Consider the following 110,793-nt stretch of genomic DNA (forward strand, 5'->3'; position numbering starts at 1 on the left):
GTCCAGCCCGAGCCGCGGAAAAGCCCAGCGCTTCGCCGCGTCCAGCAGCAGGCAGTACGCCACCGTCGCCAGGCCCAGCCCCAGGATCACCCGCGGCGGCAGCGGCGCCATCAGCGTCCCCGTCATCGCCAGCCCGACCGCCGCCGCGACGCCCAGCGCCGAGGACAGCATGAGCCATCCGCCCGGCCGCGACCGCCAGACCGCGCGCGCGTCGCGCGTGGCATACAGCGCCGCCTGCGTGGCGAAGATGACGGCAAGGAAGGTCAGCGTCCGCAGCGCCTCCGTGCCCAGGCCGAGGCCATGCACGCCGTAGATCATCGTGCCCGACGTGAAGCCGAGCCCAGCCAGCCCGATCGCGCCACCGGCCATCAGCAGCACCGGCACGCGCCATTCGGCGGGCCGGGCTGACGCGGTCGTGCGGTCGGTGCTGAGGGAGAGCGTGATCAGGTCGTTCAGCGCCAGGAACAGCACCATCAGCATCGGCGTCAGCACCGCATGGCCCGTCAGCAGGAGCCCGAGCGCCAGCAGCAGCACCAGTTCGACCTTCCGCGCGATGGTGCCGATCGCGTAGGTGAGCAGCCTTCGATAGGCGGCGCGGCCTTCCTCCACCGCCGCCACCACGCCACCCAGGCCGGGTTCGGTCAGCACCATCGCCGCCGCCGACTTGGCGACATCGGTCGCGCTGGATACGGCGATGCCCATCTGCGCCTGGCGCAGTGCCGGCGCGTCGTTGACGCCGTCGCCGCACATGCCGACGGCATGGCCACCGCGCTGGAAGGCGCGCACCAGGCGCAGCTTGTCCTCGGGCAGCAGCGCGGCGAAGCCCACGGCATCGGCGGGCGGGGCGGAATCGGTGACGGTCTCGCGCCCGCGCACCTCGCCGCGCAGCCCGACCGCCACGGCCACAGCGGCGGCCGTCGCCGGGCCGTCGCCCGTGATCATCACGGTGCGCACGCCGAGCGCGCGAAGCCGGGCAATGAGTTCGCCCGCATCCGGCCGCGGCGGATCGCCGAGCGCCAGCAGCCCCGCGAGAAGCGGTGCCGCCGGATCCCCCGCCGCCACGGCCATCACGCGGTAGCCTTGCCGGGCAAGCGCCTCGGCCTCCGCGGGCAGCGCTGCGCCCGACAGCGCGGCGACCTCGGCGGGCGCCCCTTTCACGACGCGCAGCAGCGCACCGTCGGTGCTCGCGATTTCCGCCTCCGCAAAGCGGCGCGCCGGGTCGAAGGGCAGGAACGCATGCCTCGTTGCAGCGGCATAGCGCGACGGCGCGGCGCCCACCGCCGCCGCGCGCACCGCCGCGTCCACCCCATCGGGCCCGGAATCCGAGGACGCAAGCGCCGCCAGCGCCAGCACATCGGCCTCCGTGAAGCCCGGCAGCGGCGCCACGGCGGCGACGGCAAGATCGTTCCGCGTCAGCGTGCCGGTCTTGTCCGAGCAGAGCACGGTCATCGTCGCCGCGTCGTGCACGGCGCCGAGCCGCGTCAGCAGCACGCCGCGCCGTGCCAGCGCCCGCGCCGCCATCGCCGCAGTCAGGGTGAAGGCCAGCGAGAGCGCCACCGGCACCGTCGCCAGCACGGCGGAGAGCACCAGCGGCAGCACGCGCCGCAACTCCATCCCCGTGGCCGCGGCATAGGCGAGCATGCCGACCACCACCGCGCCGTTGATCACGGCCAGAAGACGTACGATGGCGACCATCGCGCGTTCCTGCGTGCCTTCGGCCCGGGCGATGCGCACCAGTTCGGCGGCGCGGCCGAAGAAGGTGCGGGGGCCGGTGGCGGTGACCTCCGCCACCGCCTCCCCGCCGCGCACCAGCGCCCCGGCATGGGCGGCGGCACCCGGCCCGGCGCGCACCGCGGCGCTCTCGCCGGTCAGCATGGATTCGTCGAGCGCGACTTCGCCCGAGAGGATCCGCACATCCGCCGGCACCACGGCGCCGAGGCCGAGCTTCACCACATCACCCGCGACCAGCATCGCCGCCGGCAGGCTCTCCCAGGCGCCGTCGCGGCGCACCGTCGCCTGCGGCGCCAGGCGCGCGCGCATCGCCTCCAGCGCCGCATCCGCGCGGCGTTCCTGCACCGCACCCACCGCGGCATTCACCACGAGCAGGGCGGCGACCACCATCGCCTCGGTCGTCTCGCCCAGGGCGAGTTGCAGCACGATCGCCGCCTCCAGCATCCAGGGCACCGGGCCCCAGAAGCGGGTGGCGAAGTGGCGCAGCGGATGCGGCCGCTCCTCCGGGACCGCGTTCGGGCCGTCGCGGCGCAGCGCCTCCGCCGCGGCGGCGGCGCCGAGCCCGGGCGGCAGGGTGTCGCGGTCCGGCGACGCCGTCACGCGCTGCGCGCCATCGGCGGGCCGGACGCCTCAGTCCAGACCGGCATCATACCCGTACCGTACCGCACCACCCGCACCGCCTCCAGCGTCACCGGCAAGCTGCCCAGCATGGGCTGCATCACCTCGATCAGCGGCGATCTTCGCCTCCTCGTCCACGATCTTCTACCTGCTGTCGAGCTGGCTGCCGCTGCTGATCACCGCAGCCGGCTTCTCCATGAAGAACGCTTCGCTGATGGCGGCGACGCTCGCGACCGGCGGCACGCTCGGCGCGATCCTGATCGGGCGGCTGATGGACCGCTTCGACCCGCATGGCGTGCTGGCCGTCGCCTACCTGATCGCCGGCGGCTTCGTCGTGCTGCTCGGCAGCGCGACGGCCTCTCCGGCGCTGCTGGTCTTCGCGATCTTCGGCGCCGGCTTCGGCGTGGCGGGAGCGCAGGTCGGCGTGAACGCGCTCGCCGCCGCCTACTGTACGACGGCGGCCCGCGCGACCGGCGTCAGCTGGGCCAACGCGGTCGGCCGCATCGGGTCGGTGCTCGGCTCGATGGTGGGCGGCTTCCTGCTCTCGCTCGGCTGGGATCTCTCCACGGTGTTCACCGTGGCGGCGGCGCCGGCGCTGGCGGCAGCACTTGCCATGCTCGCCAAGGGCTGGCGGGCGCGCGGCAGGCAGCCGGCGCCGGTCGCCGTTCCGGCCGAGTGACGGCGATGCGCCTCGCGCTGCCCGGAGTGACGATGCACCTGCGGGCCGATGGCCCGCAGGATGCGCCGCCCCTGATGCTGCTCCACTCGCTCGGCACCGACCACTGGGTGTGGCAGCCCCAGGCGGCGGCGCTTGCAGGCAGGTTTTGGGTGCTCCGCCCCGATCTGCGCGGGCACGGAGCGAGCGACGTGCCGCCCGGGCCTTACGCGATCGCGGAGATGGCGCGCGACGTCCTCGCCGCGCTCGCCGCGCTCGGGATCGAGCGGTTGCCGATAGCGGGCCTCTCGACCGGCGGCATGGTCGCGCAGTGCCTCGCCGCGCTGGCACCGCAGCGCGTCGCGGCGCTGGTCACCAATTTCGCGACGCGGATGCAGCGCTTCGGCGTGCGGCCGGAGATCGAGATCTTCGACCTCTCCCACATCCACGGCGCCGCGCGGCTCGTCGAGGCCGGGCTGATCGACGAGCGGCCGCACGTCCAGTTCGTCATGGGTGTGAAGAACGCGCTGCCCGCCGAGGAACGCCTGCTCGATATCCTGCTCGGCGAGCTGCGGCGCGTGCTGCCGAAGGCGACCTGGACCGCGGCCGGCATCGGCGCGAACCAGGCACGGGTGATGGAGTGGGCGCTGGCGCGCAGTGCGGACGGCGTGCGCACCGGGCTCGAGGACAATATCCGTGTGTCGAAGGAGCGGCTGGCCGCGAGCAATGCGGAGCTGGCGCGGCACGCCCGCCGTGCCGCGACGCCGGTGGAAGCACGAGCCCTGCTTGGCCTTGCAGCGGCATGAGCGAGGACAGCATGCAACGGCGCATCGTGCTGGGTGGCATCGCGTCGGCCCCCGCCGCATCGCTCATGCTGCCGTCGGGTCCGGCCCGCGCGCAGGCCTCTGCCTGGCCGGGGCGCCCGGTGCGGCTGGTCGTGCCCTTTCGACCGGCGGGGCGATCGACGCCGTGGCGCGGCTGCTCGCCACACTGATGTCAGCCGCCTTCGGCCAGAGCGTCGTGGTGGACATGCGGCCCGCGGCGCCTCTGCACCAACACCGCTGCCGTACCTCGAGGAGTGCTCGAGGCGCGGGTGATGGAGGCGCTCGAACGGCAGCTGATGGGGCCAGAGCTCCTGCGCGCGTTCATCGAGGTCTTCGCCGCCGAGCGGCACCACAAGGTCGCCGAGACCCGGCTCGCGCGGCGGGAACGGCGGCGGGCGCTCGAGGAGGTCGAACACCGCACCGCCAACCTCGTCGACGCGATCGCCGACGGGGTGCGCGCGCCCGGCGTGGCCGCGCGACTCGACGAGCTCGAGGCCCGGCGCGCCGAGATCGCCACGCCCCTCGACGCCGAGCCGCCTCCCGCCCCCGAACCTCGCCGAAGCCCACCGAGCGCAGGTCGCCGCCCTGCACCAGGCTCTGGCAGACAGGGCGGAGCCCGAGGCGCTTGAGGCAGCCCGCGCGCTCATCGACCGCGTGATCGTCCACCCTTCGGAGACGACAGACGACCCGCCAGGGATCGAGCTCATCGGACAGCTGGTAGGCATGCCACGGCCCGCCGGCGCACCACTCTCGGCAGAGAAGGAGGCCGCCTTTGCCGACCGCGTTCTTGCCAGGTTCAGACCTTCGGCAAAGGCGGGCCAGGGCGTGCGGCGCCCTCCCTTGCCCGCACCTGTCCCCGTGGATGCGCCGCGTCAGGCGGTCTCTGCCCAGCGGCGCTCGAAGGCGTGCACCTCGGGGAAGCCCATGATCTCGGTCAGCGCCTTGAAGTCGAAGACCGGCACCGGCGCGCCGAGGCTGCTGCCGGTGGTGGTGAGGTGGGCGTACATCCGGTCCAGCACCGCGGCGGTGGCGAGGAAGCCGGCGGCCGGATAGATCGCCACTTGGAAGCCGAGCTCGGCCAGGCGGGCGCGCGGCAGCACGGGCGTGCGGCCGCCTTCCACCATGTTGGCGAGCAGCGGCTGGTGGAAGTGGCGGCCGATGGTTTCCATCTCCGCCTCGCTTTCCGGGCTCTCGACGAAGAGGATGTCGGCGCCGGCCTTGGCGAAGGCCTCCGCGCGGCGCAGCGCCTCGTCGAGGCCGAGCGAGGTGCGCGCATCGGTGCGCGCGATGATCAGGAAGTCGGCGGAGGAGCGGCTGTCGGCCGCGACCTCGATCTTGCGGACCATGTCGGCGAGGGGAATGACGCGACGGCCGGGCGTATGGCCGCATTTCTTGGGGAATTCCTGGTCCTCGAGCTGGATGGCGGCGATGCCGGCGGCCTCGTAGCCGCGCACGGTGTGGCGGACATTCAGCAGGCCGCCATAGCCGGTGTCGGCGTCGGCGATGACGGGCGCCTTGGAGAACTCGGCGATGCGGCGTGCGCGGTCGAGCATCTCGGTGTAGGTGGCGAGGCCGGCATCGGGCAGGCCGAGGGCGGAGGCGACGACGCCGAAGCCGGTCATGTAGGTCGCCTCGGCGCCGTGCTGGTTCAGCATGTGGGTCGAGATCAGGTCGAAGACGCCCGGCGCGACGAGGCACTTGCCGCGGGCGAGCAGGGGCTTGAGGGACTGGCGGGGCATGCGCGTCTCCTTCCGGCGGCCGGGCATCGGCCTGCTTGCGTTGCCGTGTGTCGTTGCATACAACGTCGGAAGGGATGCATGGCGCAAGAGGTCCGGGACGGGTCCGGCGCCGGTCGGGGGAGTGCATGGCGACCGCCTGGGAACAGGCCTATCTGACGCTGCGCCGCCGGCTGGCGGACGGCACCTACCCGCCGGGCTCGCACCTGCGGGAGGAGGAACTCGCCGCGCAGCTCGGCGTCAGCCGCACACCGGTGCGGGAGGCGCTGCGGCGCCTCGACGCCGAGGGCTGGCTGCGCGTGGTGCCGAACCAGGGCGCCTTCGCGGCAGAATGGTCGCCGCACGACATCGAGGAGATCTTCGACCTTCGCGCCCTGCTCGAGGCGCACGCCGCCGAGCGGGCCGCGACCGCGCCGGACCGGCGGCCGCTGGCCACGATGGAAGAAGCGTGCGAGGCGGCGGAGGCGGCGTTGCCGGGCGGCGACGTCGCGGCGCTGGAGGCGATCTCGGACGCCAATGTGCGGTTCCACCAGGCGCTGTGGGAGATGAGCGGGCAGACACGCTGCCGCGCGATCCTGGCGAGCCTCGCGGTCTCGCCGATGATGCTGCGCAACTTCCGCAACTTCGACGCCGCCGGGCTGCGCCGCAGCCTGGACCAGCACCGGGAGATGGTGGCCGCGATCGCCGCCGGCAACGCCGCCTGGGCGCGCGCGGTGATGGCGGCGCATGTGCAGGCTGGGCGCGCCGTGTTCCTCGCCGCGATGACGCATGGCCGCGTCGGCAGGCAAGCTGCATGAGCGCAAACTTGCATACTGGATGCATACAATCCGGGCCGATCAGCCTGGCCGAGGCCCTCGCGGCGATGCAGGCGGGCCGGCTCACGCCGCTGGCGCTGCTGGAGCGCTGCCTGGAGGTCATCGCGCGGCGCGACGGCGCGCTGCATGCGTTCCATCACCTTGACGAACCGGGCGCGCGCCAAGCTGCCGTGACGGTGCCGCGCGGGGCGCTGGCCGGCATTCCCTGGGCGATCAAGGACACCTTCGACGCCGCGGGCCTGCCCGCCATGGCCAATTCGCGCCTGCGCGCCGGCCGCATCGCCACGACCGACGCCGCGCTCGTCAGCCGGATGAGGCAGGAAGGCGCGGTGCTGCTCGGCAAGCTCGCCACCTGGGAATACGGCACGGGCACGGGCGCCGAGCATTTCGACCTGCCGGTGCCGCCCGCCCGCAATCCCTGGGACACGGCGCGGTTCACCGGCGGATCCTCGACCGGCGCGGGCGTCGCGGTGGCCACGGGGATGGCGCTGTTCGCGATCGGCTCCGACACCACCGGGTCCGTGCGACTGCCGGCGGCCGCCACCGGTTGCTGCGGCGTGGTGATGACGCCGGGCCGCCTGCCGCTTGAGGGCGCGCTGCCGAACACCTTCTCGATGGATCGCCCCGGCCCGATCGCCTGGACGGCTGAGGATGTCGCCATCGTGCTCGACGCCGCCTGCGGCACCGCGCTGCGCGCGGCCGGCAAGGCGGGCGTTGCGGGGCTGCGCATCGGCGTGCTGCGCGATCCAGGTCCTGGGTTCCCTGCGCCCGATGCGGAGCTTGGCGCGGGGCTGGAGGAGGGGCTCGCGGTGCTGTCGCGGCTCGGCGCGACGATCCGGGATGCGGCGCTGCCCTGGCCGGCCTCGGTCTGCCTCGACGCGGCGCGGCTGATCGGCGCGGCGGAATCCGCCGCGATCCATGAGCGCGAGCTGCGCGAGAGCCCGGACGCGCTGGGCGCCGCGCTGCGCGACAAGCTGCTCGCCGGCAGCGGCGTGCGGGCGGTGGACTACCTCGCCGCGCAGCGCTTCCGCCGCGCCTTCTCCGATGCGATGGCCGCGCTGTGGGACGAGCACGACGTGCTGCTCAGCCTCGGCGCGCTGCACCTGCCGCCGCGGCTCGGCGTGGAGCCTGACTCCACCGCCTATACGAGCGAGACGATGCTCACCCCGGCGAGCCTGGCCGGCCTGCCCGCGCTGGTGCAGTGCAACGGCTTTTCCCGCGGCGGGCTGCCGCTGCACTGGCACGCCATGGCGCGCGCCGGCAACGAGGCGGCGCTGCTGCGCCTCGGCATGGGCTACGAGGCCGCGACGCCCTGGCGCGCGCGGAGGCCGGCATGACGGAAGGCCACCATCGGCAGCGCGCCGCAGAACTCGCCGCCGCGATGGCCGCCGCCGCGGCGCGTCTGCCGCGCGACTGGCCCAAGGAACTCCGGCCGGCAGACCCGGTCGCGGAGCAACCGCACAATGAGGGAGAGCGGAACGATGGATGAGACGCGGATGCCGCCCGGCTTCGGCCGGCGCGGGCTGTTGGCGGGCGCGGCGGGCATCGCGCTCGGCGGCGCCTTCGGCGCGCCGGTGCTGGCGCAGGGCTCGCGCACGCTGCGCGTCCGCTTCGGCTCGGACATCTCGCAGCTGGATCCGGCGCGCATCTTCCAGAACGAGAACCAGTCCATCGCGGGGCACATCTACAACGGCCTGGTGCAGTACGATCAGCGCACCAACGAGATCGTGCCGGATCTCGCCACCGGCCACGAGGTGTCCGCGGACGGCACGGTCTGGACCTTCCGGCTGCGGCCGAACGTCACCTGGCACAAGAACTACGGCGCCTTCACCTCGGATGACGTGAAGTTCTCGCTGGAGCGCGTGCTGGATCCCGCCACGGGCAGCCTCTATCGCGGCCAGCTTGCCAGCGTGAAGGAGGTGCAGGCGCCGGACCCGATGACGGTGCGCATCGTGCTGAACGAGCCGAATTCCGGCTTCCTGCACAAGGTCTGCGCCTTCAACCAGGGCTGGCTCGTCTCGCGCCGCGCGGTCACCGAGATCGGCGAGCGCTACAGCATGAACCCGATCGGCACCGGGCCGTTCATGTTCGATCGCTGGACGACGGGCAGCGAGGTGCGGCTGGTGGCGAACCCCGCCTATTTCGGCGGCGCCTCCACGCTGACCGACGTGATCTTCCGCATCGTGCGCGACGAGACGGCGGCGGCGATCGCGCTCGAGAACCGCGAGCTTGACATCTTCTACGCGCTGCAGTCGCCCGACGTGATCGAGCGCCTGCGCCGCGCGCAGGGCATCACCGTGCTCGACCGGCCTTCGAACAACACGGTGAACCTGGTGCTGAACACCACGGTCGGGCCGCTGCGCGACGTGCGCGTGCGCCGCGCGATGATGCACGCGATGAACCGGAAGGCGCTGATCGACGGCTTCTTCCGCGGCACGAAGTTCGAGGCGACGAGCGTGCTGACCTCGACCTTCCAGGAATTCTCGGAAGAAGGCGTGCCGCGCTACGCCTTCGATCCCGACCGCGCGCGCGCCCTGCTGCGTGAGGCGAATGTCTCGAATTTCCGCTTCGAGATCACGACGGTCGGCCTCAATCCCTTCGACCGCTTCCCGGTGGCGCTGGCGAACGACCTGCAGCAGGTGGGCATCCAGGCGACGGTGCGGGTGCTGGAGCGCGGCGCCTATGTGCAGGCGCGCAGCAGCGGCAACGTGCAGTCCTGCATCACCGCGGTGGTCGGCCCGCCCGACCCGGACAGCCCGCTTGTCACGCTGTATCACACGCGCTCGCACCCGCCGGGGCTCAACACCTCGCGCTACGACCGCGCGGACGCGCTGCTGGCGGAAGCCGCGCGCGCGACCGACGCCGCGGGGCGCAAGGCGGCCTATGGGCGCCTGCTGCGCCAGACGATGGAGGACCTGCCGGTGCTGCCGCTCTATGCGGACCGGCTGTTCATCGCGCATGGGCCGACCGTGCAGGGCTTCGTGCAGAACAGCCTGTTCACCGTGAACGTCTCGCCGGTTTCGCTGCGCGGGGCGTGATGGTCGCGTATATCGCCCGCTGCGCGGCACAGCTTCTGGTCGCGCTGGTCGGGATCGTCACGGTGGCCTTCTTCCTGATGCGGGCCATCCCGGGCGATCCCGCCCTGTATATGCTGGGCGATTTCGCGACCGCCGAGGCGCTCGCCACGCTGCGCGCGCGCCTCGGCCTCGACCTGCCGGTCTGGCAGCAATACTTCGTCTTCCTGGCGCGCGCGGCGCAGGGCGATCTCGGCGTCTCCGTCGTCACCGGGGAGCCGGCGCTGGCGGAGATCTGGGCCGCGGTGCCGCCTTCCGCCGCGCTCGCGGTGGCGGGGATGACGGTCGCCGTGGTGGCGGGCGTTCCACTCGGCATCATTGCCGCGGTGCGGCAGGGCAGCGCGGTGGATGTGGGCGTGATGCTGATCGCACTCGGCGGCATCTCCTTCCCGGTGTTCTGGGTCGGGCTGGTCGCGATCCTGACCTTCTCCCATGCGCTCGGCATCTTCCCGGCGCTCGGCGCCACCAGCGAGCCGGGGCTGCTGAAGGGGCTGCACCACCTGGCGCTGCCGGCGCTGGTGCTGGGGCTGTCCGTCGCGGCCTATATCGCGCGGCTGACGCGCTCCGCGATGCTCGAGGTGCTGGGGCAGGACCATATCCGCGTCGCGCGCGCCATGGGCGTGCCGGAGCGGCGCATCGTGTGGAAGCTGGCGCTGCGCAACGCGCTGATTCCGGTGCTGGCGGTGATCGGCGTCACCTTCGCCTGGTCGCTCGGCAATGCGATCCTGGTGGAGGCGGTGTTCAGCCGGCCCGGCCTCGGCTCCACCATCCTGAAGGCGATCCTGGCGCGGGACTACCAGCTGGTGCAGGCCGGCGTGCTGGTGCTGGCGGCCGCGGTGGTGGTGCTGAACACCGGGTTGGACCTGCTCTACGGCGCCATCGACCCGAGGCTTCGCCAGCGATGAGCGTCACCGTCGAGCAGATCGACGCCGCCGCCGAGGCCGCCGCGCGCCGCCGCGCCGCCATCCGTCGCTATACGCGCCATCCCGGCTTCATGATCGGCGCGGTCGGCATCGTGCTGCTGGTGCTGGTCGCGCTGTTCGCGCCCTGGCTGGCGCCACATTCGCCGACGCGCACCGACCTGATGAACAGCCTGGCCCAGCCCTCGGCCACTTATCCGCTCGGCACCGACCAGTTCGGACGCTGCGTGCTGTCGCGGCTGATCCATGGCGCGCAGGTGTCGCTGCAGGTCGGCTTCTTCGTGGTGCTGATCTCGTTGAGCGCGGGCACGATCATCGGCGCGGTCGCCGGCTATGCCGGCGGCTGGATCGAGCGCGCGCTGGTGGCGGTGATCGACATCCTGCTCGCCTTCCCCTCCTTCCTGCTGGCTCTGGCGCTGGTGGCGGCGCGGGGTAACACGCTGGATTCGATCATCCTCGCGGTCGCCATCGCCTATACGCCGCGCGTCGCGGCGGTGATGCGATCCGTCGTGCTGACGATCCGCCCGCGCCCCTTCATCGAGGCGTCGCGCGCCATCGGCCTCACGCCGTGGAAGATCGTGCTGCGGCACGTCATCCCGAACGCGCTGCCGCCGGTGATCGTGGTGGCGACGGTCAGCGCGGCGACGGCGATCCTGGCGGAGGCGGGGCTGTCCTTCCTCGGCCTCGGCGTGCAGCCGCCGACGCCGACATGGGGCAACGTGATCTCGGAGGGGCAGACGGCGATCACGACCAATCCGCTGATCTCGCTCTCGGCCGGGCTCTGCATCGCCTTCACGGTGGTGGTGCTGAACCTGCTGGGCGACGGGCTGCGCGACACGCTCGATCCGCAGATGCGGCGCAGCACGGGCAAGCTGCTGTGACGGCCGCGTTCGAGCTGCGCGGCCTGACGGCCGCCGTGCCGGGCGAGAAGGGCGCGGTGCGCCTGGTGGAGGAGGTCTCGCTGCATGTGCGTGCCGGCGAGACGCTGGCCGTGGTGGGCGAGAGCGGGTCGGGCAAGACCGTCACCTTCACCTCCGCGCTCGGCCTGCTGCCGAAGCCCGGCCGCGTCATCGCCGGCGAGGCGCTGCTGGAAGGCGAAGACCTGCTGAAGCTCTCGCCCGAGGCGCTGCGCCGGCGGCGTGGCGCGCGCATCGGCATGGTGTTCCAGGATCCGCTGACCGGGCTCAACCCCGTCTTCCGCGTTGGCGAGCAGATCGCGGAAGTGCTGCGCGCGCATCTGCCGATCTCGCGGCGGGAAGCGCGGGAGCGCGCGGTGGCGCTGCTGGCGCGCGTTCAGATCCCCGATCCGGCGCGGCGCGTGGACGATTATCCGCACCAGTTCTCCGGCGGGATGCGGCAGCGCGTGCTGATCGCGATGGCGATCGCGCTCGGACCCCGCGTGCTGATCGCGGACGAGCCGACGACGGCGCTTGACGTGACGGTGCAGGCGCAGGTGCTGGATCTGCTGGGCGATCTGCGCGACGCCGAGGGCATGGCAATGGTGCTGATCACGCATGACCTGGGCGTGGTGGCGCGGCAGGCGGATCGCGTCGCGGTGATGTATGCGGGGCGGGTCGTGGAGACGGGGACGGTGGCGGAGGTCTTCGCCGCGCCGCGCCACCCTTACACGATCTCGCTGTTCCGCAGCATCCCGGATGTCGAGGCGCCGGCCGGCACGACGCTGGCGCCGATTGCCGGCAGCCCGCCCGATCCGGCGCGCCGGCCCGTGGGCTGCGCCTTCGCGCCGCGCTGCTTCGCCGTCTCGGATGCCGCAGGATGCCGCAGCGCGCGGCCGCTGCTCATCGGCGCAGGCCACGAAGCCGCTTGCCATCGCCAGGGCGCGGCGGAGCTGGCCGCATGAGCGCGCTGCTGGAGGTGGAGGGGCTGCGCAAGCGCTTCGGCGGCGGGCGCGCGCTGTTCGGCGCGGCGCGGCCCGAGGTGCGCGCCGTGGACGGCATCTCCTTCACGCTGGCGCGCGGCGAGACGCTCGGCCTGGTGGGCGAGACGGGCAGCGGCAAGAGCACCCTCGGCCGCCTGGTGCTGCGCCTGATCGAGCCGAGCGAGGGGCGCGTGCGCTTCGAGGGGCAGGAGGTGACGGGCGTCTCCGCCGCCGCGCTGCGCGCGATGCGGCCGCGCATGCAGATGGTCTTCCAGGACCCCTATGGTTCGCTCGATCCGCGCATGACCGCGGGCGCGATCATCGCGGAGCCGATGACCGCGCATGGGATGGCGCGTGCCGAGGCGGCGCGGCGCGTCGCTGAGCTGCTGGGGCGCGTCGGCCTCTCGCCGGCGATGGCGGCGCGCTATCCGCACGAGTTCAGCGGCGGGCAGCGCCAGCGCATCGGCATCGCGCGCGCCATCGCGCTCGATCCCGCGCTGGTGGTGCTGGACGAGCCGGTGAGCGCGCTCGATGTCTCGGTGCAGGCGCAGATCCTGAACCTGCTGGCAGAGATCCAGGCGCGTTCCGGCGTCGCCTTCCTGTTCATCGCGCACGACCTGGGCGTGGTGCGCCATGTCAGCGACCGCGTGGCGGTGATGTATCTCGGCCGCATCGTGGAGATGGCGCCGCGTGATGCGCTCTATGGCGCGCCGCGGCATCCCTACACCGTCTCGCTGCTCTCCGCCGTGCCGCGGCCCGATCCGGCGAAGGAGCGGAACCGGCCGCGCATCCGCCCGATCGGCGAGATCGGCAGCGCCGCCGCGCTGCCCTCCGGCTGCCGCTTTCATCCGCGCTGCCCGCGCGCGCGGATCGTCGCTGCGCGCGGCGGCGAGACGGTCGAGGCCGCCGGCGCGCGGCTGCCGCGCCCCTGCGTGGAGCAGGATCCGCTGCTGGCGCCGGCGGGCGAGGCCGCGCATCTCGCCGCCTGCCATTTTCCCGACGAGGCCTGAGGAGAACCCGCCATGACCGTGACGCGCGAGCAGAACTATGTCGGCGTCTTCGACGGGAAGGTCGGCTACGGCGCGAAGCCGGCCGTCATCGTCATCGACTTCACCCTGGCCTACACCACGCCGGGCTCGCCCTTCTTCGCAGAAGGCGTGGTGCGCGCGGTGGCGGACACGGTGCCGCTGCTGGCGGCGGCGCGCGCGGCGGGCATCCCCGTGATCCACACCCGCGTCGAGTATCATCCCTCCGGTGCGGATGGCGGCTGGTTCGTGCGCAAGGTGCCGGCGCTCCGGAAGATGGTCGCGGGCGAGCCGCTTGCGCAGATCGACCCGAAGGTCGCGCCGCTGCCGGAGGAGGTGGTGCTGGTGAAGCAGTATCCGAGCCCCTTCTTCGGCACGCCGCTGGCGCCGATGCTGGCCGCGCTCGGCGTGGACACGCTGATCCTGGCGGGCTGCTCCACCAGCGGCTGCGTGCGCGCGGGCGCGCTGGACGGGGTGCAGCACGGCTACCGCGTGATCGTGCCGCGGGAATGCGTCGGCGATCGGCATGATGGGCCGCACGACGCCAATCTCTTCGACATCAACGCGAAATACGGCGACGTCGTCGGGCGCGACGAGGTGATCGGCTACCTCGGCGGGCTGCGGGCGAAGGCCGCGTAGGGAGGAAGGACGATGGGAACCACGACCACCACGGCGGATGATGCGATCCGCGTCTACTGGATGACCGGCTGCTCCTCCTGCCTGCGCACGAAAGAGTTCCTGCAGAAGCACGGCGTGCCCTTCCTGTCGCGCAACGTGCTGGAGGACGAGGCGGCCTATGCGGAGCTGGAGCGCTTCGGCCTGAAGCAGGTGCCGATCGTGACGCGCGGCGAGGCCTGGGCGAACGGCCAGGTGCTGCGGGATGTCGCGAAGCTCTGCGGCATCGCCTATGGCGAGGTGAAGATGCTCTCCGTGGCGGAGCTCCGCGCGCGGCTGGACGCCGTGCTGGCGGGTGCGGCGCGCTTCCTGGCGCAGATGCCGGACGAGGCGCTGGCGCGCGAGTTGCCGAACCGGCCGCGCAGCTTCGCGCAGCTCGGCTGGCACATCGCCAACATCGCGGACGCCTTCCTCGAGCATGAGGACGGCATCCCGCTGACGTTCGACAGCTACATGCGCGTGCCCGAGCCGCAGGACGCGACGCGCGAGAAGCTCGTCGCCTATTGCGAGGCGATGCGGCAGCGGATGGCGGCGTGGTTCGAGGGGCCTGGCCGCGCCTGCGACTGGTCGCGCAGGGCCGATGTCTATTACGGCGAGCAGACGATGCACGAATTCCTGGAGCGCACGGTCTGGCATGCCGGCCAGCATGTGCGGCAGCTGATGTGGGTGCTGGAGGGCATGGGCATCGCGCCGGACCGTCCGCCCGGCCGCGAGACTTTTGCGGGGCTGCCGATGCCGGAGAAGGTCTGGGACGAGGCCGATCCGTCCAAGGTCCGGCGCGCTTCCTGACGCGCCGCGCCATGCAACGGACCATCACCGAGAAGATCCTCGCCGCCCATGCGCTGGAGGGCGAGGTCGCGCCCGGCGCGATCGCCACCATCCGGCCCGATGTCGTGCTGCTGAACGACGTCTCGGGCCCGCTGGCCTTCAGCCAGTTCGCGGCGATGGGCGCGACGCGGGTCTTCGATCCCGAGCGCATCGTGCTCGTCGCCGACCATTTCGCGCCGGCCAAGGACGTGGAGAGCGCGGAGCAGTTGCGGCTGACCGCGCGCTTCGCCGAGCAGTACGGTCTGCGCCACCACTACGGCCCCGGCCGCGGCGGGATCGAGCACACGCTGATCGCGGAGCTCGGGCTCGTCGGGCATGGCGACATCGTGTTCGGCGCGGACAGCCACACCTGCACGGCCGGCGCCTTCAACGCGCTCGGCATCGGCTTCGGCTCCTCCGATCTTGCTGCCGCCCTCGCCACGGGGCGGCTCTGGCTGCGCGTGCCGGCGACGATCCGCGTGGAGCTGACGGGCCGGCCCGGGCGCTTCGTGAGCGGCAAGGACGTGATCCTGGAGCTGATCCGCCGAATCGGATCGGACGGGGCGCTGGACGCGGCGCTGGAATTCGGCGGGCCGGGCGTTGCCGCGCTGCCCATGGATGCGCGCATGGCGGTGGCCAACATGGCGGTGGAGGGCGGCGCGGATTGGTGCGTGTTCGAGGGCGACGCCACCTCGCTCTCGGACATGCCGGCGCGCGGCATGGCGCCGCGCCCGCCGGTGCTGGCCGATGCCGGCGCCGTCTATGCGCGCCGCATCGCGATCGACCTCGATGCGCTGCAGCCGGTGGTGGCGCGGCCGCCTTCACCAGCCAATGGCGCATCGGTGGAAGAGCTCGCCGGCACGCGGGTGGACCAGGTCTATGTCGGCAATTGCGCGAACGGCACAATCACCGACCTGCGGCAGGTGGCGGAGGTGCTGCGCGGCCGGCAGGTCGCGCGCCATGTGCGGATGGTGGTGGTGCCGGCGACGCAGCGCATCTGGCGCCAGGCGCTGGCCGAAGGCCTGCTCGACATCTTCGCGGAGGCGGGCGCCGCGGTCTCCGCGCCGACCTGCGGGGCGTGCTTCGGCGGGCATATGGGGATCCTGGCCGCGGGCGAAGTGGCGCTGGCCACGACCAACCGGAACTATCGCGGCCGGATGGGGCATCCCGATTCCGCAGTGTATCTGGCGAATGCCTGGGTGGCCGCGGCGGCGGCGGTGGCGGGCGAGATCGTGCCGCCCGAGCAGGTGATGGGCAACGCGGCGGGAGGCATCGCATGAGCATCGCCGGGCGCGTGCACCGGGTCGGCGACCATGTGGACACCGACGTCATCCTGCCGGGCCGCTACCTGACGCTGCGCGACCAGGCGGCGCTCGGCATGCGGTGTTTCGAAGGGCTCGATCCCGGCTTCGCCGCGCGCATCGCGCCGGGCGACATCCTGGCCGCCGGGCGCAACTTCGGCTGCGGCTCCTCGCGCGAGCATGCGGTGCTGGCGCTGCGCGGCGCCGGGATCGCGGCGGTGGTGGCGGAGAGCGCGGCGCGGATCTTCTTCCGCAACGCGATCAACCTGGCGCTGCCGGTGATCGTCGCGCCCGAGGCGGCGCGGGCGCTCGCGGCCGGCGAGGCGGCGGAGATCGACATCGCCGTCGGCGTGATCCGCCAGGGCGGCCGGGAATGGCGCTTTCCGCCTTTCCAGGGCGAGGTCGCCGCGATCATCGCCGCCGGCGGGCTGGCCGCGCGGGTCCGCGCCACGCTCGCCTCGGGTGCCGCGCCGGGCGGGTGAGGGGCGCGGTCTAGCGCGGCCGGGTCGTCGCCAGCCACACGCCGGCCAGCAAGATCGCGCCGCCGACCAGCACGAGGGGGGAGGGAACCTCGCCCAGCAGCAGCGCGCCGACCGCAGCGGCGAAGGGCGGCTGCAGGTAGCCGACCATGGAGGCGTCGGTGACGCGGGCGCGCGCGATCAGGCCGAGGAACATGGTCAGCGGCAGCGCGGAGGCGAAGATGCCGAGCAGCGCGATGACCAGCAGCGCCTGCCCCGACACCGCGAAGGCGCCTTCCGGCGCGAGCGGGACGGAGAGCAGCAGCGCCGCGCCGCCCGAGACCAGCTGCTGGCCGAGGGCGAGCTGCGCCGGCGATTCGGGCCGCACCCGGCGCGCATAGATGGTGCCGAGCGCGTAGGAGAGGCCGGAGAGCAGCACCAGCACGCCGCCGGTGAAGGAGGCGCGGCCGGCCAGCGCATCCGGGCCAAGCAGCACCGCGATGCCGGCGAAGCCGACCAGCAGCCCCGCCAGGCTGCGCGGTCCGGGCCGTTCCTCACGCAGCAGGGCGACCGTCAGCAGGGCGACGATCAGCGGCGTCGCGGCATGGATCAGCGCGGCCGGCGCGGCCTCGATATAGCCGAGGGCGAAGGCCGTCAGCAGGTTCGGTACCCAGCCATTGGTGGTGCCGAGCACCAGCCAGTGGCGCAGCTGCAGCTTGCCGCCGAGCCGGCGCGTCACGATCAGGAAGGCGAGCACGCCCGCCGCGGCGAAGAGGCCGCGCAGCGCCGCCAGCACGAAGGGCGAGGTGTCCGCCGCGACCAGGCGCAGCAGGGGGAAGGAGGAACCCCAGAGCCCGCCGATGACGATCAGCCGCCACCAGAGGGCCGAGCCGGTCAGGGTCATCGGCTGGTGGTGGCGTTCCTCTGCCGCTCGATCTCGCGCCAGCGGGCGACGTTGCGGTTGTGCTCCTCCAGCGTGCGGCCGAAGGCGTGCCCGCCGGTGCCATCCGCGACGAAGTAGAGGAACTCGGTCGCTTCCGGGTTCAGCACGGCGCGCAGCGAGTCGCGGCCGGGGCTGGCGATGGGGCCGGGCGGCAGGCCGCGGATGCGGTAGGTGTTGAAGGGATGGTCGCGGTCGAGGTCGGCGCGGGTCAGCGGGCGGTCCAGCACGCCGCCATCGGCCGCCGCATAGGCCGTGGTGGGATCCGATTGCAACGGCATGCCGCGCCGCAGGCGGTTGATGAAGACGCCGGCGACCTTCGCGCGTTCCTCGGGCTTGCCGGTCTCGCGCTCCACGATGGAGGCGAGGATCACCGCCTCGCGCGGCGTAGCGAGCGGCAGGTTCGGCTGGCGCGCGGGCCAGAGCTCGGCGAGGGCGGCATCCATTGCCTGGTCGGCGCGGCGCACGACGGAGGCGCGCGAATCGCCCCATTGGTAGGCATAGGTCTCGGGCAGGATCTGGCCCTCGTCGAAGCGCGGCATCTCGCCGGTGAGGCCCTCGGCGCGTTCCAGGATGGTGGCGATCTGGCTGACCACGAGGCCTTCGGGGATGGTCAGGCGGCGCTGCACCGGGCGGGCGGTGCGCAGCACGGCCAGCACTTCCTTGAGGCTGGCGCGGGCGGGGAAGGCGAATTCGGCGGCGCGCAGCGCACCCTGGCCGCGGGTGGCCCAGGCGGCGAGGAGGAAGGCGCGCTCATCGGCGATAACGCCGCGCTCGGCGAGCGCCGCGGCGATCGCGGTCAGGCCGCCGCGGGGCACCACCATCTGCGCCGGCTCGGCGAGCGGCCCCGGTGCGGCATAGGCGCGCTGGGCATACCACCAGCCGCCGGCGGCGAGGCCGCCGAGCAGCAGGAGCAGGATGACGAGGACGGAGGAGAGGCGGCGCATGAGCCCCGACCTCTGACCGCCGCGCGGGCGCGTGGCAAGAGGCGGGGGCGTCGCTTCGTGTAACGGTGCCGCGTGTGGGCGCTAGGCGGCCTTGCGGAACACGATGCTGGCGTTGGTGCCGCCGAAGCCGAAGCTGTTGGACAGCGCGACCTCGATCTTCCGCTGCTGCGCGACATTCGCCACGCGGTCGATGGGGCTCTCGCGCGAGGGGTTGTCGAGGTTCAGCGTGGGCGGGGCGATGCCGTCGCGGATCGCCATGATGGAGAAGATGCCCTCCACCGCGCCCGCCGCGCCCAGCAGGTGACCCACGGCAGACTTGGTCGAGGACATCGCCAGGCCCTTGGCCGCGTCGCCCCAGAGGCGCTCCACGGCGCCGAGCTCGATGTCGTCGCCCATCGGCGTGGAGGTGCCGTGCGCGTTCACGTACTGCACTTGGTCCGGCCGCACGCCGGCCGAGGCGAGCGCCGCCTTCATGGAGCGATAGGCGCCGTCGCCATCCTCGGACGGTGCGGTAATGTGGTGGGCGTCGCCGGACATGCCGTAGCCCACCACCTCTGCGTAGATCTTCGCGCCGCGCTTCTTCGCGTGCTCGTATTCCTCGAGCACCACCACGCCCGCGCCCTCGCCCATGACGAAGCCGTCGCGGTCCTTGTCCCAGGGGCGGGAGGCCTTGGTCGGCGTGTCGTTGAAGGCGGTGGAGAGCGCGCGGGAGGCGCAGAAGCCGGCCATGCCGATCTCGCTGACCGCGGCCTCGGCGCCGCCGGCGACCATCACGTCGGCATCGCCGAGCGCGATCAGCCGCGCCGCGTCGCCGAGGGCGTGCACGCCGGTGGCGCAGGCGGTGACGACGGAGTGGTTCGGGCCCTTGAAGCCGTAGCGGATCGAGACATGGCCGGAGGCCAGGTTGATCAGCGCGGAGGGGATGAAGAAGGGCGAGAGGCGGCGCGTCTTGCCCTGGTAGATCTGGACCGAGGCCTCGTAGATGGTCGGCAGGCCGCCGATGCCGGAGCCGATCATGACGCCGGTGCGGGTACGGGCTTCCTCGTCCTGCGGCAGCCAGCCGGCGTCCTGCACCGCTTCCTCAGCCGCGACGAGCGCGAGCTGGATGAAGCGGTCCATCTTCTTGACGTCCTTGACCGGGATCCACTCGGCGACGTCGAGCTTGCCTTCGGCCTTGGGGCCCTGCGGGACCTGGCCGGCGACCTTGGAGGGAAGCTGGCTGACATCGAAGGACTGGATCGCGCCGAGGCCGGATTCACCGGCCGTCATGCGCTTCCAGACATGCTCGACGCCGAGCCCGAGCGGGCAGGCGATCCCCATACCCGTGACGACGACGCGCCGAGGCGCCGCGAGATGACCGAACACGCCCGTTTTCCCCCTGGCCTTCAGTGCGAAGCGGGCGGCTCAGGCCGCCTTCTGCTTCTCGATGTAGTCGATCGCGTCCTTGACGGTGGTGATCTTCTCGGCGGCGTCGTCCGGAATCTCGACCCCGAAGGCCTCCTCGAAGGCCATCACCAGCTCGACGGTGTCGAGGCTGTCCGCGCCGAGATCGTCGATGAAGGAGGCCTCGGGCGTGACCTTCGCCTCTTCAACGCCGAGATGCTCGACGACGATCTTCTTCACCTTCTCCGCGGTTTCGCTCATGGACCGGGGTCTCTCCTGCTGCGTCGTGCCGTGCCCGCCTGGTGCGGGGCGGTTCCTTGTAAGCTGTCCGAAACGCCATGCCGAGCCTGCGGGCGCGGCCGCCCGGGTCCGGGAGGCCGGGGCGGCGCGGCTCTAACATGGAAGCGTCACTTGGCCTAGGCGCGTGCGATGTGCAAGCGGTCCAGGCGCAGAGGGGGCCGGTTCGGTCCCGTCGTGGTTTCAGAACATCGCCATGCCGCCGTTCACATGCAGGGTCTGGCCGGTGACCCAGCCGGCCTCGGGGCTGGCGAGGTAGACCACGGCGGCGGCCACGTCCTCCGGCGAACCCATCCGCTGGGTCGGGATGCGGGAGAGCAGGGCGGTGCGGGCGGCCTCGGGCAGGGCGTCGGTCATGGCGGTCTTCACGAAGCCGGGCGCCACCACGTTCACCGTCACGCCGCGGGTGGCGACCTCCTGCGCGAGGGACTTCGACATGCCGATCAGCCCGGCCTTGGCGGCGGCGTAGTTGGCCTGGCCGGCATTGCCGGTGACGCCGACGATGGAGGCGATGGAGACCACGCGGCCCCAGCGCTTCTTCATCATGCCGCGCAACGCGGCGCGGGCCAGGCGGAAGGGGGCGTTCAGGTCCACCTCCAGCACCGCGTTCCAGTCGGCGTCGCCCATGCGCAGCGCCAGCATGTCCCGCGTGAACCCGGCATTGTTGACCAGGATGTCGAGGCTGCCGGCCTCGGCCTCGATCTTCTCGACCAGGGCGGCGGGGGCGGCGGGGTCGGCGAGGTCGGCCGGGGCGACGATCACGCGCGCGCCGCCGAGCGACTCGGCCACCCGGGCGAGTTCCGATTCGCGCCGTCCGGTGATGGCGACGGTGGCACCCTGGGCGTGCAGCGCCTTCGCGATCGCCTCGCCGATGCCCCCCGTCGCGCCGGTGACGAGAGCGACCTTCCCCGTGAGATCGAACATGGTGCGGCCCTCCCTTTCAGAGCGTCTTCAGGAATGCTTCGACATCGGCGGGCGTGCCGACGGCCTCGGCCTTCGCGTCGGGTGCGAGGCGCTTCATCAGGCCGGTCAGCACCTTGCCGCTGCCGATCTCGACGAAGCGGTCGCAGCCCATGGCGGCCATGGCGAGGATGCATTCGCGCCAGCGGACCGTCCCGGTGACCTGCTTCACGAGCAGGTCGCGGATCTCGGCGGGGTCGGTGGCCTTGGCGGCGGTGACATTGGCGACGACGGGCACTGTGGGGGCGTGCATGGTGGCGCGCTCCAGCGCCTCCGCCATGGCATCGGCGGCGGGCGCCATCAGGGCGCAGTGGAAGGGGGCGGAGACGGGCAGCTTCATCGCCCGCTTCACGCCGGCTTCCTTGGCCTTCTCGATGGCGCGGTCCACCGCGGCGGCGGCGCCGGAGACGACGATCTGGCCGCCGCCATTGTCGTTGGCGACCTCGACAACCTCCTTCTTCCCGGTTTCCGGGTCGGTGGCGGCGGCGGCGCAGATCTCGCGCGCCTGGTCGAGCTCGGCGCCGAGCAGCGCGGCCATCGCGCCGGTGCCGGGCGGCGTCGCTTTCTGCATCGCCTCGCCGCGCAGGCGCAGCAGGCGGGCGGCGGTGGGCACGTCGAAGGTGCCGGCGGCGGCAAGCGCCGCGTATTCGCCGAGCGAATGGCCGGCGACGAGCGCGACCTTGTCCCGCAGCGCGAAGCCGCCTTCCTTCTCGATCACGCGCAGCACGGCCAGCGAGACCGCCATCAGCGCCGGCTGGGCATTGGCGGTGAGGGTGAGTTCCTCGGCCGGTCCCTCGAACATCAGTTTCGAGAGCTTCTGCCTGAGGGTCTCGTCCACCTCCTCGAACACCTCGCGGGCGACGGGGAAGGCGGCGGCGAGGTCGCGGCCCATGCCGGGGGCCTGGGAACCCTGGCCGGGGAAGGTGAAGGCGAGCGCCATGACGGAGCCGTGATCCTGGCGGTTGGAGGTCGGGCCGCCTAGGGCGCGGGGAGGGGGGGCGTCAAGGGTCGTGTGCCGTCCGGGTCAAGGCACCGCCTCGGGCTCCGCCGGCAGGACCGGCACCGGGACGGGCGGCTGCCAGCGTCCGCTCGCCACCTCCTCGATCTGCCGGTCGATGGTCTCGAGCACATGGCGCGAGAAGGGGCCGAGATGGGTGTAGAGCGCGGCGACCGTGATCGCGGTCTTCAGCGCGCGGGGATTGCGCCGCAGGAGGGTGGCGACCATGCCCCAGAATGCCCGCCGCTCCGCGCCCCCGGCCCGCGTGAGCGCCAGGGCGACGCGGGCGAAGCGCAGCCCGTCGCGCGGCAGGTCCCGCAGCGCGATGCGGCCCGCGGGCGGCTTCATGCCGAGGTTCAGGCCGGCGCGGAGGAGGCGGCCGAAAAAGGCCTGCGGCGTGTAGGCGCGGGCCACCACCTCCCGGTAGTCCGCCAGCACCTCCTGGCGCGGGCGCCTTGTGTCGAAGTTGAGGCCGGAGGTGCACTGGTCGCCGAGCAGGCCCTTGCTGTTCACCACCTCGCCGCCCGGATGCAGCCGCCCCTCGCGCGTCAGGCGGCGGGAGAGCTGCGTGTCGGGCAACGCGTAGAGCAGGCCGGCCATGGCGACCGGGATGGCGGCGTCCTCGATGAGCTGGACGATGCCCTTGCCGACGCCGGCCGTCTCGTCGTCGAAGCCGACGATGAAGCCGCCGATGACGATGATGCCCGCGCCCTGCACGCGGCGCACCGAATCGGGGATGCTGCGCCGCGTGTTCTGCTTCTTCTGCATCAGGCGCAGCGTCTCGGGGTTCGGGCTCTCGATGCCGATGAAGATCAGGAAGAAATTGGCCTGGCGCAGCAGGTCCAGCAGTTCCGCGTCGTCGGCGAGGTTGATCGAGGCCTCGGTCGAGAACTCGAAGGGATAGTCGTGGCGCTTCTGCCAGGCGATCAGCTCCGGCAGGAAGGCCTTCAGCGCCTTCTTGTTGCCGACCAGGTTGTCGTCCACGAAGTCCACATGGCCGCGGTAGCCGCGGACGCGCAGGGCCTCGAGCTCGGCCAGCACCTGCGGCGTCGTCTTGGTGCGCGGCACCCGGCCGTAGAGCTCGATGATGTCGCAGAACTCGCAGGTGAAGGGGCAGCCGCGGGAGAATTGCAGGCTGAGATTGGTGTAGTCGGAAAGCCTGAGCAGGTCGTAGCGCGGCACCGGGGTGGTGGTGATGTCCGCCTTGAAGCGCTCGGCGGTGAAGGTGCCGCGGCGCTCGCCGGCCCGCCAGGCGGCGATGAAGTCCGGCATGATGCCCTCGACCTCGCCGAGGACGCGGAAATCGGCCCGTTCGTAGACCTGGGGCGAGCTGGTCGGGTCGGGCCCGCCGACCACCACGGGTCGGCCCAGGCTCTGGGCGCGGTGGATCACGTGCAGCGTGTCGAATTGCTGCGGCAGCATGCCGCCGGTCATCACCATGTCGGCCCAGGCGATGTCGGCGTCCGCAAGCTCCGACGTGTTGCGGTCCACCAGCCGGATCTCCCAATCGGCGGGCAGCATGGCCGCGACGGTGATCAGGCCGAGCGGCGGGGCCGGGTATTTCGCGCCCACCAGCTCGCAGGTCCGGCTGTAGTTCCAGAACGAGCCGGGGTTGAAGCGCGGATGCACCAGCAGCACCCTGGTCGCCGTCACGCCGTGCCTCCGCGGATCCTTACGAATATGGAGACTTAATCGGCGCGGGCCCGCCGCGCCAGGGCGGGATCCCCGCCTTGCCCTGCGCCCCCGTCCCGTGCTTTACGCGCCGCTTCCCTGCCGGGATCCGATGCATCGGTCCCGGCTATGCCCGCTTGCGTGGCTTCCCGGCATGGTGCCGGCGACCGCCGAGAACAGCCGAAAGCTGGGGCTGAGACAGCCGAAGGGAGACACGATGCCGCTTTACGAATGCGTGCTGCTGGCACGCAACGACGTCACGCAACAGCAGGTCGAGGCCATCGCCGACCAGGTCGAGCAGACGCTCAAGGCCGGCGGCGGCGAGGTGCGCAAGCGCGAGTACTGGGGCCTGCGCGGCCTGGCCTACAAGATCAAGAAGAACCGCAAGGCGCACTACATGCTGCTCGGCGTGTCGTCCCCGCCGGCGGCGCTGCAGGAAGCCGAGCGCCAGCTTGGCCTGCACGAGGACGTGCTGCGCACGCTGACCATCCGCGTCGAGGAACTGGAGGAAGGCCCCTCCGCCATCCTCGCCCGCCGCGGCGAGGACCGCGAGCGCGAGCGCGGCTTCCGCGGGCCGCGCCCGGCCGGGCGCTTCAGCTCGGGCCGTGGCGGCGGACGCGACCGCGACGACCGCGAGGAATTCCGCGCGCGCCCGCGCGAGGAAATGGACATGGGCATGGACGGGGAGTGAGCCACGATGTCCGACGCAACTGAAGACACCGCCGCCAGCCCCGCCGGGCGCCGCCCGGCCGTTGGCGCCCGCCGGCCATTCTACCGGCGCAAGAAGTCCTGCCCCTTCTCCGGCCCGAACGCGCCGAAGATCGACTACAAGGACGTCCGCCTGCTCTCCCGCTTCCTGTCGGAGCGCGGGAAGATCGTGCCGAGCCGCATCACCGCGGTCAGCGCGAAGAAGCAGCGCGAGCTGGCGAACGCGATCAAGCGCGCCCGCTTCCTGGCGCTGCTGCCCTATGTGATCAACGACTGATCCGGGGAGCATAGGACCATGATCGAACTGATCCTGATGCAGCGCGTGGAGAAGCTCGGCCAGATGGGCGAGCTGGTGAAGGTGCGCCCGGGCTATGCGCGCAACTTCCTCCTTCCGCAGGGCAAGGCGATCCGCGCGAGCAAGGAGAACCTGGCCCGCTTCGAGAAGGAGCGCGCCCAGCTCGAGGCGCAGAACATCAAGCGCCGCGAGGAGGCCGAGCGCGTCGCCGAGCGCGTCTTCGGGCTTTCCGTGGTGATCATCCGCGCGGCGGGCGAGAGCGGCAGCCTTTACGGCTCCGTCACCTCGCGCGACATCGCGGATGCCTGCAAGGCGCAGGGCGGCCTGACGGTGGACCGCAGCCAGGTGCTGCTGGAACAGCCGATCAAGACGACCGGCATCGTGCAGGTGCGCGTGGAGCTCCACCCGGAGGTGATCATTCCGGTGGGCGTGAACGTGGCGCGTTCGCAGGAAGAGGCTGACAAGCAGGCGCGCGGCGAGGACATCCGCGCCGCCGAGCAGTCCGAGGCGGAGAGCCTGGAGGCCGAGCTGGCCGCCGAGCTCGCCGAGCTCGGCTCCGCGATGGATCGCTGAGGGCAGGGCGGGGGCGCCGGCAGCGGCGCCCCTGCCGCCCGTCTTTTCTCTTCATTCGCTTTCGCGCATCTGATACGCCTTCCGGCAGTCCCGGGATCGGGGGCTGGACCGACGCGGCTTCGTGCCCCGAAGCGCAGGCCGCCACGCTGGAAAGCGCGGCACGGCCTGACCTAGTCTTCCCGGGCAAGGGGGCTGAGAGCATCCAACGCGGCCCCGGAAAGCGGGGTGGCGATGTTCCAGGGGTTGCTCGACCGGGCGCTTCGCAGCTTCATCCGCCGGGGGCGATTGGCCGTCCGGCACGCGGACGGCACGCTGCGGGACTATGGCGGCGATCCCGGACCCGAGGCGGCCTTCCGCATCCGCGATGCCGCCGCCACGCGCCGGTTGGTGCTGAACCCCGCGCTCGCCCTCGGTGAACTGTACATGGATGGCGGCGTGGAGCCGGATGGCTGCACGATCGCGGATGTGCTCGCGGTGCTCGTGCTGAACCAGTACGAAGGCGGGCGGCATCCGGTGGAGGATGTGCTGGAGGCTTGGCGCCGCGCGAAGCGGATGCTCGACCAGTTCAACCCGGCGGCGCGGTCGAAGCGGAACGTGGCGCACCATTACGACCTCGATCACCGGCTGTTCCGCCGCTTCCTCGATCCCGACATGCAGTATTCCTGCGCCTATTACGCGCGCGGCGACGAGACGCTGGAGGCGGCGCAGGAGGCGAAGAAGCGTCACATCGCGGCCAAGCTGAAGCTCGACCGGCCCGGTCTGGAGGTGCTGGAGATCGGCTGCGGCTGGGGCGGGATGGCCTGCTACCTGGCGCGTGAATGGGGCGCGCGTGTCACCGGCCTGACGCTGAGCGAGGAGCAGATCGCGGTGGCGCGGGAGCGCGCGGCGACGGAGGGGCTGGCGGACCGCGTGCGCTTCGAGCTGATCGACTACCGCGCCTGGCGCGGGCAGGTGGACCGCGTGCTGTCGGTGGCGATGTTCGAGGCGGTGGGCCTGCCGCATTTCCAGCACTTCTTCGAGGTGGTGCGCGACGCGATGAAGCCGGACGGCGTCGCGGTGGTGCACGCGATCGGGATGATGGCCGGCCCTTCCAGCATGAACCCCTGGCTCACCAAATACATTTTCCCCGGTGGCTACACGCCGGCGCTGTCGGAGCTGATGCCGGCGGTGGAGAAGACGGGACTGTGGATCACCGACCTCGAGATCCTGCGCCTGCACTACGCCCTGACGCTCGCCGAATGGGGGCGGCGCTTCGCGCGGGAGCGGGCGGCGATCGAGGCGATGTACGACGAGCGCTTCTGCCGGATGTTCGAGTTCTACCTGGCCGCCTGCGAGATGGCGTTCCGGCACGGCCGGCAGATGAACTGGCAACTGCAGCTGACGCGCGACAAGGCCACGCTGCCGTTGACGCGCGACTGGATCGCGGCGGCCGAGCGCGCGCATGCGCCCGCCATCGCGGAGGTGCAGCCGGCCTGAGGGCCGGAGCGAAGGGGAGGTGCCGGCATGCTGTTGCATCTTGCCATGACGAGGCTCATTCGCCGCGGCACGCTGAGCGTGGAATACCCGGACGGGACACGGCGCGAGTACCGGGGGACGCCCGGCTCCGCGGCCGGCATGCGCATCCGCACGCGGCGCGCGGAGCGCCGGCTGGTGCTCAATCCCGGCCTTGCGCTCGGCGAGGGCTACATGGAGGGCGAGGTCGAGCCGCTGGGTTGCTCGCTCCATGACCTGCTCGACTTCCTGATGCTGAACATCGCCGCCGGCGGCGGGCACCCGGTGGAGGAGGCGCGGCAATGGCTGCGCCGTGCGACGCGGTGGCTGGCGCAGATCAACCCGGCGCCGCGGTCCAAGCGGAACGTGGCGCATCACTACGACCTCAATGGCCGGCTCTACGCGCTGTTCCTCGACCGCGACCGGCAATACTCCTGCGCCTATTTCCCGACCGGGCGCGAGACGCTGGAAGACGCGCAGGAGGCGAAGAAGCGCCACATCGCGGCGAAGCTGTGGCTGGATCGGCCGGGGCTGGAGGTGCTGGACATCGGCTGCGGCTGGGGCGGCATGGCGCTGACGCTGGCGCGCGACTGGGGCGCGCGCGTCACCGGCATCACGCTGTCCGAGGAGCAGCTTGCCGTGGCGCGGCAGCGCGCGGAGGAGGCCGGGCTGGCCGACCGGGTGCGGTTCGAACTGCTGGACTACCGCGCCTGGGACCGGCAGGTGGACCGGATCGTCTCGGTCGGCATGTTCGAGCATGTCGGGCTGGCGCAGTATGGCGGGCTGTTCCGGATGGTGCGCGACTCGCTGGCCGAGGATGGCGTCGCGCTGCTGCACACGATCGGGCGCATCGACGGGCCGGGCGCGACCAATCCCTGGATCGCGAAATACATCTTCCCCGGCGCCTATTGCCCGGCGCTGTCGGAAATGATGCCGGCCATCGAGCGTTCGGGGCTGTTCGCGACGGATGTCGAGATCCTGCGCCTGCACTACGCGCTGACGATCCAGGAATGGCGGCGGCGCTTCGCCGCGAATCGCGACGCGATCGAGGCGCTGTACGACGAGCGCTTCTGCCGCATGTTCGAGTTCTACCTGGCCTCCGTGGAGCTGATCTTCCGCCATTGGGGGCATGTGGTCTTCCAGGTGCAGATGACCCGCCGGCTGGAGACGCTGCCCATCACGCGCGACTGGATGGCCGAGGCGGAATCGCGCGCCGCCCGCGGGGCGCCGATGGCGGCATAGCGTCCCCGCTATCCACATCCTTCCACAGGCAGGTGGGGGAGGCGCAGACTCGCGCGCCGGTCTAGACTGCTTCCATGAACACCTTCGGCCCGGGTCCGTCCTCCGCCGGCGAGGGCCTGTTCGGTCTCTCGCAGCGGCTGCCGCCTGCGAACATGGAGGCCGAGCAGGCGCTGCTCGGCGCGCTGCTCGCCAACAACAAGGCCTATGAGCGCGTCGGCGAGTTCCTGGCGGCCGAGCATTTCGTGGACCCCGTGCATGGCCGCATCTTCAGCGCCATCCAGCGGCGGATCGAGGCCGGGCAGCTGGCCGATGCGGTGACGCTGCGCGCGGAGTTCGAGCACAACGGCCTGCTGGATGAGGTGGGCGGCCCGGCCTATCTGGCGCAGCTGCTCTCGGCCATGGTCGGCGTGATCAATGCCGGCGAATACGGCCGCGTCATCCATGACGCCTGGATGCGGCGGCAGCTGATCGACCTCGGCGAGACGGTGGTGAACCGCGCCTTCGGCGCCGAGCCGGAGCTGGATGCGCGCCAGCAGCTGGAAGCGGCCGAGCAGAGCCTGTTCGATCTGTCGAAGGACAATGCCACGCAGGGCGGCTTCGTCAGCTTCGAGCGCGCGCTGGCGGCCGCGGTGGACCATGCGGCGGCGGCCTTCTCCAATCCCGGCGGCGTCTCCGGCCTGTCCTCGGGCCTGCGCGACCTGGATCGCAAGACGGGCGGGCTGCACAAGTCGGACCTCGTCATCCTCGCGGGCCGCCCGGGCATGGGCAAGACGGCGCTGGCGACGAAGGTCGCGTTCGGCGCGGCGCGCGCGATCCTGCGCAAGGCGCGGGAGGAGAACCCGAACGCGGTGCCGCGCGGCGGCGTCGCGATCTTCTCGCTGGAAATGAGCTGCGACCAGCTGGCGACGCGTCTGCTGGCCGAGGAATCGCGCATTTCCGGCGACCGCATCCGCCGTGGCGACATCGCGCAGCGCGACTTCGACCGCTTCGTGGAGGTCAGCCGCGAACTGGCCGGCCTGCCGCTGTTCATCGACGACACGCCGGCCATCACCATCAGCGCGCTGCGCACCCGGTGCCGGCGCCTGCAGCGCACCAAGGGCCTGGATCTGGTCGTGGTGGACTACCTGCAGCTGATGCGGCCAGCCGCCGGCACACGGCCCGAAAGCCGCGTGCTGGAGATCAGCATGATCACGCAGGGGCTGAAGGCCATCGCCAAGGAACTGGCGGTGCCGGTGATCGCGCTGTCGCAGCTCTCCCGCCAGGTGGAGAGCCGGGAGGACAAGCGGCCGCAGCTTTCGGACCTGCGCGAATCCGGCTCGATCGAGCAGGACGCCGACATGGTCATGTTCATCTACCGCGACGAGTACTACCTGGCGCAGCGCCAGCCCAAGGAGATGACCTACGACAACTCCGAGAAGTTCGGCGCCGCGCTGGAGAAGTGGCAGAAGGACATGGAGGAGGCGCACAACAAGGCGGAGCTGATCATCGCCAAGCAGCGCCACGGCCCGACCGGCACGATCAAGCTGTTCTTCGAGGGCGAGTTCACTCGCTTCGGCGACCTGGATACGCAGCATGACGGAGGCTATGGGGACTAGGTGATCCCCGCCCGCCCCGGCCAGGCCATCCTGCACGTCGATCTCGGCGCCATCGTCGCGAATTGGCGCGACCTCGTCGCGCGCCACGGGGCGCCGGCGGCCGGGGTGGTCAAGGCGGATGGCTATGGGCTCGGCGCCGGGGCAGTGGCGCGCGCGCTGCAGGCGGCGGGCTGCACCACCTTCTTCGTCGCGCATCTGACCGAGGGTCTGGTGCTGCGGGCGGCGCTCGGCGCCGGGCCGCAAGGCGCGCGGGAAGCGCCGCCGGACATCGTCGTGCTGAACGGCTTTCGGCCGGGCGCTGACGAGGATGCCGGGCTGGTTCCGGTCCTGAATCATCTCGGCGACGTCGCGGCGCATGCGGCGGCGGGGAGCCGGGCGGTGCTGCATCTGGATACCGGCATGTCCCGGCTGGGGCTGGATGCGCGCGAGCAGGCCGTGCTGGCGCAGGATCGGGGGCGGCTGGACGGGCTGCGCCTGCTGCATGTCATGACGCACCTGGCCTGCGCGGACGAGCCGGAGCATCCGCTGAACGAGGCGCAGCGGGCGCGCTTCGCGGAGGCCGCATCGCGCATTGCGCCCGGCGTGAAGCGGAGCTTCGCCAATTCCTCGGGCATCTTCCTGGGCGAGGGCTTCCGCTCCGACCTCGCCCGGCCGGGCTGCGCGCTCTATGGCATCAACCCGACGCCCGGCGCGGCGAACCCGATGCGCCAGGTGGCGCGGGTGGAGGCGGAAATTCTGCAGGTGCGCGAGATCGCGGCGGGCGACACGGTGGGCTATGGCGCGTCCTGGCAGGCGACGGAGCCGCGCCGGATCGCGACCGTTGCGGCAGGGTATGCCGATGGCTACCTTCGCGCGCTTTCGGGCCGCTCGCTGGCGCTGCTGCGCGGACGGGCCGTGCCCCTCATTGGCCGGGTGTCCATGGACCTGATGACCTTCGACGTGACCGATGTGCCGGAGGCCGCACCGGGCGAGCGGCTGCTACTGATCGGGGGGGAGGGCAACACGCCGGACGACATCGCGGCGCGCTGCGGCACCATCGGCTACGAGATCCTGACCTCGCTCGGGGCGCGCTACCACCGCGTCCATGAAGGCGCCTGAGCCCTTGGATCGTGCCCTCGACCTGACGGCGGCGATCGGCCGCGCGGCGATCCTCGTGCTGCGCGGCGCCGGGGCCGTGGCGCTGTTCGCGGCGGAGGCGATCAGCCATCTGCTGCGCCCGCCCTTCTACGGCAGGCTGTTCCTGAAGGCCTTCATCGAGATCGCCTGGTTCAGCCTGCCGGTGGTGGCGCTCACGGCGGTGTTCACGGGCATGGTGCTGGCGCTGCAATCCTACACCGGCTTCGCGCGCTTCAACGCGGAAGGGGCGGTGGCGAATGTCGTGGTGCTGTCCATCACGCGCGAACTGGGGCCGGTGCTGGCGGGGCTGATGGTGGCCGGGCGGATCGGCGCCGCCTTCGCTGCCGAGATCGGGACGATGCGCGTGACGGACCAGATCGACGCGCTGAACACGCTCTCCACCAATCCGATGAAATATCTGGTGGCGCCGCGGCTGCTGGCGGGCACCATCGCCATGCCGCTGCTGGTGGTGATCGCGGACATCCTGGGCGTGATGGGCGGCTGGCTGATCGGCACGCAGCAGCTGGGCTTCTCCTCGGGCGCCTATCTCAAGGCGACCTTCGACTTCCTGGAGGCCTGGGACGTGATCTCCGGGCTGATCAAGGCGGCGGTGTTCGGCTTCGTCGTGACGCTGATGGGCTGCTGGTGCGGCTACCAGTCGGGCGGCGGCGCGCAGGGCGTGGGCCGCGCGACGACCTCGGCGGTGGTGTCGAGCTCCATCCTGATCCTGGCGCTGGACTACGTGCTGACGGCGATGATGTTCACGCGATGAGCGGCGCGGGCGTTCCGAAGATCCGGCTGCGCGGACTGGCGAAAAGCTTCGGGCCGAAGGTGGTGCTGGACGGCGTGGATTTGGATATCCGCGCCGGCCATTCGATGGTGATCCTGGGCGGGTCGGGCTCGGGCAAGTCGGTGACGATCAAATGCATCCTGGGGCTGATCACGCCGGATGCCGGCACGATCGAGATCGACGGGCGCGACGTGGCGAAACTGTCGCGGCGGGAGCGCGAGGCGGTGAACGACCGCATCGGCATGCTGTTCCAGAACGGCGCGCTGTTCGATTCGCTGCCGGTCTGGGAGAATGTCTGCTTCAAGCTGCTGGCGCAGCGCCGCATCACCCGCCGCGCCGCGCGTGACAAGGCGGCCGAGGTGCTGGCGCAGGTGGGCCTCGCCGCGAGTGTCAGCGACCTCTATCCGAGCGAGCTGTCGGGCGGGATGCAGAAGCGCGTGGGCCTGGCGCGCGCGATCGCGGCCGAGCCCGACATCATCTTCTTCGACGAGCCGACCACGGGGCTCGATCCGATCATGGGCGCGGTGATCGACGGGCTGATCGTGGATTGCGTGAAGCGGCTGGGCGCGACTGCTGTCAGCATCACGCATGACATGGCGAGCGCGCGCCGCATCGGCGACGACGCGGCGATGATCCATCGCGGCAAGATCGTCTGGACCGGCGCGGCGGCGACGCTGGGCGAGACCGGGAACGCGATGGTGGACCAGTTCGCGCGCGGGGAGCGCGAGGGGCCGATCCAGATGGAGCTCAGGAAATAGGCGCTTACGCCATCGCCGCCTGACGCTGCCGCACGCGGACGAACAGGAGTCCGACCAGCGCCAGGTTCACCACGCCTGCCAGCGCCGCCGCGCCGAAGCCCAGCGTGTAGGACCCGGTCAGGTCGAAGAACAGGCCGGCCTGGAACCCGCCGACCGCATGGCCGAGCCACGCAAAGGCCAGGATCACACCCATCAGCGTCGCGCGCTGCGCGGACGGTGTCAGCATCCGCGCGGTGACCAGCACTGTCGTCATCACCCCCGCATAGCCGAAGCCGTAGATCGGCGCGAAGAGGTAGAACTGCCCGAGGTCGGTCAGCTGCGTGAAGGCGAAGACCGCGCTGGTCTGCCACAGCGAGGCCGTCATGTAGGCCGGGATCGGCCCGATCAGGTCGGCAAGCTTGCCGAACGCCACGCGCCCCAGGATCGCCGCCATCAGCATCGCGAAGAGCACGCCCGATGCCTCCGTGCCGGCGATGCAGAGGCCCTGGATCAGCGGCACCAGGTGCATCAGCGGCACAGACATGCAGGCGCAGCAGAGCAGCGTCGCCGCGCTGAGCCACGCCACGGCGAGGCGCGGTGGAATCGGTGGCGGCGGTTCCACGCGCGCGGCCACGCCCCCGTCAGCCCGCTGCGGCGCGCGCATCAGCAGCGCGAGCGGCACCATGACGGCGAGCGACACCACACCCAGCGCGAGGAAGGCGCCGCGCCAGCCCAGCGCCTCGATCAGCCACGCCGCCACGAAGGGCACGCCGCCCTGTCCCGCCGCCTGCCCGGCGGAGGCGATGCCGATCGCAAGCCCCGCGCCGGCCGGGAACCAGCCGCCGATCAGCGCGAAGAGCGGCGCGAAGAGGCCGGCCCCGAACACCCCCGCGACGAAGAACAGCAGGTAGAACTGCCACAGCCCGCTCGCCCCGGCGGCCGCCATCACGCAGAGGCCTACGACCGCCGTGCCGGCCAGCGCGACATGGCGGATCGGCGTGCGGTCCGCGACCGCACCCATCGCGACACCGCCGATCGCAAGTCCCGCCAGCCCGGCCGAGTTGATCAGCGCGATCGCGCCGCGCGGCCAGCCGAACTCGGCCTCCAGGGGGACGAAGAACACCGACAGCCCGTTGACCAGCTGGCCCATGGCGATGGCGAGGATCACGGCGACCGCCCCGACGATCACCCAGCCCTGACGCGAACCCGGCATCGTCATCGCGAAGCCTCCTCGGTCCTGCGGGCACCAGGCCCGCGCGGCGCCACCCTCGGCCTGTTCGGTTTCGCCGCGATGTCGCCCGGAGGGGAAAAAGCGTTTCGTGCGTGCCGCCCTGAAATGCGCGCTTCTGCCCACGCCTCTTCTGCACTATCTCTTGAGCGTTCCCGTCTCGTTCCCGAGGGCAGCGTTGGCCAAGGATCGCACCCGCTTCGTCTGCCAGGCCTGCGGCGCCGTCGCGCCGAAATGGCAGGGGCGCTGCGACGCCTGCGGCGAGTGGAACACGCTGGTCGAGGAGGTTTCGGAAGCGCGCGGTCTCGGCCCCGCCGCGAAGGCGGCCGGCGGACGGCGGCTGGAATTCGTCGGGCTGGAGGGAAAATCCGCGCCGCCGGCGCGCATGCTGACCGGGATCGCGGAACTGGACCGCGTGCTCGGCGGGGGCTTCGTGCCGGGCTCGGCGGTGCTGGTCGGCGGCGACCCCGGCATCGGCAAGTCCACCATCATGCTGCAGGCCGCCGCGCGGATCGCCGCGGGCGGCCGCCGCGCCCTCTATGTCTCGGGCGAGGAGGCGGTGGAGCAGGTGCGGTTGCGGGCGGCGCGGCTGGGTCTCGCCAAGGCACCGCTCGGCCTCGCTGCCGCGACCAGCCTGCGGGACATCGCCGCCGGGCTGGAATCGGAATCCGAGGCGGCGGTCGTGATCATGGATTCGATCCAGACCGTCTGGCTCGACGCGCTGGATTCCGCCCCCGGCACGGTCAGCCAGGTGCGCGCCTGCGCGGCCGAGCTGATCCGCCTCGCGAAGACCCGCGGCTTCGCGCTGGTGCTGGTCGGCCACGTGACGAAGGAAGGCACGCTCGCCGGGCCGCGCGTGCTGGAGCATATGGTGGACGCGACGCTGCATTTCGAAGGCGACCGCGGCCACCAGTTCCGCATCCTGCGCGCGGTGAAGAACCGCTTCGGCGCCACCGACGAGATCGGCGTCTTCGAGATGACGGAGCACGGGCTGGTGGAGGTGGCGAACCCCTCCGCCCTGTTCCTGGCGGAGCGGCGCGGCAATGTCTCGGGCAGCGCGGTCTTCGCGGGGATCGAGGGCACGCGGCCGGTGCTGGTGGAGGTGCAGTGCCTGCTCTCCCCGAGCGCGGGCGGGCAGCCGCGGCGGCAGGTGGTGGGCTGGGATTCCGGGCGGCTTTCCATGCTGCTGGCGGTGCTGGAGGCGCGCTGCGCCATGGGGCTCGGCATGAACGACGTCTATCTCAACGTCGCGGGTGGGCTGCGCATTCAGGAACCGGCGGCGGACCTTGCCGTGGCGGCGGCGCTGATGAGCGCCGCGACGGACCGGCCGACCGATCCCGGCATGGTGTATTTCGGCGAGGTCGGGCTCTCGGGCGAGGTGCGCCAGGTCGCGCAGGCGGAGGCGCGGCTGCGCGAAGCCAAGAAGCTCGGCTTCGAGGCGGCGACGCTGCCGCGGCGGATCGCGCGCGGCAGCGCGCCGCTGCCGGCGGTGCCCGGCCTGAAGCTGAAGGAGGCCGGGCATCTGGCGGACCTGGTGGCGGAATTCGCGGCCGGGACGGTGCGGCGGAAGAAGGACGCGGCCGCGCCCTCCTGAGGTTACGCCCGGTCTTCCCCGATCTCGGCGATCACCCGGTAGCAGCGGGCGCGGCGGGTCGTCTCGGGGGGCAGGTCGCGCATGGCCGCCATCTCGAACCGGCCGAGCAGCCCCGCGGGCGTGTCGTCCTCGTGCCGGCGCGGGATGCGACGGATCACCGCGTCGCCGCCATAGGTGGCGTAGCCGATGTCCTCGTCATGGTCGGTGAAGCCGGTTTCGGTTCCGGGGCCGGCCCAGCCCTCGGCGCGCCAGTCGGCCTCCCGCGCCTCGAGGTCGGCGGCGCCGCATTCGCCCAGGATCAGGACGAGCCGGGGCACGAGGCCGTCATCGGAAAGGGCGGAGATCACGACCGCGCCGCGGCGCAGCCCTTCACGGTAGAAGGCGCGGTCTTCGGGCGGAAGGTCCGGCAGGCGCGCCGCCTCGGCATCTGCCCCGGCGCCACCGGCATGGACCGACACCTCCTCGGGCCCGAGCCCGGCTTCCTGGCGGAGCCGGCCGGCCGCGCGCTCCGCCTCGGCACGGTTGTCGAACAGGCCGACGATCGTGACCTGCGGCATGGCGTTCATCCTCGTTCCTGGGGGGTGCCCCGTCACGGGGCGCTGCCGGTGCAACGCGCCCGGGGCGCGGGGGATCGCCGCAGGGGCCAAGATGACACCCCACCCCCCGCCCGCTATACCGGCCCCGCGATGACCTGGGTCGATGGCGTGGTCCTGGCCGTGCTGCTTCTTTCGGCAGGACTGGCCTATTTTCGCGGGATGGTCCGCGAGGTGCTGGGCGTCGGCGCCTGGGTGGGCGCGGCCATTGCCGGCCTGCTCGGCGCGCCCGCGGTGACACCGATGGTGGAGGCCTATGTCCAGCCGGACTGGCTGGCTTCCGGCGTCGCGGTGGGCGGCGTGTTCCTGGTGGTTCTGGTTGTGCTCAAGATCCTGATCCACTGGATCGCCGGACATGTGCAGCGGTCGGCCCTGGGTGGCGTGGATCGCGCCCTCGGCTTCGTCTTCGGCCTGGCGAGGGGTGCGTTCATCGTCGTGCTTGCCTATATCGTGGGCGGCCTTGCTGTGCCGGCGATGGAGCGCTGGCCGGATCCGGTGCGCGAGGCCCGCAGCCTGCCGCCGGTGGCCGACGCCGCGCGGTGGGTGGTGGAGAAGCTGCCGCCGGATTTCCGCCCGCTGCTGCCGCAGCAAGGCGCACAGCAACCGGGACTCGAGCAGATCCTGCGGCCGCCCGCGCGCAGCCGCAGCTGAAGGACCGCGATGGACGAGATGGCGAACACCTCCCCCTGGGAGGACGACAAGCCGCATGAGGAATGCGGCGTGGTCGGAATCTGGGGCAGCGCCGATGCCGCGGCGCTGGCCGCGCTCGGCCTGCACGCGCTGCAGCATCGCGGGCAGGAGGCGGCGGGCCTCGTCTCCATGGAGGAGAGCGGGATCTTCCATTCCCACAAGGGCCGCGGGCTGGTCGGCGACAATTTCGGCGATGCCGCGGTGATCGCGGGGCTGCCGGGCCGCGCCGCCGTGGGGCACAACCGCTACGCGACGACCGGCGAGACGGCGCTTCGCAACGTGCAGCCGCTCTATGCCGATTTCGAGTTCGGCGGCTTCGCGGTGGCGCACAATGGCAACCTGACCAACGCGCATACGCTGAAGCGCGCCCTGGTGCGGCGCGGCTGCCTGTTCCAGTCCACGACGGATTCCGAGGTCTTCGTCCATCTCATCGCCATCAGCCTCTACTCCACCGTGACGGACCGGCTGATCGACGCGCTGAAGCAGGTGCAGGGCGCCTACAGCCTGGTGGCGCTGCACAATGGCGCGCTCCTCGGCGCGCGCGATCCGCTCGGTGTGCGGCCGCTGGTGATCGGGCGGCTGCCGGCGGGCGGGTTCGTGCTGGCGTCCGAGACCTGCGCGCTCGACATCGTGGGCGCCGAGTTCGTGCGCGACGTGGAGCCCGGCGAGATCGTGGTGATCGACGATGCCGGGCTGCGATCCCAAAAACCCTTTGCGAAGCAGCCGAGCCGCTTCTGCATCTTCGAGTACATCTACTTCGCGCGGCCGGATTCCATCGTGGAAGGCACGCCGGTCTACGACACGCGCAAGCGCATCGGCGCGGAGCTGGCGCGGGAGAGCGGCGTCGCGGCCGACGTGATCGTGCCGGTGCCGGATTCCGGCGTGCCGGCGGCGATGGGCTACGCGGTGGAGGCCGGGCTTCCCTTTGAGCTCGGCATCATCCGCAACCACTATGTCGGGCGGACCTTCATCGAGCCGACGGACCAGATCCGCCACCTGGGCGTGAAGCTGAAGCACAGCGCCAACCGCGCGATCATCGAGGGGCGGCGCGTGGTGCTGGTGGACGATTCCATCGTGCGCGGCACGACCAGCCGGAAGATCGTGGAGATGGTGCGCGCCGCCGGCGCGACGGAAGTGCATATGCGCATCTCCTCCCCGCCCACCACGCATTCCTGCTTCTACGGCATCGACACGCCGGAGCGCAGCAAGCTGCTGGCGGCGAAGCACGACGTGGCCGAGATGGCGAAGATCATCGGCGCGGACAGCCTCGCCTTCATCTCGCTGGACGGGCTCTATCGCGCGCTCGGCCGGCCGGGGCGCGACGCGGCGAGCCCGGCCTATTGCGATGCGTGCTTCACCGGCGACTACGCCATCCCGCTGCTCGACCAGCAGGACAACGCGCAGCGCCCCGTCTCCCTGCTGGCTGCGGCGAATTCGTGATGGAACAGCCCCTGAAGGACCGTGTGGCGCTGGTCACCGGCGCCTCGCGCGGGATCGGCGCGGCGCTGGCGGTGGAGCTTGCGCGGCTCGGCGCGCAATGCGTGCTGGTGGCGCGCACCCAGGGGGGGCTGGAGGAGACGGATGACGCGATCCGCGCCGCGACCGGCCGCGGCGCGACGCTGCTGCCGATGGACCTGCAGAAGCAGGAGAAGGACCTCGACATGCTCGGGCCTTCCATCGTGGAGCGGTTCGGGCGGCTCGACATCCTGGTGCACAACGCCGGCGCGCTGAACAAGCTGACGCCGGTGGCGCATGTGGAGCCGCGCGACTGGGCGGAGGTGATGGCGGTGAACCTGACGGCCGCCTGGCGGCTGATCCGCACCTGCGATCCGCCGCTGCGGGCTTCCGATGCGGGGCGGGCGGTGTTCGTCACCACCGGGCGCGTGCTGCGGCCGAAGGCCTATTGGGGCATGTACGGCGCGGCCAAGGCGGGGATGGAGCACCTGGTGCAGACCTGGGCGCAGGAGGTGGAGAAGACGCCGCTGCGCGTGAACCTGGCTGATCCGGGCATCGTGGCCACGAAGATGCGCGCGCTGGCCTTCCCCGGGGAGGACCCGGCGACGCTGCCCACGCCCGCCGCCGTCGCGCCCGGCATCGCCGCGCTGTGCCTGCCGTCGGAGACGCGGAGCGGCGCGCGGGTGGAACTCAGCGCGACTCCGGCCTGAGCGTCCGTTCCAGGTTCTGCGAGTATCGGCTCATCGCGAAGCACAGCACGAAGTAGACGCCGGCGGCGAAGAGATAGGCCTCGGTCGGGAAGCCCAGCCAGTTCGGGTCGCCCAGCGCGGCGCGCAGCGTGGTGAAGAAGTCGAAGACGCCGATCACCACCACCAGCGTCGTGTCCTTGAACAGGCCGATGAAGGTGTTGACCTGCGCCGGGATGGTGACGGTGAGCGCCTGCGGCAGGATCACCAGGCGCATCTTCTTCCAGTAGCCGAGGCCGATCGCGTCCGCCGCCTCGTACTGGCCGCGCGGCATGGCCTGCAGGCCGCCGCGCACCACCTCCGCCATGTAGGCGGCGGTGAAGAGCGTGTAGGCGACCAGCACGCGGATCAGCCGGTCTATGGTGACGCCTTCGGGCATGAAGAGCGGCAGCATGATCGCCGCCATGAACAGCAGGCTGATCAGCGGCACGCCGCGCACGCATTCGATCACGGCCGTGCAGAACCAGCGGAGCAGCGGCAATTCGCTGCGCCGGCCCAGCGCGAGCAGTATCGCCAGCGGATAACCCAGGGCGAGGCCATAGACCGCGATGATGCCGGTGATGGTCAGCCCGCCCCATTGCCGCGTCTGCACGAAGGAGAGGCCGAAGACGCCGCCCTGCATCAGCAGCCACATCGCCGGTGCGGCGACGGCCCAGCCGAGCAGCAGCCAGCGGCCCCAGAAGCGGCGGATGGTGGAGGCGACCACCATCGCGACCAGGATCACGATCATGGTCGCCGGCCGCCAGCGTTCCTCATAGGGATAGAGGCCGAAGATCGAGAACCAGAACTTCTCGCGCACGAAGGCCCAGCAGGCGCCGCCCGCCGCGCGGCAAGTCTCGGCATTGCCGTTCCAGGTGGCGTTCGTCACGGCCCAGGCCCAGAAGGGCGGCACGGCGAAATACAGCACCGCAAGGCAGGCGAGGGTGATCGCACTGTTCACCGGGCCGGCGAAGCAGGCGCGGAGGAAGGCCGTGGCGCGCTCGGTGAAGGCGGGGCCGGCGGGGGCGGTGGTCGCGCTCATCGGATCAACGCTCCTTCAGCAGCGCGACGCGCGAATTGTACCAGTTCATCAGCGCCGAGGTCACGAGGCTGATGAGCAGGTAGACGGCCATGAAGATGCTGATCACCTCGATCGCCTGGCCGGTCTGGTTGATCGAGGTGTTGGCCACGCTGACGAGATCCGGGTAGCCGATGACGACGGCGAGCGAGCTGTTCTTCGTCAGGTTCAGGTATTGCGAGGTCAGCGGCGGGATGATGACGCGCAGCGCCTGCGGCAGGATCACGAGGCGCATGATGCGACCGGGCGGCAGGCCCAGCGCGCGGGCGGCTTCCCACTGGCCCTTGTGCACGGATTGGATGCCGGCGCGCACGATCTCCGCGATGAAGGCGGAGGTGTAGACGACGAGGCCGATCAGCAGCGCGAAGAATTCGGGCGAGAGCGAAAGCCCGCCTTCGAAGTTGAAGCCGGCGAGCTCGGGCCACTCCACGGTGGGCACGAAGCCGGCGGCCAGCGAGAGCGCGGGGAAGCCCAGCAGCATGGCGAGGCCGGGCAGCACGGTCGGGCGGCGTTCCCCGGTCGCGACCTGCCGCGCGCGCTCGCGCCGCAGCAGCAGCCACCAGCCGATCGCGCCGGCCAGCGCGGCGGCGAGGAAGGCGTAGAGGGCGGGCTCGGCGAGCAGGGCGGGGATCTTCACGCCGCGCTGTGAGAGGAAGACGCCGGGCAGCGGGTTCAGCGCCTGCCGCACGGAGGGGAGCTGCAGCAGCACCGCGTGCCAGAACACGAGTTGCAGCACGAGCGGCGTGTTGCGGATCACCTCGATGTAGCCGCCGACGAGGCCGCGCAGCAGCGGGTTCGAGGAGAGCCGTGCGAGACCGAGCAGGATGCCGAGCACGGTGCAGAGCGCGATGCCGACGATGGCGACACGCAGCGTGTTCAGCAGGCCGACCGTCAGCGCGCGGCGATAGGTGTCGGCGGGCGAGTATGCGATCGGGCTCTCGCCGATCGGGATGCCGGCGGAGCGGTCGAGGAAGCCGTAGCCGAATTGCAGGCCGCGCGCGGCCATGTTGGCCTGCGCGTTCGACCAGAACCACCAGCCGAGGCCGATCACGGCGACGAGCAGCGCGACCTGGATCAGCAGGCCGCGCGTGGAGCCGGGCAGCGGGATCAGGCCGCGGGCGGGCGGCATGGCGACGCGGGCTGTCGTGCTGCTCATGCGGCGATGTCTCGTGCGGGCGCGAAAGGGAGGGTGAGGGCGCGGCCCCCACCCCGACCCTCCCCCGCAGGGCGGGGGAGGGAGATGTCACGCGATCAGCGCGCGGGCGGCGCGTAGAGCAGGCCGCCGCGGGTCCAGATGTTGTTCATGCCGCGCTCCAGCCCGAGCGGCGTGTTGGTGCCGAGATGGCGCTCGAAGATCTCGCCGTAGTTGCCGAAGGTGCGGATGATCTGGCGGGCATAGTCGGCGCGCGCGGCGCCCAGGCTCTCGCCCATGTTGCCCTCGACGCCGAGCAGGCGGCGCACGACGGGGTTGGTGGAGGAGCCGGCGATCTGCTCGACATTCGCGCTCGTGATGCCGAGTTCCTCGGCGTCGATCAGCGCGAAGGTCGTCCAGGCCACGATGTTGGTCAGCTCCTCGTCGCCCTGGCGGATGGTGACGGCGAGCGGCTCCTTCGACAGGCGCTCGGGCAGGATCACGTGGTCGGCCGGGCGGGTCAGCAGCGTGCGCTGCGCGGCCAGCGCGGCGAAGTCGTTGGTGAAGACGTCGCAGCGGCCGCTGTCATAGGCGCGACGGATCTCGTCGAGGTCGGCGATGACCACCGGGGTGAAGCGCAGGTTGTTGGCGCGGAAGTAGTCGGCGATGTTGAGCTCGGTCGTGGTGCCGGGCTGCACGCACACCGTCGCGCCGTTCAGCTGGCGGGCGCTGGTCACGTTCAGGCGGCGCGGCACCATCAGCGCCTGGCCGTCATAGAAGGTGATGGCGGGCTGGTTGAAGCGGTTGACGTTGGTGTCGCGCGTCAGCGTCCAGGTCGTGTTGTTGGAGAGCACGTCCACCTCGCCCGCGGAGAGCGCCGGGAAGCGGCTCTGCGTGGTGACGGGCACGAACTCGACCTTGGACGGGTCGCCGAAGATGGTGATCGCGATGGCGCGGCAGATCTCGACATTGAAGCCGCCCCAGCGGCCCTGGCTGTCGGGCACGCCGAAGCCGGGGTTGGACGGGCCCTGCACGCCGCAGCGGAGCGTGCCGCGCTGCTTGATCTGGTCCAGGTCGCGCCCGGCCAGCGCCTCGTTCACGCCAAGCGTCATGAAGGCCGCCGCGGCCGCGGCGAGCATGGTGAACTTCATTGGTGTCTCCCTCGTCTCCCGGCGGCCGAAGGACGGGGCCGCGAAGCCGCGCACATCGCAGCGGCCGCGAAAAATTGCAAGGGCGCAATCTATCCTTCATGTGGACGAAATTTCCCGGTCTGCGCGCGCCCTGGGCGTCCTGCCGCTTGCGGGCGCTGCAGCCTGCCCAGGGCGCGGGCAGGGGTGGTCTAGCCGGGCCTCGCGGCCATTGCGGCCAGCAGGCCCAGCACGACGGCCAGCAGCGAAAGGCCGGCCGCGGGCCAGGGCCTGAACAGCGTCTCGAAGCGGAGGATGGCGCGGCCCAGCGCCTCGCGCGGGGCGGCACCGCGCCGCGCCAGGACGAGCAGGTCGCCCTCCGGCAGGACCGGCACGCGATCCGCGATGCGCCGCCAGGGCCAGGCGAGCGCGGCGCCGAGCAGCACCGGCGCCACGGCCGCGAGGCTCCAGATCTTGCCGGCATCCGCGCCCACGACCGGCAGCAGCAGCCATGGCAGCACGAGCGCCGCGGTGCCGAGGCCGAGCCAGGGCCCGAGCAGGCCGGGCGGCGCGCGCCCTTCGGGCTCGGCCGCCGCGGCGTCCATCACGCGGCGCACGAAATGCAGCATCAGCAGCGTGGAGCCGAAGGCCGACAGCGCGGCGCACCAGGCGGCGATCCCGGCGCCGAGCTCGTCCTTCACCGCCGCCTTGGCCAGGGCGCCGCCGGTGGGCGGCAGGCCGCCGAAGCCGAGTGCCAGCAGCAGTGCCAGCGGCAGCACCCAGCGCCGCGCGCCCGGCCCCGTCGCCAGCGCTACGCCGACGCCGAGGAACAGCGCGCCCTTCGCCAGCATGTGGTGCAGCGCGTAGAAGGCCGCGTGCAGGCCGCTCGCGCCGATGTCGAGCACGATGCCCATGCCGAGCACCGCGCCGATGACGCCCATCTGGCTGACGGTGGAATAGGCCAGCACGGTCTTCGGGTTGCGCTGCGCCAGCCCGGCCACCACGCCCCAATAGGCGGTGAGGAAGCCGAGCACGGCGAGCGCGGTGCCCCATCCGCCGGGCGCGCCGTGCTCCGGCAGGAAGCGGATCAGCCCGATCACGCCGGCCTTCACGATCGCGCCGCTCAGCACCGCGGAGGCCGGCATGGGGGCCGCGGGATGCGCCACGGGCAGCCAGACATGCAGCGGCACGAGGCCCATCTTCAGCCCGAAGCCGAGCACGAGCAGCAGCGCGGTGACGGCGCCGCCCGGACTCGCCGCGAGCGGCGGCACGACGTCGGCGATGGCGATGGATTCGCCCGGCGCGCCGACGGCGAGCAGCGCGAAGGCGAAGAGCAGCGCGATCTCGCCCAGCACGGCCAGCAGCAGATAGAGCGCGCCCGCGCGGATCGCCGCGGCCGTGCCGTCCTGCACCACCAGGCCGAAGCCGGCGAGGCTCGCCACCGCGAAGGCGAGATAGAAGCTGCCGAGATCGCCCGCGATGAAGACGCCGAGGCTGCCGGATTGCGTCAGCAGCCACCAGGCGGCGAAGCGCGGCTGGTCGCCGAGATAGGCGCGCGCATAGAGTCCCGCGGCGCTCCAGAGCAGCGCGGCGCCGCCGAGGAGCAGCGCGCCGGGCAGGTCGAGCAGCAGGGTCAGCCGCAGCCCGCCCGCATCGGCGACCAGCGGCGGCACATGACCGACCAGCAGCGCGACGATCAGCGCCGGCAGCGGCGCCGCCCAAAGCCGTTTCTGGACGTGCGCGCGCGCCGACGGCCAGGCGAGCGCAATGCACATCGCCAGCGGCATCAGGGGCGCAAGGACGAGCAAAAAGCTCATGGCGCGCCGACGCGCACGAGGCCGAGATCCTTGAGCGGGACCAGGCCGAGCAGGATCGAGGCGAGGGCGAGCGCCAGCACGCAGAGTTCCTGCGCGCGCGGCACCGGGCGTGCCTCGCAGCCCGGCGCCGGCGGCGCCAGGGCGGCCGCGACGATGCGATAGACATAGCCGCCGGTCAGCAGTCCGCCCGAGAGGATCACCAGCGACCACCACCATTGCCCGGTCTCGACCGAGGCGCGCAGCAGCAGCCATTTCGCGCCGAAGCCGCCGCTCGGCGGCAGGCCCATCAAGGAGAGGCCGCCCATCGCGAAGGCGATGACGGTGATCGGCATCACGCGGGCCGCGCCGCCGAGGGCAGCGACGCGGTCATGCCCGAGCGAGGCGGCGATCAGGCCGGCGCCCAGGAACATCGCGGCCTTGGCGAGCGCGTGGGAGACCGCCTGCAGCACGCCGCCGAGCCAGGCGCGCGAGGCCGTCTCGGCATCGCCGGCCGCGAGCAGCGGGAACATCAGGAACAGGTAGCCCATCTGGGCGACGGTGGAGTAGGCGACGAGCAGCTTCAGTCGTTCCTGCCGCAGCGCGACGACGCTGCCGATGAGGATCGCCGCGGCGCCGAGTGCCGCAAGCAGCGTGCCGCCGTTCAGCACCACCGGCGCGGGCAGCACCCAGAACCACAGCCGCAGCAGCAGCACGAAGGCGCCCTTCACGACCAGGCCAGAGAGCAGCGCGGAGGCCGCGGCGGGCGCGCCGGCATGGGCGGGCGGCAGCCAGAGATGCAGCGGGAACAGCGCCATCTTCGCGATCAGCCCCGCCGTCATCAGCGCGCCCGCGACCAGGGTCGGCGCATCGGCGCGCGTGCGCCCGGCCAGCAGCGCGATGTCGAGCGTGCCATGGGCGCCGTAGAGCAGCCCGGCGCCGAGCAGGTAGAGCACGGAGCCGATCAGCGCGAAGAGCAGGTAGCGCAGCTCCGACTTGAACTGGCTCGGCTTGCCGTCGAGGCAGGCCAGCGCCAGCGCGGTGAAGGTCAGCATCTCCAGCGCGACGAAGAGGTTGAACAGGTCGCCGCCGAGGAAGGCCGCGGCGAGCGAGGCCGCCAGCGCGGGCAGGAAGCACCAATAGGCATAGGCGGCGCGCGTCTCCTGCGCGCCGCGCGGCGTGGCGTAGGGCGCGCGGCCGAACAGCGCGACGGCGAGCAGCACGACGGCGCCCGTCAGCAGCATGGCGGCGGAAAGGCCGTCGGCGCGCAGCGCCATGCCGAGCGGCGGCTGCCAACCCCCGATCAGGTAGGCCAGCGGCGCGCCGCCGCGCTGCACCTGCAGGGCGATCGCGAAGGCGATGACCAGCCACAGCGCCAGCGCGCCGAGCGCGATGCGCTGCGCATGGCGCCCACCCGCGACGAAGGCGAGCAGCATCGCGCCCGCCGGCAGTGTCAGCGCCAGCACGAGCAGCCAGCCTTCCGGCGTTGTCGCCGTCACGAATCGGGCGCCGTCGGTTCGGGCGGATCCTCGGCGACGGTCGCGGCGCCGGTGATCTGATACAGGCGCAGCGTCAGCACCAGCGCGAGCGCGGTGGCGGCGAAGGCGACGACGAGGCCGGTGATGACCATGGCCTGCGGCACCGGATCGGCGGCGAGCCCCGCCCCCGCGCCGCGCCGCGCCACCACGCCGAACAGCAGGAAGACGCCGGCGCCGAGCAGGTTGAAGGCGATGATCTTGCGCAGCACCTCGGCCTGCGCGACGAGGCCGTAGAGCCCGATGGCGACGAGGCCGCAGGCGGCCAGCGCCAGGATGTCCGTGCCCGTCATGCGCGGCGCCGTCGCTCCGGCGGGCCGGCGATGAGGCAGGCCAGCGCGGCGGCGACGGAGAGCGTCATCGCCGCCTCGATCAGCAGGATCAGCGGCTTCGCGAAGCCGGGCGGATAGGCGAGGAAGCCCTCGGCAACCACGAAGCCCGCAAGCCCGACCGCGAGGAAGGTGAGCGGTCCGATCGCGATCATCAAGCGCAGGCGCCAGTCGGTGACGGAGGGCGGGCGGACCAGGCCGGCGATCCAGGGCAGCACCCACATCGCGGCGAGGATCGTGCCGCCCTGGAACTTGCCGCCCGGCGAATCGGCGCCGACCCAGGCGATGTAGATGCCGATGACGATGCCGACCGGCGGCAGGATGCGGGCGAGCAGGGAGAGCGGCCCGTGTTCCTCGCGCTGGAAGACCGGGCCGGGCCGCCCGCCCCAGCGATGATCCGCCGCCATGGACCACACGGCGAGCACCGCGAAGACCAGCACGATCGCCTCGAGCAGCGTGTCCAGGCCGCGATGCGCCATCAGCACGGCGGAGACGGGATTGCCGAGGCCGAGCGGCGCGGTGCCGGCCAGCGCGGCCTCCGCCAGGCTCGGCGCGGGATCGGGCAGGGACAGGACGCCATAGGCCAGCGCACCGCCGACGCTCAGCGCCAGCAGCGCGGCGAGGGCGCGCTGCGCACGGCTCGGCGTGGCGGCCGAGATCTCCGCCTCGCCGCCGCGCAGCCGGGCGACGACGTAGAGAAGGATGACGCCGGTGGCGCCGGCGCCGATCGCGGCCTCGGTCAGCGCCACATCCACGGCGCCGAGCCGAACCCAGACCAGCGTCAGCAGCAGGCCGGTGACGACGAAGCCGATCACGGCGGCGAATTGCGACCGCGCGGCGAGGGTCCAGGCCGCGGTGCCGAGCACGGCGAGCGCCAGGAGGAGATCGAGCAGGAGGCCGGCGGTCACGGCACGCCCCCCTCACCCAACCCTCTACCCCCTGAGGGGGGAGAGGGCATGGCGTGTTCGTCCCTCGCCGCCGCGGCGCCGATGAGCTGCGCGGCAGTGGCGCCGCCGATGACGACCAGCACCCAGATCAGCAGCAGCTTCAGCGCCGCGCCGAGACCCGGCGCCAGCGGCAGCAGCCCGAGCACGATCAGGCCGAGGCCGAGATTGTCCGCCTTGGTCAGCGCATGCACGCGGCTCAGCGTGTCCGGAAAGCGGATCAGCCCTGCCGTGCCGGCGACGAAGAAGAACACCCCGGCCAGCACGCAGGCCGTGCTGAAGGCGCCGACAAGAAGGCTCATCGCGGGCCGACCAGCCGCGCCGCCATGACGAAGGCAACCGAAGTGAAGGCGCCGAGCAGGGCAAGCAGCAGCGCGACGTCCAGTATGGCGCCGTCGCCATAGGCACCTGCGACCAGCAGCAGCGCCGCGATGCCGCCGGTGCACAGAAGCTGCGCGGCCATCAGCCGGTCGGCGCGGCGCGGCCCGCGCAGCACCCGCCACAGCCCGGCCAGCACGCTGAGCAGCACGACGAAGGCGGCGCCGAGCAGGATCTCCGTCATCGCGGCGTGCCCAGCGCGGCGGCCACCGTGCCCTCGGTCGCGCCGAGTTCCGCCGCATGCGGTGCGCGCGTGTCGAGTACATGCACGCGCAGCGTCGCGTCCTTGCTGTCCAGCGGCAGCGCGCCCGGCGCGAGGCTCGCGAGCAGCCGGAAGCCGTCCTGTGCGGGGCCGGGCGGCAGGCGCTGCGGCATCGCGACGACGCCGGGGGCGAGGCGCATGTCGCGCGACAATGCGCGCCGGGCGATGTCCCAGCCGGCTGCCGCGCTCTGCCGAAGCGTCTCGGCTGCCAGGCGGGCCAGCACGGCCGGCGCGATGCGCGCCGCGCCAGGCGGCAGCAGCACGAGGCTCGCGCGCGTGGCGAGCACGGCGGCAAGCAGACCGAAGGGGAGGCCGGCGGGATCGGGCCCCGCCACCACCAGCCACAGGCTGAACAGCGCCGCTCCGCGCAGCAGGGCGGCGCGACGCGGGCGCGGGGAGGGGGGCGGGGGTGGCGGCACGGCCAGCATTCTACTGATCCCGGATTGCCGCGGCGTCCAGAGACTGTGCCCCGCGTGCCCGCCTGGGCCCTTGATCCCAGCCGGCATCGCGCGCCATCTGCCCGGCGATGCGCCTGCCCGACCTCGATCTCGATCTTCTGCGCTGCTTCGTGCTGGTGGCGGAGACGCGCGGCTTCACCGCGGCGGGCGACGCGATGGGCCTCACGCAATCCGCCGTCAGCTTGCGGATCAAGCGGCTGGAGGAGGTGGTGCGGCGGCCGCTCTTCGACCGCACCACGCGGCATGTCTCCCTGACGCGGGAGGGGGAGCTGCTGCTGGGCTATGCGCGGCGGCTGCTGGCGCTGAACGACGAGGCGGTGCGCCGGCTGGCGGCGCCGCCTGTGGCGGGGCGGCTCCGGCTTGGCGTCGCCGATCATTTCGTGCCGCGCAGCCTGGCGCCGATCCTCGCCCGCTTCGCCCGCACCTATCCCGAGGTGCGGCTGGAGGTGGAGGTGGGGCGCAGCCATGAGCTGCGCGCCAAGCAGGCGGAAGGCGGGCTCGACCTGGTGCTGGGCAAGCGGCGCGACGGGGAGACGGCGGGCACGCCGATCTGGACCGAGCAGGTGGTCTGGGCCGCCGCGCCCGACTGGAGCGCGCCGGAGGACCGCCCGCTGCCGCTGGCGCTGCTGCCGGAAGGCTGCCTGTTTCGCGAACGCGCGCTGGCCGCCCTGGCGCGGGCCGGGCTCGATCACGAGACGGTCTTCACCTGCGACAGCCTGCTCGGCCTGGCGGCGGCGGCGCAGGCCGGATTCGCGCTGACGGTGCTCGGCCGCTCGGGCTTCCCGCCCGGGCTGGTGGAGATCCCGGGCCTGCCGGAACTCGGCGTGGTGGAGATGGCGGTGTTCGGCGACCCGGCGGGGCGGCACCAGGTGGTGAGCCCGCTGGTCGGCTTCATCCGGGACAGCCTGGTGAGCCCGAACCAGGAACAATCAATTTCAGGTTGAATTATAGGCATCCGTAAACCACCCTGGCACGACATGCGGTGTTCGTGTCGAGGGTGGGCGATGGCGCGCCGATGAGGGTGCAACCGGGGGGTAGGGCGCGGCGGGTGATGCTCGTCCTCGGGACGCGCCCCGAGGCCATCAAGATGCTGCCCGTGCTGGCGGCGCTGCGGGCGCGGCCGGGTTTCGCGCCTTTCCTGCTCTCCACCGGCCAGCATCGCGAGATGCTGGACCAGACCTTCGCCGCCTTCGGCGCCGCGCCGGACCAGGACCTCGGCGTCATGTCGCCGGGCCAGCCGCCGGCGGCGCTGTTCTCCCGCATCCTGCTCGGCGTGGCGGCGGTGCTGGAGCGCGAGCAGCCCGACCTGATGCTGGTGCATGGCGACACGACCACGGCGATGGCCGCGTCGCTCGCCGCCTTCTATGCGCGCATCCCGATCGGCCATGTCGAGGCCGGGATGCGCTCCTTCGACCTGGGCCGGCCCTTCCCGGAGGAGCTGAACCGCGTGGCGGTGGATGCGATGGCGACGCTGATGTTCGCGCCGACCGAGGCGGCCGCGGCCAATCTCCGGCGCGAATACAACGCGGGCGGGCGCATCATCGTCACGGGCAACACGGGCATCGACGCGCTGATGGCGATGGCGATGCGGCTGGCGTCGGATCGGGCGCTCTCGGCGCGGACCGAGGCGATGCTGCCGCCGCTCGATCCCGCGCGGCGGCTGCTGGTGGTGACCGCGCATCGGCGCGAGAGTTTCGGGCGCGCACTGGAGGGACTTTGCGCGGCGCTGGCGGCGATCGCGGCGCGTGGCGATGTCGAGATCGTCTGGCCGCTGCATTTGAACCCCGCGGCGCGCGGCCCGGCGCTGCGACGCCTGGCGGGCGTGCCGGGCGTCCACCTGATGGAGCCGCTGGATTATGCCGGGATGGTCTGGCTCATGTGCCGCGCTGCGCTGCTGCTCACCGACAGCGGCGGGCTGCAGGAGGAAGGGCCGGCGCTTGGCAAGCCGGTGCTGGTGCTGCGCGACGTGACGGAACGGCCGGAGGCGGTGGCGACGGGCGTGGCGAAGCTGGTCGGGATGGAGCCGCGCGCGATCCGGGCGGAGGTGGCGCGGCTGCTGGACGACGGCGCCGCGTATGCCGCCATGGCGCGGCATGTCTTCCCCTATGGCGACGGCACCGCGGCGGCGCGCATCGCGGAGGCGATCGCCGACTGGGCGGCGCTGCGCACGGCGCCGGCGGCGCGGAGTGCGGCATGAGCCGCATCTGCGTGCATGGGCTCGGCCATGTGGGGCTGCCGACGGCGGCACTGCTGGCGCTGGCGGGGCATCCGGTGACCGGGCGTGACATCGCGCCGGATCTCGTCGCGCGCGTGAATGCCGGGGCCTCGGGCTTCGCGGAGCCGGGGCTGGATGCGCTGCTGGCGCGCGTCATCGGCTCAGGCGCGCTGCGCGCCTCCACGCAGGCGGTGCCGGCAGATGTACACATCATCGCCGTGCCGACGCCACTCGATGCCGCGCGACGCCAGGCGGATCTCTCCGCGGTGTGGCAGGTCGCCGCCGCCATCCTGCCGCTGCTGCGCGGCGACGAGCTGGTGGTGCTGGAGAGCACGGTGCCGGTGGGCACGACGGAGGCGCTGGCCGCGCGCCTGCCCGCGGGCGTCGCCGTGGCACATGTGCCGGAACGCGTGCTGCCCGGCCGCGCGCTGACGGAGCTGGTGCAGAACGACCGTGTCGTGGGCGGCGTGGATGCCGCCGCCGCCGGGCGCGCCGCCGCGCTCTACCGCGCCTTCGTGCGCGGGCAGCTGGTGGAGACGGATGCGCGCACCGCGGAGCTGGTGAAGCTGGCGGAGAATGCGCATCGCGACGTGAACATTGCCTTCGCCAACGAAATCGCGGCGATCTGCGCGCGCGTCGGCGTGGATGCGCGCCGCGCCATCGCGCTGGCGAACCGCCATCCGCGCGTGGAGATCCTCTCGCCCGGCGCGGGGGTGGGCGGACATTGCATCCCGGTGGACCCCTGGTTCCTGGCGCAGGCGGCGCCGGACGACGCCGTGCTGATCCGCGCGGCGCGGGCGGTGAACGATGCGGTGCCGCAGCGCGTGGTCGCGCGGGTGCGCGCCGCCTGCGCGCGCTACGCCGCGCCGCGCGTGGCCTGCCTCGGCCTGGCCTACAAGCCGGATGTGGAGGATGTGCGGGAGAGCCCGGCCGTGGCGGTGGTGCAGGCGCTGCTGGCCGATGGCTTTCCGGTCAGCGTCAGCGATCCCTTCGTGAGCGAGGTGCCGAACGGTGCGGTGCTGCGCGATGCGGCGGAGGCTATCGCGGCGGCGGATGTCGTGGCCGTGCTGGTGCCGCACACGGCGTTCCGGGCGCTGGATGCGCGGCTGTTCCGCGGCAAGGCGGTGGTGGATCCGGTGGGGTTGTTGGCGGGCGGGTAAGGCGCGAGCGATGAATACGGGTGCGCTGCCCCCACCCCGGCCCTCCCCCGTGAACGGGGGAGGGAGAAGAGTCACTCCACCGTGACGCTCTTGGCTAGGTTGCGGGGCTGGTCCACGTCGGTGCCCTTCAGCACGGCCACGTGATAGGCCAGCAGCTGCACCGGGATGGCGTGCAGGATGGGCGCGGAGAAGGCGCCGACGGTCGGCAGCTCGATCACATGCTCGGCGAAGCGGCGCAGCGCCGGGGCGCCCTGCGCATCGGTGAAGGCCATCACGCGGCCGCCGCGCGCCGCGGCCTCCTGCAGGTTGCTGCAGGTCTTCTCGAAGAGCGGGCCGGACGGGCAGAGCGCGATCACCGGCACGGCGGAATCGATCAGCGCGATGGGGCCGTGCTTCATCTCGCCGGCGGCGTAGCCCTCGGCGTGGATGTAGCTGATCTCCTTCAGCTTCAGCGCGCCTTCCAGCGCGATCGGGAAGAGGCTGCCGCGCCCGAGGAACAGCACGTCGCGCGCCTTCGCGACTTCGGCGGCGAGCGCGCGGATCTCGGCGTCGCGGTCCAGGATCTCCGCCGCGAAGGAGGGCACGGAGAGCAGCGCCTGGGTCAGCCGCCCCTCATCCACCTGCGAGATCTGCTTCCGGGCGCGCCCGAAGCCGACGGCGAGGCAGGCGAGGACGGCAAGCTGCGCGGTGAAGGCCTTGGTGGAGGCGACGCCGACCTCCGGCCCCGCCACGGTCAGCAGCGCGGCGTCGGAGGACCGCGCCATCGTGCTTTCGGGCACGTTGACGATGGAGAGCACCTTCTGGCCGCCCTCCTTCAGCAGCTTCAGCGCCGCCATCGTGTCCGCCGTCTCGCCGGACTGGGAGACGAGGATCGCCGCGCCGCCCTCGGGCAGCGGCGGGTCGCGGTAGCGCAGCTCGCTGGCCACATCCGCGTCGCAGGGGATGCGGGCGAGCTTCTCGATCCAGTAGCGGCCGACATGGGCGGCGAGGAAGGCGCTGCCGCAGGCGGTCAGCGTCAGCCGCGGCACCTTCGCGGGGTCGAAGGGCAGGCGCGGCAGGCGCACTTCCAGCGTGCCGGGATCGAGATACTGGCGGAGCGTGTCGCCGAGCACCGCCGGGTGCTCGTGCAGCTCCTTCTCCATGAAGTGGCGGTAGTTGCCCTTGCCGACCGCGGCGCCGGAGACGGCGGTCTGCACCACGGCGCGCTGCACCGGCGCATCGGCGGCGTCGAAGAAATTCGCGCCTTCCTCCGTGATGACGACCCAGTCGCCCTCCTCGAGATAGGCGATGCGGCGCGTCAGGGGCGCCAGCGCAAGAGCGTCGGAGCCCAAAAACATCTCGCCCTCGCCGAAGCCGACGGCGAGCGGCGCGCCCTGGCGGGCGCCGAGCAGCAGGCGGGGGTGGCCCGCGAAGACGGCGGCGATGGCGAAGGCGCCGTGGACGCGCTTCAGCGTGGCGGCGAAGGCGGCGACGGGCGCCATCCCGCCGGCCAGGTGCTTGTCCAGCAGGCGGACGAAGGTTTCGGTGTCCGTCTCGGTCTCGAACAGGGCGCCTTCGGATTCCAGCTCGGCGCGCAACTCGGCGTGGTTCTCGATGATGCCGTTATGGACCACGGCGACGCGGCTGGTCGCGTGCGGGTGGGCGTTGCGCTCGGTCGGGGCGCCATGGGTGGCCCAGCGGGTGTGGCCGATGCCGGTGGTGCCGTTGAGCGGCGTGCGTTCCAGCACCGCGGCCAGGTTGCCGAGCTTGCCCTCCGCCCGGCGGCGGTCGATGCCGTCCGGCACCAGGGTGGCGATGCCGGCGCTGTCATAGCCCCGGTATTCCAGGCGCCGCAGCGCATCCAGCAGCAGCGGCGCCGCGGCGGCGCGGCCGATCACTCCGACGATCCCGCACATGCGGTGTGGCCTCCTTGTCCGCGCTCGGCCGCGAGGGCCTTACATTAACCGTAACGCCGCCCGGGCGGAATGCCGCGGCGCAGCAGGAACGGGTCACGACCTGTTTCCCGACCTTTCGGCCCACCCTTCGGCCCGCATGGCTGCCCGGCGCAACCATGGATTGACCAGGGCACGGCCGCGGCGCAGCCTCACATCCCTCGCCCCGCAGGAGCCCTGCCGGCATGGCTGCCGCCCCGCCGCCCGACCAGGCACAGACGGGCCGGGATGCGCGGATCATCGCGCTGATCGGCACCGGGCACTTCCTCAGTCACTTCTACATGCTCTGCCTGCCGCCCCTGTTCCTGGTGTGGCGGGACGAGTTCGACGTCTCCTATGCGCAGCTCGGTCTTGCCGTTGCGTTGATGAGCGCGGTGACGGCGGCGCTGCAGACCCCGGTGGGCTTCCTGGTGGACCGCTACGGGGCGCGCCCCTTCCTGGTCGGCGGGGTGCTGCTGATGGCGCTCTCGATCGCGGCGATGGCCTTCGCGCCGGGCTACTGGGCGATCCTGCTGCTGGCGCTGCTGTCTGGTGTCGGCAATTCGGTGATCCACCCGGCCGACTACGCGATCCTCGGCGCCTCCATCGACCGCGCGCGCATCGGGCGGGCCTTCGCCCTGCACACCTTCACCGGTAATCTCGGCTTCGCCTTCGGCCCGCCGGTGATCGCGGCGCTGCTGCTGGTGATGGACTGGCGGCCGGCGCTGCTGATCCTCGGCCTGCTCGGCGTGCCGGTGGCGGCGGCGATCCTGTGGCAGAGCCGCATCCTGCAGGACCAGGCGAAGCCCAAGGATCGCGGCGCGCAGCCGAGCGGGCGCGAATTGCTGCTGTCGCGCCCGATCCTGCTGTTCTTCGGCTTCTTCCTGCTCTCCGCCATGGCGGGCACCGCGATCCAGGCCTTCTCGATCACCGTGCTGGGCAAGCTGTGGGGCACGCCGGTCGCCGTCGCCTCGCTGGCACTGACCGGCTACATGGCCGGCGCGACGGGGGGCACGCTGGTGGGCGGCTGGTTCGCCGACCGCTACACGCGGCACTTCGCCTTCATCGTCGGGCTGACCTGCGCGGCCGCGGCGCTGCTGATGGCGCTCGGCACCGTGCCGATGCCGGACTGGCTGATCCCGCTGGTCGCGGGCGCGGCGGGGCTGGCCATGGGCGCCTCCCGCACGCCGCGCGACGTGATGCTGAAGGAAGCGGTGCCGCCGGGGCAGATGGGCAAGGTGTTCGGCTTCGTCTCCTCCGGGCTGCCGCTTGGCGGCGCGATCACGCCGGTGCCCTTCGGCTTCCTGATCGATCTCGGCCTGGCCTGGCTGGTGCTGCCCGCCGCGGCGGCGCTGCTGCTGGCCTCCCTGCTCTGCATGGGCGGCGCGGCGGAGGCCGCGCGGCGTGCCCGGCCGGTGTCGCCGCCGCTGCCGGCGGAGTAGCGCGTGGATCCGCTGGACGCGGCGCTGCGGCTGCTGGACTGGATCGGGATCGCGGCCTTCGCCGCCTCCGGTGCGCTGGTCGCCAGCCGCAAGCAGATGGATGCGGTGGGCTTCATGCTGATCGCCTGCGTCACCGGCTTCGGCGGCGGCACGCTGCGCGACCTGCTGCTGGGCCGCACGCCGCTGTTCTGGCTGGCGCGGCCGGAGCTGCTGGCCATCGCCGCGGGCGCGGCGCTGATCGTTTTCTTCACCGCGCATCTGGTGGAAAGCCGCTTCCGCGCGCTGCTCTGGGTGGATGCCGTGGGCATGGCGCTCTACGCCGTGGTGGGCGCCGAGATCGCGCTGATCGCCGGCGCCGATCCCTGGGCCGCCGTGCTGCTCGGCGTGATCACGGCGACGGCGGGCGGCATCGTCCGCGACGTGATCTGCAACGAGCTGCCGCTGATCCTGCGCCGCGAGATCTACATCACCGCCGCCGCGGCGGCGGCCGTGACCTATGTGGCGCTGCGCCTGGCGCCGCTGCCGCGCGATGTCGCGCTGGTTTCCGGCATCCTGATCGGCTTCGCGATCCGGGCCGCGGCGATCGTGAAGGGCTGGTCGCTGCCGGCCTACAAGTCGCGGCCCGCGCGGGACTATCCCGACCGCCGCTGATCAGCCGCAGCGGCCGGCGGCGTCCGGTGTTTCGAAGCCTTCGAACTCGGCCTCGTGCGAGGCTGCCTCGACCCAGAGCAGCCGTTGGGCGCCGGGCAGGATGTGCGCCTCCCCGGCGATCAGGCGGCTGCTGTCCAGCGCGGCGACGCGGCTATAGGTCAGGGACACGCCGTCCGGCCCGAGCCGCCAGGCTCGCACCGGCAGGATGCGGCAGAACAGCAGCAGGCGGACCGCCATCCGGCCTGTGCCATCCGCGCCCAGGAACAGGCGTGCGGCGCCGCCATCGCCGCGCAGCCGCGCGGTGCGGCCGATCCAGTCACGGAAGGGCGGAACCGGGAGCGGCGCGGCCTTCGCGATGCCGGGCAGGGCCAGCATCGGCACGGCCAGCACCGAACGGCGCGCGGGATGCATCATGGCGGCGCACAGTCTGCCACGTCGCGCCGGAGCGCAGCATGCTCAAAGCGTTACCAATAGTTGCAGCGCAACCACTCCGCCACGATCCGCCCGCCCCGGAGCACGTGGTAGCGGTCATGCGCCGCGGCAGTGAGGCAGGCATGGTTCGGCACCACGCGCAGGCGGGCGCCGACCGGCAGCCGGTCGAAGGGCAGGGGGGCGTCGCCGGCGGCGCGGACCTCGCCATGTTCCTGATGAACGCGCACCACCATCGCCTCGCCCGGCAGCGGCTTTCCCTCGAGGTCCAGCACGCGGCCGAATTGCCAGTCGCGCGGCGCGTTCTGGGTGCTGCGGTCCTTCGACAGCGCGAGCGCGCCCGCGTCCAGCAGCACCGTGCCGCGCGCGGGATAGCGGCCGATCACGCTGGCCAGCACCGAGACGGCGATGTCCTCCAGCGGATGGGTGCCGATCTGCGCCTGGAAGAGGTCGCCCAGCATGTAGACGCCCGCGCGCATCTCCGTGACGCCTTCGAGGTGCTTCGCATAGAGCGCCGTGGGGGAGGCGCCGGCCGAGACGATCCGCACCGCATGCCCCGCGGCGCGCAGCCGCTCCGCGGCGCGCACCACGCCGGCGCGCTCGATCTCCGCGATGGCTTCCATCTCCGCCACGCTGCGCCCGGCATAGGAATGCCCGGAATGGGAGGCGACGCCCGCCAGGCGCAGGCCGAGCGCGGCGCCGATGGCGAGCAGGTCGTCGCTCTCGGGCGCGACGCCGGCGCGGGCCTCGCCGACATCCACCTCGATCAGCGCCTCGATGGGGCCGGGATGCGCGGCGATGGCGCGGGCGGTGTCGAGGTCGTCGGTGATGACCTTCACGGCATTGCCCGCGGCGTTCAGCGCGGCGACGGCGTCGAGCTTCGCCGGCACGATCCCGACGGCGTAGATCTGGTCCCGGAAGCCGTGGTCGGCGAAATAGCGCGCTTCCGCCAGCGTGCTGACGGTGATCGGCCCCTTGCCGGGGGCGGCCATGTCCGCGACCTGGGCGTTCTTCGCGGTCTTCATGTGCGGCCGCAGGATCACGCCGGGATGCCGCGCCACCGCCGCCGCCATGCGCGCGATGTTGCGCTCGAGGATGTCGAGGTCGAGCAGCAGGCAGGGCGTGGGGAGCCCGAGAAGGTCGCTCATAGCGTGATCCCCAGCATCTCCGCGTAGCGCTGCGTGGATTTCAGGCCGGTGCCGGTCAGCACCACCACGGTCGTCTCCGCCGCGCCGATTCTTTTGTGCGTCACCAGCTTCGTGAACGCCGCCGCGGCCTGGGCGCAGGTGGGCTCGACATAGACGCCGGTGCGGGCCAGCGCGAGCGAGGCCTCCGCGATCTCGGCTTCCTCCAGCAGCACGGCGCCGCCGCCGCTTTCGCGCAGCGCCGTCAGGCATTCCGGCAGGCGCAGCGGCTGGGCGATGGCGGTGCCTTCCGCGATGGTCGGCTTCGCGGCTTCCGCCGGCAGGCCGAGCGCGGCACGGGCGATTGGGCCGCAATTCGCCGGCTGCGCCGCCCAGATGCGCGGCAGCTTCGCGATCTGCCCGGCCCGCAGCAACTCGGAAAAGCCGAGCCAGCAGCCCAGCACGTTCGACCCCGCCCCGCAGGGCACGATGACGTTGTCGGGGGCAGTGAACGAAAAATCCTCCCACAGCTCGTAGGCGAGCGTCTTGGTGCCCTCCAGGAAGAAGGGATGCCAATTGTGGCTGGCGTAGAAGATTTCGCTCGCCTTGTTCAGCGCGGCATCGGCGCAGTCCTGGCGGGAGCCGGGGATCAGCTCGATCGCCGCACCCGCGGCGCGGGACTGCACGGTCTTGGCCGGGCTGGTGCTGGCCGGGACGAAGATGGTCGCGGCCATGCCGCCGGCCGCGGCATAGGAGCTGACCGCCGCGCCGCCATTGCCCGAGGAATCCTCCAGCACGGCCGCAATGCCCTGGTCGCGCAGCAGCGACAGCATCACGGAGGCGCCGCGATCCTTGAAGCTGCCGGTCGGCATGAACCATTCGCATTTCAGCAGCGCCGTGCCGCCGGGCAGCGCCCGCTCCACCAGCGGGGTGCAGCCCTCGCCCATGCTGATCGGGGCCTTGGGGGCGAAGGGGAAGGCGGCGGCGTAGCGCCAGATGCTGCGCACGTCCCGCGCGATGTCATCGCGGGAGATTCCCTTGCGGGGCGTCAGCATCAGCGGCTCGCGGGCATCGCCGCACCAGCGCGGCGCATCGAGCGGCCAGGTGCGGCTGGTGCGGGGGTCGAGGTAGCTCTGCATGGGTGGCACTCTCCCTTGCGGGCCGCCGCCGGGCAAGCGAGGCTTCGGGCATGCCAGACCTGACAGACCCCGTCCTGAAGCTCGCCGCGGACCTCGTCGCCATCGACAGCCGCAGCTTCGTCTCCAACATCCCCGTCGCGGACCGCATCGAGCGCGAGCTCGCCGGCTTCGACCTGGAGCGGCTGGACTACGTGGACGCGAACGGCGTCGCGAAGCGCGCGCTGGTGGCGCACAGGGGGCCGAAGGGCGGCTATGCCCTCTCCGGCCACATGGACACCGTGCCGGCGACGGGGTGGGAGAGCGACCCCTGGGCGCCGCGGCTGGACGAGGCGGGGCTGCTGCACGGCCTCGGCAGCGTGGACATGAAGGGGCAGGTGGCGGCGGCCATCGTCGCCGCGCAGCAGGCGCCGACGAGCGTGCCGGTGACGCTGCTGATCACGTCGGATGAGGAGACGACCAAGGGCGGCGCCGCGCGCATTGCGAAGGAGAGCCGGCTTGCCCGGTCGCTCGGCCTCAAGGGCATCATCGTGGCGGAGCCGACGAGCCTGGCGCCGGTGCGCGGGCATCGCAGTCACATCGCCTTCATGGCGATCGCCCGCGGCGTGCAGGCGCATTCCTCCACGGGCAAGGGCGAGAACGCGAACTGGAAGCTGCTGCCCTTCCTCGCCGCAATGCGCGGCATGTTCGACCGGCTGCGCAGCGATGTGTCGCTGCAGGATGCCGACTACGAGCCGCCCTTCTCCGACTTCAACCTGGTGCTGGACAACCACGGCACGGCGCTGAACGTGACGGTGGCGAAGGCGACGGCCCACATCAAGTTCCGCTACAGCGCGAAGGTGGATCCCACGCCGGTGGTGGATACGGTGCGCGGCGCCGCGAAGGATGCCGGTCTGGAGTTGCAGGAGCAGTGGGAGGGAAGGCCGCCCGAGCTGCCGGCGGATCATCCGCTGGTGACGCTGGGGATCAGGTTGAGCGGCAAGCCGCCGCGCACGGCGCCCTACGGCACGGATGCCAGCGAGTTGCAGGCGCTGGCGCCCTGCCTGGTGCTGGGGCCGGGCGATGTGGGCCTGGCGCATACGCCGCGCGAGAGCGTGCGCGCGGCGGAACTGGTGGCGGCGGTGCCGCTGTTCGCGAAAGTGCTGGCGGCCGGCGCGGGGTAAACCGCGCCGGCCGCCGTCGGGTCAGAGGGCGAAGTCGTTGAGGACCATGTTGGTCGTGTAGCCCTGCAGCGTCACCATGAACTCGGCGCTCGCGTTGTCGCCGTCCGTGTTCACCATCACGATGGTGTCGCCGCCGGACTGGTACCACGCGACCTGGTTGTTGGCGGTGAAGATCGTGCTCTCCGTGGCAAGGAAGGTCAGGGTCCCCGGGAAGGCCGAGAAGTCCAGTATTTCGCTGCCATCGAAGTCGGTGATGATGTCGTTCGTGTCGTCAGTGGAAAGGAAGACGAAGCGATCGGTGCCACTGTTGCCGGTTGCGGTATCCGCGCCGTAGCCGCCGACGATGGTGTCATTGCCGGAGTTGCCGACGATGGAGTCGGCGCCCGAGCCGCCATAGAGGCTGTCGCCGCCATCGCCGCCCTCGATGGTATCGGCGCCGGGGCCACCGTAGACGCGGTCGTTGTCGTCGTCACCGTCCAGGCTGTCTGCGCCGTTCTGGCCGTAGATGCTGTCGGCGCCGTCGTCGCCCCGGATGGTGTCGTTGTCGTCGCCGCCGAGCAGCGCGTCGTTGCCCTCGCCGCCACGGATGCTGTCGGCGCCGGCCTCGCCATTGGCGTAGTCGTTGTCGTCGCCCGTGTTGATCCGGTCGTTGCCGTCGCCGCCGAGGACGGCATCGTTCCCGTCGCCGGTGGAGATCGTGTCGTTGCCGCCGTTGCCGTCGTAGCGCTGGGCGCCATCGTCGCTTGTGTAGGTGGTGCCGTTGTCGTTGCCCTGCGTGTAGTTGCCGCTCGGTTGGCTGGGCAGGGTGGGGCTGTCATTCGGATCGCCGGTGCCGGTGACGGGATCCGGCAGGGTCGCGACGGTCGGCGGCTCGTCCAGGCCGGCGACGTTGATCGTGACATCCACCTCGGTGCCGTCGGCGGAGACGACGGTGAACACCTCCTGCTCGGTCTGGCCGGTGCCCAGGGCCTGCGTGGCGGCGAGGGTGTTGTCGATCAGATAGGTCCAGCTGCCGTCGGCATTCACGCTGAAGGTGCCGTAGAGACCCTGGGTGTTCATCTGCTCGATGAACACCTCGTCGGCCGGGCCGTTCGCGTCGTCGATGGTCAGCAGGCCGCTGGCCGAGGCGAGCGCCGGCGTGTCTTCCTGCACGTCGCCGGTCGTGTTCCCGCCGATGACGGCCGGCGTATTGGCGGGCGCCGGGATGTCGGTGGCCAGAACGAGGTCATCGGCCGACCAGCCCACCTGGTTGCCGACCACGGAGCCGAGGGTGAGGTTCTTGGAGCCGCCCTCCTGGAAGGCGGCGAAGAAGCCGGAGGTGTCGCCGAGGAACTGGGTGACGCCGTTGAACCAGATGGTGCCGTTCACGTAGTTGATCGTCACCTTGGTGCCATGGTCCAGCGTGCCGAGGTTCAACTCGCCCGCGGAGGCATCCTGGACGAAGCCGCCCTGCAGGATGCCGTTGGTGTCCTCGATGGTGGCGCCGTCGCTGTCCACGACGACTTGCGTGCTGCCGCCGTTCAGCACCTTCACGGTGAAGGAGGCCTCCACCAGGACCTTGCCCTGCTTGATCTCGAAGTTGATGGCGTCGCCGTCGTTGAGGCGGAGCGCATTGGCCGATCCGCCACTGTCGAAGCCGCTGCCGTTGATGAAGCCGAAGCCGATGTCGTTGGAGAAGACCGCGCGATTGCCGGTCTCGGTGAAGTCGGTGCCGCCGCTGGACAGCTTGGCGGCATTCGCCTTGCCCATGCCGGTGATGGCGATCGGGTCGTCCGTCTCGTCGAGCGTGCCGGTGACGTCGATCAGGCGGCCGCCGCCGGAGCTGTCGGCAATGTTGTAGGCCTCGACGCCCTCGCCCACGCGCAGGTCGCCGGTGGTGTTCACGAAGCCTGCGGTGGCGGTGTCCACGCCATTCGAGAGGTCGATGCCGAGGGCGGTCATCTCGGCCTCGGTGCCGGTGAAGGCCAGGAACTGCTGCCACTCGCTGCCGGTGAAATCGAAGGTGCCGGTGGAGAGGGTGCGGGTGGCGAAGTCCGTGGAGCTGTCCAGCAACTCAAGTTGCGGGCCGGTGTTGCCGCCCGATTCGAATTTCACGGCACGCGTGCCGAACCAGATGTATTCGGTCGTGGAGGTGGGTTCGACGGTCATGGCCTTGCCTCGTTCTGGACCGCCGGACGGCGGGCTCCGGAACGTTAGCCTTGCGTCATTTTCTACACTACGCACCAGAAGTTGACGAATTTTGACATTGCTCGCGCATTTGGGAGTCGTGGGGAGGCGCGCTGCCGCCGCGCGAAAGCCATTTCGCCGCGAAGCAAATCAATATGCCGTGTGTTCGGGTAAAAATGCCTTGCCATTCAGGCGGTTGCTTGTCGGTTCGGACGGGCGGAACAGTAGCCGGCGCGGCACCGGGACTGCCTACGCAGGGTTGTGCGCCCCCGGGGCGAGGAGGATCTGCCCTACAATTCCTTACAATCGGCCTGTCGTTTCGTGAGGCGGTGCCGGGAGGCCTGAATCAGAGAAGGGGGGCCAGACCCCGCGGCCCATGCGCGGGAAGCGGGTTGCCGGCGGCAGCAGAAGGCAGGAACCACTGCAGCAGATGCGGCTGCGGATGGTCGCGGCCGGCGCGGGGTGAAGCGCGCCGGCCGCATCGTCGCGGTCAGACCATGAAGAGGCTGAGGCTGTCCACGGTGAAGGCGCCGGATACCGCGGCGATCTGAACGGCGTCGAAGCTGGCGCCCTCCGCATCGACCAGGTCCGCCGTGAACGCCTGCTGCGCGGTGCCGACGGTGAAGGACAGCTCCTCGACCAGCTCGCCGCCATCCACCACGCCATCGTTGTCGGCGTCGTTGAACAGGCGGACCAGGAACTCCGTGCCTGCCGCGATGTCGGCCAGCGGGTTGTTCTGCGGGTTAGAACTCACCGGGCCGCGGATCGTCAGGACACCGGCCAGGGCCGCGTCGCCGCTCAGCGTGGTAATGGTCACGCTCTCGGAGCCATTGACCCATCCGTTGCTGCCGACACCCAGGAAGAACTGGTTGCCGCTCACGCTGCCGCCGGCCACCGTCAGGTCCACGAGGCCGGAGCCGGTCACGTCCACTTCGGTGGCGGCGTAGCCGTTGCCGAAGGACACCAGGTTTTCCTTCGTCTCGCCGAGATCCCAGTAGCCGTTCTCGTTGGCGTCGATGAAGGCGGCGAAGCGGTCCGTGCCGTTCTCGGTCGGCGTGCTTTGCGTCACGCCGGACGGGCTTCCGGTGCCACCCTGCGGTTGGGTCTCGTCGTTGTTCTCCGGGGTGGCGTCCTCGGCGTCGAGGACGGTCTGGACGCGCAGATGCTCGCCGATGGCTTCCGCGATGCCAACCAGGTCCGTGATGAAGACGTCGATGTCCACGTCAGCGATCGCGAACTGCGTGTTGGCCAGCGCCTCGATCTCCACCTGGTCGAAGACGGCGCTGCCCGAGACGACATGCGTCAGCCCGCCATCGAGGTCGATCGCGAACTGGTCCACCAGCGCGCCCGTCGAGTCGAGCAGGCGCACCACCGCATCTTCTCCGGCGCGGGTGACTAGGCTGTTGGCGGAGAAGACGATCCGCGCGCTGACGCCTTCGAAGTCGGCGCCGAGGTCGAAGCGGATGAACTCGCCGTTCTGCAGGTGGTTGGTGCCACCCGCGCCCTCGTCGCCGTAGTTGCCGCCGAGGGAGCTGCCGTCATCGAGGCTCGCGCCCGCCGCGCCGGTGTCGATGCCGATGCCGAGGCTGCGGTCCAGCGTGCCGGTCTGGTGACCTTCCGGCGCGTTCGCGTCCTGCTGGCCGATGGTGACCAGGCGCAGGATGTCGAAGGGCACGTTGGTGCCGTTCAGCTCCGCCTTGTTGGTGTCGCCGTCCGCATCGCCCACCAGCGCGCCGCCGCCGCCGAAGCTGGTCGCCAGCGTCTCGAAGGCGTCGATCGAGCCGTTCTTGCCGATGTCCAGGGTCGCGTCGAGATCGGCGGTCGTGGCGTTCGAGGTGTAGCGGAAGGAGATCATCCCGTTCGCGGTGGGCAGGGGCGGGATCGTGTCCGGCTGGGTATCCGTCGCCAGCACCAGGTCATCGGCCGACCAGCCCACCTGGTTGCCGACCACGGAACCGAGCGTCAGGTTCTTCGATCCGCCAGCCTGGAAGGCGTCGAAGAAGGCGACGATGGCGCCGAGGTCGCCGGTGAAGGCGACGTCGTTGATCAGAATCGTCTCGCCGACATAGTCGATCGTCACCTTCGCCCCGTCTGCGATCATGCCGAGGTTCAGCTCGCCGAGCGAATCGTCCTGCACGAAGCCGCCCTGCAGGTTGGCGTTGGTGTCCCTGATGGTCGCGCCGTCGCTGTCGATCACGACCTGGGTGCTGCCGCCGTTCAGCACCTTCACGGTGAAGGAGGCCTGCAGCAGCTCCTTGCCCTGCCTGATCTCGAAGTTGATGGCGTCGCCGTCGTTGAGGCGGAGCGCATTGGCCGATCCGCCGCTGTCGAAGCCGCTGCCGTTGATGAAGCCGAAGCCGATGTTGTTGGAGAAGACCACGCGGTTGCCCGCATCGGCCGAATCGATGCTGGCGCTGTCGAGCCAGCCGGCATTGGCCTTGCCGAGGCCGGTGATGGCGATCGGGTCGTCGGTGTCGTCGAGCGTGTTGCTGACGTCGATGAGGCGACCGCCGCCCGAGCTGTCGGCGATGTTGTAGGCCTCGACGCCGTCGCCCACGCGGAGGTCGCCCGTGGTGTTCACGAAGCCGGCGGTGGCGGTGTCCACGCCGTCGTCCAGGTTGATGCCGAGGGCGTCGATCTGGTCCTGCGTGCCGGTGAAGGCGAGGAACTGCTGCCACTCGCTGCCGGTGAAGTCGAAGGTACCGGTGGAGAGCGTGCGGGTCGCGAAGTCGTCGGCGCTGGAGAGCAGCTCGACCTGTTCGCCGGGGAGGCCCCCGGTGACGAAGTCGACGGCTCGCGTGCCGAACCAGATGTACTGCGTCGTTGACGGCAGGGTGGATGACATGGCGCTTCTCCGGGCTCGTGCTGCGTTGCAGGCACAGAAGCTTACGAAGACGCACAGACGAGTGCCACCAACCGACAGTAGATGAAGTTTGTAGACATTCGTCAGCAAATGTCAGCGATTCGGGACGGCAGGCGCGTGGTTGGGTTCCGCGGCTGTTCCAAAGACGACTCGCGCAAAAGTTGCATCGGCCGCTGGCTGCCCGCGTGCCCGCGCCGGGCGCCCGGTTCGCGCGCCGCGGCGCGGCGGCGTTGCGCGTCAGTGCGCGACGGCGCGCGCGGCCTCCGCATAGCCGATGCGGTGCTCCGGCGGCACGGGATGCCGGCCGGCGACGCGTTCCAGCAACAGGCGCGCATCCGCCTGCAGGCCGGCGCGCATCGCGGAATCGAGGAAGAGCTGTTCCAGCACATCCTGCTGCGCGTGGCTGCCGCCCAGGCGGTGCAGCCCGCCGAGCGCGGGCCGCAGCGCCGCCACGGCATCGGCGAAGCGGCCCTGACGATGTGCCAGCGCGGCCAAGCAGGCGGGCAGCGCGGCTTCGCGCAGGATCGCGGCATGCGCGGTGTTGCCGCGCCCCGCTTCTTCCACTGCCTGCAGCAGGCGGTGCGCGGCCGCCTCGCGTCCCGTCGCGGCCAGCGCCATCATCCAGTGCGGCTGGGTGAAGGCGGAGAGCGTGTCGCCGATCCGCGCCTCCGCCTTGTCCGCCAGCTCCGTCCAGCGGTCGCCCACCGGCACGCCCTGCCGTTCCAGGCGCCACAGCATGGAGGCGGCGTTCTGCACATCGATGTAGAGGTCGGGCATCGCCTGCGTCACCGGCGAGCCATGGTCGCGGAAGCGCCGGTCGTAGAGGTTCAGCACGGCGTCGAACTCGGCGCGCTCGATGTGGAACATCGCGCGGTGCCACCACAGGTGATGCATCAGGTTGTTGCCGCCGGCCCAGTGCGGCTCCCCGGCATCGAGCCAGGCGATGCCTTCCGCGCGGCGGCCCTGCATCTCCAGCACATGCGCGACGCCATGCGTCGCCCAGAGGTCGCCGGCATCGAGCGCCACGGCCGCGCGCCCCGCATGCTCGGCGACGGTGTAGTTGCCGCATTCCTCATTGGCGAAGCAGCGGCAGGCCAGCACGCTGCCCCAGCCCGGGATGTCGGCGGACCATTGCGGCAGGATGCGCTCCACCAGGCCGAGCATGCGTTCCGGCGCGCCCATCCAGAAGGCGGTGAAGTGGTGCAGGCGGAAGGCGAGGATGTCGCGCGGATGTTCCGCGACGATCTGCTCCCAGACACCGAGCGCGGCTTCGGGCCGGCCGCCGCTCCAGGCGCGCAGCGCTTCCAGATGCGCGCGCTCCCGCGCATTCGCCGCCACTGCCTCGGCGCGCGCCAGCGCGGCCTCGGCGCGGGGGACCATCGCGCGGTCATAGGCGAGCATGGCGGAGTAGCCGGCCATCGCCTGCAGCAGCGGCGCCTGCGGATCGAGCGAGAGCGCCGCCTTCAGCCGCGCGCCGGTGTCGAAGCGGTAGCGCAGGAAGCCGTCGATCACACGGTCGAAGCCCTGCGCCGCCTCGTCCGAGGCGGCGGTCATCTCGAGGCCTTGTGCGTCCTTCGGCATGGCGTCCCCCAGCGCGAGACGCCCAGCATCGTGGCTCCGCCGTGTCGCCGCAAGCGGCGCGCGGGAGGGCGGGAATAGGGTGCGCCGCCCGTCGTTAGGCAACCAGGCGGCGCGCCGGGCCCGCCGGGAGAAGGAGACCAGGCCATGATGACGGGACGCATCCTCCGTTGCGCCACGCTCGCGCTCTGCGGCGCGCTGATGGCGCTGCCGGCGGCGGGGCCGGCGCGGGCCGATGACGACGACTGCCGCGGCGGCGGCATCAGCCGCGCGCAGGCGATCCAGATCGCCCGCAGCCTCGGCATGGTGCGCGTGCAGGAAGTGGAGTGCGACGACGACGAATGGGAGGTGGAGGGACGCGATCCCGCCGGGCGGGAGATGGAGGTGGAGATCGACCGCCGGACCGGCCGCGTCATCGAGGTGGAACGCGACTGATGCGGCCGCCCCGGGGCGCCGGAAGCCGCGTCAGCCGCGCTCGGCGGCGATCAGCGCGAGGCCTTCCGCGACGGAGACGAACTCGCCGCCGGCGGTGACGCGATGCGGCCCGAAGCGGGCCTCGAACAGCCTGCGCACGACCGGCACCAGCGAGGTGCCGCCGGTGAGGAAGACGTGGTCCACCTGCTCGGCCGACAGTCCGGAGTCGCGCAGCGCGTCGTCCAGCGCGCCGGCGATGCGCGCGAGCTCCGGCGCGATCCAGGCTTCGAAATCGGCGCGGGCGATCGGCGCCTCCAGCGCGAAATCCGCATGGGCGAAGCGGAGCACCGTGCCGTCCGCCTGCGACAGGGCGGTCTTCGCCTCCGACACGGCGCGGTAGAGGGCGTAGCCGGCCTCGTCCTCGATCAGGCGAAGCAGGTGCCGCAGCCGTTCCGGATGCTCGGCGGTGCGCGCGACCTCCGCGATGTCGCGCAGCGTCTTCGGCGCGCGCATCAGCGAGAGCTGGTGCCAGCGGGCAAAGCTGGCGTACCAGGCGGGCGGCACCGGCAGGGGCTTGCCCATCACCGTGTAGCTGCCGCCCTTGCCGAGCGCGGGCGAGACGACGCGATCGATGATCCGGTAGTCGAAGGCGTCGCCGGCGAGGCCGACGCCGGCATGGCCGAGGGCCGTGACCTTGCGCGGCGGGCCGGGCTCGAAGCGCAGCACGGAGAAGTCGCTGGTGCCGCCGCCGAAATCGGCGACGAGCACGGTCGCCGGCCCGTCGAGGCCGGCGGCGAAGCGGTGACCCGCCCCGGCCGGTTCCAGCGCCACCTCCACCTGCTCCATGCCGGCGGCGGCGAAGGCGGCGCGCAGGCGGCGCTCGCCGAGATCGCTGCCTTCCGCCTCGCCGACGAAGCGCACGGGGCGGCCGATCACGATGCGTGCGCCTTCGAGTTCCGCCTGGAACGGCGCGAGCAGCTCGCGCAGGAACAGCGCGACCAGCGCTTCCAGCGTCCAGGCGCGGCCGAGGATGCGCGTCTCGGTGAAGCTGCGCTGCGCCAGGTAGCTCTTGAGCGACATGATGAGCCGGCTCTCGAGCGGATCGTCGAGATAGGCCTCGATCGCCGCCGGCCCGGCGGCATGGCGCGCCCGCCCGCCCGCGCCGGTCCAGAAGCAGAGCACGGAGCGGAAGACGGGGCCGGTCGCGTGCTGCAGCGTCTCGCAGCGACCGTCGGGGTGCAGCATGGCGACGACGCTGTTGGTCGTGCCGAAGTCGATGCCGATGGCGGGGCGCATGCGGCGCGCCCTCAGCCGATCTCCTCCAGCAGCGCGCAGAGCGTGGCGCAGCGGGGCGCGAGCTGCTCCCACAGGATGTGCTCATGCGGCGCATGGGCGCCGGCGCCGGGGCAGCCGAGGCCGTCCAGCGTCGGCACACCCATCGCCGCCGTGAAGTTGCCGTCGGATCCGCCGCCGCGATGCTGCACCGGCAGCTCGTAGCCGTGCTGCGCCGCCAGCGCCTTGGCCTGCGCGTAGAGCGCAAGGATCTCCGGCGTCTCGGCGAAAGGCGGACGGTTCATGCCGCCGGTGATCGTCACGGCGATGCCGTCGCGCTCATAGGCGAGGCCGCGGATCGCCGCTTCCATCTTCTCGCCGAGCGGAATGGTCGGCACGCGCAGGTCCACCTCGCACCAGGCCTCGGGCGAGATCACGTTCGGGCGCGTGCCGCCGCCGATCGGGGCGACATTCGTGGTGACGCCGGCGGCGAGGTCGGTCATCGCATGGATCTTCAGGATCACCTCGGCCAGCGCGACGATGGCGCTGCGCCCCTCGCTCCAGTTGCCGCCGGCATGGGCGGAGACGCCGCGCACGCGGATCTCGAAGCGGCCGACGCCCTTGCGGGCGGTCACCGCGGATCCGTTCGCGCCCGCCGGTTCCGGGATCAGCACGGCGCGCGCGCCCTTCGCGGCCTGCTCGATCGGCGCGCGGCTGGTCGGGCTGCCGACCTCCTCGTCCGGCGTCAGCAGCAGGATGATCGGGCGGCGCGTCCGGGTCTTCTGGCGCAGGATCTCGCGCACGGAATGGAAGGCCATGAAGCTGCCGGCCTTCATGTCGTAGATGCCGGGCCCATGCGCCTTCGCGCCCTCCACCCGCCACGGCATGGAGGTGGCCAGCGTGCCGTGGTCCCAGACGGTGTCGAGATGGCCGGCGACCACCACCGGCGCGCCGTTTCCGGGCGTGCGGCAGACCAGCGTGTCGCCGAAGCCGTCGCGGCCCGGCAGGCGCTCGATGGCGCCGCCCACGGCGGCGAGCTCGGCCTGGCAGCGGTCCAGCAGGCGGTTCACGGCGGCGGCATCGGTGGTCGGCGTCTCGGCCTCCACCCAGCCGCGCAACTCGGCGAGCAGGCGGTCGGAGGAGCCGATCTCGGTCTTGAGCATGGGGGTGTCCGGGCAGGGAAAGCGCGGCTTCTGGCAAGCCGGCGGCGCGGCGTAAACCCCGCCCCTTGCCGCGCCCCGACCCCCCGGCTAACCAAGCGTGTTGCAGTGCAGCGGGGCCGCGGGACAGATGAGCGAAGGCGTCTTCTACGAGGACCTGGCCGTCGGCCAGAAAGCCAGCTTCGGCAAGACCATCACCGAGGCCGACATCGTGCTGTTCGCGGCGGTGACCGGCGACACCAACCCGATGCACCTGAACGAGGAATACGCCAAGGGCACGATCTTCGGCGAGCGCATCGCCCATGGGATGCTGGCCGCGGGCCTGATCACGAAGGTGATGGGCACGCAGCTTCCCGGCCCGGGCACGATCTATCTCTCGCAGAATTTGAAGTTCCGCAGGCCCGTGCGGATCGGGGACACGGTGACCGCGACGGTCGAGATCACGGCGCTGAACCCGGAAAAGCACCGCGTGTCGCTGCGCACGATCTGCGCCGTGCGCGGCGAGCCCGTGCTGGAAGGGGAGGCGCTGGTGACGGTGCCGTCGCGCGCGGCGAAGGTCGCCAAGGAAGCCGCGGAGTGACGCCGCGCAAGCTGAAGCGCGTCTGCGTCTTCTGCGGCTCCGCGGTGGGCAGCCGGCCCGCCTATGCGGAGGCCGCGCGCGCGCTTGGGCGGGAAGTTGCGGCACGCGGCATCGGCCTCGTTTATGGCGGCGGCGCGGTGGGGTTGATGGGCATCGCTGCGGATGCCGCGCTGCAGGCGGGCGCCGAAGTGATCGGCGTGATCCCCTATGGCCTGCTGAAGCGCGAGGTCGGCCATGGCGGCGGCGTCGAGATGCACATCGTGGACACGATGCATGAGCGCAAGGCGAAGATGGCCGAGCTCTCCGACGGCTTCGTGGTTCTGCCCGGTGGCTACGGCACGCTGGAGGAGGCGGTGGAGGCGCTGACCTGGGCGCAGCTCGGCATCCAGAACAAGGGCGTGGTGTTCCTCGACGTCGAGGAGTACTGGAAGCCCTTCCTCGGTGCGCTGGACCACATGGCGACGGAAGGCTTCGTGCGCCCGACGCATCGCCCGCTGGCCATGCATGCGGCGACGCCGGGCGCGGCGCTGGATGCGCTCGCCGACTATGTCGCGCCGCCCGGCACCCAGGTCTGGCTGCGGCCGGAGCAGATGTGAGAGCCGTCGTGACGCCCTCAGGCGCCGGGCGGCCGCGCCGCGGCCTGCTGCGCAGGCCGCGATGAGTCCGGTCATCATCGAGGACTGGCGCGCGGTGCCCGAGGCGCTGCGCGGCGCGACGGTGGCGCTCGGCAATTTCGACGGCGTGCATCTCGGCCATGCGGCGGTGATCCGCGCCGCGCATGGTGCGCGCCCAGACCTCCCGCTCGGCGTGCTCACATTCGAGCCGCATCCCCGCGAGCATTTCCGGCCCGAGGACCCGCCCTTCCGCCTGACGCTGCTGCCGGCCAAGGCCGAGGCGCTTGGCGCGCTCGGCGTCTCCGTCATCTACGCGCTGCGCTTCGACGCGGCACTCGCCGCCATGCCGGCCGAGACCTTCGTGGAGCAGGTGCTGCAGCAGGGGATCGGCGCGAAGCACCTGGCCTGCGGGCCGGACTTCGCCTTCGGCCACCGCCGCGGCGGCGACACCGCCTTCCTGGCGCGGGAGGCCGAGGCGCGCGGCATCGGCCTGACCATCGTGCCGCCGGTGATGGATGACGGCGCGCAGATCTCCTCCACCCATATCCGTCGGCTGCTGCAGGACGGCTACCCGGAACGCGCCGCGCGCGACCTCGGCCGGCTCTTCGAGCTGCGCGGCGAGGTGTTTCACGGCGACAAGCTGGGCCGCGAGCTGGGCTGGCCGACCGCGAACATCCTGCTCGGCCGCCAGGTGGAGCCGGCGCGCGGCGTCTATGCGGTGACCGTCGTGCTGGCCGATGGCAGCGAGGTGCCGGGCGTCGCGAATGTCGGCCGCCGCCCGACGCTCGGCGGCGATCCGGTCACGCGGCTGGAGGCACACCTGTTCGACTGGTCGGGCGACCTGTACGGCCAGGAGATCCGCGTGCGCCTGCACGCCTTCCTCCGCCCCGACGCGACCTTCGGCGGGCTGGAGGAGCTGAAGGCCGCGATCGCCGCGGATGCGGCGGAGGCGCGGCGCGTGCTGGCCGCCGGGGACGCGCCTGGATAGCGCGCCCCGGGCGAGCCCTGCTCAGAACCGCTCGAGCAGCTTGCCGCAGCCTTCGACCTTGTCCTCGATGCCGCGGGCGCGCAGCGCGTGCCAGTAGGTCGCGGTGTTGATCGCGATCACCGGCTTGCCGAGCCACATCTCCGCCATCGCGGCCAGCTTCACCATGGACAGGTTCGTGCCGACCTGCACGATCGCATCCACGTCGTCGCCATCCAGGTATTTCATCGCGGCGACGCATTCCTCGGAGGTCGTCTCGGCGATGCCGATCCAGCTCGGCCGCTTCAGCGCGATGTCGCGCACGACGGAGAAGCCCATGTCGGTGAAGTAGCGCGCGACCTCGATGTTCATGGCCGGCCAGTAGGGCGAGAGCACCGCGATGCGCTTCACCCCGCCATACGCGTTCAGGGCGGCCGTGCAGGCATGGCTGCCGACGCTGATCTTGAGGCCGGAGAATTCCTCCACCTGCTTCACGAAGCGGTCGGCCCCCTTCGCGCCGTCGAAGAAGGTGACGGCGGACATGCCCATCACCAGGTGGTCCGGTGCGCAGGTCATCACGGACTTCACCGCGTCCAGCGTGTTTCCGGCGATCACCTCGGCGCCGGCGCGGAAGGTCTCATTGGAGATCGCATTGGCGTTCGGCGTGAAGATGCGCGCGTAGTGGTTGGTCACGCCCGCCGGGCGCATCATGTCGAAATCCGGCTGCACGATGGTGTTGGTGGACGGTCCCATCACCCCGAACTTGCACCGCCAGCCCAGCATGTCCTTGCTCATCGCAGCCCTCCTCGGCAATCGCGCGGAGGCAGCCTGCCACAACCGCGGCGCGGCGGAAGGGCTCCGCCGGCTTGCCATGAGGACTGCCAAGCTGGGAAGGCAGGGCGGACGCCACGCCCTGCCATGCCGGCCCGGCTTGCGTTACGGCCGTGCCCGACCCAGTCTGCTTCCCATTCAGGGAGAGCGAAGCAATGGCTTATCCGCTGCCGCGCCGTTCGGCATTGACCCTTGCCGCCGCGATGCTCGCGCGGCCCAGCCTTGCGCAGACCGGGGACTGGCCGAACCGGCCGATCCGCTGGGTCAACCCCGGCCCGGCCGGCGGCGCGGGCGACGTCATCTCCCGCCTGGTCGCGGACCGGCTGAGCGCACGGCTCGGCCAGCCCGTGGTGGTGGACAACCGCCCGGGCGCCGGCACCAATATCGGCATGACCATCGTCGCCCGCGCCCCGGCCGACGGCTACACGGTGGGGCTGGCGACCATCGCCGCGAACGCCGCGAACAAGTGGCTCTACCGCGAGATGGCCTTCGACCCGGAGAAGGACTTCGCCGCCGTCGGCCTGATCGCGCTGGTGCCGAACATCGTCGTGATCCCGCCCAGCGTGCCGGCGCGCAACCTGCAGGAATTCATCGCCTGGGCGAAGGCGCAGAACCGGCCGATCAACTTCGGCTCGGTCGGCGCCGGCTCCTCGCAGCATCTGGCGGGCAGCCAGTTCCAGGTGATCACCGGCCTCCAGATGCAGCACCTTCCGTATACGAACAGCGGGCAGATGAACACGGACCTCATGGAGGCCCGGATCGACATGCTGTTCCAGTCCATCTCGGCGGTGACCCAGATGGCGCAGTCCGGGCGGATGCGCCCGATCGCGGTCAGCGGCACGGCCCGCGTGGGTGCCTTCCCGGACCTGCCGACCATGCAGGAACAGGGCGTGGACATCACCTCCACGGGGTGGTTCGGCCTCTGCACCCCGGCCGGCGTGCCGGAGCCCATTCTGGCGCGGCTGGACAAGGAACTCGGCGAGATCGTGGACGACCCGGCCTTCCGCGAGCGGATCGCGGCCACGGGCTCCATCCCGCGGAAGATGGGACGGGCGGAATTCCAGGCCTTCATGAACGAGGAAAGCCTGCGCTGGCGCGACGTGATCCGCGCGGTGGGCGCGACGGCCGGGTGAGGGCGTTGGCAGGGGGCCTTGCCCCCTGCACCCCCACCAGGAGGCCTGAGGCTCCTGGACCTGCGTCCGTTTAACCCCGAAGGGGGAGGGGGCACTTCGGCACCCTCCCCCTTCGGCGCTGAAAGCGTATGTGGGGGTCCGGGGAGCTTCAAGCTCCCCGGCGGGGGGCGCGGGGGCAGCGCCCCCGCCAAAGCCCGCCCCTTGCGCCCCCGGTGCCCATCCGCTACCCACCGCTCCGCGCTGGCACCCCTGGAGGCCGGCGCTTTTCGTTCTTGCGCATAAGGAGCCTGGCGATGGTCCAGACTGTTCGGATCGAGGCCGTGGCGCGCGAGCGTGCCGGTAAGGGGGCGGCGCGCGCGACCCGGCGAGGGGGCATGGTCCCCGGTGTTGTCTATGGCGCGAAGCAGGAGGCGACGCTGATCGCCCTCGACCCGCGCGACGTGATGAAGGAACTGACCAAGGGCGGCTGGCAGTCCCACCTGTATGAGGTGGCGGTGAAGGACGGCCCGACGGAGCGCAGCATCATGCGCGACGTGCAGTTCGACCCGGTGACGGACCGCCCCGTCCATGTGGATTTCCAGCGGGTCGCGCCCGGCGCGCGTATCCGCGTCCGCGTCCCGGTGGTGTTCCTGCATGAGGACACCAGCCCGGGCCTCAAGGCCGGCGGCGTGCTGAACGTCGTCCGCCGCGAGGTCGAGGTGATGGTCGAGCCGGACAAGGTGCCGGACCACTTCGAGATCGACCTGGCCGAGGCGAAGATCGGCGACAACCTCCGCTGGTCCTCGATCAAGGACAGCTTCGGCGCCCGCCCCGGCATCGTCGGCCGCGACTTCATGGTGGCCTCGATCGCCGCCCCGAAGGTCGAGGCGGAGGCCGCCCCGGCTGCCGCCGCGGCGCCCGAGCCCGCCAAGGGCAAGGGCGGCAAGGCCGCGCCGGCCAAAGCCCCCGCGGCCGCGGCGCCCGCCAAGAAGAAGTAACCTCCGCGCCGGGAGGACGATGCGGTGCTGCTGTGGGTGGGGCTCGGCAATCCCGGGCCGGAACATGCCAGGCAGCGGCACAACATCGGCTTCATGGCGCTGGATGCGATCGTGCGGCGCCACGGCTTCTCGCCGTGGCGCAAGCGATTCAAGGGCGAGGTCGCGGAAGGCGCGCTGGGCGGCGTGAAGGTTCTGGCGCTGAAGCCGATGACCTACATGAACGCCTCGGGCGACGCCGTGCAGCAGGCGGCGTCCTTCCTGAAGATCAGGCCGGCTGACATCTGGGCCTTGCATGACGAGCTGGATCTCGCGCCGGGCAAGGTGCGGGTGAAGAAGGGTGGCGGCACCGCCGGCCACAACGGCCTGCGCGACATGCAGCGCGCGCTGGCCACGCCTGATTTCGGGCGCGTGCGCCTCGGCATCGGCCATCCCGGCCACAAGGACCGCGTGACGGGCCATGTTCTCGGCAACTTCGCCAAGGTGGACACCTGGGTGGAGCCGCTGTTGGACGCGGTTGCCGATGCCGCGCCGCTGCTGGCCGGCGGCAAGCCGGAGGAGTTCATGACGCGCGTCGCGCTGCTGACGCAGGAGACCGAGCCGCGATGAGCGAGGACGTGTTCCCCGACAGCTTCGGAGAGATGACCCACGGGCCGGGCCCCGAGGATTTCGCCAACGGCGCCGCCGCGCTCGCCGCCGGCCTGGTGCGGGAAGCGCAGGCGCTGGCGCAATCCGCCGCCGCGCTGCACGCCGCAACGGCCGCGGGGCCGGAAGGTGCTGGCGATGTGCGTCGCGCCAGGCTCGCGCTGCATGCGGGCGGCGAGGCCGCCCTGCGCGCCGCGCTCGCGCTCGATGCCGCAGCGATGCTCGGCGCGAACCAGAAGGCCGCCGAACTGGCGCCCCGCCTGGCCGAGGCCGCGAAGCGCGCGGGCCTGCCGGCGGCTACGATCGCGCCGCTGCTGCGTGCGGCGGCGCTCGATTTCCGCACCGACGACGCCGCGGCGCGCATCGCCGCCTCCACCCTTGCCGCCGAGCTCTGCGCGCGGCTTGCGGGACAGGACTGAGGACGAGTCATGGGCTTCAACTGCGGCATCGTGGGCCTGCCGAATGTCGGGAAATCCACGCTGTTCAATGCGCTGACGCAGACGGCGGCGGCGCAGGCGGCGAATTATCCCTTCTGCACGATCGAGCCGAATGTCGGCCGCGTTGCCGTACCCGACCCGCGCCTCGACGTGCTCGCGAAGATTGGCAAGTCGGCCAAGATCATCCCGACCAGCCTGGAATTCGTGGACATCGCCGGCCTGGTGCGCGGCGCATCGAAGGGCGAGGGTCTCGGCAACCAGTTCCTCGCGAACATCCGGGAGGTGGATGCGATCATCCATGTCCTGCGCTGCTTCGAGGATGGCGACATCACCCATGTCGAAGGCAGCGTGGACCCGGTGCGCGATGCCGAGACGGTCGAGACCGAGCTGATGCTCGCCGACCTCGACAGCCTGGAGAAGCGCGCGCTGGGACTGGTGAAGCGGGCCCGCGGCGGCGACAAGGAAGCGGTCGCGCAGATGGCACTGATCGAGCCGCTGAAGGCGGCGCTGGAAGCGGGCAAGCCGGCGCGCACGGCCGTGCCGAAGGGCGAGGAGACAGCGGCCGCGCGGCTGCAGCTGATGACGACGAAGCCCGTGCTCTATGTGTGCAACGTGGAGGAAGCGAGCGCCGCGACGGGCAATGCGCATTCCGCGCGCGTGCAGGCGATGGCGGCCGCGCAGGGCGCCAAGGCGGTGATCGTCTCGGCGGCGATCGAGGCGGAGATCAGCCAGATGCCCGATGCTGATCGCGGGGATTTCCTTGCTTCCCTGGGCCTCGAGGACAGCGGGCTCGATCGCATCATCCGCGCCGGCTACGAACTGCTCGGCCTGATCACCTATTTCACGGTTGGCCCGAAGGAGACGCGGGCCTGGACGATCACCAAGGGCACGAAGGCGCCGGGCGCGGCGGGCGTGATCCATGGCGATTTCGAGCGCGGCTTCATCGCGGCCGAAACCATCGCCTATGACGACTACGTGGCGCTGGGTGGCGAGGCGGGCGCGAAGGACGCCGGCAAGATGCGCGTCGAAGGCAAGGAATACGTCGTGAAGGACGGCGACGTGTTGCTGTTCCGGTTTAATGTTTGACGTGCGCTCTCCCTCTCCTGCAGGGCGAGAGAGGGTCGGGGTGAGGGTGGGTCAAGCGGCTCTGTCCTCGCGCGGAATGCGCTAAGCAGACTCCCCCGCCGCCCAGCCGCTCGACCAGGCCCATTGGAAGTTGTAGCCGCCCAGCCAGCCGGTGACGTCCACCGCCTCGCCGATCACGAACAGGCCCGGCACCGCCTTTGCCATCATCGTCCGCTGGTCGAGTGCGGCGGTGTCCACGCCGCCGGCCATCACCTCCGCCTTCGCATAGCCCTCAGTCCCGTCGGGCAGCAGGCGCCACGCCTTCAGCAGCGCGGCGAGGCGCAGCAGGTCCTTGTCGCCGATCTCCCCGATCACGCGCGCCGGCAGGTGCAGCGCGGCGAGCGACTGCGCCAGGCGTGCGGGCAGCAAATCCGCCAGCACGGTTTGCGGCTGCGCCTTCGGCCGCGCGCGCTTGCCCTCCAGCAGCAGCGCCGCGCCGTCGCGTTCCGGCAGCAGGTCGAGCGTGACCGGCTCGCCCGCCTGCCAGTAGGACGAGGCCTGCAGGATCGCGGGGCCGGAGAGGCCGCGATGGGTGAACAGCATCGCCTCGCGGAAGGCGGCGCGGCCGCAGCGCGCGATGCTGTCCAGCGCGACGCCGGCCAGCGGGCGCATCAGCGCCAGCGCCTCGCCGCCGAAGGTCAGCGGCACAAGCGCCGGCCGAGGCTCCACCACCGCCAGGCCGAAGCGGCGCGCAACATCCAGCGCGACGCCGGTCGCGCCCATCTTCGGGATGGAGAGGCCGCCGGTCGCGAGCACGAGCGAGGGCGCGGCGAAGGCGCCGCGCTGCGTCGTCACGGTGAAGCCCGTGCCATGCGCGATGTCGGCGACGCGGTGATCGAGCCTGAGGTCGACGCCGGCCGCGAGGCATTCCGCCAGCAGCATCGCCACGATCTCCCGCGCCGAGCCGTCGCAGAAGAGCTGGCCCAGTGTCTTCTCATGGAAAGCGATGCGGTGCTTGCGGACCAGGCCGATGAAGTCATGCTGCGTGTAGCGCGCCAGCGCCGAGCGCGCGAAATGCGGGTTCCGCGACAGGAAGCGCTCCGGCACGCAGCCGAGATTGGTGAAGTTGCAGCGCCCGCCGCCGCTGATCAGGATTTTTCGGCCCGGCGCGTCGCCATGCTCCAGCAGCAGCACGCGACGCCCGCGCTGGCCGGCGCGCAGCGCGCACATCATGCCCGCGGCGCCGGCGCCGATCACGACGACGTCGAAGTCATGCATGCTCAGGCGGCCGCGGCTTCCAGCCCCGCCATGTCGCGCCCCACCGCTTCCGCCACGCGGATGCCGTCCACGCCGGCGGAGAAGATGCCGCCCGCATAGCCCGCGCCCTCGCCGGCCGGATACAGGCCGAGCGTGTTGACGCTGCGGAAGCTCGCATCGCGCCGGATGCGCACGGGGGAGGAGGTGCGCGTCTCCACCCCCGTCATCACCGCATCCGCCATGTCGAAGCCCGCGATCTGCCGGCCGAAGGCGGGCAGCGCCTCCCGGATGGCGGCGACGACGAAGTCGGGCAGGCAGCGCGAGAGATCGGTCGGCGTGACGCCGGGCTTGTAGCTCGGGATCACCTCGCCGAGCTGCGTCGAGGGACGCTGCGCGAGAAAATCGCCGACGCGCTGCGCCGGCGCGCGGTACTCGCCCTCGCCCGCGATGAAGGCCGCATCCTCCCAGCGCCGCTGCAGCGCGACGCCGGCCAGCGGATCGCCGGGGAAATCAACCTCCGGCGTGATGCCGACGACGATGCCCGCATTCGCGTTGCGCTCGGCGCGCGAATACTGGCTCATGCCGTTGGTCACCACGCGCCCATCCTCGCTGGTGGCGGCGACGACGGTGCCGCCCGGGCACATGCAGAAGGAATAGACGCTGCGGCCTTCCAGCCCCTTGCCGCGGCAGTGATGCACCAGCTTGTAGTCGGCGGCGCCGAGGATCCGGTTGCCCGCGAAGGCGCCGAAGCGCGCGCGGTCGATCAGCGATTGCGGGTGCTCGATGCGCACGCCGAGGGAGAAGGGTTTCGGCTCCACATGCACGCCGCGTTGCAGCAGCGTGGCGAAGGTGTCGCGCGAGGAATGGCCGATCGCCAGCACGACGTGGTCGGTCTCGATCGTCTCGCCTGCCTCGGTGACGACGCCGCGCATGCGGCGCAGCCCGTCGCGGCCGGTCTCCACGATGAAGTCCGTCACCTTCGTGCCGAAGCGGTATTCGCCGCCCAGCGCCTCGATCTTGGCGCGCATGGACTCGACCATCTGCACCAGCCGGAAGGTGCCGATATGCGGCTTGGCGACCCACAGGATCTCCTCGGGCGCGCCGGCCTCGACGAATTCCGTCAGCACCTTCCGGCCGAGATGCTGCGGGTCCTTGATGCCCGACCAGAGCTTACCGTCGGAGAAGGTGCCGGCGCCGCCCTCGCCGAACTGCACGTTGCTCTCCGTGGTGAGCTGGCTGCGGCGCCACAGCGCCCAGGTATCCTTGGTGCGTTCCCGCACCACCTTGCCGCGCTCGAGGATGATCGGCCGGAAGCCCATCTCGGCCAGGATCAGCGCGGCGAAGATGCCGCAGGGGCCGGTGCCGATCACCACGGGCCGCTTCGGAAGCGGGGTGCGCGCCTGCGTGACATGGCGATAGGTGGTGTCCGGCGCCGGGCCGAGGGTGCGCGCCAGCACGCCGTCACGCGCATGCCGGCGAAGCAGCGCGGCCTCGTCGCGCACAGAAAAATCCAGCGTGTAGACCAGCTCGATCGCGCTGCGCTTGCGCGCATCCCAGGCGCGGCGCGCGACGGTGCAGGACAGCAGCTCGCCCGGCCGCAGGCCGAGCCGCGCGACCAGCGCGGCCTCGACCGCGCCGGGCGCATGCTCCAGCGGCAGCTTGAGTTCGGTGAGCCTCAGCATCGCCGCGCCATATGGGCTACCGCTCAGCCCTCCGCCAGCACTGCCGGCGCGATGTCCCATGCGGCACCGCCGCCCTTGGGCGGCGAGATCAGCATGGGCAGGGCGTTCGGCGTGCGGACATTCGGCTCATGGCCGAGGGCGAGGCGCAGCGCGCGGAACAGCGCGCCATGTGCCACCACCATCACCGGCGCCGGGCGCGCGAGTGCGGCGTTCACGCCGCGCACCGCGCGCTCCAGCAGGGCCTGGAAGGTTTCCGCGCCATGCGGCGTGTAGGTGCCGGCGATCCAGTCGTCGTACCAGTCGCCCATGGGCTGGCCTTCCTGGTCGCCGAAATTCACCTCGGCCAGATCCTCGTCCAGCAGCACGGGCAGGCCGAGCGGCGCCGCCACGACCTCCGCCGTGCGCTTCGCGCGCACCAGCGGCGAGGCGACGATGGTCGCCAGGCCGCTGCTGCGCATGGCATGCGCCGCGCGCTCCGCCTGCATCTCACCCACGCGGTTCAGCGGGATGTCGGTGCGGCCCTGCGAGAGGCCCTGCGCATTCCAGTCCGTCTCGCCATGGCGGAGGAACCAGAAGGGCTGGCGGAGCAGCGCGGGGATGCTCACGCCGCCAGGCCTTCCTGCGCCAGCGTGCGCTGCACGGCGGGTCGGGCCAGCATCGCCTTCAGATGCGCATCGAGATGCGGCGGCAGCGAGAGGCCGGAGCGGCGGGTCGCCCAGTATTCCACGAAGAACAGCGCCGCATCCGCCACCGAGTAGCCCGAGGGCAGCAGCCAGGTGCCGCCCGTCCAGCCCTTCTCGATCGTGTCGAAGTACTTCTGGGCGTTCTGCTTGCCGAGTTCCACCGACTTCGGGTGGTCTTCCTCGCGGAACGAAAAATTGCCGGGGCGGAACTGGCGGGTGAAGCCGTGCGGATGCACCGTGCCGCAGATGTAGTCCAGCATCTCCAGGCAACGGACCTCGCCTTCGAAGTCGGAGGGGATCAGCCCGGCCTCGGGGTTGGACTTCGCCAGCCAGAAGGCGATCACCGGGAATTCCGTCAGCACCTTGCCGTCGCCGCGGTCGAGCGCCGGCACCTTGGACTTCGGGTTCACCGCCATATACTCGGGCTTGTACTGGGCGCCGTCCTTCAGGGCGACGAGCGACAGATCATAGGGCTTGCCGATCTCCTCCAGAATCACGTGGATGCCGATCGAGCAGGCGCCCGGCGAGTAGTGGAGCTTCACGACGTACCTCCGTTGCGGATGCGCCCTTTTAGGGGGTGCGGGCCGACCGCGGCCAGCCCCCTTGGCCGCGTCGCGCGCAGGCCGCACTCTGGCGCGGGAGGACCGTTCCATGCGCATCCGTCGCCGCCATCTGCTGGGCGCCACGCCCCTGCTCGCCCTGCCGCGCCTGGCCGGCGCGCAAGCGGCGTTTCCGACGCGCGGCGTCACCATCGTGGTGCCCTTCCCGCCGGGCGGCGGCACCGACGTGCTGGCGCGCATCCTGGCGCAGCACTTCCAGGAAGCCTGGCGCCAGACCGTGGTGGTGGAGAACCGCGGCGGCGGCGCCGGGCGCATCGGGCTGCAGCAGGTGCAGCGCGCGGCGCCGGACGGCTACACGCTGATGGTCACCTCGACCGGCGGCATCATGGGCCTGGCAGGCGCCGAGCGTGCCTTCGCCGTGCGGGAGGCGCTGACGCCGGTCACGCTGATCGCCGCACCGGCCTATGTCGTGGCGATGCATCCGGGCGTTGGCGTCAAGGACGTGGCGGAGCTGATCGCGATGGCCAAGGCGCGGCCCGGGCAGCTCAGCTTCGGCAGCTCCGGCACCGGCGCGGCGAGCCACCTGGCCGCCGAGCTCTTCGCCTCCATGGCCGGGATCGAGATGCTGCACGTGCCCTATCGCGGCACCGGGCCGGCGCTGAACGACCTGATCGCCGGCCGCATCCAGCTGATGTTCGCGCCGCCCCAGACCGTCGCCGCGGCCGTGGCCGCGGGCCAGGTGAAGAACCTGGCGATGACGGCCGAGCGCCGCTCGGGCCTGCTGCCCGGCCTGCCGACGGTGGGCGAGAGCGGGCTGCCCGGCTATTCCGCCGTGGGCTGGTTCGGCCTGTTCGGGCCGCGCGGCATGCCGGCGGCCATCGCTGCGCAGATCTCGGAGGAGGCGGCGCGCGGCCTCGGCACCGCAGCGACGCGCCAGCGGCTTGCCGCGCTGGGCGCGGAGCCGGAGCCGATGACGCCCGACGCCTTCGCCGCCTACATCGACGCCGACATCGCCAAGTGGCAGCGGGTCGTCCGCGAGCGCGGCATCACCCTGGAGTAGTCACCGCATGATCCGAGTGGCCAGCTTCCTCTCGCCCGGCGATGTGCGCCCGCGGCTCGGCGCGGCGGAGGGCGAGACGCTGCGTGACCTGACCGCGGCGCATGGTCCCGACTGGGACATGGTGCGCGCGCTGCGCCTGCCGCCTGCCGAGTTGCGCGACTTCGTCGCGGCGGCCGCGCCGCGCCTGCCGCTTGCGCAGTGCCACCTGCTGCCGCCGGTGCCCGCGCCTGGCAAGATTTTCTGCGTCGGCAAGAACAGCAAGGTGCACCGGCAGGAACTGGTGCGCGAAGGCATGCTGAAGGAGGACCCGCAGGAGCCGACCGGCTTCGTGAAGCTGGTCGAGACGCTGGTGGGGGAGGGCGCGCGCGTGGTGCGGCCGGACGGCATCAGCACCTTCGACTACGAGCCGGAGCTGGCCTTCATCGTGACGCGCCGCGCGCATCGCGTGCCGCAGGAGAAGGCGCGGGAGTATGTCGGCGCGGTCACCGTGCTGAACGACCTGACGGCGCGCGAGATCCAGAAGCAGGAGGTCGTCTCCGGCACCAAGTTCTGGACCTCGAAGAACATGCCAGGCTTCTGCCCGGTCGGCCCCTTCGCCGTGCCGCTCTTCGAGATCGCCGATCCCTACGACCTGTGGTTGACCTGCGAGGTCAATGGCGAGCAGCGGTTGCGCGTCAGCACCGATGAGTACATCCACCGGATCGAGGGCATCATCGCGCACTTCACCCGCTTCATGCCCTTCGAGGCCGGGGACGTGATCGCGACCGGCGCGCCGCGCGGCACGGCCATCGGGCATCCCAATGCGGCCGACTTGTACCTCAAGCCGGGCGATGTCTGCGTCGCGGGGCTGGAGGGCCTGATGCGGCTCACCACGCGGATCGTTGCGCCGGGGGAGGCATGACGCCGCGCGGCGTGCTAGCCTGACGCCGCGCGCGAAGCGCGCAGGAGGATCCGATGCACGCCACACGTCGCCACGCCGCCCGGCTTCTCGCCGGCGCCGGGCTTGCCACACTCGCCGCGGGGCCGGCGCGCGCCGATACGAAGGCCGAGATCGACGCGGGCGTCGCCGCCGCGATGGAGCGGCTGCGCCGGATGGACAATGCGGAGCCGCTGCTGCGGGTCTCGATCGCGCAGCTGATCTTCCCGCGCATCCTGAGCGGCGGCTTCATCGTGGGCGGGCAGTACGGCGAGGGCGCGCTGCTGCGCAACGGCGAGACGGTGGCGTATTACCGGATCGCCGGCGCGTCCTTCGGCCTGCTGGCCGGCGCGCAGACCGCGGGGCTCGCCATGCTGTTCACGAAGGAGGAGGCGCTGGCCGCGCTGCAGCGGAACGACGGCTGGGAGATCGGCACGGGCCCATCGGTGGTCATGCTGGATCGCGGGCTGCAGGCCAATGTCACCTCCACCACGCTGACGGAGCCGGTCTATGCGATCAGCTTCAACCAGCAGGGCGTGATGGCGGCGTTGTCCATCAACGGCACGAAGATCACGCGCTTCACGCCGGCGTCGTAGCGGTGCTTCGCCCCCTCCCCCGCACGCGGGGGAGGGAGTTGGCACTACATCCGCCAGCGGCGGTGCTGCCACAGCCACTGGCCGGGGTGCTCGCGGATCCAGCCCTCGATCACGTCGTTGATCGCCTGGGTCGCGGCGTCCACGTCCACCTGGCCGCGCGCATCGCGCGGCAGCGTCATGGCATCGGTCAGTTCCAGGCGGAAGCGGTTGCCCGGCAGGCGGATCGCGCGGGCGCCATGCACCGGCACGTCGAAGCGCCGCGCCAGCCGCGCCAGAAGCGGGTTTGCCGTGGCCGTGCGCCCGAGGAAGCGGATCTTCGGGCCGCGGCCGAAGCGCTGGTCCACCAGCATGCCGAGATGCACGCCGGCATCCAGCACTTCCATCATCCGCACGGGCGCCGAGATGCCGGCCGGGATCAGCTCGCCCATCACGTCGCGGCGCATCGCCAAGATGTCGCGCGCGATCGCCCGGTTGTTCGGCGTGCGGTAGAGCGCGGCGGAAGCCAGCTCGTAGCGGCGCGCGGAGACAGCCGGCAGCTCCCAGTTCGCCAGATGCGCGGCGAAGAAGATCGCGCCCTTGCCGTCGTCGCGCAGCTGCACGAAGCGCGCGATGCTGTCCTCCGGGATCTCGATGCGGCCGGTGTTCGGGTGGTCGGGGTCGTAGTCGAAGATCGTGCCGAGATGGACGTATTCGCAGGCGGTGCGGCCGAGGTTGTCCCAGCTTTCGCGCAGGATGGCCTTGCGCTCGGCCTCGGTCTTCTCGGGGAAGGCGGCGGCGATGTTCTCGCGCGCGATGCGGTTGGCCGAGGTCAGCGGACCGAGCAGCCGCGCGCCGGCGCCGCCCAGGTTCGAGGCGCGGTCGGGGCCGAGCGCACGCACCAGCGCGAAGGCGCCGCGCACCAGGGCGGCGAGAGATTCGTCGGCGATCCGCGACAGTGCTGCCTTCATGCTCCACCACAGGCGGCCCGCACTTCCGGCGGGCCGAGCGCGCGAATGCGCGCCGCGCACAAACCAACCGCCCAACAGGCGCTACAGTGGCCTGCGCGTCACGCCGAAGGCGTGCCTTCGGCACGACGCCAAGCGCGCGGAGCGCGCGCCCGGCGTCTGAGGGCGCCTCAAAGAGTCACAATGATCTTGCCGAAGACGCGGCGCGATTCCAGGCGTTCCAGCCCTTCGCCGAAGCGTTCCAGCGGCACGACGGTGTCGAGCACGGGCAGGATGCCCTGCGCCATCTTCGCGACGCCGTTGGCCACGTTCTCGATACGGCAGCCGAAGCTGCCGAAGATGTGCAGCTGGCGCTGGAACAGCATCATCAGGTTGGTCTCGGCCGTGACGCCGGATGTCGAGCCGCAGGTGACGAGCCGCCCGCCCATGCGCAGCGACAGCAGCGAGGCCGCCCAGGTCGCCGCGCCGACATGCTCGAACACCACGTCCACGCCGACCTTCTTGGTGACGCGCCGCGCCACGGACGAGAAATTCTTCTCGCTGTAGTTCACGACGTGGTCGGCGCCGAGCTCCTTGGCCTTGGCGCATTTCTCGTCGTCGCCCGCCGTCGCGATCACCGTGCAGCCCAGCGCCTTCGCCGTGCGGATCGCGTAGGAGCCGATGCCCGATCCGGCGGCCTGGACCAGGATGGTCTCGCCCGGCTGCAGCCTCGCATTGTCGAACAGCATGTGCTCGACCGTGCCGACCGTGACGACGGAGCAGGCCGCGTCCTCGAAGCGGACGCCGGCGGGCACCTTCACCATGGTGCGGGCGGGCCAGTTGGCGAGCTCGCGCGCGAAGCCGTCCACGTGGAAGCCGGCGACGCCCTGCACGTTCTCGCACAGGTTGTCGCGGCCGGCGCGGCATTGCGCGCAGGTGCCGCAGGTGCGCGCGCCATAGGGCGTGGCATGGTCGCCGACGGACCAGCCCGTCACGCCCTCGCCGACGGCCACCACCTCGCCCGCGGCTTCCGCGCCGACGACGAGCGGCAGCTGGCGCTGCGCGAAGGCCATGCCGCGCCAGCCCCAGACGTCGATGTGGTTCAGCGCCACGGCGCGCACGCGGATCTGGATCTCGCCCGGGCCGGGCGGCGGCGGCGGCGCGATCTCCTCGAGCCGGAGGTCCTTGTCGCCGTGAAGTCGGAGCGCCCGCATCAGACGGCTCCGCCGATCACCAGGCAGACATTCTGCCCGCCGAAGCCGAAGCTGTTGGACAGCACGTTCTTCACCTTCGCGTCGCGCGCGACGTTGGGCACCACGTCCAGCGTGATCGCCGGATCGGGTTCCTCGTGGTTGATGGTGGGCGGCAGCACCTGGTCGCGCAGGGCCAGGACGCTGAACACTGCCTCGATCGCGCCGGCCGCGCTCAGCGTGTGGCCGATCATGGACTTGTTGGAGGAGATCGGCGGGCAGGCATCGCCGAAAACGGCGCGCATCCCCAGCGTCTCCATCTTGTCGTTCTCCGGCGTGCCGGTGCCATGCGCGTTGACGTAGTCGATCGCGCCGGGCTCCAGCCCCGCATCGGCGATGGCGTTGCGCATCGCCTTGATGATCGCCCCGCCATCCGGGTTGGAGCGCGTGCGGTGGAAGCTGTCAGATTTCTCGCCGCAGCCGCGCAGGATGCCGAGCACCTTGGCGCCGCGCGCCGTCGCATGCTCCAGGCTCTCCAGCACCAGGCAGGCGGCGCCCTCGCTCATCACGAAGCCGTCGCGCGTCTTCTCGAAGGGGCGGGCCGCCTTCGCCGGATCCTCGTTGCGGGTGGACAGCGCCGAGAGCAGGGAGAAGCGGATCAGCGCCTCCGGCTGCACCGTGCCGTCCGCGCCGATGGCGAGTGCCGCCTCGGCCTCGCCGCGGCGGATCGCCTCGACGCCGAGCTGGATCGCGGAAGCGCCGGTGGCGCAGGCGGTGGAGAGCGCGATGGGCGCGCCGCGCGTGCCGAAGCGTTCCGCCAGCTTCTCGCCGACGCTCGCGAAGGCGGCGACGCGATAGAGCGACTCCAGGCCGGTGCAGGCTTCCGTCAGCGCCGGATAGAGCGGCGGCGTCGGCGCGATCCGGGCGGCGATGCGGAAGCGGTCGGGCCATTCCGTCTCGACCGGCGGCATGCCGAGCATCAGCGGGCCGGGGAAGTCGCCGCGCTGCATGCCGGCCGTGGCCAGCGCCTCCTCCGCCGCCAGCGTGGCGTAGCGGGTGACGCGCTGCGAGGAGCACATGGCGCCCGTGTCCTCGTTCGGCAACTCGACCGTGCCGGCGATGGTGGTGCGGAGGTGATCCAGCGGGAAGCGGCTGATGCGGCGGATGCCGGAACGTCCCGCGCGCAGCGCCGCCCAGTTGTCCACCACGCCGACGCCGAGCGGCGTGACCAGGCCGATGCCGGTGACGGCGACGATCGGCCGGCCCTTGTGGTCGCGATGGGCGCTCATGGCTGGTCCCCCGCCGGGATGGCCGAGAGATGCGCGATCGCCTCACCGCGCCAGGCGGCGAAGCCGGTGACCAGGATGTCGCGCGGCGCGTCCTCGTAGCGCGCTTCCAGCGCCTCCATCGGCGCGGGGAACACGCCCTGCGAGAGGCAGAGCGCGGCGAGCGCGACATTGGCCGGGAAGGTGGCCTCCACGCCCCAGCCGAAGCGGCTTCCGGTGGCGCGCACGGCGAGGGGGCGGGTCAGCGCGCCCAGCACCTCGCGCTCCAGCACCGTCGGGATCGTGGCGCCGGTGCAGCCGGAGATGATAGGCAGGACGCCTTCGCCGAGACGTGGCGCAATGCGCGCGAAGGCCTGGCCCATGGCGGCGTGGCCCGTGTCCTCCGCGTTGCGGCGGGCCTGCGCGCTGGCGACGGTGTTGAGCCGCGCGAGGCCGCGCGCGCCGCGGGCGCGGGCATGCGCCGCGGTCTCCATCACCACGAAGCCGGACAGCGTGCCGGTGACGGCGCCCGGCGCGTCCTCCCGCGAGAAGACCGGCGCCCAGGGGCCCCGCCGCAGGAGGCTGCCAGCGTGGTAGAGCATCAGCATGTCCCAGCGCGGCGCGGAGTAGGCGCCGCCGGCGAGCGCGATGGGCGAGTTGCCTTCCGCGAGCCTGGCCGCGGCGATGCGCACCGCATCGGCGCCCGCCTGCTCCTCCCCCATGAAGGTGCGGGAGGCGCCGGTGACGCCCTGCACGATGGAGATGTTGCCCGCCAGCAGGTTGGAGAGCTGCGCCAGGAACAGCGTGGGCCGCAGGCCGCCGGCCAGCATCTCGTTCAGCTTCACCGCCGCCTCGGGCGCCGGCAGCGGCGCCAACGCGCTCAGCACCGCATCGTCCAGCGCGATGTCCCGCTCGCCGCCGCCGGCCGCGACGATCAGGTCCATGTCGCCGACCAGCCCGCGCGCCCCGGCATCGTCGATGGCGAGCCCCGCGGTGTAGGTGCCGAGGCGCTGCCAGGGCTCCATCTGCCGCTGGTCGCCCTTCTTCGGGATTTGCCTGTCGAGCTCGAGCGCGGGGCCGGGATGGATGGTGAAGGGGGCGAAGCTGCCCTCGTCCAGCGCCGCGGGGCGCGGGGCGGCCAGCGCGGCGAGATGCGCCGCACGGCCCTCGCCGGCGCTGGAGACCAGTCCGACGCCGGTGATCCAGATGTCGTTGTCGGCCATCAGCAGAATCCGGGCAGCCCGATGCGGCGGGCATTGCCGCGCATGGCGGCTTCCAGGTCGGCGGCGGGGAAGGGCAGCAGGCGGAAGCTGATCTCGGCATCCGCGACGCGCTTGCCGGCCGCCTCGATCCGCGCCTCGGTCACCGCGAAGCCCGAGCCGTCATGGCTGCGGCGGGAGATGACGGTCAGCTCTGTCCCCGGGGTGACGAAGCCGCGGAACTTCGCCTCCGACACCTTCAGCAGGAAGGGCATCTGCGCGAAGCCGTTCAGCGCCATCAGCAGCCAGCCGCCGGTCTGCGCCATGGTCTCCACCATCAGCACGCCGGGCAGGATCGGATGGCCGGGGAAATGGCCCTCGAAGACCGGGCTCTGCTCCGGCACCTGGCTGGACACGGTGATAGTGTCGGCTTCGAGCGACACCACCCGGTCCACCATCTGGAAATACTCGAGCCGCATGGCGGCGCCGGAGCCCCCCTGTAGCGGTGCGCCTCAGGCGGTGCCCTTGGCCGCGACCAGTTCCTCGATGCGCTGCGCCAGGTTGCCCATGACGAAATACTGCTCGGCGGGCGCCTTGCCGGCATTCACTTCCTGCGTCCAGGCCTCGACCGGCACCTTGATCCCGAAGGCCTTGTCGATCGCGAAGACGATGTCGAGGAAGTCCAGGCTGTCGATGCCCAGGTCGTTGATCACATGCGCCTCGGGCGTGATCTTCTCGCGCGGCACTTCGCTGTTCTCGGCAATGATGTCGGCGATGCGGTCGAAGACCGGGGAGGTCATGGGGGCGGGACTCCGGGCGGGTGCGCCGGGCGGCGCTCGTGCGCCTCTTGGCCCGATCCGGCCGGCTTGTCCAGGGCAAGGGCGGGCGGCGGCGGGGGCCGGCGCCGCCGGGCAATGCCCCTTCCATTCCGTCCGGTTTATTACCAGAGTGTCATCCAGACCGCGGCGCGCCCCCCGGAAGAGGCGCGGCGGCAAGCCGGGAGAGTTTCACCATGCGACGCCTTCTGTTGGCCACGGCGCTGGCCGCCGGGCTGCTGCCTGCCCTTGCCCCCGCCGCCCTTGGCCCCGCCCTGGCCCAGCCGGCCCGGACGCTGACCGTCGGGATGGGCGGCGTGCCGACCGGCTACGACCCGCACTACCACTCGACCAACAACAACAACGCCCAGCTTCGGCAGATCTTCAATCCGCTGATCGACCTCGACACTCAGGGCCGGCCTTTCGGCGTCCTGGCCGAATCCTGGCGCGTGGTGGACGACCTGACCTGGGAATTCCGCCTGCGCGAGGGGATCCGGTTCCACGACGGCACGCCCTTCGGGCCGGAGGACGTGGCCTTCACCGTGGCGCGAGTCCCCACCGTGCCCAACAGCCCGGGGCCCTTCACGACGCAGGTGCGCCCGATCAGCCGCGTCGAGATCGTGGATGCACGGACGGTGCGGCTGCACACCAGCGCGCCCACGCCCTTCCTGGAGCGCGACATCGCGCAGGTGATGATCCTGTCGCGCAGCATCCACGCCAATGCGCAGCTTGCCGACTTCAACGCCGGCCGCGCCCTGGTCGGGACCGGCGCCTATCGCCATGTGGCGCTCAGCCTCGGCGAGCGGCACGAGATCGCCCGCAACCCGGACTTCTGGGGTGAGCGCGCGGCGTGGGACCGCGTGGTGACGCGCTTCGTCACCAATCCCGGCGCGCGCGTCGCCGCCCTGCTGGCGGGCGACGTGGACCTGATCGACGCGGTGCCGGTCACCGACGTGCAGCGCCTCTCGGCCGATCCGCGCATCGCGCTGTTCGCGACAGACAGCAACACCACCGCCTTCATGTTCCCCGACGCGGCGCGCGACAATCCGCCGCACATCACCGACAAGCAGGGCAACCCGCTGGCGCGCAACCCGCTGGCCGACCTGCGGGTCCGCCAGGCGATCAGCCTGGCGATGCCGCGCGAGGCGATCGTGGAGCGGCTGATGCAGGGCCAGGGCTCCCCGGCGGAGCAGATCGCCTCCCGCGCGTTGCCCGACCGCGCGCAGGGCATGCCCCCGCTGCAGACCGACCTGGCCCGCGCCCGCGTGCTGCTGCGGGAGGCCGGCTATCCGGACGGGTTCCGCATGACGATCCATGGGCCGAACGGCTTCATCGTGGGCGATGCCGACATCCTGCAGGCGGTGGCGCAGGCGCTGACGCGGATCGGCATCGAGACGCGGGTGGAGGTGATCCCGCCCGCGCCCTTCTTCACGCGCGCGACGCAGCGCGAATTCTCCTTCTTCTTCTCGACCTTCACCGCCAACAGCGCCGCGGTGATGCTGCGCCAGGTGGTGATGACGCGGAACCCGGCGCAGGGCCTCGGCGCCTTCAACCGCGGGCATTATTCGAGCCCGGCGGTGGACGGGCCGCTTGCCGAGGCGCTGCGGACGATGGACGCGGAGCGGCGCGCGGCGCTGACGGCGCAGGCGATGCGCGCCGCGGTGGACGACCTCGCCGTGATCCCGCTGATGTATGTGCGGGTGAACTGGGCCGGGCTTCGGAACAAGGTGCGCTACGACGCGCACCCGTCCTGGTTCACCAACGCGCTGCTCGCTTCGCCGGCCGAGTGAGCACCGCGCGGGGAGGGCGCGCCCGCCCTCCCCCGATGGATGTCAGCCTTCCGGCTGCACGCCCGAGATGCGCACCAGCTCGCGCCAGGTGGTGCGCTGCTCCTGCATGATCTCAAGGAAGCGCGCGCGGCTGTTCGGGAAGGGCGCGTTGCCGCCGCGCGCCAGCGTCTCGGTCAGCGCCGGCGTCGCGAGCGCCGCGTTGATCGCGGCGTGCATCCGGTCGGCGATGGCGTCCGGGATGCCCTTCGGGCCGACGACGGCCGAGAAGGACGGAAGATTGTAGTCCGGCACCCCCTGTTCCTGCACCGTCGGGAATTCCGGGGCGAGCGGCCAGCGGGTGGGGTTGGTCACCGCCAGCGCCCGCACCTGCCCCGCGCGGACCGTGCCGATGATGCCGGAGAAGCTGTCGAAGACGAGCTGGATGTTGCCCGCGATCAGGTCGGCCAGCGCCGGCGCCGCACCGCGATACGGCACATGCGTCAGCTCCACGCCCGTGCGCTGCATGAACAGCACGCCGAGCATGTGGTTGGCCCCGCCCGCGCCGGCCGAGCCGTAGTTCAGCTTCCCCGGATTCGCCTTCGCGTAGGCGATCAGCTCCTGGATGTTGTTGATCGGCAGGCGGGGATGGACGCAGACCATCGCGGTGCCGGTCGCGAAGGTGGCGATGTGCGTGAAGTCGTCCACGCCCTCGTAGCCCGGATTGCGGAACAGCAGCGGCGCGCCGAGATGGCTCGACGGGCTGGACATCATGATGGTGTAGCCGTCGGGCGCGGACTGGGCGACATGCGCGGTGCCGATCGTGCCGCCGGCGCCGGCGCGGTTATCCACCACCACCGGGACGCCGAGCGCCTCCGACAGCACCTGCGCCTGCTGCCGCCCGGCGATGTCGCTGGCGCCGCCCGGCGGATAGGGCACGACGAGGCGGATCTGGCGGCTCGGCCAGGCACCCTGGGCCAGGGCCGGCGCGGCGAGTGGCGCGCTGGCGAGCGCAGGCATGGCAGCGATCAGGCTGCGGCGGCGGATCATCGTGGCAGTCTCCCTCCGGTTCGGTCGTGGATGCCCCGCGGCACCGCGCATCGCGCGGCTGCGCGCGCGCGTCGGCTAGGGCGCACTGACGGGAGCGTGAAGCAGCGATTGCCGCGAGGCAAGGAAGCATTCGCGCCGCGGCAGCGACGACCGCCCGGCGCGTGGCTGCATTTCGCGCAATACCGGGACCGCCTGCCGAAGGGCGCGGCAATCGCGCTACACCGCGCACGGAAGGCTTGACACCCGGCCCCCCTGCGCGCGGCAATCCGTTTTCGCGTCACGCCAGGGAGAGAAATCATGTCGATGCTGACCCGCCGCGCCGCCATGATCGGCGCCACCGCCTTCGGCGTCCTGCCGGTCGCCCGCCTGGCACAGGCGCAGCCCAGGCCGGATCTGCTGCGCTTCGGCCTTTCCGTCTGGCCGCCGAACCTGCAGCCCTGGCAGTCCGTGGGCCAGGCGGCGGGCATGATCAAGATGCTGATCGGGCGGCGGCTGGTCGGCTTCGACGAGAAGGGCGAGCTGCGCGGGGAGCTGGCGCGCGACTTCGGCCGCGACGCCTCGGACGGCGCCTGGGTCTTCAGGCTGGATCCGCGCGCGGTCTTCCACAACGGCGAGAAGGTGACGTCCGAGGACGTGAAGTGGACGATCGAACAGGTCGCCGGCGAACGCTCCACCGCCTACTACCGCGCGCAGATGCAGCGCATCGACCGCATCGAGACGCCCGATGCGCATACCGTGCGGCTGCACATGAAGGAACCCACGGCCACGGTGCCGCTGTGGTTCGCCAACTACAACATGCCGATCGTCTGGCGCGGGACGCGGAACATGAACGAGGCGATGGGCTGCGGGCCGTATCGCCTCGCCGCGCAGGAGCGCGGCAGCTGGATCGAGCTGCAGGCCGTGCCGAACTACTGGGTGCCGGGCCAGCCGCGGACGAAGACGATCCGCATGACGCTCGTCGCCGACGAATCGCTGCGCCTTGCGGCGCTGCAATCCGGCGACGTGGACTTCATCGAGTTCGTGCCCTGGACGGGCATGGCCGCCGTGGAGGCCGATCCACGCTTCAAGCTGGAAAGCACCATGGGGCCGTTCATGGACATCCTGTTCAACGGCACGCGCCCGCCCTTCGACAACCCGCTGGTGCGGCGCGCGGTGGCGCATGCCGTGAAGCGCGAGGACATCGTGCGCGTGGCCTTCTCGGGCCGCGGCAAGGTGCTGGAAGGCATGCCGATCGTCGAGGGCACGCCCTGGTGGGATGCCGAGCTCTCGCGCGGGCACAACTACGATCCCGAACGATCCAAGGCGCTGCTGGCGCAGGCCGGCCATGCGAACGGCATCAACACCACGCTGCTCACCACCGGCGCCTTTGCCATGCACAAGGACAGCGCCGAAGTGGCGCAGCAATACCTCGCTGCCGTCGGCATCCGGGCGGAGCTGCGCGTGGTGGACTGGTCCACGCGCGTCAGCCAGGGCATCCGCGGCCAGTACGACCTTGCCGTGCACGGCGTGTCGGCCGATTTCAACGACCCGGACGGGCTCACCGTGGTGCTCGACACCTCGCTCTCGGCCGCGCATGGGCGCAGCTTCGGCCTGAGCGCGCCGCGCACGACGGAGCTGCTGAACAAGGGCCGGCAGGAGTTCGACCACGCCAGGCGCGTCGAGATCTACAAGGACATGCAGCGCGCGGCGCTCGAGGAAGTGCCGGTCGTCGGGCTGGCCTGGCGCGAGCAGGGCTACGCCTTCGATCGCCGCGTGTCCGGCTTCAGGATCCTGCCCGGTGCGCTGAGCCTGTCGAGCGGCGTGAACCTGGAGTTCACGAGCGTCGGGTAGTGCTCTACGTCGCGAAGCGCATCGCCATCTCCCTGGTGCTGGTCTGGGTGGTGGCGACGGTGGTGTTCCTCGCCCTGCACATGGTGCCGGGCGACCCGGCCGAGGTGCTGCTCTCCACCGGCGGCACCTCGCCCGATCCCTATGCCGTGGCCGAGCTGCGCGAACGGCTGGGGCTCGATCGGCCCATCATGGTGCAATACGGGGAGTTCATCGCGCGCCTTGCGCGCGGCGACCTCGGCACCTCGCTGGTGGACGACTATCCGGTGGCGGAGGAGATCCTGCTGCGCCTGCCGCGCACGCTGGAGCTGATCCTGGCCGGCACGCTGATCGCCGTGAGCATCGCGCTGCCGGCGGCGACCTATGCGGCGGTGCATGCCGGCGGCGCCTTCGACCGCGCGGCGTCGGCCGTCGCGGCCATCCTGCAGGCGCTGCCGGTCTTCGTGCTCGGCACGCTGCTGATCCTGGTGCTGGCGCAATGGCTGCGCTGGATGCCGGCCGGCGGCTACGTGCCCTTCGCGCAGGATCCGGGGCGGCATCTTCTGCTGCTGCTGCTGCCCGCGGTCGCGGTGGCGAAGGGGCTTGCGGCCACCGTCTTCCGCATGGCGCGCGCGGCGGTGCTGGAACAGCTCTCCCGCGATCATGTGCGCACGGCGCGTGCCAAGGGGCTGACGCCGCGACGCGTGGTGCGGCGCCATGTGGTGCGCAACGCGATGATCCCGGTCACCACCGTGCTCGGCCTGCAGATGGGCACGCTGCTGGGCGGCACCGTGCTGGTCGAGTTCGTGTTCAACTGGCCGGGCCTGTCCACGCCGCTGCTGCGGGCGGTGGAGACGCGGGACTACCCGATGGTCGTCGGCATCGTGCTGACCGTCTCCGGCCTGTTCCTGCTGATCAACCTGGCGATGGACCTTCTCTACGCCGTGCTCGATCCGCGGATCGCACGCTCGTGACGGCCGCAGGCTGGCACGTGGCGGCCTGCGCAGCAGGCCGAGGCCGCGAAGGCGGCCCGCTAATGCGGCGAAGCCAAGGCCGCGGATGCGGCCGCCCGGCGCTTGAGGGCGCATGCAAGTGAAGCGGCTGATCCTGCCCGGCGCGATGGTCGCCTTCATCGTGCTGCTCGCCTTGCTGGCGCCGGTGCTGCCGCTGCCCGATCCGGTGCGGCAGGACGTGGCGAACCGCCTGGCCGCCTGGCTGCCCGGCAGCCCGCTTGGGCGCGACGAGTTCGGGCGCGACATCCTCTCCCGCATCATCTGGGGTGCGCGGGCCTCGCTCGCGGTCGCCTTCGCCTCCGCCGCGATAGCGTGCCTTGTCGGCACGACGCTCGGCCTGCTGGCGGGGTGGTTCCGCGGCCTGGCGGAGTTCTTCGCGGTGCGCACCGCCGATGTCGTGCTGTGCTTCCCGCCGATCCTGCTGGCGCTGCTGGTGGTGACGCTGCTCGGCCCCGGCACGGCGACGCTGATCCTGGTGCTGTCCATCCTCTACCTGCCCGGCTTCGTCCGCGTGACCTATGCCGAGGTGCTCTCCGCCCGCGGGCAGGACTATGTGGAGGCGGTGCGCGCGCTGGGCGCGCCGACGCCGCGCATCCTCTCCCGCACCGTGCTGCCGAACATCGCAGGGCCGGTGCTGGTGCAGTTCAGCCTGGCGGTCGCGGCGGCCGTGGTGGTGGAGAGCGGGCTGAGCTTCCTCGGCCTCGGCGTGGTGCCGCCCACGCCCTCCTGGGGGCTGATGATCCGCGGCGCGCGGGCGACGATGGAGCAGGCGCCGACCTACCTGCTCTATCCCTGCCTTGCGCTGACCGTCACGATCCTGGCGATGAACATGCTCTGCGACGCGCTGCGCGACGCGGTGGACCGCAAGGGCGGCACGCGCGCGCCGAAGCTGCGCGCGGTGGACCGCATCCTGCCCGGCCTGTTCCCCACGCGCGAACCAGCGCCGCTGCTGGAGGTGCAGGGGCTGACCGTGGACATCGCGACGCCGGGCGGCGCGATCCGCCCGGTGGAAGATGTGTCCTTCGCCGTGCGCGCGGGCGAAACGCTGGCCATCGTCGGTGAGAGCGGCAGCGGCAAGTCCATCACCGCGACGGCCGTGATGGGCCTGCTGCCGCCGGTCGCGCAGGTGACCGCCGGCGTCGCGCGCTTCGAGGGACGCGACCTGCTGGACCTGCCGGAGGAGGAACGCCGCAGGCTGCGCGGCGGCGCCATCGCCATGGTCTTCCAGGACCCGATGAGCAGCCTGAACCCGGTGCATCGCGTCGGCGACCAGGTGGCGGAGGCGATCCGCGCGCATCGCGACGTCTCCGCGGCGGCGGCCTCGCAGGAGGCGGTGGAGTTGCTCAAGCGCGTCGGCATCGCCGATCCCGAGCGCCGCGCGCGCGCCTATCCGCATGAGCTCTCGGGCGGCATGCGCCAGCGCGTGATGATCGCCATGGCGATCGCGAATCGCCCGCGCCTGCTGATCGCCGACGAGCCGACCACGGCGCTGGACGTGACCGTGCAGGCCGGGATCCTGGACCTGCTGGCGCAGCTGCGTCGCGAGACCGGCATGGGGGTGGTGCTGATCACCCATTCGCTCGGCGTCGTCGCGGAGACGGCGGACGAGGTGGTGGTGATGTATGCCGCGCAGGTGGTGGAGCGCGGGACGGTGGCGGAGGTCTTCGCGCGCCCGCTGCACCCTTATACGCGCGCGCTGCTTGCCGCCGTGCCGGAAGGCGATGCGGAGCCGGAGGGGATTCCCGGCGTCGTGCCGCGCCCCGATGCCTGGCCGCCGGGCTGCCGCTTCGCCCCGCGCTGCAGCTTCGCCACGCCCATCTGCGAGCGGCCGCAGGTGCTGGAGCAGGCCGGCGAACGGCTGGTGCGCTGCATCCGCTGGAAGGACCTGGCGTGATGGCGCTGGTCGTCGCGGAGAATGTCGAGAAGAGCTTCGCGCCGCGGGGTGTCTTCGCGCGCGGCAAGCCGGTGCGCGCCGTCGCCAGCGTGGATGCACAGGTGGCGCGCGGCGAGGCGCTGGGCGTGGTGGGCGAGAGCGGCAGCGGCAAGTCAACGCTCGGCCGCCTGCTGCTCGGGCTGCTGGACGTCACCGGCGGCCGGGTGCGCTTCGACGGCGCCGACCTGCCGAAGCCCGGCAGCGCCGCGTGGAAGACGCTGCGCGCGCGCATGGGGATCGTGTTCCAGGACCCCTTCGGCAGCCTCGATCCGCGGCGGAGCGTCGGCGCGCAGGTGGGCGACGGGCTGGCGATCCATCGCGGCGGCGCCGAGCCCGCGCGCATCGCCGCGCTGTTCGAGCGCGTGGGCCTCGACCCGCTGCGCATGGGCGCCTTCCCGCACGAGTTCAGCGGCGGGCAGCGCCAGCGCCTCGGCATCGCGCGCGCGCTCGCGACCGATCCGGATTTCCTGGTGGCGGACGAGCCGGTCAGCGCGCTGGATGTCTCGATCCAGGCGCAGGTGGTGAAGCTGCTGGCCGATCTGCGGCGCGACCTCGGCCTCGCGATGCTGTTCATCAGCCACGACCTGCCGGTGGTGCGGCACCTGTGTGACCGCGTGGCGGTGATGTATCTCGGCCGCGTCATGGAGGAAGGGCCTGTGCGCGAGGTCTTCGCGCGGCCGCTGCATCCCTACACCCGCGCGCTGCTCTCCGCGACACCGATGCTCGATCCGGCGAAGCGCGCGACGCGAATCCTGTTGCCCGGCGATCCGCCGAGCCCGTCCGATCCGCCAAGCGGCTGCGTGTTCCGCACGCGCTGTTCCTTCGCGCAGGCGGCCTGCGCGGAGACGGTGCCGGCCCTGCGTGCATTCGGCGGACCGGGCCAGCGCGTCGCCTGCATCCGCGCCGAAGAGATCAGTTGAGACCTGCCAGAGGAAGGCCAGAGCAATGACCGATGTTTCCCCCACCAAGGTGCGCATGGGCGAGATCACGGGCGACGAGGCCCGAGCGCTCTATCCGAAGAACCCGGTGATCCTGTTGCCGATGGGCAGCCATGAGGACCAGGGCCCGCATGCCCCGATGGGCGACTATTTCCTGGCCGAGAAGATGGCCGAGCTGATCGCGCTGAAGGCGACGGCGGAGGGCACGCGCACCGTCGTCGCGCCGGTGCTTCCCTTCGGCAAGGGCGACTATTTCGGCCCGATGATCGGCGGCATCGCGCTGTCCGCCGCCACCTTCCGCGCGGTGCTGGACGAGTTGTTCTCCGAATTGCTGCGCCACCGGCTGACGAAGCTGGTGATCATCAACGGCCATGGCGGCAACGTGAACGCGATCAACGAGGCGACGCGCGCGGTGATGCACAAGGGCGGGCCGATCATCCCCTCGCTCTATCTGTGGCGCATCGCCTATGCCGAGATGCCGAAGCTGCTGGGCGCGGAGAAGGCGAAGGCCGTCAGCAGCCACGGCGCCGATCCGCTGACCAGCCTGTGCATGCACCTGTTCCCGGAGCGGGTGCGCAAGGACCTGATCCCGGAGCCGCGCAAGGGCGGCGCCACGGCGCTCGGCCTGCCCTTCCAGGGCTGGGGCTCGCTCAGCTTCAACGGCGCCGAGGTCACCGTGCCGCACGAATACGATGTGGTCAGCCCGAACGGCTTGGGCACCGGCGATCCGCGGCTGTGCAGCGCGGAGAGCGGCAAGCTGATCGCCGACCGGCTGACGGAAATCGGCGCCGGCTTCTGCCACCACTTCGCGAAACAGTAGGGACTTTTCCCTCCCCCGCGCAGGCGGGGGAGGGAGCACGTTACAGCACCACGTCCTGGGGCGGGATCTCCTCGCCCTTGTGCACCCGCATGATGTTCCCCAGCCAGTGCATGATGGTCCGCCGCGAGTTCTCATAGGAACTGGTCGCGGTGTGCGGCGTGCAGACCACGTTGGGCATGTGCAGCAGCGGGTGGTCGGGCGGCGGCGGCTCCTGGTCGAAGACGTCCACCGCCGCGCCCGCGAGGTGGCCCGAGCGCAGCGCCTCCACCAGATCCGCTTCCACCACGATGCCGCCGCGCGCGACGTTCACGAGCAGCGCGCCGCGCTTCATCCGCGCCAGTCGCGCGGCATTGATCAACCCCGCCGTCTCCGGCGTCAGCGGGCAGTTCAAGGACAGGATGTCGCACTCCGCCAGCATCGCATCCAGCGTGCGGTACTGCACGCCGAGCGCCTGCTCCTCCGCCTCCGGCAGGCGATTGCGGTTGTTGTAGAGGATCGTGCAGTCGAAGCCGCGCAGCCGCTTCGCGACACCCTTGCCGATCGCGCCGAGGCCGAGGATGCCGACCGTCTTGCCGGAGACGAGGATCGATCGCTGCGAAACCTCGGTCTTCGGCCAGCCTCCGGCGACGGTGGCGACATGCGCCTGCACGATGCAGCGCGCGACGGCGATCATCAGCCCGACGGTCGCCTCCGCCACCGGCACCGCGTTCGAGCCGGTCGTCCGCGCAATGCGGATGCCGCGCGCGCGGCAGGCCTCGATGTCGATGTTGTCGATGCCGACGCCCCATTTGTGGAACAGCTTGATGCGCGGCGCAGCGGCCACGACATCCGCCGAGATCGGCAGGTCCCACCAGACGCCGTAATCCGCGTCCGCGACGCCGGCCTTCACGTCATCGGGGCTGCGCCCCTTGATGGCGCTGACCGAAAAGCCCTCGGGGAGCAGCGCCCTTATGTTGGCCTCCTGCTCCGCGCCGATCGGCTGCAGCATCACGATCTTCTGTGTCATGCGGTGCTCTGTCCGGTGGTGTTGGGCTCGGTGGAAAAGCGCACGCCGGCCCGCGCCAGCCCGCCGCCGAGCGCGGCGACGCTGCCATCGGCGCGCCAGCAGGCCGCGCCCGTCATGCTGCCATCGGGCTCGAAGGCGATGCCGTTGATGCCGCCGCCGATTGTTTTGACCCGCTTGATCGTGTGCCCCATCGCGGCCAGCGCGCCGGCGACTGTATCGGGGATGGCGGGCTCGAGCTCCAGCGCATTGCCCATGGTCCAGATGCGCGGCGCTTCCAGTGCCGCCTGCAGCGGCATGGCGTGGTCGATCAGGTTGAGCAGCGCCTGGAACGCGGAGGGGAAGATGCGCAGGCCCCCGGGCAGGCCGAGCGCGAAGCGCGGCGCGCCGTCCTGCAGCACGATGGTCGGCGCCATCGAGGTATAGACGCGCTTGCCCGGCGCGACCGAGAGCGCGAGGCCGGGCCGCGGGTCGAAATTGTGCATGTAGTTGTTGCAGATCAGCCCGGTGCCGGGGATAGCGATGCGCGCGCCGAACATGGCGTTGATCGTCTGCGTCGTCGCGACGATGTTCCCCGCCGCATCGGCGACCGTCACATGCGTGGTGCAGTTGGATTCCGCGAGTGTCGGGTCCGCTTCCCAGGACCGGGCGCGCTTCATGTCCAGCAGGGCACGGCGGCGTTCGGCGTAGTCCTTGCTGGTGAGCATGGCCACCGGCACGCGCACGAAGTCGGGATCGGCGGTCGCCACCGCGCGGTCGGCGAAGGCCATCTTCAGCACCTCCGCCACCAGGTGCAGCGCCTCCGTGGTGCCGAAGCCGAGCCCGGCGACGTCCATCGCCTCCAGCACGTTCAGCATCTGCGCCACATGCACGCCGGCGGAGGCCGGGGGCGGCGGGCCGAACACGTCGAAGCCGCGATAGGTGCCGCGGATCGGCGCGCGTTCCAGCGTGCGCACGCGGGCGAGATCCTCGACCGTCACGATCCCGTCCTGCCGCGCGAGGTGCTCCGCCATCAGCCGCCCGAGCGCGCCGCCATGCAGCAGGTCCGGCCCCTCCTGCGCCACGGCGCGCAGCGTCTCGGCATAGGCCCCCTGCACCAGCTTCGCGCCGGCCGGCAGGCGATCGCCGCCGGGGAGGAAGCGCGCGGCGAGATCGGCATCGCGCGCGAGGTCCGCGGCGGCGTCCGCGATGCAGTCGGAGAGATAGGGCGTGACGCGGAAGCCGCGCGCGGCGAGCCGGATCGCCGGCTCCATCACATCGGCCAGCGGCCAGGTGCCGTGCCGCGCCAGGGCGTGCGCCCAGCCGCGCAGCGCCGCCGGCACGGCGACCGCGAGCGCGCCGACGGCGTTGCGCTTGCCCTCCGTCTCCCGCTCCTCGGGCGGCGAGCCAGGGATCGGGCGATACATGTCGGGCGTGGCCGCGGCGGGGGCGGCGGAAAGACCGTCCAGCACCTCATGCGCGCCGTCCGCCATGCGGATGTGGCAGACGCCGCCGCCGGTGAGGCCGACCATCATCGGCTCCACAACCGTCAGCGCGAAAAGCGTGGCGATGGCGGCGTCCACGGCGTTGCCGCCGGCCAGCAGCACCTCGGCGCCCGCGGCGCTGGCGAGCGGATGGTTGCTGCACACGACGCCGCGCGCGCCGCGCGCCGGCTGCTTCTCGAGCGTTAGGGGAAAACCGTTGCGGCCGACCAGGGCTGTGGGCAAGGCGCGCTCCTTCGCTGCAGGGGCAGTTTGGGCGCAGGCGCCGGGCGCGGGAAGGGGGGCGGGTTGAGCCGCGGCGCCGGCGGCGCCATCTGGCGGGAAGCCGGTGCCGGGAAGCCCAGATGCCAGTCTCGCCAGCCTACCAGCCTTCGACGCGCCACGCCGATCTCGGCGACGATTTTTTTGATCCTGTCGCCGCCGCGCGCTTTCCGCAGCACATCCTGCGCTGGCGCAACCGGCGCTGGGATCGACGCGTCGGCCTGGATGCACTGACGGATGAGGAGTGGACCGCACACTTCGGAAAATTCGAGCCGTTGCCCGGCAGCTTCGACACGCCGCTGGCGCTGCGCTACCACGGCCACCAGTTCCGCTCCTACAACCCAGATCTCGGCGACGGGCGCGGCTTCCTCTTCGCGCAGCTGCACGATCTGCGGGATGGGCGGCTGCTCGATCTCGGCACCAAGGGCAGCGGCCGCACGCCCTATCATCGCGGCGCCGATGGAAGGCTCACGCTGAAGGGCGGCGTGCGCGAGGTGCTCGCGACCGAGATGCTCGAGGCGCAGGGCGTCTACACCTCGAAATCCTTCAGTCTGGTCGAGACCGGAGAGGCGCTGCAGCGCAACGACGAGCCCTCGCCCACGCGGGCCGCGGTGCTGGTGCGGCTCAGCCATTCCCACATCCGCATCGGCACCTTCCAGCGCTTCGCCTATCACAAGGACAACGACGCCATCGCGCGCCTCGTCGCGCATTGCTGCGCGCACTACATCCCGGAAGCGCGGCGCGAGGATCCGGGCGCGCAGGTGGTCGCCTTTTTCGAGGCGGTGACGCGCCGCGTGGCGCGGATGGGCGCGCAATGGATGGCGGCCGGGTTCGTGCATGGCGTGCTGAACACGGACAACACCAACATCACCGGCGAGAGCTTCGACTACGGCCCCTGGCGCTGGGCGCCGACCTACAAGCCGGACTTCACCGCGGCCTATTTCGACTATGGCGGCCTCTACGCCCTGGCGCGCCAGCCGGAGGCGCTGCTTTGGAACCTGGCGCGGCTCGGCGGCTGCCTGCTGCCGCTGGCCGAGGAGGCACCGCTGCAGGCGGCGCTCGAAGGCTTCGAGGACGCGCTGCATGCGGAATTCCGCGCCAAGGTGCTGTGGCGGCTGGGGCTGGCTTCCGCCGGCGAGGAGCGGGACGCGGCGCTGGTGCGCACGCTGTATCAGTTCCTGCTCGACAGCCAGGCGCCGCTGGACCGGGTGTTCTTCGACTGGCGCGGCGGCGGGCTGAGCGCGGATCGCGCCGCGCGCAGCCCCCTCGCGGCAACCTATGGCGAGGAGGCCTTCGCGCCGCTGCGTGCGCTGCTGCTGGACCACCCCGCGACGCCCGATGCCAATCTCGACCACCCCTATTTCGCCGATCGGATGGAGCCCTGCTCCATGCTGATCGACGAGGTCGAGGCGATCTGGGCGCCGATCGCCGAGGCCGATGACTGGTCGCGCTTCCACGCCAAGATCGCGGATATCGCGCTGATGGCGGAGGCGATGGGCAGCACCACCCTGCCGCCCTGACCGGAACGGCCGAGCCATGGCCGCGTTGGCGCCGCCATGCGGGTGGCCGATCTGATGACGCGGGAAGTGGAGTTCGTCGCGCCCGAGGCGCCGGTGCGCGCCGCGGCCGAGTTGATGGGCGAGCTCGATGTCGGCGCGCTGCCGGTCGGCGGCCCTTCCGACCTGCGCGGCATCGTCACCGACCGGGACCTGCTCTACCGCGTCGTCGCGCGCGGGCTGGATGCCTCGCGCGTGCGCGTGGCGGAGGTGCTCTCCAGCCCCGTCGTCACCTGCCGCGAGGAGGATGCGCTGCAGGCCGCGCTGGACCGCATGGCGGCCCACCATTTGCGGCGCCTGCCGGTGGTGGATGCGGGCGGGCGCGTCGTCGGCTGGATCACGCTGTCGGACCTTGCGCGGGCGATGCTGCTGGAAAGCGAGGCGCTGCAGCGCGCGCTCGCCGCGCTGACCGAGGCGGAGGGCGGGGTCAGCGGCGCGCCAGCCCCGCGGTGAGCGTTGCGGGCAGCGCGAAGCGCGCCGCCAGCCAATTGAGGAACAGCCGCTGCGCCGGCACGCGCCGCTCCAGCACCAGCGCCGCCGCGGCATAGCCATGCGCGCTGAGGCCCGCGGCTTCCAGCGCACCCAGGAGCGCGATCAGGTCCGGCGGGTCATGCAGGGCGCGACGCGCCGGCGCGCGCTCCGCCGCGCCGCCGATCCGTTCCAGCGCCTGGTCCAGCCGCGCGGCATCGGCCTCGGCCGTGGCGCCGCAGGCGGCGAGCGCGGCGGCCATCAGGCGCGCGACCGGCACGCGCTGCGCGGCGGGCATGCGCGCCAGGTTGAGGCTCAGCGGCACGCGCACCTGCAGCCGGTTCTGCGACCAGGCATGCAGCAGCTTCTGCGCCAGGGCGAGGCGCAGCGTCTGGTCCGCCGGCGGCGGGGGCGAGCGGTTCATGCACGGGGCGACGCGGAGACCTGCGCCGGGTTCCGGGGAACCCCCGCGCGGCCACGCGTTTCGATGGCGTGACGCTGCCGGTGCCCGCTTCGTGACCCTGGACCAGTCCATGGCCTTCGCCATCCTCGGGGTGACGATCGGCCTGTTTGTCTGGGGCAGGCTGCCCTATGACCTCGTGGCGCTGCTCGCGCTGCTCGCCGGGCTGGTCAGCGGCGTGGTGACGCCGGAGGCTGCCTTCGCGGGCTTCTCGGACGACATCGTCATCATCGTCGCCTCCGCCCTGCTGGTCAGCGCCGCGGTGGCGCGGTCGGGCGTGGTGGAGACGGTGATGCGCCCGCTGCTGTCGCATCTGCGCAGCCCGGCGACGCAAGTGCCGGTGCTGGCCGGCGTGGTGCTGCTGCTCTCCGGCTTCGTCAAGAACATCGGTGCCGTCGCGCTGCTGATGCCCGTCGCGTTCCAGCTCGCGCGGCGCACCGGCCATTCGCCCTCTGCGCTGCTGATGCCGATGGCCTTCGCGTCGCTGCTCGGCGGCGTGGTCACGCTGATCGGCACCTCGCCCAACATCGTCGTCTCCCGCATGCGGGAGGAGATCCTGGGGGAGCCGTTCCGCATGTTCGACTTCGCGCCGGTAGGCGCGGTGGTGGCGGTGGCGGGCCTCGCCTTCCTCGCGGTGGGGTGGCGGCTGCTGCCGCGCGGCCGGCGCGGCTCGGCCGGCATGGAGGCCGCCTTCACGATCGAGACCTACACGACGGAAGCGACGCTGCCGGAGGAGAGCCCGATGGCGGGCCGGACCCTGGGCGAGCTGGAGGCCATGGCGCATGGCGTGCGCGCCGCCGTGGTGATCCGCGAGCGCTTCCGCCGGCTGCCGCCGTCGCCGGAACTGGTGCTGCGCGCGGGCGACGTGCTGCTGCTGGACGGCGAGCCGGAGGAGCTCGAGAGCCTCCAGGCGCGCGCCGGCCTGGTCCTGGCGGGCGAGCGGCAGGCGGAGAAGCGGCCGGTGGACGAGCCGGTGGTCGTCGAAGGCGTGGTCACGGAGGGCAGCGCGCTGGTGGGCCGCACGCCGGCCGAGCTCGAACTCGGCCGGCGCCAGGGCGTCGCGCTGATCGCGGTCAGCCGCAGCGGGCAGCGCGTGACGCGGAGGCTTGCTGCGCTGCGATTCCGCGCCGGCGACGTGGTGATCCTGAAGGGCGCGCAGGAGAGGCTGCCGGAGGCGCTGGGCGAACTGCGCGTGCTGCCGCTCTCCGGCCGCGACATCGCGCTCGGCAGCAGCCGGCGCAGCATCGTGCCGGCGGCGGTGCTGGCGGCGGCCATGCTGCTGGTGGGGCTCAATCTGGTGCCGGTCGCCGTCGCCTTCTTCGGCGCGGCCGTGGTGCTGCTGGTGCTGCGCGCGCTGACCATGCGCGAGGCCTATGAGGCGGTGGAATGGCCGGTGCTGATCCTGCTCGGCGCGCTCATCCCGGTGAGCGAGGCGATCCGCACCACCGGCGGTTCCGACCTGCTGGCCGGCTGGCTCGCCGCGGCCGTGCAGCACCTGCCGCCGATGGGCGCGCTGGCCGCCATCATGGCCTTCGCCATGGCGGTGACGCCCTTCCTGAACAACGCCGCGACCGTGCTGGTGCTGGCGCCGATCGCGGCGAGCCTAGCGCAGCGGCTGAACCTTGCGCCCGATCCCTTCCTGATGGCGGTCGCGCTCGGCGCCGCCTGCGACTTCCTCACGCCCATCGGGCACCAGTGCAACACGCTGGTCATGGGGCCGGGCGGCTATCGTTTCGCGGATTACCCGCGGCTCGGCCTGCCGCTGACGCTCATCGTGCTGGCGGTCGGCGTGCCGATGATCGCCTTCGTCTGGCCGCTCGCGCCGCGATAGCGGAACCGCGGGGCGTGCCGCGCGCTGCGTGCGGCATGAGCGGATTGAACGACGGAAGCGGCTGGCTGCCGGTGGAGGCGCAGGACGCGCTGGAGGAGCAGCGCGACAAGGCGAGCGCGGAGGAGGCGGAACGGCTGGTCGCGCTCGACCCCCGGGCGCGCGTGCTGGTGCTGCTCGATCGCCTGGCCTGCCGCAGCGTGGAGGAGAGCGACTGCCCGCGGCTGCGCCCGGCGGACCTCGCCCGCGTGCTGCAGAGCTTTCCGGGCGAGGCCATGCCCGACACCGCCGGGCTGGCCGGCCGCTTTCCGGACCTCGTGGCAGCGCCGCCGGGCTAGCTCTCTGCCGGCGGTTCCTCGGCCTCGTCGCGCTTCAGCAGCGCCGCGTCGATCTGCGCCAGCAGGCGCGAGAAATCCACGGGCTTCGGATGGTAGTCGTCGCAGCCCGCCTCCAGCACGCGGCCACGGTCCCCCGACATGGCATGCGCCGTCAGCGCGATGATCGGGATGCGTTGCGTCGCCGCGTCCTCCCGCAGCAGCCGCGCGGCGGTCCAGCCGTCCATGACGGGCAGGTTCATGTCCAGCAGGATCACGTCCGGCGCCAGGCTGCGCGCCTTGTCCACGCCGTCCTGCCCATCATGCGCCAGCTCCACCTCGAAGCCGCGGCGACGCAGGCGGCGAGAAAGGAAGTCCCAGAGTTCCTCATGGTCCTCCACAAGCAGGATTCGGGTCACCGTGCCTCCTCGATGCCGGGCGCCGCCGGGGCGACGCGCTTGAGTTCCTTCGCCAGCGCAAGCCCGGCCGCTTCCGCCGGCACGATGGTGCGCACCGTCTCCCGCAGGCGGGAGAGCTGCGCCTCATCCACCTCGCCCTCGGTGATGGCGATCACCGGCAGGTCGCGCAGCATCGGGCGGCGCCGCAGCTCCCGCAGCAGCCCGAAGCCGTCGCCGACGGCCGCGGCGCGCAGCTCCATCACCAGCACCGCCGGCACCGGTGGCGTATCCAGGCGCGCGAGCGCGGCCTCGGTGTCCGCTGCCGTCTCGACGGTCCAGCCCTCCGCTTCCAGCAGCGCGCGCAGCTCCGCCCGTTCGTTCGGATCGGCTTCCAGCAGCAGCGCGTGGCCCGTCGCCACCTCGCGGCGGAAGCGGTCGAGCACGCGCTTCAACCGGTCCCAGCGCACCGGCTTGTTGAGGTAGTCGGCCGCGCCGAGCGAGAGGGCAAGGCCGCGTTCCTGCACCACCGTCAGCATCACCACCGGCGTCTCCGACAGGTCGGGATCGGCCTTCAGCGCCGTCAGCACCGCCCAGCCGTCGAGGCGGGGCATCATCACGTCGAGCAGGATCGCCGAGGGGCGCAGGCGGCGCGCCATCGCCAGCCCCTCCGCCCCATCCGCGGCGCAGCGCACGGCGAAGCCTTCGCGGCGGAGGAAGCGGGAGACGAGGTCGCGCGTCGCCGCGTCGTCGTCGATCACCAGCACCAGCCCCGCCCGCCCGTCATGCTCCTCCGCCGCGGCCTCGCCGACGAGCGTCGCGGGATCGTCCGGCTCGGCGCGCGCGTCGCGGATGTCGGCGGGCAGGCTGAGGGTGAAGGTGCTGCCCTTGCCGGCCTCGCTGCGCACGGCGATCTCGCCGCCCAGCATCGTCGCGAAGGCCTTGGTGATCGCCAGGCCCAGTCCCGTCCCGCCGAAGCGCCGCGTGGTGGAGGCATCGGCCTGGGTGAAGCGGCGGAACAGCTTGTCCAGCTGCTCGGGGGACATGCCGATGCCGGTGTCCTCCACTTCGAAGACCAGCCGGTCCGCCTCCCCCGAGGCGCGGAGGGTGATCGTGCCGTCCTCCGTGAATTTCGCGGCGTTGCCCAGCAGGTTGAACAGGCATTGGCGGATCTTCACCGGATCCGAATGCGCCTCCCCGATAGCGGCGTCGCATTCCACGACCAGCCGGTTGCGCCGCTGCTCGGCCAGAGCCTCGACCGTGCCGGCCACGTCCTCCACCAGCGCGCAGAGGCCGAAATCCTCGGCCTGCACCTCCATCCGCCCGGCCTCGATCTTGGAAAGGTCCAGCACGTCGTTGATCAGGGAGAGCAGGTGCCGCGCATTGCCGCTGATCTTCCGCAGATCGTCGAGGAAGTCCGCGGCCCCCTCCAGCCCTTCCGCCTCCTCTTCCAGCATCTCGGCATAGCCGATCACGGCGGAGAGCGGCGTGCGCAGCTCATGCGACATGTTGGCGATGAACTGGCTCTTCGCCAGGTTGGCGTCCTCGGCCGCGGCCTTGGCGGCGGCCAGCGCCTCCTCCGTCTCGCGCAGCTCGGTGATGTCGGTGTTGGTGCCGAACCAGCCGATCGGGCGCGCCGCGTCGTCCTCCTCCTCGCCCGGCTCGAACAGCGGCAGCGCGCGGGAGAGGAACCAGCGGTAGTGTCCGTCCTTGCCGCGAAGCGGGAAGCTGTCCTCCCAGGCGGTGCCGGCCTCGATGGCGGCGGCGAAGCGCCCGCTCACCCGCGCCGCGTGCTCGGGATGCAGCGCGACCTGCCAGCCATCGCCCACCGCATCGTCGGTTCCGAGCCCGGTGAATTCGTACCAGCGGCGGTTGAACCAGAGCACCTGTCCCGCCGCATCGGTCATCCAGGCGAGCTGCGGGATCGCATCCAGGATGGTGCGCAGTCGCGTCTCGCTGCGCCGCAGCCGGTCCTCGGCGCGGCGCCGCAGCGTGTCGTCGATGGCGAAGAGACCGACGCCGTCCGGCCGCCCGCCGCGTTCCGTGCCGAGCGGGAAGATGCCGAGCAGCAGGTGCCGCGCCAGCCTCTCCTTGCCGGGCGGGCGCACCACCACCTCGATCCCGGTCTGCGCGCGGCCGCCCTCCAGCACCTTGCGCAGCTGGGGCGCGATCTGGGTGCTCACCTCCTCCGGCAGGGTGGCGTCGCTGCCCGCCTCGACGCCCAGCGTGCGCTCTCCCAGCGCGGTGAGATGGCGGTTGGCATGCCGCAGCCGCAACTCCCGGTCGAGGAAGCCGAGGCCGATCGGCGCATTCTCCGTCACGCCGCGCAGCAGCGCCTGCGCCCTGCGCTCGGTCCGGCGCCGCGCAAGGGCGAGGGCGGCGAGCAGGGCGCAGGCCAGCAGCACGGTGCCGAGCGCGGCGACATAGCCCCAGGCGCTGTCCGTCTCGCTGCTCCAGGCCCAGGCCGCGGTGCCGATCGCGAGCAGCACCAGCGCCGTTGCCAGAAGCGGCGCGCGCCGCGCCCATTCGGGCGGCGGGCGGTCCGGGGCGATCGGCTCTTCGGATCGGAGGCGGCTGCGGAACACGATGGTGGAAGCCTTCTTGCCTGTGCATAGCGCCCGAAGGGCCACGCCGGTTCGCCGCAGTGAACCCGCCGCGAGCCGATGCGTTCCCGCAGCGGAACGCGTGACAGGGGATCGCCGGCCTTGGACATCGGCCCGAACGGGCGGCGCGCGGCGCCGCGCGCCACCGCCTCGCTGACGGCGGCGGCGCCGCTCGTCGCCGCGGCGATCGTCGTCGCCGCGCTGTATCTGGGGCGCGACCTGCTCGTGCCGCTGGCGCTCGCCGTCATCCTGGCCTTCGTGCTGGCGCCCCTGGTGCGCCTGCTGCGCCGCGCGGGGCTTGGCGAGGTGGCGGCCGCGCTGCTGGCGATGCTGGCCGCGGTCGGCGTGCTCGCCGGCCTCTTCACCGTCGTGCTGCGCCAGCTCGCCGCCCTGGCCGCGGGGCTTGCCGACTATGGCGGGAACCTGCGCGCCAAGCTGGCCGAGCTGCGCATCGCCGAGCTGCTGTCGGGCGCCGAGGATGCGGTGAACGCGCTGCGGGAGATGGTGGGCGCGCGCCCGGCGCAGCCGATGCCGACCGTGGCGACGGAGGATTCGACGCCGATCGAGGTGGTGGCCGGCTTCATCGGCCCGGTCCTCGCGCCGCTGGCCACGGCGGGGCTCGTGCTGGTCTTCGCGCTGTTCATCCTGCTCTACCGCGAGGACCTGCGGAACCGGCTGATCCGCCTGGCCGGGGTGCGCGACCTGCACCGCACGGTCGGCGCGCTGGACGACGCCGCCTATCGCCTTTCGCGCCTGTTCCTGGCGCAGCTGATCCTGAACGCCGCCTTCGGCGCGGCGATGGCCGCCGGGCTGTGGCTGATCGGCCTGCCGGGCGCGCCGCTGTGGGGCATCCTGGCGGGGCTGATGCGCTTCGTGCCCTTCGTCGGCACGCCGGTGGCGGTGATCCCGCCCGCGCTGGTGGCGATGGCCGCCGATCCGGGCTGGGGCATGTCGCTGTCCGTGATCGGCCTCTTCGCCCTGGGCGAGCCGCTGATGGGCCAGCTCTTCGAGCCGCTGGTCTTCGGCCGCAGCGCCGGCCTCTCCCCGGTCTCGATCATCGTGGCGGCGACCTTCTGGACCTTCATGTGGGGGCCGATCGGCCTGCTGCTGGCCACGCCGCTGACCGTCGGCCTCGTCGTGCTCGGCCGCCACGTGCCGCGGCTGGAATTCCTGGACGTCATGCTGGGCGACCGGCCGCCGCTGCGGCCGGAGGAGAGCTTCTACCAGCGGGCGCTGGAGGGCGATGCCGACGCGCTGGTGCTGCAGGCACGCGCGGCGCTGCGCCAGGGCACCTCGCTCACCGCCTGGCATGACGAGGTGGCGCTGCGCGGCCTGGCGCTGGCGGAGGCCGACTGGTCGCGGGAGGTGCTGGAGCCGGAGCGCCTGGGCGCCATCCGCCAGCAGGTGGAGACGCTGCTGGACGAACTGGCCGAGAGCCCGCCCACGCCCCAGGCCGCCCGCCTGCCGGATTCCTGGCGCGGGGAGGGGGCCGTGCTGTGCATCGCCGGGCGCGGCCGGCTGGACGACCTCTCCGCCGCCATCGCCGCGCAGGGCCTGCGGCATGAGGGCTTCGGCGCGGCTTCCCTGCCGAGCGCCGCGCTGGAAGGCGCGCCCGACCCGCGGCTCGATCCCGCCCGCGTCCGGCTCTGCTGCCTCTCGGTGCTGGAAGAAGGGAGCAGCGCCGCGGCGGTGCGCTACTTCCTGCGGCGCGTGGCGCGGCGCCTGCCCGGGGTGCCGGTGATCGTGGCGCTGTGGCATGCCCCGCCCGGCAGCGCGACGCTCGCCGAATTGCGGCAGGAGAAGGGGGCGGCGGCAGTGATCGCCACCTCCCTCGGCGAGGTCGCGGCCTTTTGCCAAGCCAGCGCCGACCAGCCCGCGGCGTCGCCCCTTCCGGTCCCCGCCGGCTGACCCTGGACAGCCCGCGGGCCGGGCCGCATTGTCCGGCCCCCTTTTGTCCCGGGAGGCAATACGGAACATGCAGAAGATCGGACCCCGCGCCGCGCTCAGGGCCACGGCCTGCGCGCTGGCCCTCTGGGCGGGGCTGGCCGCCGCGCCCGCCGGCGCCACCACCTTCACCTGGGCGACGGCGAACGACATCCTCGGCCTCGACCCGCATGCCAACAACCATGGCGTGACCAACGCCATGAAGAGCAACATCTACGAGCCGCTGGTCCGCCGGGAGGCCGACGGCACCCTGGCCCCGGCGCTGGCCGAGCGGTGGGAGACGCCGACGCCGACCACCTGGCGCTTCCACCTGCGCCGCGGCGTCACCTTCCATGACGGCACGCCGCTGACCGCCGCCGATGTCGTGATGTCCGCCGAGCGCGTGCGCCAGAACGACATGGCCTATGTGCTGCAGTCGGTGGCGCGCGTGACCGCCGTGGACGACCACACGGTGGAGATGGAGACGCGCGGCCCTAGCCCGATCCTGCTGCAGGACCTGACGCTGTTCTTCGTGATGTCGAAGCGCTGGGTCGAGGCGAACAACGCGATGAACGTCGCGCGCGCCGGCCAGCCGGGCGCGGCGACCGCCTTCCCGCAGCTCAACACCAACGGCACCGGCCCCTTCCGCCTGGTCGAGCGCCTGGCGGATGAGCGCACCGTGCTGGTGCCGAACCCCAGCTACTGGGGTGCGGCGCAGATGAACCACGGCATCACCCGCGCGGTGTTCCGCCCGGTCGCGTCCGCACCCACGCGCGTGGCCGCGCTGCTCTCGCGCGAGCTCGACGTGATGTACCACGTGCCGCTGCAGGACATGCCGCGCGTGCAGCAGACCCAGGGCGTGCGCGTGGTGAGCGGCCCGACGGCGCGCACCATCTACTTCGCCTTCGACGTGGCGCGCGCGGAAAGCCTGGACGAGCCGGGCAAGCCGAACCCGCTGCAGGACGTGCGCGTGCGGCGCGCGATGTACCAGGCGATCGACATGAACACGATCACCCGCGTCATCCTGCGCAACTCCACCAGCGCGTCGGGCCTGCCGATCGCGCCGGCGGTGGGTGGTTATGTCGAATCCCTCGCGGCGCGCCTGCCCTTCGACGCCGACGCGGCGAAGCGGCTGCTGGCCGAGGCCGGCTACCCCAACGGCTTCCGCATCACGCTGAACTGCCCGAACAACCGCTACGTGAACGACGAGGCGATCTGCCAGGCGGCGACGGCGATGCTGCAGCGCGCCGGCATCCAGGCGCGGCTGAACGCCATCCCCTTCGGCCGCTTCCTGGCCGGCGGCGCGAACAACGAGTACCAGTTCTGGCTGCTCGGCTGGACGCCCGGCAACTTCGACCTGACCAACCCGGCGCGCGAGCTGCTGGGCGAGGGCAGCTTCAACTGGGGCAAGTTCAACGACGCCCGGATGAACGAGCTGGCGACCGAGATCGGCACGCTGCCGCTCGACAACCCGCGCCGCCAGCAGCTGGCGGCGGAATACTGGACGCGCTACCGCGACCTG

The 110,793-nt window shown here is 71.8% G+C and carries 106 protein-coding genes (2 of these 106 only partly in view); 58 read left to right on the top strand and 48 right to left on the bottom strand.

All coding sequences use genetic code 11. The features are described 5' to 3' along the window. Both DFH01_RS17150 and DFH01_RS29020 read right to left on the bottom strand, forming a co-directional pair. A protein-coding gene (locus DFH01_RS17150; protein ID WP_233256154.1) for an HAD-IC family P-type ATPase crosses the window boundary here: on the bottom strand, window positions 1-2,331 show its 5' portion. Its footprint begins 3 nt before the window's first position; the window shows 2,331 of its 2,334 coding nt (coding positions 1-2,331); the start codon lies at window positions 2,329-2,331; its stop codon lies off the left edge, out of view. Next, window positions 2,328-2,450, bottom strand: a complete 123-nt coding sequence (locus DFH01_RS29020) for a hypothetical protein (protein WP_269846280.1) — start codon at window positions 2,448-2,450, stop codon at window positions 2,328-2,330. Before DFH01_RS29020 ends, DFH01_RS17150 begins: the two co-directional genes overlap by 4 nt. Before the next feature lie 17 nt (window positions 2,451-2,467). On the opposite strand from DFH01_RS29020, the gene DFH01_RS17155 reads away from it, so the two are divergent. From DFH01_RS17155 to DFH01_RS17165, 3 genes are all read left to right on the top strand, one after another. Further along, window positions 2,468-3,028: an MFS transporter gene (locus DFH01_RS17155; protein ID WP_269846274.1), complete on the top strand. Its 561-nt coding sequence runs from the start codon at window positions 2,468-2,470 to the stop codon at window positions 3,026-3,028. Window positions 3,029-3,033: 5 nt separating this feature from the next. Continuing rightward, window positions 3,034-3,810, top strand: a complete 777-nt coding sequence (locus DFH01_RS17160; RefSeq protein ID WP_109872353.1) for an alpha/beta fold hydrolase — start codon at window positions 3,034-3,036, stop codon at window positions 3,808-3,810. Window positions 3,811-4,100: 290 nt separating this feature from the next. After that, window positions 4,101-4,457 (top strand): hypothetical protein, encoded by a 357-nt coding sequence (locus DFH01_RS17165; protein WP_158287796.1) that lies wholly within the window; start codon window positions 4,101-4,103, stop codon window positions 4,455-4,457. Between the two features lie 243 nt (window positions 4,458-4,700). Here DFH01_RS17165 and DFH01_RS17170 read toward each other — a convergent pair whose 3' ends face one another. Next, entirely contained in the window at window positions 4,701-5,567 is an 867-nt protein-coding gene (locus tag DFH01_RS17170; RefSeq protein ID WP_109872354.1) for an isocitrate lyase/PEP mutase family protein, read from the bottom strand. 125 nt (window positions 5,568-5,692) lie between these two features. On the opposite strand from DFH01_RS17170, the gene DFH01_RS17175 reads away from it, so the two are divergent. From DFH01_RS17175 to DFH01_RS17225, 12 genes are read left to right on the top strand one after another with little or no spacing between them, the layout of a single operon-like run. After that, window positions 5,693-6,361 carry a GntR family transcriptional regulator gene (locus DFH01_RS17175; RefSeq protein ID WP_158287797.1) on the top strand — a complete coding sequence of 223 codons (669 nt, stop codon included), beginning with the start codon at window positions 5,693-5,695 and terminating at the stop codon, window positions 6,359-6,361. Further along, the gene (locus DFH01_RS17180; protein ID WP_109871727.1) at window positions 6,358-7,716 is read left to right on the top strand and encodes an amidase; all 1,359 of its coding nucleotides are present in this window, start codon (window positions 6,358-6,360) and stop codon (window positions 7,714-7,716) included. Before DFH01_RS17175 ends, DFH01_RS17180 begins: the two co-directional genes overlap by 4 nt. Continuing rightward, complete coding sequence (locus DFH01_RS28255; RefSeq protein ID WP_158287798.1) at window positions 7,713-7,868, top strand: hypothetical protein; 156 nt, start codon at window positions 7,713-7,715, stop codon at window positions 7,866-7,868. The genes DFH01_RS17180 and DFH01_RS28255 overlap by 4 nt, the downstream gene beginning before the upstream one ends. Then, entirely contained in the window at window positions 7,861-9,417 is a 1,557-nt protein-coding gene (locus DFH01_RS17185) for an ABC transporter substrate-binding protein (protein WP_199231272.1), read from the top strand. The genes DFH01_RS28255 and DFH01_RS17185 overlap by 8 nt, the downstream gene beginning before the upstream one ends. After that, the gene (locus DFH01_RS17190) at window positions 9,417-10,358 is read left to right on the top strand and encodes an ABC transporter permease (RefSeq protein WP_109871728.1); all 942 of its coding nucleotides are present in this window, start codon (window positions 9,417-9,419) and stop codon (window positions 10,356-10,358) included. Before DFH01_RS17185 ends, DFH01_RS17190 begins: the two co-directional genes overlap by 1 nt. After that, on the top strand, window positions 10,355-11,254 hold the full coding sequence (locus DFH01_RS17195; RefSeq protein WP_109871729.1) for an ABC transporter permease: 900 nt from the start codon (window positions 10,355-10,357) through the stop codon (window positions 11,252-11,254). The genes DFH01_RS17190 and DFH01_RS17195 overlap by 4 nt, the downstream gene beginning before the upstream one ends. After that, a complete protein-coding gene (locus DFH01_RS17200) occupies window positions 11,251-12,234 on the top strand; it encodes an ABC transporter ATP-binding protein (protein ID WP_199231273.1) in 984 nt (327 codons plus the stop codon). The genes DFH01_RS17195 and DFH01_RS17200 overlap by 4 nt, the downstream gene beginning before the upstream one ends. Then, window positions 12,231-13,262 carry an ABC transporter ATP-binding protein gene (locus tag DFH01_RS17205; protein WP_109871731.1) on the top strand — a complete coding sequence of 344 codons (1,032 nt, stop codon included), beginning with the start codon at window positions 12,231-12,233 and terminating at the stop codon, window positions 13,260-13,262. Before DFH01_RS17200 ends, DFH01_RS17205 begins: the two co-directional genes overlap by 4 nt. Before the next feature lie 12 nt (window positions 13,263-13,274). Next, window positions 13,275-13,916: an N-carbamoylsarcosine amidohydrolase gene (locus tag DFH01_RS17210; protein ID WP_109871732.1), complete on the top strand. Its 642-nt coding sequence runs from the start codon at window positions 13,275-13,277 to the stop codon at window positions 13,914-13,916. 12 nt (window positions 13,917-13,928) lie between these two features. Next, on the top strand, window positions 13,929-14,741 hold the full coding sequence (locus DFH01_RS17215) for a DinB family protein (protein WP_109871733.1): 813 nt from the start codon (window positions 13,929-13,931) through the stop codon (window positions 14,739-14,741). A gap of 11 nt (window positions 14,742-14,752) precedes the next feature. Continuing rightward, window positions 14,753-16,039: a 3-isopropylmalate dehydratase large subunit gene (locus DFH01_RS17220; RefSeq protein ID WP_109871734.1), complete on the top strand. Its 1,287-nt coding sequence runs from the start codon at window positions 14,753-14,755 to the stop codon at window positions 16,037-16,039. After that, window positions 16,036-16,542: a LeuD/DmdB family oxidoreductase small subunit gene (locus tag DFH01_RS17225; protein ID WP_109871735.1), complete on the top strand. Its 507-nt coding sequence runs from the start codon at window positions 16,036-16,038 to the stop codon at window positions 16,540-16,542. The genes DFH01_RS17220 and DFH01_RS17225 overlap by 4 nt, the downstream gene beginning before the upstream one ends. Before the next feature lie 10 nt (window positions 16,543-16,552). On the opposite strand, the gene DFH01_RS17230 is transcribed toward DFH01_RS17225, so the two are convergent. The 7 genes from DFH01_RS17230 to DFH01_RS17260 all read right to left on the bottom strand — a co-directional run bounded on the left by DFH01_RS17230 (window position 16,553) and on the right by DFH01_RS17260 (window position 23,695). Beyond that, a complete protein-coding gene (locus tag DFH01_RS17230; RefSeq protein WP_109871736.1) occupies window positions 16,553-17,422 on the bottom strand; it encodes a DMT family transporter in 870 nt (289 codons plus the stop codon). Next, on the bottom strand, window positions 17,419-18,405 hold the full coding sequence (gene mltG / locus DFH01_RS17235) for an endolytic transglycosylase MltG (RefSeq protein WP_109871737.1): 987 nt from the start codon (window positions 18,403-18,405) through the stop codon (window positions 17,419-17,421). The genes DFH01_RS17230 and mltG overlap by 4 nt, the downstream gene beginning before the upstream one ends. An 81-nt stretch (window positions 18,406-18,486) precedes the next feature. Continuing rightward, a complete protein-coding gene (gene fabF / locus DFH01_RS17240) occupies window positions 18,487-19,770 on the bottom strand; it encodes a beta-ketoacyl-ACP synthase II (RefSeq protein WP_109871738.1) in 1,284 nt (427 codons plus the stop codon). 39 nt (window positions 19,771-19,809) lie between these two features. Next, window positions 19,810-20,049, bottom strand: coding sequence for an acyl carrier protein (locus tag DFH01_RS17245; protein ID WP_109871739.1), 240 nt, complete (start codon window positions 20,047-20,049; stop codon window positions 19,810-19,812). Between the two features lie 219 nt (window positions 20,050-20,268). Next, window positions 20,269-21,009, bottom strand: coding sequence for a 3-oxoacyl-[acyl-carrier-protein] reductase (gene fabG / locus DFH01_RS17250; protein WP_109871740.1), 741 nt, complete (start codon window positions 21,007-21,009; stop codon window positions 20,269-20,271). 16 nt (window positions 21,010-21,025) lie between these two features. Beyond that, window positions 21,026-21,985 (bottom strand): ACP S-malonyltransferase, encoded by a 960-nt coding sequence (fabD, locus tag DFH01_RS17255; RefSeq protein WP_109871741.1) that lies wholly within the window; start codon window positions 21,983-21,985, stop codon window positions 21,026-21,028. Window positions 21,986-22,069: 84 nt separating this feature from the next. Then, window positions 22,070-23,695, bottom strand: a complete 1,626-nt coding sequence (locus DFH01_RS17260; protein ID WP_109871742.1) for a B12-binding domain-containing radical SAM protein — start codon at window positions 23,693-23,695, stop codon at window positions 22,070-22,072. A 235-nt stretch (window positions 23,696-23,930) separates the two neighbouring features. Between DFH01_RS17260 and rpsF the strand changes: the two genes are divergently transcribed. The 9 genes from rpsF (at window position 23,931) to DFH01_RS17305 (ending at window position 32,281) form a co-directional block, all read left to right on the top strand. Next, the gene (gene rpsF, locus DFH01_RS17265; RefSeq protein WP_109871743.1) at window positions 23,931-24,404 is read left to right on the top strand and encodes a 30S ribosomal protein S6; all 474 of its coding nucleotides are present in this window, start codon (window positions 23,931-23,933) and stop codon (window positions 24,402-24,404) included. Window positions 24,405-24,410: 6 nt separating this feature from the next. Further along, window positions 24,411-24,698 (top strand): 30S ribosomal protein S18, encoded by a 288-nt coding sequence (gene rpsR, locus DFH01_RS17270; protein WP_109871744.1) that lies wholly within the window; start codon window positions 24,411-24,413, stop codon window positions 24,696-24,698. 18 nt (window positions 24,699-24,716) lie between these two features. Continuing rightward, on the top strand, window positions 24,717-25,289 hold the full coding sequence (rplI, locus tag DFH01_RS17275) for a 50S ribosomal protein L9 (RefSeq protein WP_109871745.1): 573 nt from the start codon (window positions 24,717-24,719) through the stop codon (window positions 25,287-25,289). Window positions 25,290-25,520: 231 nt separating this feature from the next. Further along, a complete protein-coding gene (locus DFH01_RS17280; RefSeq protein ID WP_109871746.1) occupies window positions 25,521-26,765 on the top strand; it encodes an SAM-dependent methyltransferase in 1,245 nt (414 codons plus the stop codon). A 27-nt stretch (window positions 26,766-26,792) separates the two neighbouring features. Further along, window positions 26,793-28,022: an SAM-dependent methyltransferase gene (locus DFH01_RS17285; protein WP_109871747.1), complete on the top strand. Its 1,230-nt coding sequence runs from the start codon at window positions 26,793-26,795 to the stop codon at window positions 28,020-28,022. Window positions 28,023-28,096: 74 nt separating this feature from the next. Beyond that, the gene (locus DFH01_RS17290; RefSeq protein ID WP_109871748.1) at window positions 28,097-29,617 is read left to right on the top strand and encodes a replicative DNA helicase; all 1,521 of its coding nucleotides are present in this window, start codon (window positions 28,097-28,099) and stop codon (window positions 29,615-29,617) included. Beyond that, window positions 29,618-30,715: an alanine racemase gene (alr, locus tag DFH01_RS17295; protein WP_233256156.1), complete on the top strand. Its 1,098-nt coding sequence runs from the start codon at window positions 29,618-29,620 to the stop codon at window positions 30,713-30,715. It begins immediately after the preceding gene. A gap of 4 nt (window positions 30,716-30,719) precedes the next feature. After that, window positions 30,720-31,505, top strand: a complete 786-nt coding sequence (locus DFH01_RS17300; protein WP_109871749.1) for an MlaE family ABC transporter permease — start codon at window positions 30,720-30,722, stop codon at window positions 31,503-31,505. Next, the gene (locus DFH01_RS17305) at window positions 31,502-32,281 is read left to right on the top strand and encodes an ABC transporter ATP-binding protein (RefSeq protein WP_109871750.1); all 780 of its coding nucleotides are present in this window, start codon (window positions 31,502-31,504) and stop codon (window positions 32,279-32,281) included. Before DFH01_RS17300 ends, DFH01_RS17305 begins: the two co-directional genes overlap by 4 nt. A gap of 4 nt (window positions 32,282-32,285) precedes the next feature. On the opposite strand, the gene DFH01_RS17310 is transcribed toward DFH01_RS17305, so the two are convergent. Beyond that, window positions 32,286-33,479: an MFS transporter gene (locus DFH01_RS17310; RefSeq protein WP_109871751.1), complete on the bottom strand. Its 1,194-nt coding sequence runs from the start codon at window positions 33,477-33,479 to the stop codon at window positions 32,286-32,288. Between the two features lie 187 nt (window positions 33,480-33,666). On the opposite strand from DFH01_RS17310, the gene radA reads away from it, so the two are divergent. Then, the gene (gene radA / locus DFH01_RS17315; RefSeq protein ID WP_109871752.1) at window positions 33,667-35,082 is read left to right on the top strand and encodes a DNA repair protein RadA; all 1,416 of its coding nucleotides are present in this window, start codon (window positions 33,667-33,669) and stop codon (window positions 35,080-35,082) included. A 2-nt stretch (window positions 35,083-35,084) separates the two neighbouring features. Here the strand turns inward: radA and DFH01_RS27850 are convergent, their stop codons facing one another. Next, complete coding sequence (locus DFH01_RS27850) at window positions 35,085-35,639, bottom strand: hypothetical protein (RefSeq protein ID WP_146217080.1); 555 nt, start codon at window positions 35,637-35,639, stop codon at window positions 35,085-35,087. Window positions 35,640-35,768: 129 nt separating this feature from the next. Between DFH01_RS27850 and DFH01_RS17320 the strand changes: the two genes are divergently transcribed. From DFH01_RS17320 to DFH01_RS17330, 3 genes are read left to right on the top strand one after another with little or no spacing between them, the layout of a single operon-like run. After that, window positions 35,769-36,326, top strand: coding sequence for a CvpA family protein (locus tag DFH01_RS17320; protein WP_109871753.1), 558 nt, complete (start codon window positions 35,769-35,771; stop codon window positions 36,324-36,326). 9 nt (window positions 36,327-36,335) lie between these two features. Then, window positions 36,336-37,805, top strand: a complete 1,470-nt coding sequence (gene purF, locus DFH01_RS17325; protein ID WP_109871754.1) for an amidophosphoribosyltransferase — start codon at window positions 36,336-36,338, stop codon at window positions 37,803-37,805. After that, complete coding sequence (locus DFH01_RS17330) at window positions 37,805-38,530, top strand: SDR family NAD(P)-dependent oxidoreductase (protein WP_109871755.1); 726 nt, start codon at window positions 37,805-37,807, stop codon at window positions 38,528-38,530. The genes purF and DFH01_RS17330 overlap by 1 nt, the downstream gene beginning before the upstream one ends. Here the strand turns inward: DFH01_RS17330 and DFH01_RS17335 are convergent. From DFH01_RS17335 to DFH01_RS17380, 10 genes are all read right to left on the bottom strand, one after another. Beyond that, window positions 38,511-39,587, bottom strand: coding sequence for an amino acid ABC transporter permease (locus DFH01_RS17335; protein ID WP_109871756.1), 1,077 nt, complete (start codon window positions 39,585-39,587; stop codon window positions 38,511-38,513). The genes DFH01_RS17330 and DFH01_RS17335 overlap by 20 nt on opposite strands. Before the next feature lie 4 nt (window positions 39,588-39,591). After that, window positions 39,592-40,779 carry an amino acid ABC transporter permease gene (locus DFH01_RS17340; RefSeq protein WP_199231274.1) on the bottom strand — a complete coding sequence of 396 codons (1,188 nt, stop codon included), beginning with the start codon at window positions 40,777-40,779 and terminating at the stop codon, window positions 39,592-39,594. Between the two features lie 95 nt (window positions 40,780-40,874). Continuing rightward, a complete protein-coding gene (locus DFH01_RS17345) occupies window positions 40,875-41,906 on the bottom strand; it encodes an amino acid ABC transporter substrate-binding protein (protein ID WP_109871757.1) in 1,032 nt (343 codons plus the stop codon). Window positions 41,907-42,094: 188 nt separating this feature from the next. Then, window positions 42,095-43,699, bottom strand: a complete 1,605-nt coding sequence (locus DFH01_RS17350; protein WP_109871758.1) for a complex I subunit 5 family protein — start codon at window positions 43,697-43,699, stop codon at window positions 42,095-42,097. Further along, window positions 43,696-45,174: a complex I subunit 5 family protein gene (locus DFH01_RS17355; protein ID WP_233256157.1), complete on the bottom strand. Its 1,479-nt coding sequence runs from the start codon at window positions 45,172-45,174 to the stop codon at window positions 43,696-43,698. The genes DFH01_RS17350 and DFH01_RS17355 overlap by 4 nt, the downstream gene beginning before the upstream one ends. Then, entirely contained in the window at window positions 45,171-45,503 is a 333-nt protein-coding gene (locus DFH01_RS17360; RefSeq protein WP_109871759.1) for a sodium:proton antiporter, read from the bottom strand. The genes DFH01_RS17355 and DFH01_RS17360 overlap by 4 nt, the downstream gene beginning before the upstream one ends. Further along, window positions 45,500-46,447: a hydrogenase subunit MbhD domain-containing protein gene (locus DFH01_RS17365; protein WP_109871760.1), complete on the bottom strand. Its 948-nt coding sequence runs from the start codon at window positions 46,445-46,447 to the stop codon at window positions 45,500-45,502. The genes DFH01_RS17360 and DFH01_RS17365 overlap by 4 nt, the downstream gene beginning before the upstream one ends. After that, on the bottom strand, window positions 46,444-46,785 hold the full coding sequence (locus tag DFH01_RS17370) for a monovalent cation/H(+) antiporter subunit G (protein WP_109871761.1): 342 nt from the start codon (window positions 46,783-46,785) through the stop codon (window positions 46,444-46,446). Before DFH01_RS17370 ends, DFH01_RS17365 begins: the two co-directional genes overlap by 4 nt. Continuing rightward, window positions 46,782-47,045 (bottom strand): MrpF/PhaF family protein, encoded by a 264-nt coding sequence (locus DFH01_RS17375; RefSeq protein WP_109871762.1) that lies wholly within the window; start codon window positions 47,043-47,045, stop codon window positions 46,782-46,784. The genes DFH01_RS17370 and DFH01_RS17375 overlap by 4 nt, the downstream gene beginning before the upstream one ends. Beyond that, window positions 47,042-47,551, bottom strand: coding sequence for a Na+/H+ antiporter subunit E (locus DFH01_RS17380; RefSeq protein ID WP_158287799.1), 510 nt, complete (start codon window positions 47,549-47,551; stop codon window positions 47,042-47,044). Before DFH01_RS17380 ends, DFH01_RS17375 begins: the two co-directional genes overlap by 4 nt. 98 nt (window positions 47,552-47,649) lie before the next feature. Between DFH01_RS17380 and DFH01_RS17385 the strand changes: the two genes are divergently transcribed. From DFH01_RS17385 to DFH01_RS17395, 3 genes are all read left to right on the top strand, one after another. After that, a complete protein-coding gene (locus tag DFH01_RS17385) occupies window positions 47,650-48,525 on the top strand; it encodes a LysR family transcriptional regulator (RefSeq protein ID WP_109871764.1) in 876 nt (291 codons plus the stop codon). A 107-nt stretch (window positions 48,526-48,632) separates the two neighbouring features. Continuing rightward, window positions 48,633-49,778: a non-hydrolyzing UDP-N-acetylglucosamine 2-epimerase gene (gene wecB / locus DFH01_RS17390; RefSeq protein ID WP_109871765.1), complete on the top strand. Its 1,146-nt coding sequence runs from the start codon at window positions 48,633-48,635 to the stop codon at window positions 49,776-49,778. Further along, window positions 49,775-50,956, top strand: a complete 1,182-nt coding sequence (locus DFH01_RS17395) for a nucleotide sugar dehydrogenase (protein WP_109871766.1) — start codon at window positions 49,775-49,777, stop codon at window positions 50,954-50,956. The genes wecB and DFH01_RS17395 overlap by 4 nt, the downstream gene beginning before the upstream one ends. Window positions 50,957-51,027: 71 nt before the next feature. On the opposite strand, the gene glmS is transcribed toward DFH01_RS17395, so the two are convergent. Further along, window positions 51,028-52,851: a glutamine--fructose-6-phosphate transaminase (isomerizing) gene (glmS, locus tag DFH01_RS17400; RefSeq protein WP_109871767.1), complete on the bottom strand. Its 1,824-nt coding sequence runs from the start codon at window positions 52,849-52,851 to the stop codon at window positions 51,028-51,030. Window positions 52,852-53,072: 221 nt separating this feature from the next. Here glmS and DFH01_RS17405 point away from each other — a divergent pair, with 221 nt between their 5' ends. After that, a complete protein-coding gene (locus DFH01_RS17405) occupies window positions 53,073-54,308 on the top strand; it encodes an MFS transporter (protein ID WP_109871768.1) in 1,236 nt (411 codons plus the stop codon). Between the two features lie 3 nt (window positions 54,309-54,311). After that, a complete protein-coding gene (locus DFH01_RS17410; RefSeq protein WP_233256158.1) occupies window positions 54,312-54,959 on the top strand; it encodes a trimeric intracellular cation channel family protein in 648 nt (215 codons plus the stop codon). On the opposite strand, the gene DFH01_RS17415 is transcribed toward DFH01_RS17410, so the two are convergent. The 3 genes from DFH01_RS17415 to DFH01_RS17425 are packed head-to-tail and all read right to left on the bottom strand — an operon-like array spanning window position 54,960 to window position 57,651. Beyond that, window positions 54,960-55,373 carry a hypothetical protein gene (locus DFH01_RS17415; RefSeq protein WP_109871769.1) on the bottom strand — a complete coding sequence of 138 codons (414 nt, stop codon included), beginning with the start codon at window positions 55,371-55,373 and terminating at the stop codon, window positions 54,960-54,962. 50 nt (window positions 55,374-55,423) lie between these two features. Then, a complete protein-coding gene (locus DFH01_RS17420; RefSeq protein ID WP_109871770.1) occupies window positions 55,424-56,536 on the bottom strand; it encodes an alanine racemase in 1,113 nt (370 codons plus the stop codon). After that, the gene (locus DFH01_RS17425; RefSeq protein ID WP_109871771.1) at window positions 56,533-57,651 is read right to left on the bottom strand and encodes a pyridoxal-phosphate dependent enzyme; all 1,119 of its coding nucleotides are present in this window, start codon (window positions 57,649-57,651) and stop codon (window positions 56,533-56,535) included. The genes DFH01_RS17420 and DFH01_RS17425 overlap by 4 nt, the downstream gene beginning before the upstream one ends. Window positions 57,652-57,701: 50 nt before the next feature. Here DFH01_RS17425 and DFH01_RS17430 point away from each other — a divergent pair, with 50 nt between their 5' ends. Next, window positions 57,702-58,811: a M20/M25/M40 family metallo-hydrolase gene (locus DFH01_RS17430; RefSeq protein WP_109871772.1), complete on the top strand. Its 1,110-nt coding sequence runs from the start codon at window positions 57,702-57,704 to the stop codon at window positions 58,809-58,811. Between the two features lie 21 nt (window positions 58,812-58,832). Here the strand turns inward: DFH01_RS17430 and DFH01_RS17435 are convergent, their stop codons facing one another. The 3 genes from DFH01_RS17435 to DFH01_RS17445 all read right to left on the bottom strand — a co-directional run bounded on the left by DFH01_RS17435 (window position 58,833) and on the right by DFH01_RS17445 (window position 65,394). Continuing rightward, on the bottom strand, window positions 58,833-60,959 hold the full coding sequence (locus DFH01_RS17435; RefSeq protein WP_109871773.1) for a calcium-binding protein: 2,127 nt from the start codon (window positions 60,957-60,959) through the stop codon (window positions 58,833-58,835). 508 nt (window positions 60,960-61,467) lie between these two features. Beyond that, complete coding sequence (locus DFH01_RS17440) at window positions 61,468-63,822, bottom strand: hypothetical protein (RefSeq protein ID WP_109871774.1); 2,355 nt, start codon at window positions 63,820-63,822, stop codon at window positions 61,468-61,470. Window positions 63,823-64,077: 255 nt separating this feature from the next. Then, the gene (locus DFH01_RS17445) at window positions 64,078-65,394 is read right to left on the bottom strand and encodes a tetratricopeptide repeat protein (protein ID WP_146217081.1); all 1,317 of its coding nucleotides are present in this window, start codon (window positions 65,392-65,394) and stop codon (window positions 64,078-64,080) included. 174 nt (window positions 65,395-65,568) lie between these two features. On the opposite strand from DFH01_RS17445, the gene DFH01_RS17450 reads away from it, so the two are divergent. Beyond that, window positions 65,569-65,853: a PepSY domain-containing protein gene (locus DFH01_RS17450; RefSeq protein ID WP_109872359.1), complete on the top strand. Its 285-nt coding sequence runs from the start codon at window positions 65,569-65,571 to the stop codon at window positions 65,851-65,853. Window positions 65,854-65,883: 30 nt separating this feature from the next. Here DFH01_RS17450 and DFH01_RS17455 read toward each other — a convergent pair whose 3' ends face one another. Both DFH01_RS17455 and DFH01_RS17460 read right to left on the bottom strand, forming a co-directional pair. After that, window positions 65,884-67,128, bottom strand: a complete 1,245-nt coding sequence (locus DFH01_RS17455) for an Hsp70 family protein (RefSeq protein WP_109871776.1) — start codon at window positions 67,126-67,128, stop codon at window positions 65,884-65,886. Between the two features lie 11 nt (window positions 67,129-67,139). Next, window positions 67,140-68,267, bottom strand: coding sequence for a M20 family metallopeptidase (locus tag DFH01_RS17460; protein WP_109871777.1), 1,128 nt, complete (start codon window positions 68,265-68,267; stop codon window positions 67,140-67,142). A 127-nt stretch (window positions 68,268-68,394) separates the two neighbouring features. On the opposite strand from DFH01_RS17460, the gene DFH01_RS17465 reads away from it, so the two are divergent. The 3 genes from DFH01_RS17465 to DFH01_RS17475 all read left to right on the top strand — a co-directional run bounded on the left by DFH01_RS17465 (window position 68,395) and on the right by DFH01_RS17475 (window position 70,446). Then, entirely contained in the window at window positions 68,395-68,844 is a 450-nt protein-coding gene (locus DFH01_RS17465) for a MaoC family dehydratase (protein ID WP_109871778.1), read from the top strand. Next, window positions 68,841-69,440, top strand: a complete 600-nt coding sequence (locus tag DFH01_RS17470) for an LOG family protein (RefSeq protein WP_233256159.1) — start codon at window positions 68,841-68,843, stop codon at window positions 69,438-69,440. The genes DFH01_RS17465 and DFH01_RS17470 overlap by 4 nt, the downstream gene beginning before the upstream one ends. 61 nt (window positions 69,441-69,501) lie before the next feature. Then, entirely contained in the window at window positions 69,502-70,446 is a 945-nt protein-coding gene (locus DFH01_RS17475; protein WP_109871779.1) for a bifunctional riboflavin kinase/FAD synthetase, read from the top strand. 21 nt (window positions 70,447-70,467) lie between these two features. Here DFH01_RS17475 and DFH01_RS17480 read toward each other — a convergent pair whose 3' ends face one another. After that, window positions 70,468-71,217: a maleate cis-trans isomerase family protein gene (locus DFH01_RS17480; protein ID WP_109871780.1), complete on the bottom strand. Its 750-nt coding sequence runs from the start codon at window positions 71,215-71,217 to the stop codon at window positions 70,468-70,470. A gap of 191 nt (window positions 71,218-71,408) precedes the next feature. Between DFH01_RS17480 and DFH01_RS17485 the strand changes: the two genes are divergently transcribed. From DFH01_RS17485 to ychF, 5 genes are all read left to right on the top strand, one after another. After that, a complete protein-coding gene (locus DFH01_RS17485) occupies window positions 71,409-72,386 on the top strand; it encodes a Bug family tripartite tricarboxylate transporter substrate binding protein (protein ID WP_109871781.1) in 978 nt (325 codons plus the stop codon). A 293-nt stretch (window positions 72,387-72,679) separates the two neighbouring features. Further along, window positions 72,680-73,363 (top strand): 50S ribosomal protein L25/general stress protein Ctc, encoded by a 684-nt coding sequence (locus DFH01_RS17490; protein ID WP_109871782.1) that lies wholly within the window; start codon window positions 72,680-72,682, stop codon window positions 73,361-73,363. A 24-nt stretch (window positions 73,364-73,387) separates the two neighbouring features. Further along, entirely contained in the window at window positions 73,388-73,969 is a 582-nt protein-coding gene (gene pth / locus DFH01_RS17495) for an aminoacyl-tRNA hydrolase (protein ID WP_109871783.1), read from the top strand. Further along, window positions 73,966-74,424 carry a hypothetical protein gene (locus DFH01_RS17500; RefSeq protein ID WP_109871784.1) on the top strand — a complete coding sequence of 153 codons (459 nt, stop codon included), beginning with the start codon at window positions 73,966-73,968 and terminating at the stop codon, window positions 74,422-74,424. Before pth ends, DFH01_RS17500 begins: the two co-directional genes overlap by 4 nt. 9 nt (window positions 74,425-74,433) lie before the next feature. Then, window positions 74,434-75,528 carry a redox-regulated ATPase YchF gene (ychF, locus tag DFH01_RS17505; RefSeq protein ID WP_109871785.1) on the top strand — a complete coding sequence of 365 codons (1,095 nt, stop codon included), beginning with the start codon at window positions 74,434-74,436 and terminating at the stop codon, window positions 75,526-75,528. An 81-nt stretch (window positions 75,529-75,609) separates the two neighbouring features. Here ychF and DFH01_RS17510 read toward each other — a convergent pair whose 3' ends face one another. Genes DFH01_RS17510 through DFH01_RS17525 form a run of 4 tightly spaced genes read right to left on the bottom strand, consistent with a single transcriptional unit; the run spans window position 75,610 to window position 79,671 of the window. Next, the gene (locus DFH01_RS17510) at window positions 75,610-76,785 is read right to left on the bottom strand and encodes a BaiN/RdsA family NAD(P)/FAD-dependent oxidoreductase (protein WP_109871786.1); all 1,176 of its coding nucleotides are present in this window, start codon (window positions 76,783-76,785) and stop codon (window positions 75,610-75,612) included. A gap of 2 nt (window positions 76,786-76,787) precedes the next feature. Then, the gene (locus tag DFH01_RS17515) at window positions 76,788-78,446 is read right to left on the bottom strand and encodes an NAD(P)/FAD-dependent oxidoreductase (protein WP_109871787.1); all 1,659 of its coding nucleotides are present in this window, start codon (window positions 78,444-78,446) and stop codon (window positions 76,788-76,790) included. 23 nt (window positions 78,447-78,469) lie between these two features. Beyond that, entirely contained in the window at window positions 78,470-79,045 is a 576-nt protein-coding gene (locus tag DFH01_RS17520; RefSeq protein ID WP_109872361.1) for a histidine phosphatase family protein, read from the bottom strand. Between the two features lie 2 nt (window positions 79,046-79,047). Beyond that, the gene (locus DFH01_RS17525) at window positions 79,048-79,671 is read right to left on the bottom strand and encodes a glutathione S-transferase family protein (protein WP_109871788.1); all 624 of its coding nucleotides are present in this window, start codon (window positions 79,669-79,671) and stop codon (window positions 79,048-79,050) included. 109 nt (window positions 79,672-79,780) lie between these two features. On the opposite strand from DFH01_RS17525, the gene DFH01_RS17530 reads away from it, so the two are divergent. The 3 genes from DFH01_RS17530 to DFH01_RS17540 are packed head-to-tail and all read left to right on the top strand — an operon-like array spanning window position 79,781 to window position 82,261. After that, window positions 79,781-80,749: a Bug family tripartite tricarboxylate transporter substrate binding protein gene (locus DFH01_RS17530; RefSeq protein ID WP_109871789.1), complete on the top strand. Its 969-nt coding sequence runs from the start codon at window positions 79,781-79,783 to the stop codon at window positions 80,747-80,749. Between the two features lie 7 nt (window positions 80,750-80,756). Beyond that, window positions 80,757-81,650 carry a fumarylacetoacetate hydrolase family protein gene (locus DFH01_RS17535; RefSeq protein WP_109871790.1) on the top strand — a complete coding sequence of 298 codons (894 nt, stop codon included), beginning with the start codon at window positions 80,757-80,759 and terminating at the stop codon, window positions 81,648-81,650. Between the two features lie 53 nt (window positions 81,651-81,703). Continuing rightward, entirely contained in the window at window positions 81,704-82,261 is a 558-nt protein-coding gene (locus DFH01_RS17540; RefSeq protein ID WP_109871791.1) for a lipid-binding SYLF domain-containing protein, read from the top strand. A gap of 44 nt (window positions 82,262-82,305) precedes the next feature. Here DFH01_RS17540 and DFH01_RS17545 read toward each other — a convergent pair whose 3' ends face one another. The 6 genes from DFH01_RS17545 to DFH01_RS17570 all read right to left on the bottom strand — a co-directional run bounded on the left by DFH01_RS17545 (window position 82,306) and on the right by DFH01_RS17570 (window position 87,638). Beyond that, the gene (locus DFH01_RS17545; protein ID WP_269846275.1) at window positions 82,306-83,268 is read right to left on the bottom strand and encodes a lipid A biosynthesis lauroyl acyltransferase; all 963 of its coding nucleotides are present in this window, start codon (window positions 83,266-83,268) and stop codon (window positions 82,306-82,308) included. Window positions 83,269-83,375: 107 nt separating this feature from the next. Continuing rightward, a complete protein-coding gene (locus tag DFH01_RS17550) occupies window positions 83,376-84,398 on the bottom strand; it encodes a zinc-binding dehydrogenase (RefSeq protein ID WP_109871793.1) in 1,023 nt (340 codons plus the stop codon). Further along, on the bottom strand, window positions 84,398-85,663 hold the full coding sequence (locus DFH01_RS17555) for a beta-ketoacyl-ACP synthase (protein WP_109871794.1): 1,266 nt from the start codon (window positions 85,661-85,663) through the stop codon (window positions 84,398-84,400). The genes DFH01_RS17550 and DFH01_RS17555 overlap by 1 nt, the downstream gene beginning before the upstream one ends. Continuing rightward, complete coding sequence (locus DFH01_RS17560; protein ID WP_109871795.1) at window positions 85,660-86,862, bottom strand: beta-ketoacyl-ACP synthase; 1,203 nt, start codon at window positions 86,860-86,862, stop codon at window positions 85,660-85,662. The genes DFH01_RS17555 and DFH01_RS17560 overlap by 4 nt, the downstream gene beginning before the upstream one ends. After that, window positions 86,862-87,317 (bottom strand): 3-hydroxyacyl-ACP dehydratase FabZ family protein, encoded by a 456-nt coding sequence (locus DFH01_RS17565; protein WP_109871796.1) that lies wholly within the window; start codon window positions 87,315-87,317, stop codon window positions 86,862-86,864. Before DFH01_RS17565 ends, DFH01_RS17560 begins: the two co-directional genes overlap by 1 nt. 33 nt (window positions 87,318-87,350) lie before the next feature. Next, window positions 87,351-87,638, bottom strand: a complete 288-nt coding sequence (locus DFH01_RS17570) for an acyl carrier protein (protein WP_109871797.1) — start codon at window positions 87,636-87,638, stop codon at window positions 87,351-87,353. A gap of 212 nt (window positions 87,639-87,850) precedes the next feature. On the opposite strand from DFH01_RS17570, the gene DFH01_RS17575 reads away from it, so the two are divergent. Then, window positions 87,851-89,443, top strand: a complete 1,593-nt coding sequence (locus DFH01_RS17575) for an ABC transporter substrate-binding protein (RefSeq protein ID WP_109871798.1) — start codon at window positions 87,851-87,853, stop codon at window positions 89,441-89,443. Between the two features lie 42 nt (window positions 89,444-89,485). On the opposite strand, the gene DFH01_RS17580 is transcribed toward DFH01_RS17575, so the two are convergent. Then, on the bottom strand, window positions 89,486-90,469 hold the full coding sequence (locus DFH01_RS17580) for a Bug family tripartite tricarboxylate transporter substrate binding protein (protein ID WP_158287800.1): 984 nt from the start codon (window positions 90,467-90,469) through the stop codon (window positions 89,486-89,488). Window positions 90,470-90,766: 297 nt separating this feature from the next. Between DFH01_RS17580 and DFH01_RS17585 the strand changes: the two genes are divergently transcribed. From DFH01_RS17585 to DFH01_RS17605, 5 genes are all read left to right on the top strand, one after another. Further along, window positions 90,767-92,299, top strand: coding sequence for an ABC transporter substrate-binding protein (locus tag DFH01_RS17585; RefSeq protein WP_233256160.1), 1,533 nt, complete (start codon window positions 90,767-90,769; stop codon window positions 92,297-92,299). Next, a complete protein-coding gene (locus DFH01_RS17590) occupies window positions 92,299-93,249 on the top strand; it encodes an ABC transporter permease (RefSeq protein ID WP_109871800.1) in 951 nt (316 codons plus the stop codon). The genes DFH01_RS17585 and DFH01_RS17590 overlap by 1 nt, the downstream gene beginning before the upstream one ends. A gap of 118 nt (window positions 93,250-93,367) precedes the next feature. Further along, entirely contained in the window at window positions 93,368-95,182 is a 1,815-nt protein-coding gene (locus tag DFH01_RS17595; RefSeq protein ID WP_109872363.1) for a dipeptide/oligopeptide/nickel ABC transporter permease/ATP-binding protein, read from the top strand. After that, window positions 95,182-96,141, top strand: a complete 960-nt coding sequence (locus DFH01_RS17600; RefSeq protein WP_109871801.1) for an ABC transporter ATP-binding protein — start codon at window positions 95,182-95,184, stop codon at window positions 96,139-96,141. Before DFH01_RS17595 ends, DFH01_RS17600 begins: the two co-directional genes overlap by 1 nt. 25 nt (window positions 96,142-96,166) lie before the next feature. After that, window positions 96,167-96,979, top strand: coding sequence for a creatininase family protein (locus tag DFH01_RS17605; protein ID WP_233256161.1), 813 nt, complete (start codon window positions 96,167-96,169; stop codon window positions 96,977-96,979). A gap of 40 nt (window positions 96,980-97,019) precedes the next feature. Here DFH01_RS17605 and DFH01_RS17610 read toward each other — a convergent pair whose 3' ends face one another. Together DFH01_RS17610 and ggt are read right to left on the bottom strand one after the other, a co-directional pair. Continuing rightward, on the bottom strand, window positions 97,020-97,985 hold the full coding sequence (locus tag DFH01_RS17610; RefSeq protein WP_109871802.1) for a 2-hydroxyacid dehydrogenase: 966 nt from the start codon (window positions 97,983-97,985) through the stop codon (window positions 97,020-97,022). Next, window positions 97,982-99,688 carry a gamma-glutamyltransferase gene (ggt, locus tag DFH01_RS17615; protein ID WP_199231277.1) on the bottom strand — a complete coding sequence of 569 codons (1,707 nt, stop codon included), beginning with the start codon at window positions 99,686-99,688 and terminating at the stop codon, window positions 97,982-97,984. The genes DFH01_RS17610 and ggt overlap by 4 nt, the downstream gene beginning before the upstream one ends. Window positions 99,689-99,807: 119 nt before the next feature. Between ggt and DFH01_RS17620 the strand changes: the two genes are divergently transcribed. Next, a complete protein-coding gene (locus tag DFH01_RS17620) occupies window positions 99,808-101,244 on the top strand; it encodes a protein adenylyltransferase SelO (RefSeq protein WP_109871803.1) in 1,437 nt (478 codons plus the stop codon). A gap of 36 nt (window positions 101,245-101,280) precedes the next feature. Continuing rightward, window positions 101,281-101,733 (top strand): CBS domain-containing protein, encoded by a 453-nt coding sequence (locus tag DFH01_RS17625; protein ID WP_233256162.1) that lies wholly within the window; start codon window positions 101,281-101,283, stop codon window positions 101,731-101,733. On the opposite strand, the gene DFH01_RS17630 is transcribed toward DFH01_RS17625, so the two are convergent. After that, a complete protein-coding gene (locus tag DFH01_RS17630) occupies window positions 101,708-102,172 on the bottom strand; it encodes a DUF533 domain-containing protein (RefSeq protein WP_109871804.1) in 465 nt (154 codons plus the stop codon). The two genes, DFH01_RS17625 and DFH01_RS17630, sit on opposite strands and share 26 nt — an antisense overlap. Before the next feature lie 91 nt (window positions 102,173-102,263). On the opposite strand from DFH01_RS17630, the gene DFH01_RS17635 reads away from it, so the two are divergent. Both DFH01_RS17635 and DFH01_RS17640 read left to right on the top strand, forming a co-directional pair. Further along, window positions 102,264-104,039 (top strand): SLC13 family permease, encoded by a 1,776-nt coding sequence (locus DFH01_RS17635; protein ID WP_109871805.1) that lies wholly within the window; start codon window positions 102,264-102,266, stop codon window positions 104,037-104,039. Between the two features lie 35 nt (window positions 104,040-104,074). Further along, complete coding sequence (locus DFH01_RS17640; protein WP_109871806.1) at window positions 104,075-104,374, top strand: hypothetical protein; 300 nt, start codon at window positions 104,075-104,077, stop codon at window positions 104,372-104,374. On the opposite strand, the gene DFH01_RS17645 is transcribed toward DFH01_RS17640, so the two are convergent. Continuing rightward, window positions 104,371-104,769: a response regulator gene (locus DFH01_RS17645; RefSeq protein ID WP_109871807.1), complete on the bottom strand. Its 399-nt coding sequence runs from the start codon at window positions 104,767-104,769 to the stop codon at window positions 104,371-104,373. The two genes, DFH01_RS17640 and DFH01_RS17645, sit on opposite strands and share 4 nt — an antisense overlap. Beyond that, window positions 104,766-107,330, bottom strand: a complete 2,565-nt coding sequence (locus DFH01_RS17650) for a hybrid sensor histidine kinase/response regulator (protein WP_158287801.1) — start codon at window positions 107,328-107,330, stop codon at window positions 104,766-104,768. Before DFH01_RS17650 ends, DFH01_RS17645 begins: the two co-directional genes overlap by 4 nt. Before the next feature lie 120 nt (window positions 107,331-107,450). Between DFH01_RS17650 and DFH01_RS27855 the strand changes: the two genes are divergently transcribed. Both DFH01_RS27855 and DFH01_RS17660 read left to right on the top strand, forming a co-directional pair. Beyond that, window positions 107,451-109,256 carry an AI-2E family transporter gene (locus DFH01_RS27855; protein ID WP_158287802.1) on the top strand — a complete coding sequence of 602 codons (1,806 nt, stop codon included), beginning with the start codon at window positions 107,451-107,453 and terminating at the stop codon, window positions 109,254-109,256. Window positions 109,257-109,323: 67 nt separating this feature from the next. Further along, a protein-coding gene (locus DFH01_RS17660; protein ID WP_109871809.1) for an ABC transporter substrate-binding protein crosses the window boundary here: on the top strand, window positions 109,324-110,793 show its 5' portion. 123 nt of this gene lie beyond the right edge of the window; 1,470 of the gene's 1,593 nt are visible here — the first part of the coding sequence; it begins with the start codon at window positions 109,324-109,326; the stop codon falls past the right edge of the window.

Origin of the sequence: Falsiroseomonas bella, from assembly GCF_003173615.1 — a bacterium.
In the GTDB taxonomy this organism is placed as follows: Bacteria; Pseudomonadota; Alphaproteobacteria; order Acetobacterales; family Acetobacteraceae; genus Falsiroseomonas; species Falsiroseomonas bella.

Bases quoted from the DNA above. Each gene is read 5' to 3' on its own strand.
- DFH01_RS17535 (WP_109871790.1), top strand. From the start codon at position 80,757: ATGATCCGAGTGGCCAGCTTCCTCTCGCCCGGCGATGTGCGCCCGCGG.
- fabD (WP_109871741.1), bottom strand. From the start codon at position 21,985: ATGGCGCTCGCCTTCACCTTCCCCGGCCAGGGTTCCCAGGCCCCCGGC.
- DFH01_RS27850 (WP_146217080.1), bottom strand. From the start codon at position 35,639: ATGCCGCAGGTCACGATCGTCGGCCTGTTCGACAACCGTGCCGAGGCG.
- DFH01_RS17510 (WP_109871786.1), bottom strand. From the start codon at position 76,785: ATGCATGACTTCGACGTCGTCGTGATCGGCGCCGGCGCCGCGGGCATG.
- DFH01_RS17170 (WP_109872354.1), bottom strand. From the start codon at position 5,567: ATGCCCCGCCAGTCCCTCAAGCCCCTGCTCGCCCGCGGCAAGTGCCTC.
- DFH01_RS17385 (WP_109871764.1), top strand. From the start codon at position 47,650: ATGCGCCTGCCCGACCTCGATCTCGATCTTCTGCGCTGCTTCGTGCTG.
- DFH01_RS17475 (WP_109871779.1), top strand. From the start codon at position 69,502: ATGAGTCCGGTCATCATCGAGGACTGGCGCGCGGTGCCCGAGGCGCTG.
- DFH01_RS17215 (WP_109871733.1), top strand. From the start codon at position 13,929: ATGGGAACCACGACCACCACGGCGGATGATGCGATCCGCGTCTACTGG.
- DFH01_RS17485 (WP_109871781.1), top strand. From the start codon at position 71,409: ATGGCTTATCCGCTGCCGCGCCGTTCGGCATTGACCCTTGCCGCCGCG.
- DFH01_RS17205 (WP_109871731.1), top strand. From the start codon at position 12,231: ATGAGCGCGCTGCTGGAGGTGGAGGGGCTGCGCAAGCGCTTCGGCGGC.
- fabG (WP_109871740.1), bottom strand. From the start codon at position 21,009: ATGTTCGATCTCACGGGGAAGGTCGCTCTCGTCACCGGCGCGACGGGG.
- rpsR (WP_109871744.1), top strand. From the start codon at position 24,411: ATGTCCGACGCAACTGAAGACACCGCCGCCAGCCCCGCCGGGCGCCGC.
- DFH01_RS17550 (WP_109871793.1), bottom strand. From the start codon at position 84,398: ATGCGGGCGCTCCGACTTCACGGCGACAAGGACCTCCGGCTCGAGGAG.
- DFH01_RS17280 (WP_109871746.1), top strand. From the start codon at position 25,521: ATGTTCCAGGGGTTGCTCGACCGGGCGCTTCGCAGCTTCATCCGCCGG.
- DFH01_RS17185 (WP_199231272.1), top strand. From the start codon at position 7,861: ATGGATGAGACGCGGATGCCGCCCGGCTTCGGCCGGCGCGGGCTGTTG.
- DFH01_RS17340 (WP_199231274.1), bottom strand. From the start codon at position 40,779: ATGAGCAGCACGACAGCCCGCGTCGCCATGCCGCCCGCCCGCGGCCTG.
- DFH01_RS17190 (WP_109871728.1), top strand. From the start codon at position 9,417: ATGGTCGCGTATATCGCCCGCTGCGCGGCACAGCTTCTGGTCGCGCTG.
- DFH01_RS17405 (WP_109871768.1), top strand. From the start codon at position 53,073: ATGGCTGCCGCCCCGCCGCCCGACCAGGCACAGACGGGCCGGGATGCG.
- DFH01_RS17420 (WP_109871770.1), bottom strand. From the start codon at position 56,536: ATGAGCGACCTTCTCGGGCTCCCCACGCCCTGCCTGCTGCTCGACCTC.
- mltG (WP_109871737.1), bottom strand. From the start codon at position 18,405: ATGCGCCGCCTCTCCTCCGTCCTCGTCATCCTGCTCCTGCTGCTCGGC.
- DFH01_RS17600 (WP_109871801.1), top strand. From the start codon at position 95,182: ATGGCGCTGGTCGTCGCGGAGAATGTCGAGAAGAGCTTCGCGCCGCGG.
- DFH01_RS17440 (WP_109871774.1), bottom strand. From the start codon at position 63,822: ATGTCATCCACCCTGCCGTCAACGACGCAGTACATCTGGTTCGGCACG.
- DFH01_RS17195 (WP_109871729.1), top strand. From the start codon at position 10,355: ATGAGCGTCACCGTCGAGCAGATCGACGCCGCCGCCGAGGCCGCCGCG.
- DFH01_RS29020 (WP_269846280.1), bottom strand. From the start codon at position 2,450: ATGCAGCCCATGCTGGGCAGCTTGCCGGTGACGCTGGAGGCGGTGCGG.
- DFH01_RS17165 (WP_158287796.1), top strand. From the start codon at position 4,101: ATGGAGGCGCTCGAACGGCAGCTGATGGGGCCAGAGCTCCTGCGCGCG.
- DFH01_RS17610 (WP_109871802.1), bottom strand. From the start codon at position 97,985: ATGACACAGAAGATCGTGATGCTGCAGCCGATCGGCGCGGAGCAGGAG.
- DFH01_RS17230 (WP_109871736.1), bottom strand. From the start codon at position 17,422: ATGACCCTGACCGGCTCGGCCCTCTGGTGGCGGCTGATCGTCATCGGC.
- DFH01_RS17530 (WP_109871789.1), top strand. From the start codon at position 79,781: ATGCGCATCCGTCGCCGCCATCTGCTGGGCGCCACGCCCCTGCTCGCC.
- rplI (WP_109871745.1), top strand. From the start codon at position 24,717: ATGATCGAACTGATCCTGATGCAGCGCGTGGAGAAGCTCGGCCAGATG.
- DFH01_RS17555 (WP_109871794.1), bottom strand. From the start codon at position 85,663: ATGAGCGCCCATCGCGACCACAAGGGCCGGCCGATCGTCGCCGTCACC.
- DFH01_RS17245 (WP_109871739.1), bottom strand. From the start codon at position 20,049: ATGAGCGAAACCGCGGAGAAGGTGAAGAAGATCGTCGTCGAGCATCTC.
- DFH01_RS17425 (WP_109871771.1), bottom strand. From the start codon at position 57,651: ATGCAGAGCTACCTCGACCCCCGCACCAGCCGCACCTGGCCGCTCGAT.
- DFH01_RS17220 (WP_109871734.1), top strand. From the start codon at position 14,753: ATGCAACGGACCATCACCGAGAAGATCCTCGCCGCCCATGCGCTGGAG.
- DFH01_RS17620 (WP_109871803.1), top strand. From the start codon at position 99,808: ATGCCAGTCTCGCCAGCCTACCAGCCTTCGACGCGCCACGCCGATCTC.
- DFH01_RS17605 (WP_233256161.1), top strand. From the start codon at position 96,167: ATGACCGATGTTTCCCCCACCAAGGTGCGCATGGGCGAGATCACGGGC.
- DFH01_RS17175 (WP_158287797.1), top strand. From the start codon at position 5,693: ATGGCGACCGCCTGGGAACAGGCCTATCTGACGCTGCGCCGCCGGCTG.
- DFH01_RS17335 (WP_109871756.1), bottom strand. From the start codon at position 39,587: ATGAGCGCGACCACCGCCCCCGCCGGCCCCGCCTTCACCGAGCGCGCC.
- DFH01_RS28255 (WP_158287798.1), top strand. From the start codon at position 7,713: ATGACGGAAGGCCACCATCGGCAGCGCGCCGCAGAACTCGCCGCCGCG.
- DFH01_RS17430 (WP_109871772.1), top strand. From the start codon at position 57,702: ATGCCAGACCTGACAGACCCCGTCCTGAAGCTCGCCGCGGACCTCGTC.
- DFH01_RS17515 (WP_109871787.1), bottom strand. From the start codon at position 78,446: ATGCTGAGGCTCACCGAACTCAAGCTGCCGCTGGAGCATGCGCCCGGC.
- DFH01_RS17360 (WP_109871759.1), bottom strand. From the start codon at position 45,503: ATGACGGGCACGGACATCCTGGCGCTGGCCGCCTGCGGCCTCGTCGCC.
- DFH01_RS17450 (WP_109872359.1), top strand. From the start codon at position 65,569: ATGACGGGACGCATCCTCCGTTGCGCCACGCTCGCGCTCTGCGGCGCG.
- DFH01_RS17585 (WP_233256160.1), top strand. From the start codon at position 90,767: ATGTCGATGCTGACCCGCCGCGCCGCCATGATCGGCGCCACCGCCTTC.
- DFH01_RS17350 (WP_109871758.1), bottom strand. From the start codon at position 43,699: ATGAGCTTTTTGCTCGTCCTTGCGCCCCTGATGCCGCTGGCGATGTGC.
- purF (WP_109871754.1), top strand. From the start codon at position 36,336: ATGGACGAGATGGCGAACACCTCCCCCTGGGAGGACGACAAGCCGCAT.
- DFH01_RS17320 (WP_109871753.1), top strand. From the start codon at position 35,769: ATGACCTGGGTCGATGGCGTGGTCCTGGCCGTGCTGCTTCTTTCGGCA.
- DFH01_RS17435 (WP_109871773.1), bottom strand. From the start codon at position 60,959: ATGACCGTCGAACCCACCTCCACGACCGAATACATCTGGTTCGGCACG.
- DFH01_RS17455 (WP_109871776.1), bottom strand. From the start codon at position 67,128: ATGCGCCCCGCCATCGGCATCGACTTCGGCACGACCAACAGCGTCGTC.
- DFH01_RS17560 (WP_109871795.1), bottom strand. From the start codon at position 86,862: ATGGCCGACAACGACATCTGGATCACCGGCGTCGGACTGGTCTCCAGC.
- DFH01_RS17445 (WP_146217081.1), bottom strand. From the start codon at position 65,394: ATGACCGCCGCCTCGGACGAGGCGGCGCAGGGCTTCGACCGTGTGATC.
- rpsF (WP_109871743.1), top strand. From the start codon at position 23,931: ATGCCGCTTTACGAATGCGTGCTGCTGGCACGCAACGACGTCACGCAA.
- DFH01_RS17575 (WP_109871798.1), top strand. From the start codon at position 87,851: ATGCGACGCCTTCTGTTGGCCACGGCGCTGGCCGCCGGGCTGCTGCCT.
- DFH01_RS17460 (WP_109871777.1), bottom strand. From the start codon at position 68,267: ATGCTCAAGACCGAGATCGGCTCCTCCGACCGCCTGCTCGCCGAGTTG.
- DFH01_RS17625 (WP_233256162.1), top strand. From the start codon at position 101,281: ATGCGGGTGGCCGATCTGATGACGCGGGAAGTGGAGTTCGTCGCGCCC.
- DFH01_RS17345 (WP_109871757.1), bottom strand. From the start codon at position 41,906: ATGAAGTTCACCATGCTCGCCGCGGCCGCGGCGGCCTTCATGACGCTT.
- DFH01_RS17490 (WP_109871782.1), top strand. From the start codon at position 72,680: ATGGTCCAGACTGTTCGGATCGAGGCCGTGGCGCGCGAGCGTGCCGGT.
- DFH01_RS17640 (WP_109871806.1), top strand. From the start codon at position 104,075: ATGAGCGGATTGAACGACGGAAGCGGCTGGCTGCCGGTGGAGGCGCAG.
- DFH01_RS17225 (WP_109871735.1), top strand. From the start codon at position 16,036: ATGAGCATCGCCGGGCGCGTGCACCGGGTCGGCGACCATGTGGACACC.
- DFH01_RS17500 (WP_109871784.1), top strand. From the start codon at position 73,966: ATGAGCGAGGACGTGTTCCCCGACAGCTTCGGAGAGATGACCCACGGG.
- DFH01_RS17570 (WP_109871797.1), bottom strand. From the start codon at position 87,638: ATGACCTCCCCGGTCTTCGACCGCATCGCCGACATCATTGCCGAGAAC.
- ychF (WP_109871785.1), top strand. From the start codon at position 74,434: ATGGGCTTCAACTGCGGCATCGTGGGCCTGCCGAATGTCGGGAAATCC.
- DFH01_RS17375 (WP_109871762.1), bottom strand. From the start codon at position 47,045: ATGACGGAGATCCTGCTCGGCGCCGCCTTCGTCGTGCTGCTCAGCGTG.
- DFH01_RS17395 (WP_109871766.1), top strand. From the start codon at position 49,775: ATGAGCCGCATCTGCGTGCATGGGCTCGGCCATGTGGGGCTGCCGACG.
- DFH01_RS17580 (WP_158287800.1), bottom strand. From the start codon at position 90,469: ATGATCCGCCGCCGCAGCCTGATCGCTGCCATGCCTGCGCTCGCCAGC.
- DFH01_RS17160 (WP_109872353.1), top strand. From the start codon at position 3,034: ATGCGCCTCGCGCTGCCCGGAGTGACGATGCACCTGCGGGCCGATGGC.
- DFH01_RS17285 (WP_109871747.1), top strand. From the start codon at position 26,793: ATGCTGTTGCATCTTGCCATGACGAGGCTCATTCGCCGCGGCACGCTG.
- wecB (WP_109871765.1), top strand. From the start codon at position 48,633: ATGCTCGTCCTCGGGACGCGCCCCGAGGCCATCAAGATGCTGCCCGTG.
- DFH01_RS17415 (WP_109871769.1), bottom strand. From the start codon at position 55,373: ATGATGCATCCCGCGCGCCGTTCGGTGCTGGCCGTGCCGATGCTGGCC.
- DFH01_RS17465 (WP_109871778.1), top strand. From the start codon at position 68,395: ATGAGCGAAGGCGTCTTCTACGAGGACCTGGCCGTCGGCCAGAAAGCC.
- DFH01_RS17180 (WP_109871727.1), top strand. From the start codon at position 6,358: ATGAGCGCAAACTTGCATACTGGATGCATACAATCCGGGCCGATCAGC.
- DFH01_RS17210 (WP_109871732.1), top strand. From the start codon at position 13,275: ATGACCGTGACGCGCGAGCAGAACTATGTCGGCGTCTTCGACGGGAAG.
- DFH01_RS17305 (WP_109871750.1), top strand. From the start codon at position 31,502: ATGAGCGGCGCGGGCGTTCCGAAGATCCGGCTGCGCGGACTGGCGAAA.
- DFH01_RS17290 (WP_109871748.1), top strand. From the start codon at position 28,097: ATGAACACCTTCGGCCCGGGTCCGTCCTCCGCCGGCGAGGGCCTGTTC.
- DFH01_RS17630 (WP_109871804.1), bottom strand. From the start codon at position 102,172: ATGAACCGCTCGCCCCCGCCGCCGGCGGACCAGACGCTGCGCCTCGCC.
- DFH01_RS17380 (WP_158287799.1), bottom strand. From the start codon at position 47,551: ATGCTGGCCGTGCCGCCACCCCCGCCCCCCTCCCCGCGCCCGCGTCGC.
- glmS (WP_109871767.1), bottom strand. From the start codon at position 52,851: ATGTGCGGGATCGTCGGAGTGATCGGCCGCGCCGCCGCGGCGCCGCTG.
- DFH01_RS17540 (WP_109871791.1), top strand. From the start codon at position 81,704: ATGCACGCCACACGTCGCCACGCCGCCCGGCTTCTCGCCGGCGCCGGG.
- DFH01_RS17310 (WP_109871751.1), bottom strand. From the start codon at position 33,479: ATGACGATGCCGGGTTCGCGTCAGGGCTGGGTGATCGTCGGGGCGGTC.
- DFH01_RS17480 (WP_109871780.1), bottom strand. From the start codon at position 71,217: ATGAGCAAGGACATGCTGGGCTGGCGGTGCAAGTTCGGGGTGATGGGA.
- DFH01_RS17330 (WP_109871755.1), top strand. From the start codon at position 37,805: ATGGAACAGCCCCTGAAGGACCGTGTGGCGCTGGTCACCGGCGCCTCG.
- DFH01_RS17370 (WP_109871761.1), bottom strand. From the start codon at position 46,785: ATGAGCCTTCTTGTCGGCGCCTTCAGCACGGCCTGCGTGCTGGCCGGG.
- DFH01_RS17565 (WP_109871796.1), bottom strand. From the start codon at position 87,317: ATGCGGCTCGAGTATTTCCAGATGGTGGACCGGGTGGTGTCGCTCGAA.